General features: G+C 32.7%; 94 protein-coding genes and 10 pseudogenes (2 of these 104 cut by a window edge). 65 read left to right on the top strand and 39 right to left on the bottom strand.

The window, feature by feature from the left end:
* Positions 1-253 carry the 5' portion of an OmpA family protein gene (locus ACPWTF_RS20155; RefSeq protein ID WP_427872686.1) on the bottom strand. It extends 128 nt beyond the left edge of the window, so only the first 253 of its 381 coding nucleotides appear in the window; the start codon lies at positions 251-253; its stop codon lies off the left edge, out of view.
* A 16-nt stretch (positions 254-269) separates the two neighbouring features.
* Entirely contained in the window at positions 270-2057 is a 1788-nt protein-coding gene (locus tag ACPWTF_RS20150; protein WP_427872685.1) for a DUF5723 family protein, read from the bottom strand.
* A gap of 152 nt (positions 2058-2209) precedes the next feature.
* On the opposite strand from ACPWTF_RS20150, the gene ACPWTF_RS20145 reads away from it, so the two are divergent.
* The 11 genes from ACPWTF_RS20145 (at position 2210) to ACPWTF_RS20095 (ending at position 8823) form a co-directional block, all read left to right on the top strand.
* On the top strand, positions 2210-2701 hold the full coding sequence (locus ACPWTF_RS20145; protein ID WP_427872684.1) for a Dps family protein: 492 nt from the start codon (positions 2210-2212) through the stop codon (positions 2699-2701).
* Between the two features lie 92 nt (positions 2702-2793).
* Positions 2794-2979, top strand: a complete 186-nt coding sequence (locus ACPWTF_RS20140) for a CsbD family protein (RefSeq protein ID WP_095929846.1) — start codon at positions 2794-2796, stop codon at positions 2977-2979.
* Positions 2980-3138: 159 nt separating this feature from the next.
* On the top strand, positions 3139-3690 hold the full coding sequence (locus ACPWTF_RS20135) for a helix-turn-helix domain-containing protein (RefSeq protein ID WP_379798091.1): 552 nt from the start codon (positions 3139-3141) through the stop codon (positions 3688-3690).
* A 21-nt stretch (positions 3691-3711) separates the two neighbouring features.
* Entirely contained in the window at positions 3712-4161 is a 450-nt protein-coding gene (locus tag ACPWTF_RS20130; protein ID WP_095929844.1) for a response regulator, read from the top strand.
* A gap of 13 nt (positions 4162-4174) precedes the next feature.
* On the top strand, positions 4175-5962 hold the full coding sequence (locus tag ACPWTF_RS20125; protein ID WP_427872683.1) for a sensor histidine kinase: 1788 nt from the start codon (positions 4175-4177) through the stop codon (positions 5960-5962).
* Between the two features lie 248 nt (positions 5963-6210).
* Positions 6211-6777 carry a DUF4142 domain-containing protein gene (locus tag ACPWTF_RS20120; RefSeq protein ID WP_427872682.1) on the top strand — a complete coding sequence of 189 codons (567 nt, stop codon included), beginning with the start codon at positions 6211-6213 and terminating at the stop codon, positions 6775-6777.
* Positions 6778-6819: 42 nt separating this feature from the next.
* A complete protein-coding gene (locus ACPWTF_RS20115; RefSeq protein ID WP_427872681.1) occupies positions 6820-7467 on the top strand; it encodes a porin family protein in 648 nt (215 codons plus the stop codon).
* Between the two features lie 39 nt (positions 7468-7506).
* Positions 7507-7659, top strand: coding sequence for a lmo0937 family membrane protein (locus ACPWTF_RS20110; RefSeq protein ID WP_141248143.1), 153 nt, complete (start codon positions 7507-7509; stop codon positions 7657-7659).
* A 58-nt stretch (positions 7660-7717) separates the two neighbouring features.
* On the top strand, positions 7718-8002 hold the full coding sequence (locus tag ACPWTF_RS20105; protein WP_198856936.1) for a YtxH domain-containing protein: 285 nt from the start codon (positions 7718-7720) through the stop codon (positions 8000-8002).
* Positions 8003-8050: 48 nt separating this feature from the next.
* The gene (locus ACPWTF_RS20100) at positions 8051-8410 is read left to right on the top strand and encodes a hypothetical protein (RefSeq protein ID WP_354590435.1); all 360 of its coding nucleotides are present in this window, start codon (positions 8051-8053) and stop codon (positions 8408-8410) included.
* Positions 8411-8439: 29 nt separating this feature from the next.
* Entirely contained in the window at positions 8440-8823 is a 384-nt protein-coding gene (locus ACPWTF_RS20095) for a hypothetical protein (RefSeq protein WP_427872680.1), read from the top strand.
* A 386-nt stretch (positions 8824-9209) separates the two neighbouring features.
* Here ACPWTF_RS20095 and ACPWTF_RS20090 read toward each other — a convergent pair whose 3' ends face one another.
* A complete protein-coding gene (locus ACPWTF_RS20090; RefSeq protein WP_427872679.1) occupies positions 9210-10538 on the bottom strand; it encodes a DUF5723 family protein in 1329 nt (442 codons plus the stop codon).
* Between the two features lie 714 nt (positions 10539-11252).
* Positions 11253-12330, bottom strand: a pseudogene (prfA, locus tag ACPWTF_RS20085) (peptide chain release factor 1).
* 269 nt (positions 12331-12599) lie between these two features.
* Between prfA and ACPWTF_RS20080 the strand changes: the two are divergent.
* From ACPWTF_RS20080 to ACPWTF_RS20070, 3 genes are all read left to right on the top strand, one after another.
* Positions 12600-13376, top strand: a complete 777-nt coding sequence (locus ACPWTF_RS20080; RefSeq protein ID WP_427872678.1) for an FRG domain-containing protein — start codon at positions 12600-12602, stop codon at positions 13374-13376.
* A complete protein-coding gene (locus ACPWTF_RS20075; protein ID WP_427872677.1) occupies positions 13373-14428 on the top strand; it encodes a DUF262 domain-containing protein in 1056 nt (351 codons plus the stop codon). Before ACPWTF_RS20080 ends, ACPWTF_RS20075 begins: the two co-directional genes overlap by 4 nt.
* 110 nt (positions 14429-14538) lie before the next feature.
* Complete coding sequence (locus ACPWTF_RS20070) at positions 14539-15156, top strand: hypothetical protein (RefSeq protein WP_427872676.1); 618 nt, start codon at positions 14539-14541, stop codon at positions 15154-15156.
* A gap of 250 nt (positions 15157-15406) precedes the next feature.
* Here ACPWTF_RS20070 and ACPWTF_RS20065 read toward each other — a convergent pair whose 3' ends face one another.
* A complete protein-coding gene (locus ACPWTF_RS20065) occupies positions 15407-15742 on the bottom strand; it encodes a hypothetical protein (protein WP_427872675.1) in 336 nt (111 codons plus the stop codon).
* A gap of 105 nt (positions 15743-15847) precedes the next feature.
* Between ACPWTF_RS20065 and ACPWTF_RS20060 the strand changes: the two genes are divergently transcribed.
* From ACPWTF_RS20060 to ACPWTF_RS20030, 7 genes are all read left to right on the top strand, one after another.
* A complete protein-coding gene (locus ACPWTF_RS20060; RefSeq protein ID WP_379798114.1) occupies positions 15848-16084 on the top strand; it encodes a helix-turn-helix domain-containing protein in 237 nt (78 codons plus the stop codon).
* Between the two features lie 437 nt (positions 16085-16521).
* Positions 16522-17046 carry a hypothetical protein gene (locus ACPWTF_RS20055; protein WP_427872674.1) on the top strand — a complete coding sequence of 175 codons (525 nt, stop codon included), beginning with the start codon at positions 16522-16524 and terminating at the stop codon, positions 17044-17046.
* A gap of 326 nt (positions 17047-17372) precedes the next feature.
* The gene (locus tag ACPWTF_RS20050) at positions 17373-17816 is read left to right on the top strand and encodes a hypothetical protein (protein WP_427872673.1); all 444 of its coding nucleotides are present in this window, start codon (positions 17373-17375) and stop codon (positions 17814-17816) included.
* Positions 17817-17912: 96 nt separating this feature from the next.
* Positions 17913-18293 carry a hypothetical protein gene (locus tag ACPWTF_RS20045; protein ID WP_427872672.1) on the top strand — a complete coding sequence of 127 codons (381 nt, stop codon included), beginning with the start codon at positions 17913-17915 and terminating at the stop codon, positions 18291-18293.
* Positions 18294-18849: 556 nt separating this feature from the next.
* The gene (locus ACPWTF_RS20040; RefSeq protein ID WP_427872671.1) at positions 18850-19944 is read left to right on the top strand and encodes a serine hydrolase domain-containing protein; all 1095 of its coding nucleotides are present in this window, start codon (positions 18850-18852) and stop codon (positions 19942-19944) included.
* Positions 19945-19997: 53 nt separating this feature from the next.
* Entirely contained in the window at positions 19998-20237 is a 240-nt protein-coding gene (locus ACPWTF_RS20035) for a hypothetical protein (protein ID WP_427872670.1), read from the top strand.
* A 20-nt stretch (positions 20238-20257) separates the two neighbouring features.
* Positions 20258-20530, top strand: coding sequence for a hypothetical protein (locus tag ACPWTF_RS20030; protein ID WP_427872669.1), 273 nt, complete (start codon positions 20258-20260; stop codon positions 20528-20530).
* Positions 20531-20625: 95 nt separating this feature from the next.
* On the opposite strand, the gene ACPWTF_RS20025 is transcribed toward ACPWTF_RS20030, so the two are convergent.
* Entirely contained in the window at positions 20626-20997 is a 372-nt protein-coding gene (locus ACPWTF_RS20025; protein ID WP_427872668.1) for a GreA/GreB family elongation factor, read from the bottom strand.
* Between the two features lie 513 nt (positions 20998-21510).
* On the opposite strand from ACPWTF_RS20025, the gene ACPWTF_RS20020 reads away from it, so the two are divergent.
* From ACPWTF_RS20020 to ACPWTF_RS19985, 8 genes and pseudogenes are all read left to right on the top strand, one after another.
* Complete coding sequence (locus ACPWTF_RS20020; RefSeq protein WP_427872667.1) at positions 21511-23418, top strand: S9 family peptidase; 1908 nt, start codon at positions 21511-21513, stop codon at positions 23416-23418.
* Between the two features lie 152 nt (positions 23419-23570).
* On the top strand, positions 23571-24065 hold the full coding sequence (locus ACPWTF_RS20015; protein WP_427872666.1) for an SRPBCC family protein: 495 nt from the start codon (positions 23571-23573) through the stop codon (positions 24063-24065).
* A gap of 37 nt (positions 24066-24102) precedes the next feature.
* On the top strand, positions 24103-24531 hold the full coding sequence (locus tag ACPWTF_RS20010) for a copper resistance protein NlpE N-terminal domain-containing protein (protein ID WP_427872665.1): 429 nt from the start codon (positions 24103-24105) through the stop codon (positions 24529-24531).
* 748 nt (positions 24532-25279) lie between these two features.
* A pseudogene (locus ACPWTF_RS20005) lies at positions 25280-27590 on the top strand (DNA topoisomerase 3).
* A 417-nt stretch (positions 27591-28007) separates the two neighbouring features.
* A complete protein-coding gene (locus ACPWTF_RS20000) occupies positions 28008-28484 on the top strand; it encodes a DUF6265 family protein (RefSeq protein ID WP_427872664.1) in 477 nt (158 codons plus the stop codon).
* A gap of 49 nt (positions 28485-28533) precedes the next feature.
* Positions 28534-28962 carry a hypothetical protein gene (locus ACPWTF_RS19995; RefSeq protein ID WP_427872663.1) on the top strand — a complete coding sequence of 143 codons (429 nt, stop codon included), beginning with the start codon at positions 28534-28536 and terminating at the stop codon, positions 28960-28962.
* Between the two features lie 43 nt (positions 28963-29005).
* Positions 29006-29464: a hypothetical protein gene (locus ACPWTF_RS19990; protein WP_427872662.1), complete on the top strand. Its 459-nt coding sequence runs from the start codon at positions 29006-29008 to the stop codon at positions 29462-29464.
* A gap of 10 nt (positions 29465-29474) precedes the next feature.
* The gene (locus ACPWTF_RS19985) at positions 29475-30005 is read left to right on the top strand and encodes a hypothetical protein (protein ID WP_427872661.1); all 531 of its coding nucleotides are present in this window, start codon (positions 29475-29477) and stop codon (positions 30003-30005) included.
* Between the two features lie 104 nt (positions 30006-30109).
* Here ACPWTF_RS19985 and ACPWTF_RS19980 read toward each other — a convergent pair whose 3' ends face one another.
* The gene (locus ACPWTF_RS19980) at positions 30110-31270 is read right to left on the bottom strand and encodes an MFS transporter (RefSeq protein ID WP_095929814.1); all 1161 of its coding nucleotides are present in this window, start codon (positions 31268-31270) and stop codon (positions 30110-30112) included.
* Between the two features lie 217 nt (positions 31271-31487).
* Here ACPWTF_RS19980 and ACPWTF_RS19975 point away from each other — a divergent pair, with 217 nt between their 5' ends.
* The 4 genes and pseudogenes from ACPWTF_RS19975 (at position 31488) to ACPWTF_RS19960 (ending at position 38640) form a co-directional block, all read left to right on the top strand.
* Positions 31488-33806 (top strand): TonB-dependent siderophore receptor, encoded by a 2319-nt coding sequence (locus tag ACPWTF_RS19975; RefSeq protein ID WP_427872660.1) that lies wholly within the window; start codon positions 31488-31490, stop codon positions 33804-33806.
* A gap of 145 nt (positions 33807-33951) precedes the next feature.
* Positions 33952-34677, top strand: coding sequence for a hypothetical protein (locus ACPWTF_RS19970; RefSeq protein ID WP_427872659.1), 726 nt, complete (start codon positions 33952-33954; stop codon positions 34675-34677).
* A gap of 282 nt (positions 34678-34959) precedes the next feature.
* A pseudogene (locus ACPWTF_RS19965) lies at positions 34960-37189 on the top strand (TonB-dependent siderophore receptor).
* Positions 37190-37329: 140 nt separating this feature from the next.
* On the top strand, positions 37330-38640 hold the full coding sequence (locus ACPWTF_RS19960; RefSeq protein WP_427872658.1) for an APC family permease: 1311 nt from the start codon (positions 37330-37332) through the stop codon (positions 38638-38640).
* Positions 38641-38696: 56 nt separating this feature from the next.
* Here ACPWTF_RS19960 and ACPWTF_RS19955 read toward each other — a convergent pair whose 3' ends face one another.
* The 3 genes and pseudogenes from ACPWTF_RS19955 to ACPWTF_RS19945 form a co-directional block, all read right to left on the bottom strand.
* Positions 38697-41048 (bottom strand): hypothetical protein, encoded by a 2352-nt coding sequence (locus tag ACPWTF_RS19955; RefSeq protein ID WP_427872657.1) that lies wholly within the window; start codon positions 41046-41048, stop codon positions 38697-38699.
* A complete protein-coding gene (locus ACPWTF_RS19950; protein WP_427872656.1) occupies positions 41008-42033 on the bottom strand; it encodes a hypothetical protein in 1026 nt (341 codons plus the stop codon). The genes ACPWTF_RS19955 and ACPWTF_RS19950 overlap by 41 nt, the downstream gene beginning before the upstream one ends.
* Before the next feature lie 360 nt (positions 42034-42393).
* Positions 42394-45028, bottom strand: a pseudogene (locus ACPWTF_RS19945) (valine--tRNA ligase).
* Between the two features lie 289 nt (positions 45029-45317).
* Between ACPWTF_RS19945 and ACPWTF_RS19940 the strand changes: the two are divergent.
* Positions 45318-45697 (top strand): annotated as a pseudogene (locus ACPWTF_RS19940) (DUF1573 domain-containing protein).
* A 342-nt stretch (positions 45698-46039) separates the two neighbouring features.
* Here ACPWTF_RS19940 and ACPWTF_RS19935 read toward each other — a convergent pair.
* The 6 genes from ACPWTF_RS19935 to ACPWTF_RS19910 all read right to left on the bottom strand — a co-directional run bounded on the left by ACPWTF_RS19935 (position 46040) and on the right by ACPWTF_RS19910 (position 53875).
* A complete protein-coding gene (locus tag ACPWTF_RS19935; protein ID WP_427872655.1) occupies positions 46040-46525 on the bottom strand; it encodes a hypothetical protein in 486 nt (161 codons plus the stop codon).
* A gap of 137 nt (positions 46526-46662) precedes the next feature.
* Entirely contained in the window at positions 46663-48792 is a 2130-nt protein-coding gene (locus tag ACPWTF_RS19930; protein ID WP_427872654.1) for an OmpA family protein, read from the bottom strand.
* A 10-nt stretch (positions 48793-48802) separates the two neighbouring features.
* Positions 48803-49729, bottom strand: a complete 927-nt coding sequence (locus ACPWTF_RS19925) for a PorP/SprF family type IX secretion system membrane protein (RefSeq protein WP_427872653.1) — start codon at positions 49727-49729, stop codon at positions 48803-48805.
* Between the two features lie 30 nt (positions 49730-49759).
* Positions 49760-51613 carry a gliding motility-associated C-terminal domain-containing protein gene (locus ACPWTF_RS19920; protein WP_427872652.1) on the bottom strand — a complete coding sequence of 618 codons (1854 nt, stop codon included), beginning with the start codon at positions 51611-51613 and terminating at the stop codon, positions 49760-49762.
* The gene (locus tag ACPWTF_RS19915) at positions 51552-52397 is read right to left on the bottom strand and encodes a hypothetical protein (RefSeq protein WP_427872651.1); all 846 of its coding nucleotides are present in this window, start codon (positions 52395-52397) and stop codon (positions 51552-51554) included. Before ACPWTF_RS19915 ends, ACPWTF_RS19920 begins: the two co-directional genes overlap by 62 nt.
* 152 nt (positions 52398-52549) lie before the next feature.
* The gene (locus tag ACPWTF_RS19910) at positions 52550-53875 is read right to left on the bottom strand and encodes a PDZ domain-containing protein (protein WP_427872650.1); all 1326 of its coding nucleotides are present in this window, start codon (positions 53873-53875) and stop codon (positions 52550-52552) included.
* Between the two features lie 123 nt (positions 53876-53998).
* Here ACPWTF_RS19910 and ACPWTF_RS19905 point away from each other — a divergent pair, with 123 nt between their 5' ends.
* The 6 genes and pseudogenes from ACPWTF_RS19905 (at position 53999) to lgt (ending at position 59412) form a co-directional block, all read left to right on the top strand.
* Positions 53999-55195: a pyridoxal phosphate-dependent aminotransferase gene (locus tag ACPWTF_RS19905; protein WP_320493979.1), complete on the top strand. Its 1197-nt coding sequence runs from the start codon at positions 53999-54001 to the stop codon at positions 55193-55195.
* A gap of 201 nt (positions 55196-55396) precedes the next feature.
* Complete coding sequence (folE, locus tag ACPWTF_RS19900) at positions 55397-56068, top strand: GTP cyclohydrolase I FolE (RefSeq protein ID WP_095929803.1); 672 nt, start codon at positions 55397-55399, stop codon at positions 56066-56068.
* Positions 56069-56156: 88 nt separating this feature from the next.
* A complete protein-coding gene (locus ACPWTF_RS19895; RefSeq protein WP_320493978.1) occupies positions 56157-56522 on the top strand; it encodes a four helix bundle protein in 366 nt (121 codons plus the stop codon).
* A gap of 53 nt (positions 56523-56575) precedes the next feature.
* A pseudogene (gene cysS / locus ACPWTF_RS19890) lies at positions 56576-58058 on the top strand (cysteine--tRNA ligase).
* Positions 58059-58166: 108 nt separating this feature from the next.
* Positions 58167-58415, top strand: coding sequence for a membrane protein insertion efficiency factor YidD (yidD, locus tag ACPWTF_RS19885; RefSeq protein WP_095929800.1), 249 nt, complete (start codon positions 58167-58169; stop codon positions 58413-58415).
* 64 nt (positions 58416-58479) lie between these two features.
* Positions 58480-59412, top strand: coding sequence for a prolipoprotein diacylglyceryl transferase (lgt, locus tag ACPWTF_RS19880; RefSeq protein ID WP_427872649.1), 933 nt, complete (start codon positions 58480-58482; stop codon positions 59410-59412).
* Between the two features lie 56 nt (positions 59413-59468).
* Here the strand turns inward: lgt and ACPWTF_RS19875 are convergent, their stop codons facing one another.
* The 10 genes and pseudogenes from ACPWTF_RS19875 to ACPWTF_RS19830 form a co-directional block, all read right to left on the bottom strand.
* Positions 59469-60080, bottom strand: a complete 612-nt coding sequence (locus ACPWTF_RS19875) for an acyloxyacyl hydrolase (RefSeq protein ID WP_427872648.1) — start codon at positions 60078-60080, stop codon at positions 59469-59471.
* 86 nt (positions 60081-60166) lie between these two features.
* Positions 60167-63158: pseudogene (gene secDF, locus ACPWTF_RS19870) on the bottom strand (protein translocase subunit SecDF).
* A 222-nt stretch (positions 63159-63380) separates the two neighbouring features.
* Positions 63381-64316 (bottom strand): malate dehydrogenase, encoded by a 936-nt coding sequence (gene mdh, locus ACPWTF_RS19865; protein WP_250835262.1) that lies wholly within the window; start codon positions 64314-64316, stop codon positions 63381-63383.
* A 110-nt stretch (positions 64317-64426) separates the two neighbouring features.
* Positions 64427-66367, bottom strand: a complete 1941-nt coding sequence (gene gyrB, locus ACPWTF_RS19860) for a DNA topoisomerase (ATP-hydrolyzing) subunit B (protein WP_427872647.1) — start codon at positions 66365-66367, stop codon at positions 64427-64429.
* Between the two features lie 413 nt (positions 66368-66780).
* Complete coding sequence (gene asnB / locus ACPWTF_RS19855; protein WP_427872646.1) at positions 66781-68397, bottom strand: asparagine synthase B; 1617 nt, start codon at positions 68395-68397, stop codon at positions 66781-66783.
* A gap of 315 nt (positions 68398-68712) precedes the next feature.
* Positions 68713-70389, bottom strand: coding sequence for an asparagine synthase B (gene asnB, locus ACPWTF_RS19850; RefSeq protein ID WP_095931434.1), 1677 nt, complete (start codon positions 70387-70389; stop codon positions 68713-68715).
* 572 nt (positions 70390-70961) lie between these two features.
* The gene (locus tag ACPWTF_RS19845; protein ID WP_427872645.1) at positions 70962-71411 is read right to left on the bottom strand and encodes a hypothetical protein; all 450 of its coding nucleotides are present in this window, start codon (positions 71409-71411) and stop codon (positions 70962-70964) included.
* A 177-nt stretch (positions 71412-71588) separates the two neighbouring features.
* Entirely contained in the window at positions 71589-73340 is a 1752-nt protein-coding gene (locus tag ACPWTF_RS19840; RefSeq protein ID WP_427872644.1) for a TonB-dependent receptor, read from the bottom strand.
* 139 nt (positions 73341-73479) lie between these two features.
* Positions 73480-74343 (bottom strand): PhzF family phenazine biosynthesis protein, encoded by an 864-nt coding sequence (locus ACPWTF_RS19835; RefSeq protein ID WP_427872643.1) that lies wholly within the window; start codon positions 74341-74343, stop codon positions 73480-73482.
* A 104-nt stretch (positions 74344-74447) separates the two neighbouring features.
* Complete coding sequence (locus tag ACPWTF_RS19830; protein ID WP_427872642.1) at positions 74448-77462, bottom strand: tetratricopeptide repeat protein; 3015 nt, start codon at positions 77460-77462, stop codon at positions 74448-74450.
* 309 nt (positions 77463-77771) lie between these two features.
* On the opposite strand from ACPWTF_RS19830, the gene ACPWTF_RS19825 reads away from it, so the two are divergent.
* Genes ACPWTF_RS19825 through ACPWTF_RS19815 form a run of 3 tightly spaced genes read left to right on the top strand, consistent with a single transcriptional unit; the run spans position 77772 to position 80281 of the window.
* On the top strand, positions 77772-78455 hold the full coding sequence (locus ACPWTF_RS19825; protein WP_427872641.1) for a cell division ATP-binding protein FtsE: 684 nt from the start codon (positions 77772-77774) through the stop codon (positions 78453-78455).
* A complete protein-coding gene (locus ACPWTF_RS19820; RefSeq protein ID WP_427872640.1) occupies positions 78455-79339 on the top strand; it encodes a glycosyltransferase family 2 protein in 885 nt (294 codons plus the stop codon). The genes ACPWTF_RS19825 and ACPWTF_RS19820 overlap by 1 nt, the downstream gene beginning before the upstream one ends.
* Positions 79340-79345: 6 nt before the next feature.
* Positions 79346-80281: a glycosyltransferase family 2 protein gene (locus ACPWTF_RS19815; protein ID WP_427872639.1), complete on the top strand. Its 936-nt coding sequence runs from the start codon at positions 79346-79348 to the stop codon at positions 80279-80281.
* Here the strand turns inward: ACPWTF_RS19815 and ACPWTF_RS19810 are convergent.
* Positions 80268-80672, bottom strand: a complete 405-nt coding sequence (locus tag ACPWTF_RS19810; RefSeq protein WP_427872638.1) for a sugar 3,4-ketoisomerase — start codon at positions 80670-80672, stop codon at positions 80268-80270. The two genes, ACPWTF_RS19815 and ACPWTF_RS19810, sit on opposite strands and share 14 nt — an antisense overlap.
* Before the next feature lie 11 nt (positions 80673-80683).
* A complete protein-coding gene (locus ACPWTF_RS19805; RefSeq protein ID WP_427872637.1) occupies positions 80684-81502 on the bottom strand; it encodes a glycosyltransferase family 2 protein in 819 nt (272 codons plus the stop codon).
* A gap of 141 nt (positions 81503-81643) precedes the next feature.
* Between ACPWTF_RS19805 and ACPWTF_RS19800 the strand changes: the two genes are divergently transcribed.
* Positions 81644-82531, top strand: a complete 888-nt coding sequence (locus ACPWTF_RS19800) for a glycosyltransferase family A protein (RefSeq protein ID WP_427872636.1) — start codon at positions 81644-81646, stop codon at positions 82529-82531.
* Here ACPWTF_RS19800 and ACPWTF_RS19795 read toward each other — a convergent pair.
* The 8 genes and pseudogenes from ACPWTF_RS19795 to ACPWTF_RS19760 form a co-directional block, all read right to left on the bottom strand.
* Positions 82511-83449 carry a hypothetical protein gene (locus tag ACPWTF_RS19795; protein ID WP_427872635.1) on the bottom strand — a complete coding sequence of 313 codons (939 nt, stop codon included), beginning with the start codon at positions 83447-83449 and terminating at the stop codon, positions 82511-82513. The genes ACPWTF_RS19800 and ACPWTF_RS19795 overlap by 21 nt on opposite strands.
* Positions 83450-84890, bottom strand: a pseudogene (locus ACPWTF_RS19790) (MBOAT family O-acyltransferase).
* A gap of 520 nt (positions 84891-85410) precedes the next feature.
* Positions 85411-86175 carry an oligosaccharide flippase family protein gene (locus ACPWTF_RS19785; RefSeq protein WP_427872634.1) on the bottom strand — a complete coding sequence of 255 codons (765 nt, stop codon included), beginning with the start codon at positions 86173-86175 and terminating at the stop codon, positions 85411-85413.
* Between the two features lies 1 nt (position 86176).
* The gene (locus ACPWTF_RS19780) at positions 86177-87277 is read right to left on the bottom strand and encodes a DegT/DnrJ/EryC1/StrS family aminotransferase (protein ID WP_427872633.1); all 1101 of its coding nucleotides are present in this window, start codon (positions 87275-87277) and stop codon (positions 86177-86179) included.
* Between the two features lie 12 nt (positions 87278-87289).
* Positions 87290-88267, bottom strand: coding sequence for a GNAT family N-acetyltransferase (locus tag ACPWTF_RS19775; protein ID WP_427872632.1), 978 nt, complete (start codon positions 88265-88267; stop codon positions 87290-87292).
* A gap of 6 nt (positions 88268-88273) precedes the next feature.
* Positions 88274-88876, bottom strand: a complete 603-nt coding sequence (locus ACPWTF_RS19770; RefSeq protein WP_379797585.1) for a trimeric intracellular cation channel family protein — start codon at positions 88874-88876, stop codon at positions 88274-88276.
* A 176-nt stretch (positions 88877-89052) separates the two neighbouring features.
* Positions 89053-89910, bottom strand: coding sequence for a hypothetical protein (locus ACPWTF_RS19765; RefSeq protein WP_427872631.1), 858 nt, complete (start codon positions 89908-89910; stop codon positions 89053-89055).
* A 107-nt stretch (positions 89911-90017) separates the two neighbouring features.
* On the bottom strand, positions 90018-90761 hold the full coding sequence (locus ACPWTF_RS19760) for an RDD family protein (protein WP_427872630.1): 744 nt from the start codon (positions 90759-90761) through the stop codon (positions 90018-90020).
* A 20-nt stretch (positions 90762-90781) separates the two neighbouring features.
* On the opposite strand from ACPWTF_RS19760, the gene ACPWTF_RS19755 reads away from it, so the two are divergent.
* The 21 genes and pseudogenes from ACPWTF_RS19755 (at position 90782) to ACPWTF_RS19655 (ending at position 111946) form a co-directional block, all read left to right on the top strand.
* A complete protein-coding gene (locus tag ACPWTF_RS19755) occupies positions 90782-91762 on the top strand; it encodes a stage II sporulation protein M (protein ID WP_250835245.1) in 981 nt (326 codons plus the stop codon).
* A 9-nt stretch (positions 91763-91771) separates the two neighbouring features.
* A complete protein-coding gene (locus ACPWTF_RS19750; protein WP_427872629.1) occupies positions 91772-92548 on the top strand; it encodes a DUF4129 domain-containing protein in 777 nt (258 codons plus the stop codon).
* Positions 92541-93743: a DUF4350 domain-containing protein gene (locus ACPWTF_RS19745; RefSeq protein ID WP_427872628.1), complete on the top strand. Its 1203-nt coding sequence runs from the start codon at positions 92541-92543 to the stop codon at positions 93741-93743. The genes ACPWTF_RS19750 and ACPWTF_RS19745 overlap by 8 nt, the downstream gene beginning before the upstream one ends.
* A gap of 108 nt (positions 93744-93851) precedes the next feature.
* Positions 93852-94864 (top strand): annotated as a pseudogene (locus ACPWTF_RS19740) (AAA family ATPase).
* Positions 94865-94990: 126 nt separating this feature from the next.
* The gene (locus ACPWTF_RS19735; protein ID WP_427872627.1) at positions 94991-96322 is read left to right on the top strand and encodes a DUF58 domain-containing protein; all 1332 of its coding nucleotides are present in this window, start codon (positions 94991-94993) and stop codon (positions 96320-96322) included.
* Positions 96323-96438: 116 nt separating this feature from the next.
* On the top strand, positions 96439-97338 hold the full coding sequence (locus ACPWTF_RS19730) for a phosphoglyceromutase (protein WP_427872626.1): 900 nt from the start codon (positions 96439-96441) through the stop codon (positions 97336-97338).
* Positions 97339-97372: 34 nt separating this feature from the next.
* Positions 97373-97525 (top strand): hypothetical protein, encoded by a 153-nt coding sequence (locus ACPWTF_RS19725; RefSeq protein WP_427872625.1) that lies wholly within the window; start codon positions 97373-97375, stop codon positions 97523-97525.
* Positions 97526-97781: 256 nt separating this feature from the next.
* Positions 97782-98570, top strand: a complete 789-nt coding sequence (locus tag ACPWTF_RS19720; protein ID WP_427872624.1) for a TrmH family RNA methyltransferase — start codon at positions 97782-97784, stop codon at positions 98568-98570.
* 328 nt (positions 98571-98898) lie between these two features.
* The gene (locus ACPWTF_RS19715; RefSeq protein ID WP_248725963.1) at positions 98899-101118 is read left to right on the top strand and encodes a RelA/SpoT family protein; all 2220 of its coding nucleotides are present in this window, start codon (positions 98899-98901) and stop codon (positions 101116-101118) included.
* 21 nt (positions 101119-101139) lie between these two features.
* The gene (locus ACPWTF_RS19710; RefSeq protein WP_250835239.1) at positions 101140-101682 is read left to right on the top strand and encodes a hypothetical protein; all 543 of its coding nucleotides are present in this window, start codon (positions 101140-101142) and stop codon (positions 101680-101682) included.
* 183 nt (positions 101683-101865) lie between these two features.
* Complete coding sequence (locus tag ACPWTF_RS19705) at positions 101866-102330, top strand: Fur family transcriptional regulator (protein WP_008462215.1); 465 nt, start codon at positions 101866-101868, stop codon at positions 102328-102330.
* Between the two features lie 99 nt (positions 102331-102429).
* Positions 102430-103703: pseudogene (locus ACPWTF_RS19700) on the top strand (adenylosuccinate synthase).
* Positions 103704-103758: 55 nt separating this feature from the next.
* Complete coding sequence (locus tag ACPWTF_RS19695) at positions 103759-104343, top strand: NUDIX domain-containing protein (RefSeq protein WP_427872623.1); 585 nt, start codon at positions 103759-103761, stop codon at positions 104341-104343.
* 38 nt (positions 104344-104381) lie between these two features.
* Positions 104382-105875, top strand: a complete 1494-nt coding sequence (locus ACPWTF_RS19690; RefSeq protein WP_427872622.1) for a S41 family peptidase — start codon at positions 104382-104384, stop codon at positions 105873-105875.
* Positions 105876-105895: 20 nt separating this feature from the next.
* On the top strand, positions 105896-106702 hold the full coding sequence (locus tag ACPWTF_RS19685; RefSeq protein WP_427872621.1) for a DUF4261 domain-containing protein: 807 nt from the start codon (positions 105896-105898) through the stop codon (positions 106700-106702).
* Between the two features lie 123 nt (positions 106703-106825).
* On the top strand, positions 106826-107635 hold the full coding sequence (locus ACPWTF_RS19680; RefSeq protein ID WP_427872620.1) for a hypothetical protein: 810 nt from the start codon (positions 106826-106828) through the stop codon (positions 107633-107635).
* 80 nt (positions 107636-107715) lie between these two features.
* Positions 107716-108600 (top strand): L,D-transpeptidase, encoded by an 885-nt coding sequence (locus ACPWTF_RS19675; RefSeq protein WP_427872619.1) that lies wholly within the window; start codon positions 107716-107718, stop codon positions 108598-108600.
* A 306-nt stretch (positions 108601-108906) separates the two neighbouring features.
* Positions 108907-109497, top strand: a complete 591-nt coding sequence (locus ACPWTF_RS19670; RefSeq protein WP_427872618.1) for a TetR/AcrR family transcriptional regulator — start codon at positions 108907-108909, stop codon at positions 109495-109497.
* 86 nt (positions 109498-109583) lie between these two features.
* The gene (locus tag ACPWTF_RS19665) at positions 109584-110726 is read left to right on the top strand and encodes an FAD-dependent oxidoreductase (RefSeq protein WP_427872617.1); all 1143 of its coding nucleotides are present in this window, start codon (positions 109584-109586) and stop codon (positions 110724-110726) included.
* 22 nt (positions 110727-110748) lie between these two features.
* Positions 110749-111054, top strand: coding sequence for an RNA polymerase alpha subunit C-terminal domain-containing protein (locus tag ACPWTF_RS19660; RefSeq protein WP_427872616.1), 306 nt, complete (start codon positions 110749-110751; stop codon positions 111052-111054).
* Positions 111055-111112: 58 nt separating this feature from the next.
* The gene (locus tag ACPWTF_RS19655) at positions 111113-111946 is read left to right on the top strand and encodes a hypothetical protein (protein WP_427872615.1); all 834 of its coding nucleotides are present in this window, start codon (positions 111113-111115) and stop codon (positions 111944-111946) included.
* Between the two features lie 55 nt (positions 111947-112001).
* On the opposite strand, the gene guaB is transcribed toward ACPWTF_RS19655, so the two are convergent.
* The 3 genes from guaB to ACPWTF_RS19640 all read right to left on the bottom strand — a co-directional run.
* Entirely contained in the window at positions 112002-113474 is a 1473-nt protein-coding gene (gene guaB / locus ACPWTF_RS19650) for an IMP dehydrogenase (protein ID WP_427872614.1), read from the bottom strand.
* A gap of 198 nt (positions 113475-113672) precedes the next feature.
* A complete protein-coding gene (locus tag ACPWTF_RS19645) occupies positions 113673-115004 on the bottom strand; it encodes a DUF5723 family protein (protein WP_427872613.1) in 1332 nt (443 codons plus the stop codon).
* 202 nt (positions 115005-115206) lie between these two features.
* A protein-coding gene (locus ACPWTF_RS19640) for a hypothetical protein (RefSeq protein WP_427872612.1) crosses the window boundary here: on the bottom strand, positions 115207-115343 show its final stretch. The gene runs 199 nt beyond the window's last position; the window shows 137 of its 336 coding nt (coding positions 200-336); its start codon lies off the right edge, out of view; its stop codon occupies positions 115207-115209.

Genomic DNA, 115343 nt, shown 5'->3' with positions numbered 1-115343 from the left:
TTTCGATTAAAAGATCCATTACTACTTTTGCTCTAGCTTCAGATAATTTTTGATTTGCTTTTGCATTTCCAACATTATCTGTATGTCCGTTAATAGTAAATTTTGCATTTGGATAATTTCTTAAGATTTCTTTTATCGCATCTAATCTTCCAGAAGTTTCTCCTTTTTTAGCATCGTTTAAAGTTGCTTTTCCAGTTGTAAAGAAAATAGATCTTGCTTCTACTTTTAGCTGCGCTAAAGTTTCTTTAGTCACTTTTGGACAACCTTTATTATCTGCTGGAGCCTACAACTGTCGGACAAGCATCATCTTTATCCAAAACGCCATCCTTATCTGCGTCTAATTCTGGACAGCCTTTATTTTCTGCTGCACCTGCTTCGTTCGGGCAAGCATCATCTTTATCTAAAACACCATCTCCATCAGTATCTGGCCATGGACATCCTTTATTTTCTACAGGACCAGCAATTGTAGGACATGCATCTACATTGTCCAATAAAGTATCTCCGTCACTATCTTTCCAAGGACAACCTTTATTTTCTTTTGGTTCAGCCACATCAATACAAGCATCATCTTTATCAAAAACACCATCTTTATCTGTATCTGGCCACGGGCAACCACCATTTTCGGCTGGGCCAGCAACTTTTCTACAAGCATCTTCTTTATCAATTACACCGTCTCCGTCTGTATCTTTAAATTGTTTTTCGTAAACCGGAATCTTCATTCCTAAGTGAAAATCAGCTCCTTTAGAGTTGCTAGAAGCTAAATTACTCAAAATAGAACCAGAACCAATGAAGAATACTCCTGCACGCAAACCTGCTCCAGCCTGCATACCGCTATATTCCATATATGTCATTGGCAAATAAAAACTAAACCATCTGCTTTCGTAACGAGGCGTTAATGTAACTCGGTCAGCAATTCCGTAACCATTCAATTTACTGCCAGAAACCAGATTAATATCTCCGTTAAGATTCAAATAGAATTTATTGTACATATTCCAATCTGCATCTGCTCGAATAGCAGTTGGCAAATTTGTTTTTACTCCTTTTGAAGTTGAAGTTTTGGTATAATGTTCATTTAAAAAATCATACAAATCTTCTGCGTCATCAATCATTTGTTGCGTCACTACTCCGTTTACATTATAAGTGTCCACTTTTGAGTTTTTATAATTGATCGATCCGATATCTGTTACCGATAAACCGAAACGCAATTTATATTTATTTAAATCTCTAAAATTATTATCTGCTGGTTTTGCTTTTTTAATATCATATTGATCATAATCAGGTCTCCATTCGTAAACCAATCCAAAATCGAAACCAAATCCGCGTGATTTTGAATCAAATTCATAATCGTCATTTGCTTCCCAATCTTGACTTCCTCCAACCGTAACTTCACCATTTGAAATTAAAGAACCTTCTTTTGGATCTGCTGAGTTTTCAATATAAGCAACATTCACATTTTTTCCGTGAACATAAGCATTTACACCACCTTGAAGATATTTAGCCGTTAAACCTCCTTTTAAAAAGTGCTGGTCTTTTTGAAATAAAACTGCAGCATAAGAAATTCCAAGTTCGCCCCAAGAATGAGAGGCAGCATTTGGACTTCCTAAATTATAATTGAAGCTATCAGACTGATCTAATCCGTCTTTTACCTGATCGATAAGATAGCCGTTAATTTTTCTGATATTAGAAACAGATCTTGCTCTTGTAAAAACAGCCAAAGAATGTTTTGGCGCGATATTAAACATAAAAGAGGCGCCGATGATATCAAAATTTGCCAATCCGTTGTTGGCATTTTTTGCAGAAACTTTTGACTGGCTTTCAAAATCGTATCCGTCTTTGTAAACATCAAATAATTTAACGCCATATAAGTCATTTTCTACAGCGCCACTAATTGAAAACAAATTAATGTCTGTTTTAAAACGTGAATCTACAATAGAAGCTGGATTGAACAAAACACTTTGAACTCCCGCATAGTTGTCATGAAAATAGCCTAAATAGGATTGTGATTTTGCTGTAAAAGAAATAATTAAAAAAAATAAAATAGGTAAATGTTTTCTCATTAAATTTAGTTTTAGATGGGCGCAAAACTACAACAATTAAAGCCTATAAAGGTTAAAAAAACATTGAATTCATGTAATTTCTCTGATAAATTATATAAGAAAAAATGAGGTTGTAAAAGTATCTTTGAGAATAACCTAATATACAGATAATTATGAGCCCAAATATTGGAATTACACCCAAAAACTTAAAGAAGAGCGCTTCTATTTTAGCAACAATTTTATCAAATGAGATGACATTATATGTAAAAACCAGAAAATTTCATTGGAACATTTCAGGAAATAGCTTCATGGAACTGCATAAATTGTTTGAAGAACAATATAGAATTTTGGAAGCAAATATTGATGAAGTTGCAGAACGCATTAATCAGTTGGGCGAAAAAACAATCGGGACAATGAAAGAGTTTATCGACAATTCTACTCTAAAGGAATCTCCAAAAGAATATGCTTCTCAAAAAAATATGTTATCTGAACTTTTAGAAAACCACGAACAGCTGGTCACCGAATTTAGAGACTATATTCCGGTTTTTGAGAATGAAACTAATGATATAGGTTCTGCCGATTTTGTAACAGGATTGTTGCAAGCAACACGAAAAAATGGCGTGGATTCTGAGAAGATATCAGGAGTAAAAAAGAAAGAAAAATGAAAATTATGCAAAAGTCAGAAAAATAAATGTAACACAAAGCCGACTTGCAATTTGCAATTTTACAATACAATAAAAATTAAAAAATAGAAATTATGAATACTACTGAAATAAAAGGAAACTGGAATGAGCTGAAAGGTAAACTGAAACAAAAGTTTGCAACTCTAACAGATGATGATTTGATGTTCGCTGAAGGAAAAGAAGACGAAATGTACGGAAGACTTCAGCAAAAACTGGGAAAAACAAAAGAAGAATTTCATCAGATCCTGTCAGAATTGTAAATCCTTGCAACTCAATCAGGGAAATACCGTCTAGTAAGAAAATATTAGACGGTATTTTTTTGAAAAATTTATTTTAAAATCACATTTCCGTGTAATTCTATACCATTTAAAAGCAAAAACACCAAAAAAAATAAGTATCTTTAACCAAATTTCTATAAAATGAAACTATTTATAAAGTTCGACATCAATACTATTTGCTCTCTTTATTTAAAACAAAATCTGGAACAAAACAACATAAATTTTACAACTCTGGGTTTTGGTGAAATTGAGATTGAAGACAATCTTGATGCTGAAGCATTGGATAATTTAAAAACTAAATTGGCTCCGTGTGGTTTTGAAGTAGTTGAAAATCAAAAAAGTGTCTTAGTCCAAAAAATAAAAGATGCAATTATTGAACTTGTTTTTATGGATGACAGCAATAATTATAAAAGTTCTGTATTTTTGGCAGAAAAATTAAACCACAGTTACGGTTATTTATCTAATGTTTTCTCAGAAGTTACATATTCTTCTATTGAAAACTTTATTATTTTACAGAAAATTGAAAGAGCAAAACAGTTGATTATTATCAACGAAATGAGTTTGACCGAAATAGCTTTTTTACTAAATTATTCGAGTGTTGCACATTTGAGTACACAGTTTAAAAATACAACCGGAATTACTCCGTCTGCTTTTCAGAGAATTATTAAGAAACGAAGAGAAAATTTAAAATAAAAACCCAAATACCATATTAAAATGCAAAAAAACGCATTACACATTTTATTGGCCGATGATGATGAAGATGACCGTCTTTTCTTTAAAGATGCATTTGAAGAAATAAAGATACAAACGAATGTAAATTTTGTTCATGACGGGATGCAGCTTATGGATCATTTAATGAATAAAGACAATAAACTTCCTGATATTTTGTTTCTAGATTTAAACATGCCTAAGAAAACAGGTAAAGAATGTTTGATTGAAATCAAAAAAACGGACCATTTAAAAGATATAATCATTGCGATTTATTCTACTTCTTCATCTGAAGAAGATATTGAAGATACCTTTATTCAAGGCGCCAATATTTACATCAAAAAGCCAAGCGATTTCAATACGCTGAAAAAAATAATTAATGAAGTCGTGACCGTAAACTGGCATTATCATACTTCTGGTTTAAACCGTGATAATTTCTTGCTGCGACTAAAATAAAAGCATTCCAATAATGAAGTGGATACCAAATTTTAATTCTTCAAACTCTTTGAGAGTTATTTTTGTAATCGCAGTTTTCATTCTGTTATTTCTTTCTTCAATTGCTTACAAACATAATCAGGACTTGAATGAATCAAGCAAACTGGTTATGCATACTTACGAAATCAACATTCAGCTCGAACGATTAATGTCGGCTATAAAAGATGCAGAAACGGGCCAGCGAGGGTACATTATCACTCGCAATGCCCGTTTTCTGACTCCGTACATTTATTCCCGAGACAAGGTCAATACTTCTTTTATTACCTTAAAAAAACTCACTGCCGATAATCCGAGACAGCAGGAAAATCTTCAGAAACTTTTCAAACTCATTACCCAGCGTTTTGTTTCTTTTGAAAATTGTCTAAAATATAGCGATCCAAAAACATACGATAAGAGAAAGTTAGACAATCATATGTTTGGCGGCCGTATTTTAATGGAAAACATCCGCTTTAAAGTGGATGAAATGAACGACATCGAGAAGGATTTCTTAAAGAAAAGACTAAAGATTTACGATTCGGAAATTTCTTTAAGTCCGCTGTTTTCTATTTCCTTATTTCTAGTTGCTTTAAGTTTTATTTTACTGGCTTATCGTCAAATTAGCCGTGATTTTGAACGCTTGAAAGTATTCAATAAAAAGCTTCTTATTTCGACAGGTTTAATTTCTGAATCTGAAAATATTGGAAAATTCAGCACTTGGCAATGGGATCTGGATTCTGATAAAATAGATTTTTCAGACAACCAGTTCCGATTATTAGGCCTTGAGCCAAAATCTTTTGCTCCTAACAAAGCAACACTTTTAAAATATGTTCATCCAGATGATAAGGAAGCTGTAGCAAAAGCTATTGACGGAATTATAGAAAAGAAACATCTTCCGTTTGTATATTACAAAATTATACGTCCAGATTTTGAAGTGCGCTACTTTAAAACAACGGGTAAATTAGTAACCGATCAGCAAGGCAGTAAAATCTTGCTCGGAATTAACTTTGACATTACAGACGAGCATCTTCTTAATATCGAATTGCAGGAACGAAATAAAGAATTGGAAAAAAGCAATAAAGAACTGGCTTCTTTCAACCATGTTGCTAGTCACGATTTGCAAGAACCTCTTCGAAAAATACAAACCTTTATTTCTAGAGTTTCAAGTGCCGACAAAGAAGTTATGTCTGAAAGCGGTAAAAATTACATTACCAAAATAGAAAGTTCGGCAAAAAGAATGCGTGTATTAATAGACGACCTTCTTTTATTCTCCAGAACCAATACAACCAAAAAGGAATTCATTAAAATGAATCTGAATGAACTTCTGGACAATGCCGAATCGGAACTGGCTGAAACTATTGAAGAAAAGAAAGCCGTAATCCAGCGCATTGGTAAACTTCCGAAGCTTGCGGTAATTCCGTATCAGATCGAACAGCTGTTTATCAATCTAATTGGAAATTCATTAAAATACAGCCAGCCCGATGTTGAACCTGAAATATCTATTTCTAGCGAAAAAGTCAATTCTTGCGATTATCCAGAAATATTAGAACAGTCGGTAAAGAAATTTCATAAAATTACTTTTACAGACAACGGAATGGGATTTGACCCACAGTTTAAAGAAACCATTTTTATTCTTTTTCAGCGTCTTCATTCTAAAACAGATTATCCAGGAACCGGAATCGGATTAGCGATCTGCAAGAAGATTGTCGAGAATCATAAGGGTCACATTACAGCAGATAGCACTTTGGGCAAAGGCTCGATCTTTACGGTCTTTCTACCAGATTAAAATTTTATTTCTATTTGTAAGAAAAAAAATCTATCACATTATACCGAAAACAGAAAAAGAAATTATAGAAAAATCTATAATTTCTTTTTTTTTACACCAAAGTCAAACTTCACAAACCATTGATTTTAAAAGGATAAACCCTTAAAAAAAATCTGTTATGGGAATTATATAACGATTCATTTTTATGCTGTAAAGCAAAATCTTTCATTCGTTAGCATCTTTGTAATGTAATACTTTAAGAAGTAATAATGAAAGTAATTTCCCCCATGAAGGCGACATATTTTAAAGTCTTTTTCTTAATCTTATTGGTACTATGCATCACATCTTGCAGAAAAATTAATCCGATTGAAAATACTTTGAAGAATCAAGCTTTTGCAAAAAATGAAAGAGAAGAAACAGAAGTCTACTTTTTTATTTCTACGGCGAATATTAGCAAATCTATTATTTCAAAAAGTCAAATTGCACAACAAAAAAGTTCAGATGTTATTGTTCAGGAATTAAGTAAAAGAATTGAACTCCAAGAGAATCAATTGTTAGATCAAATATCCAAATTGGCCACATCAAAGCTCATTGTTATTACTGAAATAAACGCCACGCATAAACGAGACCTGTACAACCTCATAGACGCAAGCAATAATGATTTTAACAATATCTATTTAAACGCCATGACAGAAGCCATATGCGACCAGATTGAGTTATTTGAGACTATTTCTAGAGAAACAAATGATAAACAAATTTTGGAACTTGTTCTTAGATTTTTGCCCGAACAATATAAACTCTTACGAGAGACTGAAAGAATAAAAAAAACGAAATGAATAAACGCCTATTATCGATCTATTAACTAATTATTTTTTACTATGAAATTACAAGCCAATTTTTTATGCGCCTTAACACTTTTTTTATCAGCATCATTTGGAATGCTGCACGCTCAGGACACTAATGTAAATACCGAATTCGGTGTAAAAGGAGGATTCAACATGTCTAACTTATATGGCAGCGGAGACAATGTCGATGATAATAATATCTTATACGGATTTAATGCCGGGGTTTATGCTACACTTCCTATTTCAGATTTTGTAGCGATTCAGCCAGAGATTTTATTTACAACAAAAGGTTCAGAATTAGAATACAACAATGCTTTTGCATCTGGGAACACAAAATTTAGATTGAACTATATAGAAGTGCCACTTTTGGTTAGAGTAAATGTTACTAAAAATTTCAACATTCATGCCGGTGGTTACGCTTCTTATTTAGTAAGCTCTAAAGTAAGCGGAGACGGAAGTTTTGATTTTGACCAAGACATTGACACAGATGATCTAGCGAAATTTGATGCAGGTCTTTCTGCTGGTGTTGGAGTCGACTTTAACCCAATTAGCGTTGGATTACGTTACAATTACGGTTTAACCACTGTAGGTAAAGAAAGAACAGTTGCAGGAACTACATACACGTTTCCTGATGCGAAAAACAGCAACTTGACTTTATATCTTTCTTATAAGTTAAACTAAGCGAATAAAACTGATTATTAACCACTAAAATAAAAAACCATGTCAAACTTATTATATACACTGGCAGTGATTCTGGTAATACTTTGGGCTCTTGGGTTCTTTGTTTACAGTTTCGGAAGCATAATCCATATTCTGTTAGTAATTGCCATTATAGCAGTATTGCTTCGACTAATTAAAGGTCGAGAAATTTAAAAATCACAATTTATTAAATCAACAAATTATTAAATATTAATCCATTAAATTATTTATTATGAAAACTAGTAGCACAATTTTAGGAATTTTAGGAGCCGCAGCGGCGGGAGCATTCATAGGTGTTTTATTTGCACCAGACAAAGGATCAAACACAAGAAAAAAAATCAAAGATAAATCAAAAGATTACGGTGATAATCTAAAAACAAAATTTGATGGCATTGTAAACACGATTACTTCAAACGGTAAAGAAATTATCGAAGAAGGAAAATCTAAACTTAACCAAGTTAAAGAAGATTACAACACGCTAAAAGACGATGTTAAAACAGTAAAATCAAACTATTAATTAGTTAGAATTAATTAGTGAAATTTTCAAACCATAAAACCCTATATCATGGAACCAAATGCAACAACAAACGAGAATTTAAATCTTTATGAAAAAGCAGAAAACTATGCTAAAACAAGTTTAGAATTACTTAAACTAAAAACAGTATGTTCTGTGGCTGATGGTGCTTCATCATTGGCTTCAAAGATAGCGATTGGTATTGTTGTTGCATTTTTTACTTTGTTCCTAAATATCGGGATTAGTTTATGGATTGGTAAAGAACTTGGAGAGTATTACTATGGCTTTTTTATCATGGCATTATTTTATCTTATTTTGGTAATTGTGGTTGTAAAATCGCATCATAGACTGATAAAAACTCCTATTGGAAATACTATCATTTCAAGTATTCTAAAAGAAACAAAAAACTGATTTAATTAACCTAAAAAACCGAAAAAACTATGGAGGCTATTTACAATATTGATCAGTTAAATCAAAAAATTGAGGAACTAGAAATTCGCCAGGACACAGAATGGTGTGCTATAAAAGACGAGATTAATGAAATTAAAGACAATTTAAAGCCCATTAACCTCATTCGAAACACGGTGGAAGAAATCAACGAAACGGTTGGTTTTAAAAGCCACATCGCTCAATCTGCCATCAGTATCGGAATTGGTTATTTAGCCAAAAGATTTATTGTCGGTAAAGGAGACTCCATGTTTAAAGGTGTTTTAGGCTCGATTGTTCAGCTTATTGTAACCAATCTGGTTTCGAAACCTCATCATGATTCTTCTGAAGAAGAAGAAGAAGAAGAATCATCACAATACGAATCATCTAGAGAGTAATTTGTCTAACTTAATTTAAATTATTATGGAAAAGTTTAGCGAAATAATGATAAAAAATGGAGTATACGTTTACTCGAATCTATATAAATGTTTTGAATATACGAGAGTATTTTTAGGCGTCTAACTCCATCATACGTGTTTGGGGAAACGGTTGATGGAGTGAAGACCTTCTATATATTTTTTTTAAGATACTAAGTTGCTAAGATTCTAAGTTTTATATTTAGATTTTATAATCCTATCTTACTAATCTTAAATAAAAAAACAGCATCTACAAAGTAGATGCTGTTTTTTTTATGTCTTAAATTTCATAAACTAAGAAACTTAGCATCTCAGAATCTCAGAATCTTAGCATCTCAGAATCTTAGCAACTTAGTATCTTAGAACCTCTACCTATAATCCTGATAAATAGGCAATTTTAAACCAGCGTAAATATTACAGCCTTTTGAGTTGTTTGAAAACATATTGGAGAAAAGAGTTCCAGAACCAATAAATATTCGTGCTCTAAAACCCGCTCCTATTTGTGTTCCGCTGTATTGCATATAGGTCACCGGAACATAGAAACTAAACTGTCTGGTTTCATATCTCGGCGTAAAAGTAACCGAATTGGCAATTGCGGTTCCGTTTACTTTTTTGGCATCTACTAAATTGAAATCACCGCTTAAATTCAAATAAAATCTCTGGTCAATGTTCCAGTCCAAATTGGTGTGCAAAGCCGTTGGAAGATTTGCTTTTACCCCTCTTCTTGAAGATATTTTAGTATAGTTAGAATCAAAAAAATCAAAAATATCATCTGCATCTTCGATATCTTGTTGCGTTACCCTTCCTGTAATATTATAAGTATTCTCGACAATGTTATTATAATTTAGTTTTCCAATATCGGTTATAGAAGCCGCGGCTTTAAACTTATAACGATTTCCTGCGCAAGAATGGCAGTTTGTACGATATTCGTAGGTAAAACCCAAATCTACTCCTACTCCAGCCGAAGCGGCATCAAACTTAGGATCATTTCCATTAGCATAATCATAACTTGCAGCTGTTCTTATGGTTCCTGTCGAATAATATTCGCTTAACAAAGGATTGGCTTCGTTTTTATTAAAAGCCACACTTAAATCATTTCCGTTAATGTAGCCGTTCACTCCCGCCATTAAATACTTTAAAGTAATACCACCTTTTACAAAATGATCGTCACGATCCAACAGAACAATAGCATAGCTCGCTCCTATCTCAGCCCAAGAATTCGAAACAGCGTTGGGGTTTCCGCCCGTAATTAAAAAACTATTCGAAGCATCCACATCTTTGTTCACCTCATCAATAAGCTGTCCGTTTATGCCAACAAGGCTCGTCACACTTCGCACACGCGTAAAAAGCGCAACACTATGTACAGGCGTAATATTGAGCATTACAGAAGGCCCCATAATGTCTATATTGAAATTTCCTCTATTGTTCGATTTGAAATTTTTGCTTGCATCGGTTTCCAGATTGTAACCTCCGTCTAAGACATCCATTATATTAACTCCGTACAAATCATTTTGGCCAGTTCCGCTGCCAGATCCAAACGTAACGTCGGCTTTGTATTTTGAATCTACAATATTGGACGGATTAAACAATGCGGACTGAATTCCGGCATAATTATCATCCCTGAATCCAAAATACGATTGCGATCGCGCATAAAAAAAGCTCCCAAAGAAGCAAAATAAAAGTAAAGTTCTCTTCATAAATTAATGTTAGTTGGTTGGTTAATAGGGCAAATATGAGGCAAAAAAAAGTTATAAAAAAACAAGTTTTCGTTAAGGTTGTAAGACGCTAAAGTTCTAAGGGACTAAGCTTTACCAACTATATTATAAATCTTACTTCACAAAATTGCGCTATAGTATTTATCTTAATTTAGAACGCTTTTTTGGAAATTACAGGCCTTAATTATCCATATTAAATTATCATTAGAAATTAAGATGGGAAGTTGCTGAGATATTAAAATGCAAAGTTTTCATTCTCTCTTTAAGCTTTACGCATAAAAAAAAGCCGAACAAAGTTCGGCTTAAATATATTTTATGTTCAAAGAAAAAAAACTTAGAACCTTAGTACCTTAGAATCTTAGCAACTCAAAAAATATGTTTAAAAAGAAAAAAACTTAGAACCTTAGAATCTCAGTAACTTAGCAACTCAAAAAAATTATCTTCAAAAAGAAAAAACTTAGAACCTTAGAATCTCAGAATCTTAACAACTTTAACCAATTCTTTGCGTTCCAGCGGTTGAAACCGCTGGCTATATTCTTTTTAGGTGCTAAGATGTTAAGATTCTAAGGCCTTCCCAATCTTTGGTATTTTTTCCACAAAAAAAGCCGAACAAAGTTCGGCTTAAATTATTAAAAAGTCCTAAAAGAAAACTTAGAACCTTAGCAACTTAGTATCTTAGCATCTAAGAAGTTTACGTTAGTAAACTTCTGAAGCTTCCTTCAATTTCTCCATATTATTAACCAACTGAAGCTCAGAAACGATTTTATGAATATCACCATTCATGATGTTTCCTAAATCGTAAAGCGTTAAACCAATACGGTGATCGGTTACACGACCTTGCGCATAGTTATACGTACGGATTTTTGCCGAACGGTCTCCAGAACTTACCTGAGAACTACGTTTTTTAGCATCTTCTTCCTGCTTTTTAGCCAATTCCATTTCGTACAAACGAGAACGTAATACCATCAAAGCTTTATCTTTATTCTTGTGCTGCGATTTCTCATCCTGACATTGCGCCACCAATCCTGTAGGAATGTGCGTTAAACGTACAGCCGATTTCGTTGTATTTACCGATTGTCCTCCAGTGTCCAGAAGAACAGAAGAAATCGACACGAACATCGTTCATATCTACCTGAACATCAAACTCCTCAGCTTCTGGCAAAACCATAACCGTTGCAGCCGATGTATGCACACGTCCTTGAGTTTCTGTCTGCGGAACACGCTGTACACGATGAACACCCGCTTCAAACTTCAAAGTTCCGTATACATCCTCTCCAGTAACCTCAAAAATAACCTCTTTGAAACCTCCAGAAGTACCCTCGTTCATATCTACAACAGATGATCTCCATCCCATAGATTCACAATATTTCGTGTACATTCTAAACAAGTCACCAGCAAAAATACTCGCTTCGTCCCCACCCGTTCCGGCGCGGATCTCCACCATTACGTTTTTCGCATCTTCAGGATCTTTAGGAATAAGCATAAATTTGATTTCCTCCTCCAATTCTGGCAGACGTTCTTTTGCTTCATCCAATTGCATTTTGGCCATTTCCACCATTTCAGCATCACTTCCGTCAGCAATAATTTCGTTTGCTTCGTCAATATTTGCCAAAATTACAATGTACTCTTCTCTCTTTTCAACAAGCGCTTTAATCCCTTTATATTCTTGATTAAGCTGCTTATAACGTTTTTGATCAGAAATAACATCCGGCTGAATAATCAAATCCGAAATCTCATCGAAACGCTGCTTTACATATTGAAGTCTATCTAACATTTTCTAATTCCTTTTATTGGACGGCAAAATTACAAAATTTTTATCGAAAATTCTAGTGTTCCTTTTTTGGGGAATTTAAGGTGGATTTTGATGGGTTTTGATTTTGAAAAACAGGTGTTTTTACTTGGTGATGGGTTTGAATTTTGTACGATGTTTGTTTTTAATATTTTTTGTCTAATTTAAGATTTGCTTCCATTTAGAGACAGAAAAATCGTCTTATTTACACATTACGGTTTTCCGTAAAGAAAATAAGCTAATATAAAATAGATTTGAAAAAAAACAAAAGATATAAACAAAATCAAAAATTAATGATAAAAAAAATAAACTCGTTAAGTGAACTTATTTCAATTTTAAAAGATGATATAGGTGCATACAGTGAAGATGTGTGGTTTAGAGGCCAATCTTCTTTTGATTGGCAATTAATTCCTGGACTTTTTAGATATACAAGTGAAATTTCTGAAACTTCATTACTAACAAGATTTAAGCAGTCAGCATCATTATTAATTGACACATCTCCAAAAGATGATTTTGATTGGCTTTTTTTAATGCAACATTATGGAGTCCCAACGAGATTATTAGATTGGTCTGAAAGTCCTCTCACATCATTATATTTTGCAATTTCTGATGAAGAACATGACGATAAAGACAGTGCTTTGTGGGTGCTTAAACCAATTGAATTAAACAAATTGGCAAATATAAAAACTACTGAAAAAAATTACATTCCTTCTTTTGATGATGAGTATTTAGAAAATTATAACATTCAAAATGTAAACTCTAATAAAAAATTGGAAATGTCACCAGTTGCAACAATAGCCACAAGAAATAATTCAAGAATACAAGCTCAATTAGGTGTATTCACAATCCATCATTTAAATAAAAAACCTCTTGACGAATTTTGCTCAGAAAAAGAAATTGTTAAATATCTGATTCCAAAAGAATCCAAAGCTTTGTTAAGAAAAGAATTAGATTTGTTAAGTGTTAATAAATTTTCACTTTTTCCAGAATTATCTAGCATTGGTGAAATTCTTAAAAAGAAATTATCATGAGTTATATTGAAACTTTTCCGCTACAACATAGTACTATTTTACGAATTTATTCTGAAAGAGAAGAAATAGAGACATCTCCAGAATATCAAAGAAACGGAGGTGTTTGGACTCCAGAGAAAAAACAGCTTTTAATTGATTCTATTATAAACAATTATGATATTCCAAAAATTTATTTTCATCAATATTCAAGAGAAGATAGATCAAAAATTGGCAAATCATACTCCATAATAGATGGAAAGCAAAGGTTGGAAACAATTTGGTCATTTATAAACAATGAATTCAAAATATCAGAAGACTTTGACTATCAAGATGATGAATCAATAAAAATTGCAGGAATGAGCTATAATGATATTGCTCAAGAGTATCCTAAATTAAAAATAAAGTTTGATTCATTTGTATTACCTATCATATGTGTTATTACTAACGACTTTGATCTAATTGAAGACATGTTCTCTAGATTAAACGAAGCAGCTCCATTGAATTCTGCTGAAAAAAGAAATGCTTATGGAGGAGATATGGTAAAAGCCATAAGAGACATTTCTAGTTTAAAACTATTTACTCAAAAAGTAAAGTTTAAAAATAACAGGTATCAACATTATGAAATTGCGGCCAGATACCTGTTAGTTGAAACTTCTAATTATGAAAACTCGAAATTAATTGACACAAAAAAAGTATATCTTGATTCAATGGCTAAAAGATATAAAACTGGAAATACTAAGCTTGTCGAAAACTTTAAAAATAATGTAGAAAAAATTGTTGAATCAATGGCTATAACATTTATAAACCAAGACAATTTATTAAGAACCCAAGGTATAATGGTTGTTTATTATCTTTTATTTAAAAAGGCATTAGAAAAAAATATCACAATTAGCAGAATCGATTTACAAAATTTTGATGATTTAGTAAAAAATAATAGACTAAAAGCTGAAAAAAATTATGAAGATGCAGATTTTGAACTTTTAGAATTTGATAGATTGTCTCAATATGGAACAAATGATGTATCAACAATTAAAGAAAAATTGAGAATATTATCAGAATATTTAAATCTATAAAATTTTAATTATCCCCCCTTGCTTATGTGATCACTCCACTATTACTAACATTGGGATTTGTTAATTTTGACAGAATCTAAAACTTTATTAATTATTAAATTCTTATAAATATGAAATTGTTTGCAGAGAAAAAAATAGACCAACTATTTTCCGAAGTTGAAGAAAAAATAAATTCTTGCATATTTGCGAGAAAACAAGATGCTCTAAATAAAGAAATAAAGACTTTTGCTAAAGATATCTATGAACTTATTGCGATAAAAACAACACTGAGGTTAAAGAAAGAAGAAACTACTGTGAACACAAATTTGAAAAGTGTACCAACAAATAGATTATCATATGACGTTAGGATGTTTGCAAATAAAAATAGTTATGAATTAGCATGCGTTAATTATTTTATTCCGTTTCAAGGCAATAGTGAATTATTCAAATACCAACCCAGAAAACATTCAAATTTCACCTATGAAGGAAATTTTAGAGGTAATGTTTTACATTTCGAATTACAAACACAATATGCAAATGTTAATCTTGATAAAAAAACAGAAACAGAAGTTTCAAATACAATAACTGAAGTTGTTGAGAAAATAGAAGAAAATATCAGTCAAGTTCATGAAGAATGCAACAACTTTAATGATGGATTAGAAGAAAAAATAATCAAAGCTATTGAAGAATTTAGAAAAAATGATAATGAACGCAAAGAAAGAGAAAATAGATTAAACCCATTTAAATAACCCCGCTCCCCGAAGTGTTCAACTGAAAAGCTACGCAAATGTCTCAGACTTTGCGTTTTTTTTGTTTCTTATAAATCGTAAAGCCAATTAAAAGTCTCCCGACTTTTTACGAATAGTTCTAAAATGATTATTTTATAAGCACGAATGATGTAAAGTCAGAGACTTTGAGACGTTTCTGTTTTCAAAATTAACGATAGCAAAAATGGCGCAAAGTCAGAGACATTTGTGCAAGCACGAAAAAAAAATCAAATTAGTGTTCTAGGGAAACTTTACACAAATCATCCAGCAATTCCATTTCATCTTCTGGCAATAACTGCAAGGCAATTTCTAGCAAAGTCATTACATTGACATTATTGTCTTTTGTAAAACTCGACAAACTGTTTGCATCTGGATTAAGCAAAATAAGGCTTGCTTTTAGCAAATCTGAAACCATTAGATTTAATTCGTTATAAGAAGATACTTTTAGCGGTACTGTATACGAGTTGGTTTCTTTTGGCACTGGTTTTAGTTTGCTGAAGTAGCTTCCTTTATTTATTAATTCTAACAATTCTTCGGCTCTTTCTTTATTTTCTATTTCTATTTTCATATAAGATTTAATTTACAATTTAAACAAATATATAAAATATCAGTTGAAAACAATCGATTTTTAACAATCATATCAAAACAATCTATTACTTGTAATTTCATTTCTATGAAAAGAGAAAGAAAAAGCGAAATTCCAGAGGTGGTAAAAGAACTTGGAAATAAGATAAAAGATGTGATTAACAGCAATGATTTAAAACCAAGAGAAGTTGCTCATGATGCTGAAATGGATGTAGAAAATTTAAGAAAATATATTAAAGGCTCACAAGAAATGAAAGTAAGTACTTTGTTTAAAATTGCGCAAGCTTTAAAAATTCATCCAAGCGAATTAATTAAAGATTTGTAATCACGAAAAAATTAATGAATACATCTAAAACTATATTAGGAACCATTATTCCGATAGCAATTACTACACTAATCGTTATTGGGTGCCTTTTCATTAATCAAACTTTTTTTACCGAACCAAATATAGCATGCGAAACTTATCAGCTTAGTAATACAACTTATTTAACATACGCCTTAATACTAATCGCTTTTTCTAGTTTTTATCAGATTGTTGTTGGCAATTTTATTCTTAAGCAAGATAAAAATAGTTTCGTTCTAGCTTTATTAAATAGCCTTACTTATGCTCTATTTTTTATTGGAGTTTTAATCGTAATAAATTTATTCCAAAGAAAAATCGAATGGGATTTCTTTCTTATATTCTTTTTACTATTTTTTATTTTGGGTTTATTATTTACCACATCAATTAATTTGTGGCGAAAAATTATATCGTAAAAGGACATGAATATTAAGCTAAATTCTGATGAATATATCGATTTCTCGATAGAGAAAAATAAATACCTTCCTTTTAAAGTTGAAGATTTATTAAAATTAATAATTATCGTAATGTTTTCTTTTTTTGTTAGTCAAATCTTTTATGATATAAAAAGGTTTAATAAACAGTTCTCAATAATTGATTTAATTCCTTTAGTAATGATGTCGAGTGTTCTTATTATTTTAATAGTTAATTTTTACAAAAGGTTTTTAGTTGCTTATAAATGGGAATATATCGTTACAAATCAAAGATTAATTATTAAAAACCATAAAAATTTAATCGAACATTCTTTTTATTTTAATTGTTTTCCTACTTTAAATTTTGAAGAAAATGCATATGGAAATGGCTATTTAGTAATTGGAGAAAAAGAACCTGTATTTTTAGAATCATCACGTTTAAATCTTAGTGAAAATGACATTGTACTATATAACATCTTAAAAGTTAAAGAAGTATATTTTATTTTGAAATCAAAAATTACAAATACCCGATAACGCACATTTGCAATCCGTGCCCGCAACAGCAAGACACAATACGAATAATTTAAAAAAGTCAATCTTTGTGGGCACGGATTGCAAATCCGCGCTATCGGGTTTCGCTAACGCTCGGGTCTCCTTACGTCGAAATGACAATACTTTGTGGTTACAATGTGGAAAACCTTTGCGGAGCTTCTTGTGGAGATTTGCTTCGCCAGTTCGCTAACGCTCGGATCTCCTTGCGTCGAAATAAGTAACTTTTACAGAAATGACAAAATTATGAGAATAAGTAAAAAACCAGCTCATTCTAACAGAAGCAGTAAAATTCCAAATCTTGAATCCAAATGATTAAATCTAAACTCAAGTCATTAATAGCCATCTTAATAATTCTCTTTGTTGTCTATCATATTGTTTCTTTTTTCTCTACTTTTCACTTTTATGCAGCAGGAAAATATCCGTATGCCGAAACGTATTATTTAAAATATCCCGAAAAGAAAGTCATTGAAACACTTGAAAAATTACATCTTCAAAATCCTGATTTTAAGGATAGATATCCCGAAGACTATTGGCATGATATTTATTTTGATCTAAATGGTAAAAGAATAGAAGCTTGGACAAGACCTTCTGCTGATAACGGAACAGATCTAGCTTTCGTGTCTGTATATAGAAATAGAGAAAACGGATGGCAATTAGTTAATCAGGATTTAGGCTTATTTTGGAATATAATGCTAAAACGAGAATTCGAAAAGAAAATAGTCAAAAGACTTGAAGCTGAGTTAGAGAAATAAAAACTTAAAAAATGACATTATTTCCCCCGCTAGTGCCAGCGTCTCGTTCGTGCACGCAATCTTCACAAATTGAATACACTCATGAATAATGAACTAATGAAAATAGAAATTAACAAAAAGTATCAGTCAAGTTTAATCGCAGATACTGATCTTCATGCAGGTGGTTTGTTTTTTTGTATAATCTACCAAAATCAACTGGAGTTCTTTAAGAATGGTAAAGTTGAGCTAACAAAAAAGGTCGTTGATGCCTTTCGTCCTATGGATGAGCATGACATTAAACATTTACAAAATTATAAGATTGTTGGAGATTACTCATTTAATGATAGAGGATATTTGGTTTGTAAGTTTGAGGATTTGTTTTGGACATTTACCGGATTGTCTACCGAAAAAGATAGTTCAATTATTCCCTTTAACATTTATGATAGCCGCTCACTAAATAAATGGGGAGAAGTTTATAAACTTGAAGAAATTATTTAGTGACAACCCTGAGGTGGCGCGAGCGTCCCGCTCGTGAACACAATCTACGTAGGAAGTCTATTTTCTTATTCTGTTTCCTTCTAGTTTTGTCATTTCGACGTGAGGAGACTCGAGCGTTAGCGAACTGGCGAAGCAAATCACACTAGAAACTCCGGAAAGTATATTTGCCAATCTTTGTAGGTAAACGAGTGTGATTTGCTTCGCCAGTTCGCTAACGCTCGAGTCTCGTTCCTCGAAATGACAATACTTTGTGGTTACAATATGGAAACCCTTTGTAGAGTTACTTGCGAAGATTTGCTTCGCCTTTTCGCTATCGCTCGGGTCTCGTTCCTCGAAATAACAAACTTCAGGGATAAACTAACGAGAAGCAAACTATAAAAACCAACCCTCATTAAATCAGTATTTTATCAAGAAATTTATAAATTAGAAAATACCAAAAACAAATTTACTAACTCACAACACAATCATCTTATATTTCGAAAAATATAACTACTTTACAAGTTCAAAAATAACCTTTGTACAATCTTAAAAAATAAAACTAATCTCAAAAAAACTAATGAAAGTAACCACCAGTATTTTTACGCTATTACTTATTTCCCAAATTACTTTTGCACAAACAGCTGCAAAAAAAATTGATTCGATTTTTCGGTCGATTGCCACTTATAATCCAGAAATAGCGATGAGCGTAGGATTTGTAGAAAATGGTAATACTACTTTTTTCAACTACGGAAAAATCAGCAAAGAAAGCACACAGGCCGTAAACGAAAATACTATTTATGAGATTGGCTCGATTACCAAACTTCTTACAGGAAATTTAGTAGCGCAAGCCCACAACGAAGGCAAACTTAAAATTGATGATTTTATAGACGATTATCTGCCAAAAGAATATGTCTTATCAAACGAAATAAAAGGCAAGATCAAAATCTCAGATTTGGCTTCGCACCAATCTGGTCTGCCTAATTTTGATTTTAGAAAACTAATGGAAATAAATCCAAAACAGCCATTAGATATAACCAAAGAGAGTGTTCATGCTCTTATAAACGAAAATACAAAACTAATAGATTACGGAAGTTATCGTTATTCTAATATCAGTTATACCCTAATGGGAATGATATTAGAGAAAGTCTATTCAAAGAGTTTTGAAGAGGTATTGAAAGAAAAAATGCTTTTGCCTCTTAAAATGGAAAATACGCTGACTAGTAATTTTAATGTAAAAAATAAAGTTACGGGTTATGAATTTAATGGAATTCCGCAGGATTTTTTTAACTGGAATTATTTAATCGCTCCCGCAGGTCTTGTAAAATCGAACACTTCAGATTTGACAAAATTGCTAAAAACTATTTTGTCAAATAATGGTGAAATCTCAAAAGCAACAGCAATTGCCGAAACCACGTTTTTTAAAAATACAGAAAGAGAAATAGGTTTTGGGCAGCAGATGGAACGAGTTGCCGACGATGTTTATTTTTATAAAACAGGAAATACAATGGGATGTGCTACAATATTTGCCTACGATAAAAAATCAAACTGGGGAATGGTAATTTTACTCAACCACAACAGTCCTCAATTAATTGGAGAATTAATGGATGCCAATTACGAGCAGGTCTTTAAGAAAAAGATTGCTTCAAATAACACTAAAAAAATGCAACTTTAAGTGTTGGATTAATAAAAAACAAATCATGGAAAACTTCGACTGAAACGCTTAAAATGGATTTTGAACAAATAATAGTAGGACGAATTATTCTGGAGTTTTTAGGCGCTTCAGCGAGATTTCTTGGTTATAATTTATGGACTCTTTCCAACGACAATGATTTTAGAACATTTTCAAGTTTCTGGTCGCCAAGCGGAAGTAGCCAAAAAAAAGATGATAACAGTAATCGAAATCATATGATTGGGGTTCTTTTTTTAGGCGGTTTCATAATGCTGCTCATTATCTTTAATACGTAATAAGAAACCATTCAATTAAAATGGGATATCATTTTTATAATGCTGAAACAGAGATTTTATATCTTAATAATTCTAGCGAATACGATACTTTGTCGGTTTTTAAATTCTGCGCAAATAATCTTTACAGAATAAATGAAAGGATTAAAAAGGGAGAAACGATCAAAATCATTGAAAATATTGACAAAGAATACACTAAAACGTATGTAGTTCAAAATACCACAGATTTTAAAAAATGGGTCGAAAAAATATACAACGGAGGTTTTGAAGATTATCTCGAAACTGGAATGAAATAGATTATTCTAAAATAGTATCCACAAAAAAAAATCCCAAAAGAAAAACTCTTTTGGGATTTTACTAAACTTAAAACGAAAACGAAACGATAGTAAACCTACTCCTCTACTTTTAAAATCTCTAATTTGAGATTTCCTTTTTTAGCAGGCCATTCAACAATATCGCCTTCTTTGTAACCTACCATTGCAATTCCTTCGTCTGAAAGAACCGAAATTTTGTTTTTACTTGCTTTTGCTTTATCTGAACCAACTATGAGAATTGTTTTTTCTTCGTTATTGATATGATCTTTGTAAGTAACTTTTCGATCTATAGAAACTACATCTTCAGGCAGATTTTTTCGCAATACTTGCGTAGCATGTTTTAGCTGGCCTAATAAAAGTTCTTCTTCTTGTACCGTTACTTTTTTTCTTCTTACGTGATCTTTAATTAAATCGTATGTTCCTGTTGTTAAAATTATATTTTGCGACATGACTTTCTTGTTGGTTTCATTTTCTCTAAAATAGGACACAACTCTTCAGTGAATAGCACGCAACACGAACTACTCAGTGATATCCTATCCTGAATAAAAATGAGATTAAATAATAAAAATTAATAGTGAAAATATCCCCTGTCTAGAGTTGTGACAGGGCTAAAGAAATAAACTCTTTTGAGCTTTTTAAGAAAGTATCGTCATGCAAATACAATAACGTGCACATTAAGCACATTAAAGAACTGTTTATTAAATAAAAATTTGCAGTGACCATTATAATATCAAATTATCTCGGCAATATACGCCTTTTTTATCTTACAAAAAAATGAAGCGTCAAGAGAACTCGCTTTAATTTTCTAGTGTAATCCAAATAAAGCAGCAAAATAATTTAACTCCATTTATATTGCAAACTTTTTCCTATTTTTGATTTGATAAAAAACAGATTATCAATACAATTACAATATATTCCCAGAGTAGTTTTATAATTCATCAATCACCAAAAACAAACCAAACATGATTAAAAAATCCATTTTATCCATTTTAGTTCTTTTGGCAATCACTTTAAATTCCTGCAAACAGGAACCAAAAGAAACACCTGCTCCATTAATTGATGTAAAGACCTTCTTCAAGAATGGAGAAAAAAGCTCTTTCAAGATTTCGCCCGACGGAAACTACTTTAGCTATCGTGCCGATTATAAAGGAAAAACCAACGTTTTTGTTCAGAAAGTAAATGACACTAAAGCAGTTCGTGTAACCAACGACACTTTGCGAAGCATTTTCAATTATTTCTGGAAAGGTGACCGAATTATATACGCACAAGACGTAGGCGGAGACGAGAATTTCCAACTCTTTTCGGTAAAAACGGATGGAACCGATTTAAAAGCATTAACGCCTTTTCCGGGTGTTAGAAGTGACATTATAGACGCACTAATTGACGTTCCAGGCAAAGAGAAAGAACTAATTGTACAAATCAACAAAAGGGTAAAAGAGTATTTTGATCCTTATCTTTTAAATGTCGAAACTGGAACTTTGACACTGCTTTACAACAACAAAGAAAATTTTGACGGATGGGTTACAGATAATAATGGCGTAATTCGTCTTGCTTCAAAAACGGACGGTGTAAACATTACTTGGAATTATCGAAATTCTGACAAAGAATCTTTTACGCCTCTTATTACGACAACTTTCAAAGATTTCTTTTCTCCTGCTTCTTTTGACAAAGACAATAAAAACATTTATGCGCTGAGTAATATTGGCAAGGATAAAGTGGTTTTGGTTGAATACGACCCGATTGGCAAAAAAAATGTAAAAGAATTATTTGCCGATCCTAAATATGATTTAGATGCGGTTAATTACGATCGAAAAAAACAAGCCTTGACTTCTGTAACTTGGGAAGCCGAAAAACAAGAAGAACATTTTTTTGATAAAGAATGGGAGGCAATCAAAAACAATCTGAAAAAGCAGATTGAAGGTTACGAAACTGAAATTGTAAACTACGACGATGCCAGAACCAAAGCTATTGTTTGGGCTGGAAACGATAGAACTCCAGGAAAATACTATATATACGATTTCAAAACTACAAAAGTTAAAGAAGTTGCGAATCCGTTTCCTTGGATTGAAGAGAAACACATGAGCCATATTAAACCTATTACGTATAAATCGAGAGATGGTCTTGAAATTCACGGCTATTTAACGCTTCCGTTGGGAGTCGAGCCTAAAAATCTGCCTGTCATTATTAACCCTCATGGCGGTCCTTGGGCACGAGATGGCTGGTACTTTAACCCAGAAGTTCAGTTCTTGGCAAATCGCGGTTATGCTGTCTTACAGATGAACTATAGAGGAAGTACCGGTTATGGAAAGGAATTTTGGCAATCTAGTTTTAAACAATGGGGCAAAAAAATGCAAGACGACATTACCGATGGTGTGGAATGGCTAAAAAAAGAAGGCATTGCAGACCCAAATAGAATTGCTATTTACGGCGGTAGTTACGGTGGTTACGCAACACTTGCTGGAATCACTTTTACACCCGATTTGTATGCAGCGGCAGTAGATTATGTGGGCGTGAGCAATTTGTTTACTTTCATGAATACGATTCCTCCTTATTGGACACCTTATCTAGATCAGTTTCACGAAATGGTGGGCGATCCTAAAAAAGATAGTTTGTTACTTGCTTCTGCATCGCCTGCATTACATGCAGACAAAATAAAAACACCTTTGTTTATCGCACAAGGAGCAAACGATCCAAGAGTAAATAAAGCCGAAAGCGACCAAATGGTTGAAGCGCTGAAAAAACGTGGTGTCGTTGTAGAATACATGGTTAAAAATGACGAAGGACATGGTTTTAGAAATCAAGATAACCGTTTTGATTTTTATGGTGCCATGGAAAAATTCCTAGACAAACATTTGAAACAAAAGAAATAAACAATAGCAAACCTAAACTTAAAAGCTGCAGAGAAACATTTTCTGCAGCTTTTTTCTGAAATAAAAAGTAAGAAGAAATAGCTTACATTTGTTTTAATCAATGTTTTAATTTTAGATCTCTTTCCTCTAACCTCAAAATATTATAAACCATTATGGAAAACTTCGATTGGACTTCTTTTACCAAAAAAATAGCCGTTAAAGCTAAACTTTCAGACATTTACGATGCTTGGACAAAGGCGAATGAGTTAGAAAAATGGTTTCTCGAAAAAGTATCATTTTTTGGCGCTAATCAGGAATCTATGAGCAAAGACAAAAACGCAGAAAAAGATAATACGTACGAATGGCTTTGGTATTTGTATGATGATGCTATGTCAGGAAAAATCGTTTCTGCCAATGGAATAGATCAATTGCAATTTACTTTTGAAGGAAACTGTCTTGTAGATATAAATCTAAGCCAGAAAGACGATTATACGATTGTGGAACTTCGTCATTATAATATTCCAACAGATGATCATTCGAAACAATACATCAGATTAGGCTGTTCCAACGGTTGGCATTTTTATCTCACAAATCTAAAATCGGTTTACGAAGGTGGATTAGATTTGAGAAATAAGGATTGTGATTTGGACCCGATGATTAATAATTGAAAGAATGCATAACAACCAATAAAATAAAACCAAACCAATGAAACCACTAATCACCTCTTTTCTTTTAATTCTCACCTTAACTTTATCCGCACAATCCAATCAATTTGTTGGCGAATATTCTCGTTCACTTTCTGAAAAAGAAAAACACACAATCGAATATAAACTGACTTTAAACCCAGACGGAACTTTTCTGTTTCATTCGTATTCGAAAATCCAAGGCGGAAATTCAGCGGAAGACAATAAATACGGAAAAGGAAAATGGAGTGCAAAAGACAATCTGATTACTTTTTCAGCAAACAAAAAAGAAGATTTTGACTCAAAATATACTTTAGATTTCAATAATTCAACCGCTAGATTTATTACTAAAAATCCGAGAGATAAAAGCGATAAGGTTGTTAAGACCAAACTTCAATTTTTAGAATCGGAAATTTTCTGGATGAAGAGTATCGATGTTTTTAAAGTTTAGCCGATTTATGAAGACAGAATGGATTTTAGAAACATGTATGCAATTTTAAATCAAAATATTACAATCAGAAAAATTACAACTAAAATAAGTATTTCTCAAAATGACACTTGATCCGAAAAATCAAATTTCTTTGCCTTTTTTTATCCTTTTCGTTATTTGCATGTTTTTTAAACCTGTGCTTTGTTTTTTATTGCTTGGTATTGCATGCACCTATTATTCTATTCATACTCTTTTAGTTTAAAAAAAATTAAATAAAAATAAAATTGAGTGTTTTGGCAAAATTGTTTCTTACGAAAGCGATAGTGAAGGTTTTAAAACACCTATCATTGAATTTGAAACTTATGATGGAAAAACACTTAGAGGAAAACCTTTTATCCATTCGTCATCAGATTTAGATAAATTTAAAACATATAAAGAAAACATAAACAAGAATATTAAAATTCAATACAATTTTAAAGAACCCGAAAATTTTATAATAAAAGACCATTCTAATGGTTGTACAGTAATTTTAGTAACTGTTATTGGCTTGGTATTTCTTGCTATTTCAATAGGAAATCTTTTAGGCTATAATGATATTTTTTAGACCTCTCTCGATTGAATTAATTAGTATAAAATTATTAAAAAAGCAATAATCCAAAAGAAACCTATGCCTCTTTGCTCTTATGAAACTTTGATCCTTTCATTCTAATAATCTTTGCCCCTTTCCCATAAAATCCGTAGTTTCGCATGTCCAACTAGAAGAGAAAAAATGAAGGTCTGTATTGCTGAGAAACCAAGTGTAGCGCGTGAAATTGCATCTGTTTTGGGTGCCAATACCAAACACGATGGCTATTACGAAGGCAATGGTTATGCAGTAACCTACACTTTTGGACATTTATGCACCTTAAAAGAACCCAACGATTATAAACCGCATTGGAAAAGCTGGGATTTGAATAATCTCCCTATGCTTCCCGAAAAATTTGAAACCAAAGTGGTTCAGAATTCTGGAATCCAAAAGCAGTTTAAAATCATTAAAAGTCTTTTTGACAAAGCCGAAGTCGTTATAAACTGCGGGGATGCTGGACAAGAAGGAGAATTGATTCAGCGCTGGGTGATGAACGAAGCGCATTACAAAGGCGAAATTCAGCGATTATGGATTTCATCTCTTACCACAGAAGCTATTAAAGAAGGTTTTGAAAACTTAAAACCTTCTGCTAACTACGATAATTTATTCTATGCCGGATTTTCTAGAGCTATCGGCGATTGGCTTTTAGGAATGAATGCCACACGTTTGTACACTGTAAAACATGGCGGCTACAAACAAGTTTTGTCTATCGGACGCGTACAAACGCCAACATTGGCGATGGTTGTAGAGCGTTTTAGAGAAATCGAAAACTTTAAACCGCAGCCGTATTGGGAATTGCAGACTTTATACAGAGAAACGCTTTTTAGTTACGAAGAAGGTCGTTTTCTAAACCAAGAAGACGGACAAGTTATCGCGGCCAAAGTCAAAGAAAGTGATTTCGAAATCGTTTCTGTTGATAAAAAGAACGGAAATGAATATGCCCCAAAACTTTTCGACTTAACTGGTCTGCAAGTTTATTGCAATCAAAAATTTGGATTTTCTGCCGAAGAAACATTGAAGATTGCACAGACTTTGTACGAACAGAAAGTTATTACCTATCCCAGAGTTGACACAACTTTTTTACCAGGTGATATTTATCCGAAAGTGCCTGGAATTCTGCAGAAATTAACCAATTATGCCGAATTGACTCAGCCTCTTTTAGGAAAAAAAATCAAAAAATCACCAAAGGTTTTCAACGATAAAAAAGTAACCGATCACCACGCGATTATTCCAACGGGAGTTCAAAATAATCTACCTCATAATCAGCAGCAGGTTTATGATATTATTACCAGACGTTTTATTGCTGTTTTTTATGATGATTGTTTGGTGGCCAATACTACAGTTATTGGAAAAGCTGCCGATGTGACTTTTAAAGCGACCGGAAAAGAAATCTTGAAGAAAGGTTTCCGCGTTGTTTTTGAAGATCCGAATGCGAAGGAAAAAGAACCCGATTTACTGCCAAGTTTTGTTGTGGGCGAAAAAGCTGCCGCATGAACCTTCATTTCTTCAAAAAGAAACCAAACCGCCTAATCAGTTTACAGAGGCAACTTTACTGCGTGCTATGGAAACCGCAGGAAAACAGGTTGATGACGAAGATTTACGCGAATTAATGAAAGAAAACGGAATCGGTCGTCCGTCAACCCGTGCGAATATTATTGAAACGCTTTTCAAACGCCAATATATTGTTCGAAACAAAAAGCAAGTTTTACCCACTTTGACTGGAATTCAGTTGATTGATACGATTCAGAACGAATTGGTAAAATCGGCCGAACTTACAGGAACTTGGGAAAAACAATTGAAAGATATTGAAAAAGGAACTTTCACCGCAGCAGCCTTCATTAGAAACATGAAACGCATGGTTGAAGCTTTGGTTTATGAAGTTCGAAGCGAAACCAAGCACGCCAATATTTCGCATGCGGCAACGATTAAGAAACCAGTTGTAAAAGCGGAAAAAGAGAAAAAGAAAGCCTCTGGAATTTCAGCAGAAACTTGTCCGAAATGCCAAAAAGGAAAGATACTGAAAGGAAAATCGGCCTTTGGCTGCAGCGAGTACAAATCGGGTTGTGATTTTGTATTGCCTTTTGTTTTTCATGATAAAAAAATAACCGAAAGCCAGTATTTAAGATTGGTTCAAAAGGGTTCTACAGTAAACATAAAAGGCTTTAAAACCGATTCTGGAACTGTGGAAGGCTTAATTCGTTTTGAAGAAAATTACAAACTGAAATTAGAACCAAAGAAAACCGATAAAAAAGCCGAACCCAAAGAAAATTCAGATGCATTGGTTTGTCCGAAATGTAAAAAAGGAACAATTCTAAAAGGCAAAACGGCTTATGGTTGCGCAGAATATAAATCGGGCTGTGATTTTAAAGTGACTTTTGACGAAGTTCGCGAAAAACTAAAAGATCAAAAACCAACTAAGGAATTGGTTTATTCTATTTTATCAGAAAGTGTCTAAAAATTTTTCTGCCACGAATTCACGAATTTTCGCGAATTATTTTTTAAAAATTACTGTCTCTATATTATTTGCCACAGATTAAAATGATTAGTACAGATTATTTTTTTTGCCACGACTCGACCGAAGGGACTGACGTAGTAATTATGCAAATTTACACTAATTTATTTCACGCAGATTTTGCAGATTTGTGCAGATTAATTAGATTTTCATTTATCTAAATCTGCGTGAATCAGCTTAAATCTTTTTTAAATCTGCGTGAAATAAAAAAAGAGAGAACTTGTGCTAAACACACAGTAAAAAAAATCATTTTAATCCTTTTAATCTGTGGCAGATATAAAAAAAGAAATTCGCGAAAATTCGTGTTATTTGTGGCAAACATTTTTTTCATACATTAGTGCTATCAAAAACCTTATAAATATGTTTCAGAAAATTACTCTTTTAGCTCTTGTATTAGCCGCAGTTTCATGCCAGAAAAAAGAAACGGTAGAAAAAGATAAAATCAAAAAAGCCGACTGGTTAATCGGAAACTGGGAAAACAAAACTCCTGAAGGCATTTTATCTGAAAATTGGCAAAAACTAAACGACAGTACTTTCAGCGCTTCTTCTTATTTTATAAAAGGAAAAGACACTTTGCATTTTGAAACTATTGTTTTGGCACAGCTAGGCGAAACGCTTACTTACAAAGCAACAGTAAAAGGGCAAAACGATGACAAACCGGTCTTTTTCCCTTCTACTTCAGAAACAGAGCAACAATTGATTTTTGAAAATCCGAAACATGATTATCCTCAAAAAATTACTTATACAAAAGGAGCAAATAATACTTTAACCGCAGAAATTTCTGGGAATTTGAATGGAAAACCAAGTTCTGAGAAGTTTGTTATGACGAAAAAGTAGTTCAATGTTTTTTGTAAAAAATAAAATGACAAAAAGAAGAATTAGAATAATGATTAATATTATTTTAATTCTTCTTTTTGTGTCTTGTAACAATTATCAATTAAGCTATAAAAGTATTAAATCAGGTTTTTTGTATAACGATGGAATTTACACTATTCCTGGAAAGGATCGAAATATTTTGATCAAAGAACTAAAAGATGGATTGAAAATATTTGCCATAAGAAACAGTAAAAACAAAATACTGTTTCAACAAAACTTAGATGAAACTTTTAGCGCTTATCACTATTGGGTTTTATATGTGGATAAAAATGCTGATGTATGGTATTATAATTCAGATTACCTTTCGTCTCAGGCAGTAATTTTTAATAAAGAAACTCAGCAATATGAAATAAAAGATATCTGTAAATTTAAATTAGAATTACCTATCGAATTTAAAAAGGAAATAGAATCGAAAGGAGCTAAAATGTGTGATTTTTGATATAAAGTTTTGTCTTTTCAGAAAATAAATAACTATAACTTTAATGAAAAAGCTTTTCTTATTAATTCTGTTTTCAACTTTAATAATAAGCTGTAACGAAAAAACTCAAAATTATATTGATCCTATTTGGGATAATTTTTCATTTAATTCTACGGTATCAAACAGCAATCAAATCATCATAAAATCTTATGATTCAACAGTAACATATAAAACTGTAGAAGTAGAATTTTATCCCCCAACAACAGAATATAAAACTTCTACAAAACAAAAGGTAAAGAATTTTGAAGCCATTTTCGAAAACGCAGAAAAAACAGGTTATTGCTGTTGCCCAAAAAGCTCTTTTACTATTCATTTTCTAAATCAAAAAGAAGAGCTTGATTTCTTTTATGTAGATACCTTAGAGTTTAAAAACAAAATAAGAATTTGTGAAAAGAGTTACCAATATTCATACATCATTGATAAACAAAAATGGAAAGAATATCTTAAAGAAATATTCGATTAAAGTGTACAAATTGCCTAAAGTAAATCAATCAAGCCGAAAATTTATTTTTGGGAAATTAGAAGCGAGAAAATTTATAGTATCCGATTATTTATATTTAGCCGGATACATAATTGGAATAATGTTATATGTATTTGCGAGCAAATATCAACCAAGAAATATATTTGCAATCTCTTTTACTGTATCTATAATATGTGGTGGACAAACAATTTCGTCACCCTTTGGGCTGAGATTTAGAAACGTTTACTTTTCAATTCTCTGGTTAATACTTTCTCTCATTTTTTTAATTGCTAATTATTTTACAGCATTGATTCCTCTATTAACTTTTATTCTCTATCATATAATCAGAATGATATTTTGGAAGAAAAACAAAAGAGAATTTATTCCATATGAAACTGGAAAAGGGCAAATGTACCGATACAAAAGTTATTTTGAAGGCAGATATGGAGATCTGAAGGATAAAAGATATACTAAAATTCTTTTAGGAATCGGTATTTTAATAATTCTTCTTTGTTTTATCCAAACAATTGAATTAAAGGTTTAAAACGACAGTATGCCCAATTTAAAGTTATATGTAAATTAATTTATATAATAATCCTAAAAAACCTTAGAACCTCAGCATCTCAGAACCTTAGCATCTTAAAAAGACTACTCATTCTCCCCGATCTTATTCACCATAAAAATCATCAGGATTCCGAGAAGCGCCATAACAAGAAACGCCCATTTCATACTTAAATATTCAGAGATAAAACCAACCATTGGCGGAACCAATAAAAATCCGAGGTAACCAATTGTTGATATTGAAGTTAAGGCAGAACCACTGCTTAATTTTGAAGATCTTCCAGCAATACTAAATACTAACGGAACCACACAAGAAACCCCAAATCCGATTAAAACGTAACCGAAAATAGTTGGGTATGCATACGGTAAAATAAAACAAACACCGAAACCAGCTGTAATTAAGATTCCGCTATAAAGCAAGATTTTTTTAGTTCCAAATTTCATTACCCCATAATCTCCAAATATACGTCCTAACGTTACTGCCGAAGCAAAAAACACGAATGCCGCACTGGTTAATTTTGGAGAAGCTTTTAATATATTTTCGAAATAAATTCCGCTCCAGTCGTACATGGTATTTTCACAAGCCATAGAAACGAAACAAATTAGAGAGAATTTTACCAGATTTTTTTCTGGCATCGAAAAGAACTTCTTTTTAACTGGAACAGGTTCGTTGTGAATACTCATCGGATAAAAACAAGCCGTTAGCGCCAGCATAAAAATACTTACTCCCAATAAATGATGCGATGGTGCAATTTTCTGCGTTACCATTACATAACCTAATCCCGCACCCGAGAAAACGGCAATACTCCAAACGGCATGAAAACGCGTAATAATAGATTTCGGATATAGTTTCTGCACTTCCAGAGATTGTGCATTTATAGATAAATTGAAAATATTACGAGAAGCTCCAAAGAATAAAAGTATAATAACCAACTGCCAAACAAATGCCGCCAAACCAGGCAGAGACAACGCAATATTGAACATAACAGCGCCAAGAAGCATAATATAACGACTGCTGTATTTATTTAATAGTTTTCCTGTAAAAGGCATTGTTAACATTAAACCTATCGGAAAAGCAAATAAAACTGCACCAAATTCGGCTTCAGACAATTTTAATTGGGCTTGTATATGTGGAATTCTTGAAACCCACGAAGAGTATCCAAAGCCAGAAAGGAAGAAAAAAACAGTATTGGCAATACGATATCCTCTAGGCGTATTTTGAATCTTTTTAAAGAATGGTAAAATCATGAAGTCATTTTTCAGACTGCAAAATTAAGGCTTTAAAACTTTATCTCGCTAAAACATCAACTAAGAATTTCATTTAATTATCTCAATAATCAACATTTAACAATTTCAAAAATAAATGACAAAAAATAAAATTGTTAAAGTTACTTTAATTTTTACATTTGCATTGTTTTTATTTATTCTAAATAAATATCATTTATAAACCAATTAATAAATAGCAATGAATTACCTCAGTTTGAAAACTTCACGTTTTCTATTTTCTATCAGTTTTTTATTTTCGTTTTTATCTGCCTTTGCACAAAACCACGGAAAAATTAAAGGAACCATAACCACCTCAGATGGCGATGCTGCTGCAGGTGTAAATATTATTCTTAAAAACACAAAATACGGCACCGTTTCGAATGATGACGGTAGTTTTGATTTCAATAAAGTAAGAGCCAATTCTTATACACTTCAAGTATCTTTGGCAGGTTACCAAACCGCAGAAACTGAAGTTACAGTTACAGAAAATGAAACCTCAACAATTAATTTACAGCTTAAGGTTTCTAATAAAGAATTGAATGAAGTTATCGTAAATGGCAAGAAAAGCATTTTATCAAAAAAGACCGATTATGTAGCCAGAATGCCACTAAAGAACCTGGAAAATCCGCAGGTTTATAATGTTATTCACAAAGAACTATTGCAAGAGCAAATTGCGGTAGATATAAGAAGCGCGGTTCAAAATGCTACGGGCGCAATCTCAAAAATATATCCTTCTGGCGGACTTGAAATTAGTTTTAGAGGATTCAGCACGGGTGTAAATGCACGAAACGGCATGGAGACTCTTTCTGGGAGAAGCTCTATCTCAATTGATAATGCCGAACGAATTGAGGTGCTAAAAGGGCCTTCTGGAACTTTGTTTGGTTCTTCTGTTTCTTCATTTGGAGGAGTTGTAAACTTGGTTACCAAAAAGCCTTTTGAAACTAGCAAAACAGAGATATCTTATACAGGAGGAAGCTTTGGTTTACAGCGTGTCGCGGTAGATTTTAATATGCCTTTGACTCCAAACAAAAAAGTTTTGTTTAGAATGAACGCTTCGGCAAATACAGAAAACAGCTTCTTAGATTATGGCTTTAATAAAACAGTTTTATTTGCGCCGAGCATTATTTATAAAGCAACCGACAGATTAACGCTGAGTTTAGACACAGAAATTTTCAATACCAACAACACACGCCCTACTTACGGACGCTCGTATGCGGCAGGACTTACCAACCCAACAGACCTAAAAGTAGATTACAGAACGAGCTTATTTGCAGATGATCTTGACGCTAAAACAAGTTCTCCTAAAATATTTGCTCAGGCAGAATATAAACTTTCTGAAAATTGGAAATCTACAACATTATTCTCATTGGTAGACGAACGTGTCGATCATAGTTATCAGTACTACACTGCATGGAAATCGCCGACAGAAGTTCAAAGAATGGTATCCCGTTTTGGACCAATTCATAATAATTTTACCAATTTTCAGGAAAACATTAATGGTGAATTTTCAACAGGAAGCATCAAACATAAATTATTAACCGGTATCAATTACAGATTTACAAAAGGAACATTTAAATATGCTACCACACAAGTATTGGATTTAATTGATGTAACAACAGATTTTGAACCAATTCGAAAAAGCGATGTAGACCCAAAATTGAAAGAAATGCAATTTGGTGTTCCAAATGAGCAGACTTTCAGTGTTTATGCTTCAGATGTAGTTAGTTTTTCAGATCGCTTATCTGTAATGTTAAGTCTTCGTTTGGATAACTTTGTTCAGAAAAAAATCGAAGATACAGAGGGCTACAACCAAACTGCTTTGTCTCCAAAATTAGGTTTGGTTTATGAAGTAGTTAAAGATCAGGTTTCTTTATTTGGAAATTATATGAATGGTTTTCAAAATTCAGGTCCAGTAAATCAGCCAGATGGATCAATATTAATCTTAAAACCAGTTTATGCTAATCAATATGAAGGTGGTGTAAAAGTAGAAGCTTTCAATAAAAAACTAAGCACAACACTGAGCTATTATAACATTACAATTGATAATGCCACAAGAACAAAACCAGATGGATATAACATTCAGGATGGAAAACAAGTAAGTAAAGGAATTGATTTTGAATTTATTGCCAATCCAATAAACGGTTTAAATGTGACGGCTGGTTATGCTTATAATGACAATCGTATCGTTAAATCGTCTGACCCTTTAATTGAAGGCAACAAGGCTAGTGGCGCGCCAGAAAATGTGTTGAATTTTTGGGTTTCCTATAAACTTCAAAACACATTAAAAAATTTAGGCTTTGGTTTTGGAGGAAATTATGTAGACAAACAGTATAAATTTGAAGATGAAAGCTTTTATGCTCCTTCTTATTCTATTTATAGTGCAACAGTATTTTACGACAGACCCGTTTGGAGACTTGGAGTTAAATTCAACAACCTGACCAACACAAAATATTGGGATTCTTATGGAATGGCTCAAACTCCAGCAAACTTCTTAGTAAACCTGACTGTAAGACTTTAGTTTTCTTACTCAAATATTTCCCACAACCTCGAAATACGTTCCATATGAAATGAATTTCGAGGTTTTTTAGTGTTTTATTTTTAATTATTCTAAATAAGACTTATGTTTGTAAAAAATATCATTCTAATAATTTAAACTTGATCTTATGAAATCAAATACTTTAAAAACACTAAGCTTTTTATTTCTAATGCTTTTTGCTGCACCTCAGCTTTTTGCCCATGCTTTATGGATTGAAACCAAAGCAACAGGAACAAAAGGAAAAGCTCAGGAAATTTCTGTTTATTTTGGAGAATTCTCTGATAATGATATTACAAAAGCTGATAAATGGTTTTCTGATCTGAAAGATTTTTCTCTAGTTGTAATTTCTCCTTCAAAAAAAGAAACTAAACTAACTTCTAAAGCTCTAGATAATAAATACCAAGCTTTCTTTACACCAGACGAAGACGGAGTTTATACCATTGTAATGCATCATACCGTTGGAGATGTTTACGGAACAATGAAATTAGACTACAATTCTAGTGCAACCGTTGTTGTTGGAAACAAATCGGCTGGAAATGTAGCTGCGGCTAACAATAATAAGATTAGCGTTTTTTCTGAAAATGCCGATATCGCGAAAAAAAATACTGTAATTAATGTTTCTGCTTTATACGAAGGCGCTATTGCAAAATCTCAAAAAATTAAAGTAATTGCTCCAAACGGATGGGAAAAAGAATTATGGACAAATGATAAAGGAGAAATCTCTTTTACTCCTATCTGGTCTGGAAATTATATGGTTGAGTTTGCTTATACAGAGAAATCTGCAGGTGAACATAACGGAAAAAAATACGATGAAATCTGGAAAATGGCAACTTATCAAATTGCTGTAAAATAATTTCAGAAAATCTCATTCTTAGGTTTTAATTTCAATTGAAACAGGGCTGACTCAAAAATGAGCCAGCCCTGTTTTTTTGTAAAAATGCCTTCTAGAATATTCTATAAGGCATTTTAATTGGTTTTAAATACAAAATTAAAATAACATTAGAAAATCCTTAAGCAAATCTTAAGAAAAGACTAAGGAAGGTTTAAGTAAGAAATCCACTTCATAATTTCCTGTTAAAGAATATGTCTATTTATATTTGCACTCGATAATTTTTATTGAATCTAAATAAATACCATGAAATATAATTTACTATTTGTATTAGGATTATTGAGTTTTGCCTCTTATGCGCAAGATTATTCAAGCGCCGAATCTACTTCTTCAGTAAACGATACTGTTAAGAATAAAAAAGGGGAAATTTTAAATGAAGTAGTTGTTACTAAAACCAAAGAACCAAAACCCGTAACAGCAGTTCGCTCTGGATTAAAACCAATGGATAATCCACAAAGCATACAAGTTATTGGTTCTGAAATTATCGAACAGCAGCAAGCAATTAGATTAAGCGAAGTTCTTAAAAACGCTAACGGTGTTTACGTTGGTTCTGCACGTGGTGGTGCTCAAGAATCTTTCTTCTCTAGAGGTTATGACATGTCTGCAAACAATATGTTTAAAAACGGATTCCGTTACAATGCAGGATCAATTCCTGATGTTTCAGGTTTAGATAAAGTAGAATTCTTAAAAGGTGGTTCAGCGTTATTATTTGGAAACGTAGCGCCAGGAGGAATTCTTAATTTAGTTACCAAAACACCTCAATTTAAAAGCGGTGGAGAAGTTTCAATGCAAATTGGAAGCTACTCTTATTACAAGCCAGCATTTGATTTGTACGGAGGTCTTACTAAATCAATCGCATTTAGAATTAACGGTTCTTACGAGAACTCAGAAAGCTTTAGAGATGTTGTAAAAAACAAACGTGTATATGTAAATCCATCGTTGCTTTTTGTCATTAATCCTAAAACTCAAATTACATTACAAGGAGATTATTTAAGTGCAGATTGGACACCTGATTTTGGAACTGGAATTATTGGCACACAAATTCTTGATTTGCCTAGAAATACTTTTTACGGAGCACTTTGGTCTAATGGTAATACAAAATCTGCTAGTGCATCGGTATTATTAAATCATGATTTCAACAAAAACTGGAAATTAAACTTTAATTCTTCTTTCCAGAATTATGATAGAGCTTCAAAATCTACAGCACAATTATCGACTGTAAAAGACAATGGAGACTGGACAAGACCTTTGGTTCAAAACGACAACTCAGAACAAATTTTAGGAGATCAATTAAGTCTTCAAGGAAACTTTAATACAGGATCTGTAAAACATCAAATTTTTACAGGTGCAGACTGGGAAAACTCATTTGCAACAGCTTATACTTTTACATTTAATCCTGCAAATTATGATACCATCAATCTTTTCAACTTTGATCCGTCAACACAAAGAAATGATATTCCAGATGCTAGAGCAACTCAAATTGCAAAAACAGAAACCAACCGTTTTGGTGTTTATTTTCAAGATTTAATTTCGATTACAGAGAAGTTTAAAGTATTAGCAGGTGTACGTTGGTCTTGGCAAGAAGCCGAAGTTACAACTTACAAAGAAACTTTTGCTGGCGGAAAACAAACTGTTAAGCCTGAAAATGCAGTTCCTACAGTAGGCGCTAAAAAACTAGACAATGCATTTTCTCCAAAATTTGGATTAATTTATCAGCCTAGAAAAGAGGTTTCTATCTTTGGTAGCTACTCTACTTCGTTTACCCCAAACACAGGAACTACAGCAGATTTAAAACCAATTGAGCCTTCTATTATTGATCAATATGAAGCTGGTATTAAAACCGATTTCCTACAAGGATTATTAAGCACAAATGTTACGGTTTATCAAATCACAAACAGCAACTTGGCTCAAACTGCAGAATTTAAAGCTGATGGAAGTTTAAACACTGACACAAACGTAAAAGTTTTAAGCGGTGAAACTAAAAGTAAAGGTGTTGAAGTTGACGTTACTGCAAGACCAATTGACGGACTTAGCATTATTGCAGGTTACAGCTACAACGATATGCGTTATACTAAAACATCTGGTTTAAACGGAAGTTTTATCGAAGGCGATCGTCTTGTTAGAACTCCAGCAAATACAGCAAACTTAAGTTTCTTTTATACGGTACAAGAAGGTTTATTTAAAAATTTATCTGTTGGAGCTGTTGGAAACTACATCGGTGATCGTTTAGGAGGCTGGAATGACCAACACAGTACAGATCTAACTAAATATCCTGATGGAATCTACCATAGAGAAATTCCGTTAGAAGGTTATGCTACAATTGATGCATCTGTTGGATATACTTGGAGAAAATTCTCGAATCCTTTGTAAATTATCAAACATTACAAACGAATTAAATTATACCGTTCACGAAAATTATAGTGTGAACCCAATCGCGCCTCGTCAAGTTATGACAAGCTTGCGTTACAAGTTCTAAAATATTGAATTAGAGTTTTGATTTTATCCCAAGATTTTCAGTTTCACTCGAAAATCTTGGGATTTTTATTTTAAGCCCAAAACTAATTCAATTAACACTATTTTTGCTTGAAATTATAATCCTTAAAACCCAATTCAAGAATGTCGGATTCTACAAAAAACCAATTACAAAAAAGTTTAGGACTTAGTTTCAATATTGCCGTTTTAATTGGCGGAACAATTGGTGTTGGAATTTTAAGAACGCCAGGAACTATTGCAGAAATGCTGAATAATTACTGGATTATTCTTGCTTCTTGGCTCTTTGGAGGTTTGTATGTTTTATTAGGAGCAAATTCGTATTCAGAATTGGCTACAATGCTACCAAAAGCAGGTGGATCCTACAATTATATTAAAAGAGCTTTGGGCGAGTATGCCGGTTTTCTTTCTGGTTGGTACGATTATATTGTAAATGCTATTCCGCCCGCGTTTTATTGCATCGTAATTAGCGAATACACGATTATTTTATTTCCGCAATTAGCGCATTACTCGACAGTATTATCTATTTCTTTATTGGTTGCATTTGTTTTGCTGCACTTAAGCGGCGTAAAAAACGGAAGTGTAATTCAGCAGATTACCAGTTTACTAAAAGTCATTTGCTTTGTGGCTTTGGTTGTGGCTTGTTTTATGTATTCTGGAGTTGAAGTTCCAGCGATAAAAACGGATAGTTCTATTTTTCAAATCGGACTTATTTTTGGATTTTTTAAATCATTACAACTCATTATTGGAACTTATAATGGTTGGAATGCCGTTTGCTTTTTTGCAGAAGAAAATGATGATCCAAGTAAAAACATTCCGAAATCTTTGTATAGTGGTGTTTTGCTCGTTGTTGCAATCTACATTTTAGTGAATGCCGCTTTTTTTCATGTATTGCCAATCGAAACTTTAGCCAAATCTAATCTAGCTGCTGCCGATGTTGCTAAAATTCTTTTTGGAGAAAGTGGTGCCAAAATCGTAACGGTAATTTCTATTTTTTCATTAATTAGTATTTTGAATGCTTTTATGATGATTCCGCCAAGAATCCTTTACGGATTAAGCCGTGACGGTTTCTTTATCCAAAAAGGAACAACTGTAAACAAAGGCGGGACACCAATTGTTGCGCTATTGGTTTCCTCTCTTTTCAGTTTGTTTTTAATTTGCATTGGCTCTTTTGAAGTATTATTTTCTTTCGCTGCCTTTATCTCTATAATCGTTTGGGGATTGGCTTATTATTCGCTTTTAAAACTAAGAACTTCTGAACCCGATTTGCCAAGACCTTACCATTCTTTCTGGTATCCTTGGACCACTATAATAGCGATTATATTTTCTATTGCATTACTTGGAGGATTTATTTACAGTGACCCTAAAAGTTTTATTATTATTGTTGCGATTACGATCGTTTCTTATCCTTTGTTTTTGTTTTTGAAGAAGAAGTAAAATATTATAACAAAACAAAATCCCAATACTGAAATTCAATATTGGGATTTTGTTTTTTACCTTCTCGCCTTAAAATATTCTTCAAAAGAACTGCAGTCAGACATTAGATCAACATAATCATCTGCATATTTCGATTTTAAATCCTGATAGTATTTATTTTTACTTAAAAGAAAATCATCATAATTTTCAATTTGGCTATAGTAATCATCAGGGTATTGATATTGTAGTTTGTTTTTTTCGCACCTTCCTATCATTCTCAAGCATAAAGCTTTAAACTTATCTGTTTTAGCATGCTTTAACGCTAAAAGATAATATTGCTGTGCTAAATTACCTTGAAAATATTCTTTCTCATCTTCAAAAGGAGTATCATCAACATAATGATGCCAATTGTAACGGCGCATCATCCATGAATTTCCATTTTGCGTCATGTTATAATAAGCATTCGCTGTTAAAAAATAATAATAGTCCTTATTGACTTCTTTCGGATTAGAAGCCTTTTTAATATATAATATCAAATGTTCTGTAATGCTTCTTTTATTTAATCTAAAGGGCTTTTCTTGCTTAATAAACTCAGGAGTATACTTAAGGACAAAAAACGGATTTACATCAAACATATCTGATTCTTTGCAATTTGGTTTTTCCCAAAGACAATCTGCGTAACTGGCAATTTCGTCAATATCCAATTTTCCAAAATATTCAGAGGCTAGTTTGAGATTGTTTTGACGAATGTATTTTGTTCCAATCAAATCGTATAATCTTGGAATTTCTTTTTTAAGATAATTTTGTTTCCATTCTGAAAACGAATCTAGCTTCTCTCTTTTATTTTCAATCCTTTCTACTATTTCCCGCACTTGTTCTGGCGAATAAATCACATCAATGTATTCAAAGTAATTAGAATAAAAATCCCTGTATGAATTGCTTTTGTTTTTTAAAGTTTTCCAAACTGCTGTATTATTTTCAGAATAATCAGCAGGCTCTGTCACAACTTCATTAAGTTTTGAATATAAAAAAGCGGCATCCAATGTATTCTGTTTGTATTCTAATTCCCTTCCAATAGCAAATAAAAATTTTCTATTTTTTTCATTTTCAAGAAGAATTGGTTTTACTGCATCCAAAATAACAGCTTTTCCTTTTTCCTGATTAGCAGTTAAGGCTAATGCTTTTATAATTTTTATTTGATTATAAAGGGGCCCTGTTTTAGAAATTTTCTTTTCTATAGCAGCAATTTCATTCAAACAGCCCTGGTTGTCTTTAGTTACAAATGATAAATAAGACTTCCCTAACTTCCATAAAATTGGGTCATTAATTTTTTTAAGTTTTACGTTGCTTACAAATTGCAACACTTTGCCAGCGTAAATCCTATCATTTTCTACCCTATTTAAAACATCTTTTATCGAATTATTTGCATCGTCTGACCAATAGTCATATTTTGAAACCGCTGGATTAAATAAAGAATAATAAGGAGTAAAAACCCAATCCTCAATTTTATTAATTTCTCTAAGAAGCAAAAAAGAAAGGCCTTCAAATTTTGGATTGTACTGATAGACTTTTTCTAAACAAAACAAGGCTTGATTGCTCTTTTTTACACCTGCTAAAAAATAAACATTGGCTCTTTCTTCATCATTTTTAGCATACTTTAAAACATCTTCCAATGAAATTTTAGAGTTAAATACCTGAGAAATTATAAAGCGCTTATCTGGAGCTTTTACAAAAACTTGAGCAGCATAAAAATTCGCTAAGGCTTTATCGGTTTCGGCAAATGTCCTAAAATATAAACTCCAGTAATTAAGTATATCTTTCTTTTTTTGGTTTTTAAAAATAGTATCATACAATGATTTGATTTGTTCCAAATCATTATTATAATAGGCTAGTCTAATAGCCAAAAACGCATATCGTAATTTGATTTCATTATCTTTAACCTTATTAGAAATTTTTATGGCTTTATCTATAAGATTTTTTCTCTTTGGCATTGTAGCTCCTTCCTTTTTTTCCCATGAATCGCCATACATTCCGTTAAGAGGTTCGCAGGTTTTAGCAAATTTTAAATAATTTATGGCTTCTATATTTTTAGTTTTATAAAAATACAAAAGCATTTCATTCGAAGATTTTTCATTAATATCCTCTTCATTAAAATCATATAAAATGCTTCGTATAGCTTCGATAGAAACTTTACTTCGACAATATTTCATCCAAAGTTTTTCATTCTCATCGATTGAACCTTGCGGGTACACACCGTCTATATTTGGATAGAATGAATTATAAGAATAATTAAATTCTGAATAAGGATAGTAATTAAAATTCGAAGGGTTAAAAAATGAATATCGGATTTCTTCCCCAAACGGATAAAACCCGCAAGCAAAAATGCTATTACTTACTAAAATTGCTATAAAAACTAGAAAGTTCTTCATTGCTATAATTACTTAATTGTTCTTCGTCTAAATGAAATAATGTTACTGTTGTATTGGCGTCAAAGTCGACATTCTTTTTGATGACTTCAATTGCCTCATTAATTTTCTTTGAGGTTAAATTTTCGTATTTAATCTTGTCTCCAATTCTTAAATAAAAATTATCGACGACCGTATCTTTTGTCACCTCGTACCACAAAGGTTTAATTTCTTTCAAAGATTTTAAAACCTCTTTCTGTCCCTCATAAATCACTTTGTAGAAATGATCATTTTTATAGACCTGCATCCAAGAATAAGTGGGCAGCGCAATATCTAAGTGGAGTGGATATTTTCTTTTCTTATTGAGATAAAGTTTTAATTCTTCTATATCTAAAATGGAGTTTTTAGAATGATTCCCTAAAGGATTTATCAAATTATAACACATTAAAGTTGCTTTGTCTACAGGAGGAATACCCATTTTTTTAGGATATTTATAAGGATATAATCTCAATGTGCAGCTAATTTCTTTTTTTGAAACTGCCTTTAATTTCTTCAAAAAATAAAAATAATTATCCTTTGTTGTCAAAGTCCAATCACAATCCATTTGAAATTCTTTTGTCGCAATAGCACCTTCAAATCTTTCATTTGTATATTTATTAATCAAAAAAGCAACATTATTGGCAAGTGTATCTATCCTTTGTCTATTCGTGTTTTTAAAAACCTCGTTTTTAATATATACCGTTGGAACAATTAAAAAATCTTCCTTTTGATAAAAACGCAAAGAGGTTTTGGAAACAGGAAAATCTCCATAAGCTTCATTATGATCAATCTCAAAAAACTTAATATACAATTTCCTGACTTCTAAATCTTTTAAAACCTTACTTTCCTTTGAATTCAAACTCCAGTTGTTACTTTTCCAGTAATAAAAAGATTTCTCAACATTCTCAATTTTGTTGGAACAAGAGAAAAAAAGAGTCAAAATGGATACAAAAAATAATATTTTTTTCATTTGAAAAGGAAAATTTAGATAGTGAAAAATCGTATTAAATTTATATCATTTTAAAACACAAAATCATAAAAGTCCAATTTATTTTTTATAAAAAAAGTGACATGTAAAAACAATAAATCTGATTGATTTTAGAAAAGAAATACCATAATATTGTCATTCCGAGGAACGAGGAATCTCCGTAAGTGGCTCGACAAAGATTGGCGATTTTTATTGCGGAGCTTCTAGCGTGGTCTTCGACTTCGCTCAGACTGACAATGCGTATAGTTACAGGAATGACAAACTGTATGTATAAAACAACAAACCCGACAGATTTTTGAACCTGTCGGGTTTAATTATATAATTAAAACAGAGATTTGACTCTTACTTCAAACCAGCCAAACTCTGCTCTATTGTCGCAATTTTTGCGAGAGCATCAGCTTGTTTTTGTTTTTCTAAATTAAGGACTTTTTCTGGAGCTCCGTTTACGAATTTCTCGTTTGAAAGTTTTGCTTCAACAGATTTCAAGAATCCTTTTGTATAATTTAATTCTTCTGTCAGTTTTGCAATTTCAGCTTCAACGTCGATGTTTCCTGTAATCGGAATGAAATATTCATTTGATTTTACACGGAAAGACAATGCACCGTCTACTTTTTCTGAAACATATTCAAAAGCAGAAACGTTTCCTAATTTCGTTATGATCGAATCAAAGTAAGTAGAAACATTTTCGCTGTTGATTCCTTTTAATTCGATGGCATCTTTAAACGGAATATTTTTGTCTTTACGAATTGTTCTTATTCCAGAAATTACTTCAATTGAGTTTTCAAAATCAGCAATTAATTTTGCGTCAAACGGTTTTACTTCTGGCCAAGTCGAAACAATTAAAGCTTCTTCAGGCGTTCTATCAGCGATTAACTGCCAAATTTCCTCTGTTAAGAAAGGCATAAAAGGATGCAATAACTTCAAGTTGTTTTCTAACATTTCGATCGCTTTCGCGAAAGTTACGCTGTCAATTGGCTGTTGGTATGCCGGTTTGATCATTTCTAAGAACCAAGAACAGAAATCATCCCAAACCAATTTATAAATTGCCATAAGAGAATCTGAAATTCTGTATTTCTCAAAATTATCTTCAATATCAACTAAAGTTTGCTGCAATTTCGCTTCGTACCATTCAATAGCCACTTTTGACGATTCTGGCTGTGCGATAGTTTCTGAAACTTCCCAACCTTTAATCAATTTAAAAGCATTCCAAATCTTGTTTGAAAACGCTTTTCCTTGACTGCACAATTCCTCATCAAACATAATATCGTTTCCAGCAGAAGCACTTAAAAGCAATCCTACACGAACTCCGTCTGCACTAAATTTATCGATCAAATCTAAAGGATCAGGAGAATTCCCTAATGATTTAGACATTTTACGGCGTTGTTTATCACGAACTAAACCTGTTAAATATACGTTTGTAAATGGTTTTTCTCCAGCATATTCATAACCTGCAATAATCATTCTCGCAACCCAGAAAAATAAAATATCTGGACCTGTAACCAAGTCGTTTGTTGGATAATAGTATTTAAAATCTGGACTTTCTGGATCCATAATTCCGCCAAAAACTGACATTGGCCATAACCAAGATGAAAACCATGTATCTAAAGCGTCAACGTCTTGTTTTAAGTCAGATGTTGTAAGTGAGCTGTTAGATGTTTTTTCTTTTGCTAAAGCTAAAGCATCTTCGATATTTTCTGCAACTACAAAATCTTCTTTTCCGTCTCCGTAATAATAAGCAGGAATTTGTTGTCCCCACCATAATTGACGAGAAATGTTCCAGTCACGAATATTGTTTAACCAGTGCGCATATGTATTTTCGAAACGTTTTGGATGTAATTTAATTTCTCCTGTTTCTAAAACCGACTTAATTGCTGGTTTTACCAATTCTTCCATTTTCAAGAACCATTGGTCAGATAATCTTGGTTCGATTACTGCTTTTGTTCTTTCAGAAGTTCCCACTTTATTTAAGTGTATTTCTGTTTTTGCTAAAGCCCCAATTTCTTCCAGTTCTTTTGCAATTTCTGTACGAACTACAAAACGGTCTTTTCCTTGATAATGTAAACCGAAGCTGTTTAATGTTGCATCTTCATTAAAAATATCAACGATTTCTAGGTTATGTTTTTCACCAAGAGTTTTGTCGTTCATATCGTGTGCAGGCGTTACTTTCAAACATCCTGTTCCGAATTCAACATCAACATATTCGTCTTCAATAATCGGAATTACTCTTCCGCAGATTGGAACAATCGCTTTTTTACCTTTTAAATGTGTAAAACGCTCATCGTTTGGATTGATACAGATGGCAGTATCTCCAAAGATAGTCTCAGGACGTGTCGTTGCAATCGTCAAGAAATCTTCCGAACCTTCAATTTTATATTTTAAGAAAAATAATTTTCCTTGCTGTTCTTCATAAATTACTTCTTCGTCAGAAAGAGTCGTTTTTGCTTCTGGATCCCAGTTTACCATACGGTATCCTCTGTAAATCAAACCTTTGTTGTATAAATCTACAAACGATTTAATTACAGATGCAGACATATCTGGATCCATCGTAAATTTAGTGCGTTCCCAATCGCAAGAAGCTCCTAACTTCTTAAGTTGTTCTAATATTGTTCCACCATATTTATCGGTTCGATTCCCAAGCATGTTTTAGGAATTCTTCGCGAGTCAAATCGTTTTTATTGATTCCTTCTGCTTTTAATTTCGCTACCACTTTTGCTTCAGTTGCAATAGAGGCGTGATCTGTACCTGGAACCCAACAAGCGTTGAATCCTTTAAGACGTGCACGGCGAATTAAAACATCCTGAATCGTATTATTCAACATATGTCCCATGTGAAGGACTCCAGTGACGTTTGGCGGCGGAATTACAATGGTGTACGGTGTTCTATGATCTGGTTCTGAATGAAAATAATTGTTTTTCATCCAGTAATCATACCATTTACTCTCAATCGTCTTAGCGTCAAATTGTGCTGGAATTGTCATTTACTAGGGTTGTTTAATCGTTAATTTGTTTAACCGTTTAATCGGTTTTGATCATCGAATTTCAAATTGATTTGTTTTCTTATTTTCTGTTAAAAAAAGTCTTTTATAAATCAATCTCAACGATTAAACAAATAAACGACTAAACAGTCAAACAAAAAAATGGTTCAATTTTTGTATTTATAACTGACAGCAAAAGTAAATAATTAAGTAGACTATAAAAAGAGAAATAATAATTTGTGTGTTAATTAAAAGAATGTATATTTACTTACAATTAAAAAAAAGATTTCATATGAAAAATGCAGCCTCTTTTATTGCAGTCTTATTGTTTAGCGCAGTAAGTTATGCACAAAACGGCCCAAAATTGAATTTGCAGCCCCAGACAATACAATTGATTATGGAAAAATTTCTAAAGGAGACAATGGACTTCGTTCCTTTGAATTTACAAACACTGGTGATGCTCCTTTATTAATTACAGGCGCAGAATCTACGCTAAGTTCAATCGTTGTTACCAAACCTGCAGCAGCAATTATGCCGGGCAAAAAAGGGAAAATCGATGTAAAATATAACATGGTAGCAGGACCTATTCGTAAAACAATTACTGTTGAAACAAACGCAGTAAACTATCCTGACGGAAGAGTAGCTCTTAAAATTAAGGGTGAAGTTCAATAAGAATTTAAACTTCTAAAAATAACAAAAATAGCTGTCTCAAATGGACGGCTATTTTTTTTAAAAGCTTCAGAGAAGCAAAATATTTATAGAAAAAGAATAAATGATTACAACATAAAGCTCCAGAGGAGCGTCATATATTAAGTCTACAGAAAAAATATGTCGCTCCTCTGGAGCTTTATCCATTTTTGATATTACCACTTCTATAAATATTCCACCCCGCTGGGGTTTTTACAGATCAAAAAAATGTTATAAATATTTGTGTCCAATAAAAAAACTGTCCTTTTGAGACAGCTTCGTTTTATTTTTGAAGAGAAACATCTTGACTCTCAAATCTTTCTTCTTTTATTTCTTCTCAGCGCATTCAACAGAATCAAATTTATATTTTACGCTTTCAAAATCAATTGGCTTATCTTTTACCAAATAAGTAACACCCATTGTAGTTTGCATAACACCATTTCCTAAAATAAGCTGGTTGTTACGTTTTAAAAGTGCCATCGGGTTCTTGAATGTTTTATCTCCATTTACATTGTCTTTAAAAGTGTAGTCCACAAATAAAGTATCACCATGAAACTCACCTGCCACTTCTCCTGTTCTAACAGTTGAAGGCGCAACTCTCATAATCATATCTCCCGCTAATTTTCCGTTTTTTAAAGTATTCAATTTTAAATCTATTGTGTCCTTTTCATAAATCGCTTTATAGCATGCAGTGCTTACCACCGCTTCACCTTCTGCTTTTGCAGCTTCAGTAGCTTTTTGTTTTTCTTCATTTTTACAGCTTTGCAATCCAATAAAGGATAAAAGCAAACAAGACAAGGTTAGATTTCTCATATTTTTTTTTATTTCGTTGATATCACTATAAAATTAAAGAAAAAAGATTTCCGTAAAAAGGTTTCGGCAAAGTTTTTCTGTAAAAATGAAACCCGACAGGTTTTTAAAATCTGTCGGGTTTACTATGTTAAAAAAAATTACAAACTTTTGATTACAAATTCAGATCTTCTGTTCAATTCATGCTCTTCTTCTGAGCAAGATTCGTCTGTTTTACATTTAATAATGGGCACCGATTCTCCATACCCTTTTGCCATAACTCGTTTTGCATCAATACCAGACTGAATTATAAATTCTCTTGTCGAATTGGCTCTCTTTTGAGACAAATCTTCATTAAATTTTGCATTTCCTCTAGAATCGGTATGCGAACCAATTTCGATTTTCATATCTGGATATTTCTTCATCAGCTCTACTACCCTGCCCAAAACTACTTTTGATTCTTTTCGGATATACCACATATTGTAATCAAAGTAAATTGGATTTGTTTTTATGATTAAACGATCTTTATCTTTAACAACATCTTTTTCCTTTGCCAATATCTCTTTTACTTTTTCCTGCTTTTTAACTTCAGCTGCAACGATTGCCGCTTCTTTGGCTTTTTTCTCTTTTTCTTTCAATTCAATTGCCACCAAAGCTTCTTTTTTCTTGTTTTCTTCTTCAATAATAATTTCTTGCTTTCTCTTATTTTCAGCAATTAATTTTTCTTCCTGTTTAATAACTTCCAATGATTTTAAAGCTAAAGAACCGTCATTAACTTTATCTCTTGTTTTGTCTAATGTCAGTATTTTTGAAGCATTTGTATAGTTTTCTTTGGAAGCTGAAATTTTATACGAAGCCTCGCAAGGAACCGTAAAACTGAATTTTCCATCAGCAGAAGTTGTAATGGTATTTAAAGTTTTACTTTCAGAATCTTGTAATAATACCGTTGCATTTTCTAGAGCCAATTGCGTATCAATATCTGTAATTGTTCCCGCGATTAATTGCTTGCAATCTTCAACAATCAAATCTTTTATTTCTTTGAATTGATAAATATCATCGCTCCCTTTTCCTCCTTCTCTATTAGAAGCAAAAAATCCTTCTTTGGTATTAGAATCAATGTTAAAAGCGAAATCATCTAAATTAGAGTTTAACGGAAGTCCTACATTAATAGGTTTTGAATACTCATTTCCGTTAATATCAGAAACAAAAACGTCTAAAGATCCGTAGCCCAAATGTCCGTCAGACGAAAAATAAAGCTTATTATCTGCAGAGGCAAAAGGAAATTGCTCTCTTTTATCTGTATTAATTTCTGGACCCAAATTTTTCGGAGTATCAAATGCTCCTTTATTAATATTAACGGAATAAATATCGAAAGAACCTAGAGATCCTGGCATATCTGAAGCAAAATACAATACTTTTTCATCTGCACTCAAAGCAGGATGCTCCACAGAATAATTCGGACTATTGAATGGAAGCGAAGTAATTTTCGTCCATTTTCCTTCAACCCATTCTGCTTTAAAAATCTGAAGATTAGAGATTTTCTTATCGTCTTTTTTCTTCTTTCCGTTTTTAGAATTGTTTCGGGTAAAATACATCGTTTTGCCATCTTTTGTGAAAACAGCATTCGATTCATGCATTCCGGTTTTTAATTCTTTAGCAAAATAATGAACTATAGAATCTCTTGAATTAATATTCTTTAAAGGAATTGAAACCAAATTCAAATACGTTTCGTTATCCCATTTAAACTTTTTATCAAATAAACCAGGCTTCAATTTCACACCAGCAAAAACTAGGTCTTCTTTATATTTCACAGCTCCAAATTCAGAATTTGGTGTATTTATCGCAAGGTTTTTAATCTCAAAACGTTTACCAATTGCCGTAACATTTTCTAATGTTTTAAAGTCTTTTTCAAAATTGACAAGATCTTCTGCGTTGGCAGATTTAGCATAATATTCTTTTAAATTGGCGTTTGCATCATCATTACTATTTGTTGCTTTTAAAGTCTGCGCATATCTAAAATAATATTCTCGGTCTAAATTATTGCTGTAATTTGAAATCAAAAGACGGTAATAACGCTGTGCTTTTACTAAGTCGTTAGTATAGAAATAAGAATCGGCTAGATTTTTAATCACTTCTTGAGACGGTTTTTCGTCTGCCAATTTTTGGTATAAAATAATAGCTTCGCTGTAATACGTTTTGTCAAAAAAACGTTTTGCTCTAGCTAGTTCTAGATCTTGTGCATTTATAAACTGTATTGAAAATACGAATATAATAACGAGTAATTTTTTCATATTTTTCATTTTAGAAGAATCTTGGAGATTTATCAAATCCTTTTCCTAACAAGTCCAGATCGAACAACAGCATAATTTCATGTGTTCCAGAATTAAATTGTCCGAAGTTCGTAAGCGTATAATCGTAAGCATACCCCACTCTTAAGGTCGGTGTAACATTAATATTGAAAAGCGCACTTACAGAATCATCTATTCTATAAGAAGCTCCAAATTCGAACTTTTCGTTGTAAAGAACATTGGCTGAAACATCTAAAGTTATTGGCGCACCTTTTACAAATTTGGACATAAATGCGGGTTTCAATTTCAATGCGTTGTTGAGCTGAAAAACATAACCAGCAGTCAAAAAAGTATGAATCTCTTCGGAGCCAAAAGCATTCACTCCTGACTTTTCTTCAATGTATTTTGACTTCAATAAGTTTGGGGCAGACAATCCTACATATAGATTATCTCTAAAATAATACGCTCCAACTCCAATATTAGGTTTTGTTGCATTTATATTTTCCGAAAAAGCAATATCTGTTTGAGGGTCTGTAAAACGAAAACCATTAAAATTGCTTTGCATAGACGAAAATCCAGCTTTTAACCCCAGAGACAATTTATTTTTTCCGCCTAGTTTTAAAACATAAGCAAAATCAGCATAAACATTATTCTCTTTTTTAGCTCCATCTCCTATATCATCTGAAACGAATGAGATACCAGCTTCTATTTTATCATTAATAGCTGTGTGCCCAAAAAAGGTAAATGTTTTTGGAGCGCCATAAGCACCAACCCATTGCGTTCTGTACAATCCGCCAAAATTCATCATGGCAGGAACTCCAGTCGCATAAGCCGGATTGACTACACTCATATTATACATATAATGGGTGTATTCTGGATCTTGCTGAGCAGAAACGGATAAATAGAAAAGGAAATTTATAAGAAGTATTATTTTTTTCATTTGAAAATTATATTAAAATGTAAAAAGGATTTATCGATTTAAATAAAGACGACCTTGCTGTGGCGGTTTATTGTCTTTATTGAAATGCAACACATAAAAATAAACTCCGTTGGGTGCAATACCTCCAGCGATACCGCTTTTTTCGTAGTTTTTGCCATCCCAAGCAGGTTTATTATTATCTCCTTTATACATTCCGTTTCCGTATCTATTATAAATTTCAAGTGTATAATTTGGATATAAAAATTCAATATCTTTTATCACAAACGAATCGTTTACACCGTCTCCGTTTGGCGAAAATCCATCTGGAATAAAGAACTCGTACTGTGCGACCTCGCAGTCCTGCAGTGAGACTTTTACTTCTTTATAGCTTTCTGACAAACAGTGGGTTGTTTCATTTAAATCGTATCCATAATAAATTGCATTATGAACTAATAATGTGGTCGATGCCAGTAAATTTCCATCCACCGCATCATACCAAGCTACCGTTGCCGGAACATTTGTTTTATTAGAAAGATCACTTATTTTTGGATTGGCCAGTCCGCAAAAATCTGCCGTTTCATTCATTTCTGGTGCAGCTGTATCATTTATAATTACCGAAACTTTTGCTGGTTCTGAAACGCAGCCTGTAACAGCAGTTTCTCTAACGAAATAATCTTCTGTTTTTAAGACATAATCGACTGCAAGTGGCGTTGTTGCTGTTGCAGAATTGTACCATTTATATTGAGTTCCTTTTGGCTCTAGATTCGCTATTACAGCTTCATCCACTTTACAAAATTGCTGATCTAAAACAGCTGGTGCTGGAGGAATTGGATTTATTACGAAATCATCTGTAATGTTGATTAAACTTACCTCACAATTGGTAACTGTATTCGTTAGATTCAATAATGTAATTTTTGTCTCGCCTGAATTTAAAAGCAATTCGGCAGGAATAACAAAATCTAATTTACCATTTGTTACTGCTTTAGTAATCGTTTGTACCGCAGATATATTAGCTTCTGACAATGCATAAGAAATAATGACATTGGTTAAAGTTTCTAATCCTGAAACGGCAACGGTAACAGGCGCATTCAAACAATAATCTTTTACTGCTGCTTTTACTGTCAATGTATTTGGCAATGGATTTATATACAGATTTCCTGCAACATTTGCTGTATTGGTACACTGCGGCGAAGGATTCGTAATATTTGTTATGCTGTAAATCGTAATTACTGATAATCCGCTTCTTGTACTCAGGTTTCCCGGAATTGTAAATGATGCTTTTCCGCCAACAGACTGCATTTCTGCGGTTTCGCCCAGAGCTAAATTATCTCCATTAATATTATATGAAATACGGTAAAGTCCATCAAGCAATTGGGGTGCAGCAATTTCAATTGTGGCCATATCATTTTGACAAATTGGAAGCGCTGTTAATGTAGCATTGTTTAAACGTGGCAACGGATAAATCTTTAAAACAGTTGAAAACGGATTAAATATGTTTACACATGTACCTTTGCTTGTTGTAGACTTTATACTTGTAACAGTAATAGTATAATCCCCTACTTGTTTAAAATAAGACGATCGTATGGGGAAATTAAATTCGCCATTTACAAAATTTCCCCTTACGTTTTCAGATGATGACACTCCTGGCCCAACAACACTAAAGTTAACATCGTATGTTCCATTAGGGATATTATCTGGTCCTTGCATAATTTTTGCCGAGTAAGTGGCGGTCGAAATCTCAGATTCGCAAATATCTTTGCTAGCTTCTATTTTTGATCCTGTAAAATCAAGTCTTTTTTCGAGAGTTATATTTACTTTAACGTCTTTATTTTTACATATATTATTACCAGGAACTGCTAAAACAGTATAGGTATAAGAATATACGCCAGGTTCGATTCGCGTCAAACAATTCTTGAAGATTAATATTATGATCTGTGGCAGATGTTAAGCCTGTACCTGTCCAGTTACCTCCTCTATCTCCTCCAATTAGCTGATCAAATAAATCTAAATTGGTATAACCTGCCAAATCTGTAGTGCCGCATAACTCCAAATCTACTGGCCTTCCTATTTTTGGAGCTATATAAATAGTTACTTGTACATTGGTAGACTTTGAGTTAGGAGAACACGCAAGCACTGGGGGCACGGTATAAATGAAGTCAAGTGTAGTTTTGGTTGTATATTGCCCGATCTCTATTGTAGATTCTACAGGCTGACCTGTAGTAGTGGTAAATTTTCCGTTTACATGCGGCCCCATTACCTTACTATCAAAAGCCGTAAAAAGATTAAATAAGCCATTCTCGTTACAAACTGTTGCTTGAGATCCGACTCCAACGTATGCACCAATCGTAATTGTGACTACTGCTTTATTATCTGTACAACCCGAAGTGGCCGGAGCTGTGTAAGTATAATGATATTCTCCTCCACTAAGGATAAATTGAGCATTTAAAATACCCGTAGAAGGATTTAGCCCTTTTGAATTATTATCATCTGTCCATGTTCCGCCTGGAACTGGAGAACCGCCTAACAAAGAAAATAAATCTACGGATTGATATATTGGATTGGTGACATCGCAAATTAATTCATTTACATTATCATTACCAGCACATTGAGCACTTAGTTTTGAAGGAAGTACAGTAAAAAAAATAAAAAACAATACAAAATGTAGGTAGCTAATGTAGTTTTTTGCCATAGATTAATTTTTTGTTAAACATAAGAAAATATTTAACTAAAAAACTAATTTTTAACAAACTTATTTTCACAAAAAACATACATTCCTTCAATAAAGCAACATGAAACGCGGTTTAAAAAAATAATCAACCAATTAATATAATGCAAATCTTTTTACAGCTCATCTTCAAGTTTAAATCTAAATTTAAGCACCAAACTATTTCGTTCGACTTCAAGATTAATCCATACATCATCTTCTGATTTTAAAAGATTATTTATTTGCTGAAGAGTATACTTGTAGGGTTGCGCTTTATTAATACTGACAATAATATCTCCTTTAAGCAATCCGCATTTTTCAGCAGCAGAATTTTTGCGTACATTCACTATTTCATAAACAGGCTTAAGAGCAAATTTATATTTAAAATTATTGTCGTTTTTGTCCTTTTCCTGCAGTTCTCCCATTGAAGATGCAACTCGCACGGTTTCTAAATGCACTGTTTCCTGTACCCACTGAAGTCCGTTGTGCTGCACCGTGATTCCGCTCTTATTATAGGTAAAAGGCTCTCCAAATTTACTATTCCTTTTTAAGTACAGTTTTTTTCCTCCATAATCTAAAACCAAGGTAAATCGTTTCAAAACTTCGCCTCCAACAGACCCTATACGTCCTGGAACCATCTTAACGTTACGAATTGAAGCAGAATCTGGAAAAGAAACAATTGGTTTTTTAAAATCAAATTCGTCAATAGAAAATTTATCAATTTTAGCACGATGTCCTTCAATGTCTCCGCTAAATCCTTTTCCTAAAAAGTCCGGAAAATTTTTATTTGGGAGTTTTATTTTATCATTTTCAAAAATCCAGAAAGCATCACTATTTCCAATATCAATTAAAAGCTTTGCTGGAACTTGCTCATTATTAACTGTAGCGGTTGTCATGATATATGGTTTCGCTTTTTCTACAGTTATCGGAACCATTTTAAACTTTTTATCTAGTTTTTCTTGATACCTAGCAGTCTTTGCGTGAACTATTATTTTCTTTTTCTGATAATTAACTTCAACAAAATTATCTCTAAAGAATTTATGCCCGATAATTCCGTTTACAGGAATTCCGATATGAGAAGACAAATTAAAACTTTGATCTAGGATAATAAAAACCATATGATCGCTTGATTTTAGACCATGAGTTTCTAGAATATTTTTTGTCGATTTTAGGCCTTCTATTTCCTCTTCGCTTCCTAAACCACGAAGTTTAATTTTTACAACATTGTTAAAACTAACTTCTTGCTGTTCTTCCATACTAAAGAGAATTGTTTCTTCTACGCCAGAATCCAATAGAAAATTTAATTCTACTCCATTTACTTTTATAGGAATAAAAATAAGATTATTAATCAGTTTAAAAGGTATTGTAGCCTTAGTTGCATTGTTTTCCAATATGAAATCGCCTTGTCCAAAAAGCAAAAAAGGTAAGAATAACCCAAAAAACAATACTATATATTTTTTCATTGACAATATTTTATTATAAAATTAGTAAATATATTTATTATTGTTACATTTTTAGAAGTACCCTTATTATTTACGTTAAATACGAAAAAAATATGCAAATTTGCACTTCAATAATTTATACTCATGCCGACAATTTCACTCAAGGGAAGAAACATGCCCGAATCTCCGATACGCAAGCTGGCTCCTTTTGCTGATTTAGCAAAGAAAAAAGGACACAAGGTGTATCACTTAAACATTGGTCAACCGGATATCAAGACACCGGAAGTGGCCATCGAGGCGGTAAAAAATATTGATTTAACTCTTATAGAATACAGTCCGTCTGCCGGATATGAAAGCTATAGAAAAAAATTAGCAGAATTTTACCAGCGCCAAAATGTAAACGTTAACACAGAAGACATCATTGTAACTACTGGTGGTTCTGAAGCCTTACTTTTTGCACTGGCCACAATTACAGACCCTGGAGATGAAATTATTATTCCAGAACCATTTTATGCTAATTATCACGCTTTTGCATCTTCAACAAGTGCAACTGTAGTTCCTTTAGTTTCTACTATCGAAACTGCTTTTGCATTACCAAGCATTGAAGAAGTCGAAAAATTAATTACACCAAAAACAAAGGCCATTCTGATTTGCAACCCTGGAAATCCGACTGGATATTTATATTCTGAAACAGAAATCAAACAATTGGCTAGTTTAATTAAAAAACACGATTTATACTTAATCGCAGATGAAGTGTACCGTGAGTTTTTATATGATGGCGACGATGTGCACTTTTCTGTAATGAATTTAGAAGATGTACAGCAAAATGTAATCATGGTTGATTCTGTTTCTAAACGCTACAGTATGTGCGGAGCAAGAATTGGCTGTTTGGTTACTAAAAATAAAGACGTCTTGGCAACCGTAATGAAATTTGCTCAAGCACGTTTGAGTCCGCCAACAATTGAACAAATTGCCTGCGAAGCTGCCATTGACACACCTCAAAGTTATTTTGATGAAGTAATTGCAGAATATAAAGAACGCCGCAACACGCTGATTGCCGAATTAAACAAAATTGACGGTGTTATTGTAACAAAACCAAAAGGTGCTTTTTATTGCATTGCAGAACTTCCAATAAAAGATTCAGACGATTTTGCACAATGGTTGCTTGAAAGTTACAATTTAAATGGCGAAACGGTAATGATTGCTCCTGCCAAAGGCTTCTACTCGACACCTGGAATGGGACTAAATCAGGTTCGTATTGCTTATGTTCTAAACAAAAAAGATTTGATTACAGCCGTAAACATTCTAAAAGAAGCTTTATTGGTTTACAATAACAGATAATCAATTCATTATAATAGATTTAAAAAGACAATAACGTTTTTCGTTGTTGTCTTTTTTGTTTCTAATAACGGTATTTCTCTCCAAAATTTAAATTATATCCAAAAAGGAGTAATTAAATCCTAAAAACGATAGAAAAGGTTTCCTATTTATTAATTATCTTTACCGCCTTAAAAAGGAATACATATACTAATAGTAGTTTTAATGATAAACAACGAAGAATTTTTAGACGAAATAGGAGATAATCACTTTAGCAGTAATGCAAAAAATCCTCTAAGAGAAGATGCTTTTGATATAACTGACGAAGAAAAAATAGAAAAAATTAAAAAAGATGTTGAAAGCATTCTGCAAACTCTTGGAATGGATTTGACAGATGACAGCATCAAAGGAACTCCAAACCGAGTTGCAAAAATGTTTGTAAAGGAAATTTTTGGTGGTCTTAACCCAGCAAAACAGCCAAAAGCTTCTACTTTTGACAACAACTATAAATATGGCGAAATGCTTGTAGAAAAAAACATTACAGTTTATTCTACTTGCGAACACCATTTACTGCCAATTATTGGACGTGCTCACGTGGCTTATATCTCAAGCGGACGTGTGATTGGTTTATCAAAAATGAATCGTATCGTTGAGTATTATGCTAAAAGACCTCAAGTACAGGAGCGTCTTACAATGCAGATTGTTCAAGAATTACAAAAAGCTTTAGGAACAGAAGATGTTGCTTGCGTTATCGATGCAAAACACCTTTGTGTAAACTCTCGCGGTATTAAAGATATCGAAAGTAGCACTGTTACTTCTGAGTTCGGCGGAAAATTCAAAGATCCTCAAACGAAAAGAGAATTCTTAGACTATATTAAACTAGACACTCAGTTCTAAATATTTGGGTTAATCGTTTATTTGTTTAATCGTTAAACTTAATTTTCGGTTAAACAATTAAACAAACTAAACAATTAAACAAAAAAAAATGTACATTTTTTCTTTTGAGAAGCTTGAAGTGTGGCAAAATGCAAGAATGTTAATTTTGGATATTTATAAATTAACTAGTAAATTTCCGTCAAATGAATTATTCGGAATAACATCTCAAATAAAAAGAAGTGCATCTTCGATTGCAACAAATATTGCTGAAGGAACTTCAAGAAATACAAGCAAGGACAAAGCTCATTTTTTGACGATATCGTATTCATCTGCAATGGAAACTTTAAATCATTTAATTATCTCTAAAGATTTAAATTATGTTTCAGAGTTAGAATATACGACATCAAGGGAAAAAATTGAAAAAATTTGCAATCAAATAAATAATCTAAAAAAATATTATCTTTCACAAGACTAATCCGTTCAGTACGATTAAACAAATAAACGATTAAACGGTTAAACATAAATTTTATGCCATTATATACAACGCAACCGCTCAAAATATACAATTCGCTTTCTGGCGAAAAAGAAGATTTCAAACCCATCCATGATGGAAATGTTGGAATGTATGTTTGTGGACCATACCGTATATAGTAATGTCCATTTAGGAAACGTGAGAACTTTTATGTCTTTTGATGTAATTTTTAGATATTTTCTTCATTTGGATTATAAAGTTCGTTATGTTCGAAATATTACCGATGTTGGACATATCGTAGATGATGTGGATGAAGGTGAAGATAAAATTGCTAAAAAGGCACGTTTAGAGCAATTGGAACCAATGGAAGTTGTACAGCGCTATACTGTAGATTTTCATAACATTCTAAAAGCGTTCAACTTTTTACCGCCAAGCATTGAACCTACAGCGACAGGTCATATTATTGAGCAAATCGAAATTATTAAAAAAATCATAGATAAAGGCATTGGTTATGTTGCCAATGGATCTGTATATTTTGATGTTGTAAAATACAACGAAACCAATAATTACGGTATCTTAAGCGGTAGAAATATCGACGATATGTTGGCAAATACGCGTGATCTTGACGGACAATCTGACAAGAGAAACCCACAAGATTTTGCGTTGTGGAAAAAAGCTGAGCCAGAACATATCATGAGATGGCCTTCTCCTTGGAGCGATGGTTTCCCTGGATGGCATTTGGAATGTACTGCAATGAGCACCAAATATCTTGGCAATCATTTTGACATTCACGGAGGTGGAATGGATTTAAAATTCCCACACCACGAATGTGAAATCGCTCAAAACGAAGCTTGCACTGGTCAGGCTCCAGTAAATTATTGGATGCACGCCAACATGCTTACCTTAAACGGAAAGAAAATGGCAAAATCGACTGGAAACAATATTCTTCCAGGCGAAATTCTTAGCGGAGACAACAACATCTTAAGCAAGCCATTTTCTGCTTCAGTGACGCGTTTTTTCATGCTTCAAGCACACTATAGAAGTATTTTAGATTTTTCTGATGACGCAATTGTGGCTGCCGAAAAAGGATATAAAAGATTAATGGAAGCACTTGATGCTTTACCAAACATTACTGCAGGAAGTTCTAGTTCAATAGATTTCGGCGCATGGAAACAACTTTGCTACGATGCAATGAATGATGATTTCAATACGCCAATTTTAATTGCGCAATTATTTGAAGCTGTTCGTTATATCAATCTATTAAAAGATGGCAAAGAAACGATTTCTAGCGAAGATTTAATTGATTTCAAAACAGCGGTAAACGCTTTCGTATATGACGTTTTAGGACTTAACGATGACAAAGCGGCTGATGCTGATAGCGATAAATTGGAAGGTGTAGTAAATATGCTTATTGGCATGAGAAATCAAGCTAGAGCAGATAAAAACTTTGCACTTTCTGACCAGATTCGCGATCAATTAATTGCTTTAGGTATTCAGCTTAAAGACGGAAAAGAAGGAACTACTTTTAGTATACAATAAAAAAAGTGGTCAGTGTTCACTATTTTAGTGTTCAGATTCAAACTTTGAACTGACTGTACACTAAAAACTGAACACTGACCACTATAAACTAACTTATACAAAAAAAATATGTTTTCAAAAATTCTAATATATCCATTTGTATTGTTAGTCCGTTTTTATCAGACGGCCATTTCACCATTTACACCCGCATCCTGCAGATTTGAGCCAACTTGTTCGACTTATATGATTCAGGCACTACAAATTCACGGATTGTTTTATGGCGGATATTTAGGCATTAAACGTATCTTGAGTTGTCATCCTTGGGGAAGAACCGGTTACGATCCTGTACCAGAAAAGAAATGCAACCACAAACATTAACTTTTTAGAAAGCGGTACTTTACATTAAATATTTATTTTTACAGCTATATAAAAACATTTATACATGACACACGCCTTAAATTTAGTTTGGAATCCTTCTGAGGGAATCAACTTAGGATTTTTTATGATTCGCTATTACAGCTTAATGTTTGTAATTGCTTTTGGATTAGGATGGTTCTTAATGAAAAAGATTTTCGAAAGAGAAAATGAATCAATTGAAAAACTAGATTCTTTGTTTGTTTGGACAGTTCTAGCAACCTTGATTGGAGCACGTTTAGGTCATGTTTTCTTTTATGATTGGGAATATTTCAGAAATCATTTACTTGAAATTTTCCTCCCATTTAAATTCGAGCCTGAGTTTCAATTTACAGGCTTCCAAGGATTAGCTAGTCACGGAGCTGCAATTGCAATAATTATTGCAATGTACTATTACAGCAAAAAAATACTAAAACGCTCTTTATTATGGATATTAGACCGCGTAGTAATTCCTGTTGCAAGCGGAGCTATTTTTGTGCGTTTAGGAAATTTCTTTAACTCTGAAATTATTGGTCATGAAACTAATTCTGCATTCGGAATTCGATTTCTTCACGATACATTCAGTAAAGCCGAAGCAGTACAGAAAACGGGAATTGCAGACCCTAAAGACGCTTATACTGCAATTGCCACAAATCCAAAGTTTGCAACATTATTAGCAGAAGTCCCTTCAAGACACCCAACTCAATTATATGAAGCTTTCTGTTATGTATTTGTATTCGCTATTTTATTCTTTTTATACTGGAGAACAAATGCAAGACTTAAATCTGGTCTTTTATTCGGATTATTTTTAGTGTTATTATTTGCTGTTCGTTTCGTTGTAGAATTTGTAAAAGAAAGCCAAGGAGGTTTTGAAAGCGAATTAGGCTTATTTTCAACAGGTCAATGGCTAAGCATACCATTTATCATTATTGGACTTTTCTTTATCATAAGAGCTCAGAGAAATCCTTTAGCTGAAGCATAAAATCAATTACTCTTAAATAAAGAAGCCCAATATCTTACATATTGGGCTTTTTCTTTTTATAATTGATACGATATACCAAATTCAATATTCTTTGTATTATAGCCCGCATTACTGCTTCCTAATCCAGCATTAGAAACATGCCTTATACTTGGACGAACATCAAACTGAAATTTATTACAACTTGCAGTGAAACCGACCGCTAAAACATCGGCAAAAGCAAAACCTTTAGAAATTCGCTCTGTTTCTGTATCTGTAATCATAGGACCAATACTGCCTAAAACATAAAAAGAACAAACTTCACCTACAGGTTTACGAGTCAAAAAACCACAATTAACCACATATTCGCGAACATCTTTTAAACGCGTATATTCATCTCTTTTTTGCTGATAATTTGGTGTTTCAGGCTTTACAAAATAGAAATTCAATAATTGATGCTCAGCAAAATTAATCTCAGGCTGAACTAAAATCTGATACTGAAAATGCTTTGCTTCTTTTATCTTGTAATACAGCTGGACTTTATAAAAGTGATTTGTAAACGTGTAGTTTCTATTACTAAATTCACTTCCAAAACCATAATTAAAACCTAAAGAAAAATTTGAATCATCTTGCTGGGCAGTGCTTTTTACAGCCATAAGAAACAATAAAACTAAAAGTAATTTTCTTGTCATAAATCTTTTTAAAATTCCATTTAAATATAGCACAAAAAAAAGATCCAACTTTCGCTGGATCTTTTTTTATATAATTAAAACAGTAATTATGCTTTATTATGTTTGTCTTCGATTGTGTGTTTCTCATCACTAGAAATCGTATCAACCAATACAGGAGTAGCGATAAATAATGAAGAGTAAGTACCAACGATAATACCGATTAACATTGCGAAGATAAATCCTCTAATAGACTCTCCACCAAAGATAAACATCGTTAATAATACGATAATCATCATTAATGAAGTATTCAATGTTCTTGATAATGTAGTATTAATAGAAGCGTTTACGATATCTTCAAAACTTCCTTTACGGTTTCCGATGATAAACTCTCTCACCCTGTCAAATACAATTACCGTATCGTTCATAGAGTAACCAATTACAGTCAAGATCGCAGCGATAAAGTGCTGATCCATTTCCATGTGGAATGGCATGAATTTGTAGCATAAAGAGTAAATTCCTAATACAAAGATTACGTCGTGCGCAACAGCTGCAATTGCACCTAATGAATATTGCCATTTACGGAAAGATACCATTAAGTATAAGAAAATAACTGCCATTGCTCCAAGAACTGCCCAGTATGAGTTCGTTTTAATATCCTCAGAGATAGAAGCCCCAACTTTAGACGCTTGTAATACACCCACTTTTTTACCGTCGAAAGAGTTAATGAATTTCTCGTAAGAAGTATTCGGGAAATATTTCTGTAGAGAAGCATATAATTTTTGATTCACTTCTTCATCAATAGCCACACCATCTTCTTTAATTTTATATTTAGTAGTGATTTTCAATTGATCATCATCTCCTAAAATTTTAGCTTCAACTGGAGTACCGAAAGCAGCAGATAATTCATCTGAAACAGCAGTTGCATCAACTGGTTTTTCAAATTTAACTTGGAAAGTTCTACCTCCAACAAAATCAACACCTTCATCTAAACCATTAATAAAGAAAATAGAAGTTAAACTTACTACTGTTACAATAGAAGAGAAGATATAAGTGAATTTCTTAACTTTAATGAAATCAAAGTGGAAATTAGTAAACCAGTTTTTAGTAATATTTGTAGAGAAAGTTAAATCCCCTTTACCTGCAATGTTTCTATCAATAAAGATTCTAGCAATAAAGATTGATGTAAACAATGAAGTTACGATACCAATTAATAATGTTAACGCAAAACCTTTAATAGGGCCTGTTCCAAAAATAAACAAGATAGCTCCAGTTAAAACGTGAGTAACGTTAGCATCGATAATAGAACGCATTGCACCATGCCATCCGTAAGAAGCTGCAACTGCTTCAGAAAGCGATTTACCTTCACGCAATTCCTCTTTCGCTCTTTCGTAGATAATAATGTTCGCATCTACCGCTGTACCTAATGTAAGCACGATACCTGCAATACCTGGCAATGTTAATACAAAACCAAAACTTGCCATAATTCCGAATAAGAATAGTAAGTTCAATAATAAGGCAAGATTTGCATACCAACCTGCTTTACCATAATAGAATACCATCCAAACACAAACTAATAAGAAACCTAATACAGAAGAGATTGTACCTGCATCAATAGCTGCTTGTCCTAAAGATCGGACCAACAACAGTTGACTGGATAATATCTGCAGAAGCTGGTAATTTACCCGCATTTAATACGTTTGCTAAATCTTTAGTTTCAGCTACATCAAATGAACCTGTAATCTCAGATCTTCCTCCAGCAATAGGACCGCTTGTTACACCTGGAGCAGAATATACGATATCATCTAATACAATAGCAATGTAGCTTTTTTGAGCAAATGCTCTTCCTGTTAACTCTTCCCAAACTTTAGCACCTTGACTGTTCATCTGCATAGAAACTGCAGGTTTACCCATTTGGTCAAAAGTATCTTTTGCATCAGTTACAACACCACCACTCATAGCTGGGTTATTGTCTCTGTTTCCTTTTAAAGCATATAATTCAACAACTTCGATATCAGCTGCACTTTTTACATCTTTAGCTTTAGGATCTTTTATAGTTGTTGGCTTGCTCCATACAAATTTTGCATAGTGTTGGTCAGCACCCAATAAAACTCTAATTTCTGGTCTTTTAAAATATTCATTGATAGCAGCAGTATCTTTAGGAGCAAAATATCCTAAAACTGGTCCACCACCATTACCAATAATTTTATCAAATAAAGGATTGTTTCCTTTTTTAACGTCTGAAGAATCTTTAGCATCTGTTAATAATGCATTCAAAGAATCTTTAACAACTGTTTTAGTTTCAGTCTTTTTAACTTCAGTTTTCTTTAAAGCCTCGTTAGCAGAAACTAAGAAATTACCAATTTCTTCAATTTTATAAGTTTCCCAGAACTCTAATTGAGCTTTTCCACCTAATAATTTTTTAATTCTATCCACATCCTTAGCACCTGGAAGCTCTACTAAGATTCTTCCTGTTTCTCCTAATTTCTGGATGTTTGGCTGTGTAACACCAAATTTGTCGATACGCTCTCTTAATACTTTAAAAGCACTTTCTACAGACTCATCAACTTTTCTTTTGATAACTTTTTGAACTTGCGCATCAGACATTTGAAAGTCTACTCCACCTTCTCCTTGAAGACTTCTGTTAGCGAAAATATCTGGAGATGCCAATTTTACAGTTCCTTTTGAATTTGCTTCAAAAGCTTCAAAAAACTTATTTAAATACGTTTTGTTTCCTTCTAAATTTGCAGATGCATCAGCTAATGATTTATTAAAAACTGGATTTTTAGAATTATTAGCCAAACCTTTTAATACATCTTTAATAGAAATTTGAAGAATCACGTTGATTCCCCCTTCTAAGTCAAGACCTTTATTAAGCTGTTTGTTTTTCACTTCGTTGTAAGTGAAATCAGTAAAACCAAGGTTTAATACTTTTTCTTTACCAATAGAATCTAAATATTTCAGCTCTTTATCAGGATTATCTCCTGCAAAAGCTTTAGCTTCACTTTTGACACCATTTGCCACAAAAGTGAATGATAGTTGGTAAATACTTACCAATGCAAATAGAATTGCGAAAAATTTAATAAGTCCTTTATTCTGCATTATTACTAAAAATTAATTATGTTTTATTTTTGTTTTTGTTTTAAACTCCCATAAAATAAGCCCTGACATGATTTTTTAAAACAAAAAAACGAGATCACGAATTACCAATTTTTTTTTAAACCGAGCAAATATATAATTAACGAAAATATTAACCAATTTATTTATTAATTAATCTCAAAAAAAAAGCTGCAAAAGTGCAGCTTTTCTTTTTTGCCGTTTTTATTATACTAAAATCGTTTTTAGGGCATCATTCATACTACGAACTGCATCTGCACTTTTCGCAAATAAAGCCTTTTCTTGATCGTTTAAGTTTATATCTAGAATTTCTTCGACACCGTTTTTACCAATTATACACGGTACTCCTATGCATATATCATTTTGACCATATTCTCCTTCTACAAAAACAGAACATGCAATCATTTTTTTCTGATCATTTAAAATACTGTCTACTAAATAAGCTACAGAAGCTCCTGGTGCGTACCACGCAGACGTTCCTAAAAGACCTGTAAGCGTTGCTCCTCCAACCATAGTATCTGCAGCAACTTTTTGCAATACTTCTTCTGAAAGAAACTCCGATACCGGAATTCCGTTATAAGATGCTAAACGAGTCAACGGAATCATAGTTGTATCTCCATGACCTCCAATTACCATTGCCGAAATATCATTTGCTGGCTTATCTAGAGCCAAGGAAAGATATGTTCTAAAACGAGAACTATCTAAAGCACCTCCCATACCTATAATTCTATTTTTTGGAAGACCTGTAGCTTTTAAAGCCAAATACGTCATAGTGTCCATTGGGTTGGAAACTACAACAATTATAGTGTTTGGAGAATACTTGAGTACATTTTCGGCAACTGTTTTTACAATGCCTGCATTTATACCTATCAATTCTTCTCTTGTCATTCCTGGTTTTCTCGGAATTCCTGATGTAATTACTACTACATCGCTTCCTGCAGTTTTAGAATAATCGTTGGTAACGCCAGATACTTTAGTATTAAAACCAGTATTTGTCGCACATTGTGTAATATCCAATGCTTTACCTTCGGCAAAACCTTCTTTAATATCCAACAATACTACTTCGCTAGCAATTCCTCTATAAGAAATAACATCTGCACATGTAGCTCCAACATTTCCTGCTCCTACAATGGTAACTTTCATATTTTTTACTTTATCGGTTATTAATTTTGTCTATTCTTTAAAAAGACAATTCGTTTAATTGTCTAGTAAATTTAAACAATTAAACGAATTGGAATTATTAAATTTTCATTTTATGCATCAATATTTGCATAAACTGCATTTTTCTCGATAAATTCTCTACGAGGCGGTACTTCATCACCCATTAACATAGAGAAAACTTGATCAGCTTCGGCAAGACTATCAATGTTTACTTGACGTAAAGTTCTGAAATTCGGATCCATTGTAGTTTCCCATAATTGCTCCGCGTTCATCTCTCCAAGACCTTTATAACGCTGAATATTGGCACTTCCCCCCATTCTTTCGTTAGCCTGATCACGCTGAACATCATTCCATGCGTATTCTTTCTTATTTCCTTTCTTAACTAAATATAAAGGCGGTGCTGCAATGTAAACGTGACCTTCTTCAATAAGCTCTTTCATGAAACGGAAGAAGAATGTTAATATTAAGGTAGAAATGTGGCTACCATCGACATCGGCATCACACATGATTATTACCTTGTGATATCTAAGTTTTTCAAGATTTAATGCTTTACTATCTTCTGCAGTTCCTACTGTAACTCCTAATGCAGTAAAGATATTTCTAATCTCTTCGTTTTCGAATACTTTATGATGCATCGCTTTTTCAACGTTCAAGATTTTACCACGTAATGGCAGAATCGCTTGAAAGTTACGATCACGTCCTTGTTTTGCTGTTCCACCAGCCGAATCTCCCTCGACAAGGTAAACCTCACATCTTGCTGGATCTTGTTCCGAACAGTCAGATAATTTTCCTGGCAATCCGCCACCGCCCATAACGGTTTTACGCTGTACCATTTCACGCGCTTTTTTCGCTGCGTGACGTGCTTGAGCTGCTAAGATTACTTTTTGGATAATCAATTTTGCATCATTTGGATTTTCTTCCAAATAATTCTCCAACATTTCTCCAACCGCTTGAGAAACCGGAGAAACAACCTCTCTATTTCCAAGCTTAGTTTTCGTCTGTCCTTCAAACTGAGGCTCAGATACTTTTACCGAAATAATAGCCGTTAATCCTTCACGGAAGTCATCTCCAGCAATTTCGAATTTTAATTTATCTAATAAACCAGAAGCATCTGCATATTTTTTAAGCGTTCTAGTCAAACCACTTCTAAAACCTTGTAAATGCGTTCCTCCCTCGTGCGTATTGATATTATTTACATAAGAGAAAATATTCTCTGTATAACTTGTATTGTAAATTAAGGCAACCTCAACAGGAATTTCGCCTTTATCATTATCCATACTGATAACATGAGAAACAATTGGCTCACGGTTACCATCTAAATAACGAATATATTCTTTAAGCCCTTCATCAGAATGGAATACTTCACTTTTAAATTCGCCTTTTTCATCAACTTCTCTCTTGTCTGTAAAAGTAATTGTGATTCCTTTATTTAAGAAAGAAAGCTCACGCATACGAGCTGAAAGCGTATCGTATGAAAACTCGGTAGTTTGAGTAAAGATGGTATCATCTGGATAAAAAGTCTGGCGCGTACCTCTTTTATCTGTTTCTCCGATTTGTTTTACTGGATATAAAGATTTTCCTCTTTCGTATTCTTGCTCATAAATCTTACCTTCTCTAAATACAGTAGATTTCATGTGAACAGAAAGGGCATTTACAACCGAAACCCCAACCCCGTGTAAACCTCCAGAAACTTTATATGAATCTTTGTCGAATTTACCTCCGGCTCCAATTTTTGTCATTACAACCTCAAGAGCAGAAACTCCTTCTTTTTTATGCAAATCTACTGGAATACCACGTCCGTTATCTTCAACTGTAACAGAACCATCTTCGTTTATTGAGACACTAATAGTATCACAATGCCCTCCCATGGCCTCATCAATAGAGTTATCAACAACCTCATAAACTAAATGATGCAGTCCTCGAACTCCTACATCTCCAATATACATTGATGGACGCATTCTTACGTGCTCCATTCCTTCTAATGCCTGAATACTATCTGCTGAATAATTGTTCTTCTTGATTTCTTCGCTCATATAATTTATTCTAAAATGTATTTATTGTCTAACACGCAAATATATGAAATCGCAAGCTATATACCCATTAAAATACGAGTTAAAGCACTTAAGTTATTAACACAATTGTCTGAAAAACCAAAAAATAAACCCAAAAATGAGTTTAAATTCAAAATTTTTGAAAATCCTATAATTTTAAATATCAAATTCCAATTTTGAAAATCCAAATTCCAAATCTCGAACTCCAAATCTCAACCTGAAATACCGAATCAAATTTTGAAAACCTGCCTAATATATTAAATTTAAAAAACCGAAATGACATTAAAATGCATTTCGGTTTTCTTATATCAGTTCCAACTTGGAATTTATTTTTTTTTTGAATTCTCCCTCTTGGTTTTGGAATTTGGAATTTAAAAAAATTGAAATTTCACTTTTTAAGCAATAACACTCGTTTTCACTGGTTCAAAATTACCATTTAAATGGGCAGCATTTGCTCTTCCACTTGGATCAAGGTTTTCTTGCCATTTTGGAATCCATTTACGCACAGTTTGTGCCGCGCTGACCTGTGGATAGAATTTATGAAAAATTGATCTGTACAAGTACGCTTCTTTAGTCGTTGGCGAGTTATATGGAAATTCTGCACTTGCTCCAAATAATTGCTCATCTGTAACCTGCGACGCACAATACTCAATTAATTCATCAACCCAATTGTAGCCCACTCCGTCAGAAAACTGTTCTTTTTGTCTCCACAAAACTTCCGAAGGCAAATAAGGATCTTCTGGAGTATCAAACGCTTTTCTTAAAATATATTTTTCAACGCCATCATATGATTTAGGCTGTTTTTCTTCTGTTTTAATTCGAATAGCAACATCTAAAAATTCTGTATCCAAAAATGGAATTCGAACTTCTAAACCATTTGCCATTGTCGTTTTATCTGCGCGAAGTAAATCGGCTGTAAACAGCTTCTGAACTCTTTCTATTGTTTCATCTTGAAATTCTTCTTCTGAAGGCGCATTTCTAAAGTACAAATGTCCTCCAAAAACCTCATCTGCCCCTTCTCCTGATAAGATTACTTTTATGCCCTGATCAGCAATGGCTTTAGAAAGCAGATACATTGGAACACCCGAACGTACAGAAATAATATCATACGTTTCAATATGATAAATTACTTTTTCTAAAACTTTAACTCCTTCTTCTACAGAAAAATGTATTTCGTGATGTTCTGTCCCTAAAAATTCCGCAGCCTTTCTAGCCGAAATATTATCTGGCGCATCAGCATCTAACCCAATAGAAAACGAGTGCAATTTCTGTCCTTTTTCTTTTAATAATCTTGAAGTAATAGCCGAAATCAAAGAAGTATCCAAGCCTCCTGACAGCACAACTCCTAGAGGAACTTCTGCCAATAAGCGCTTGCGTGTTGCCTGAATAAGACTTTCACGAATCAACCCTAAATCTAATGCCTGATTTGCATTTTTATGATCTTCGTATTCTGGATGATAATATTTTACAAAACCTGTTTTTGCCGTGTAATAATGCCCTGGAGGAAAAGTAGAAAACGATTTGCACTGATCTGCAATAGCTTTCATTTCTGATGAAAAATAGATTCGTCCTCTTTCATCTAAACCATAATACAAAGGTTTTACCCCTATTGGATCACGACCTGCAATATATTTATCGCCGTCCACAACCACAAAAGCAAAATCTCCGTCTAGTTTATTACAGAAATCATATCCAAATTCCTCATAAAGATGTACAATCACTTCTGAATCTGATTCTGTTCTAAAAGTATGATGTTGCAAAACTGTATTTTTCAGTTCCTGATAATTATAAATTTCGCCATCATGTACCATCCAAGCTTTATCAGTTCCTTGAATTGGCTGCCTACCCGAATTAAGATCGATAATCGATAAACTCTCATGACAAAGTATACTGCCATTTTCCATAATGCGAACATCACTTTCATCAGGACCACGATGCAACATTCTTTCAGAAAGTTCTTTTACAAGTTTCGGGTCTTTTCCTTTACCAATTACGGCCAACAATCCAGACATAATATTCTATTTTTTTATTTTATTTTTCATTATTGCTCAGCCGTGAAGCGAACATTAAAAAATCATTAAAATTTTCGACTGAAAGCAAAACTAAATATTAATTTTCGCTTTCCATTATTAAATTCGTTAAAATATCAAGTGTTTAACAATAATACTGCAGACACCAAATATATCAAAAGAAAATCAATTAATAGCTTGCTTGTTTGCAGTCAATGAGAAATTTAAGACAGTAAATTACTTTAGACAAGAAAAACGCTCTCGACAGAGAACGTTTTTCCTAAAAAATATATACTAATTCTAAAAATTAAACTCGTATTATGCTTTAACGTAGGCATCATCGTGAACGCTTGAAACCGCTCTTCCAGATGGATCGTTCATGTTTTTGAAAGCTTCATCCCATTCCAAAGCAATTTTGGTACTACAAGCCACACTTGCTTCCTGAGGCACACATAATGCCGCAGCATCACTTGGGAAATGTTCTGTAAAAATAGAACGATAGTAATATTCTTCTTTTGAAGTTGGAGTTTGCAACGGAAATTTAAATCTAGCATTTGCTAATTGCTCATCCGAAACTTCTCTTGCCACTACTTCTTTCAAAGTATCAATCCAGCTGTATCCTACTCCATCAGAAAATTGCTCTTTTTGTCTCCAAGCCACACTTTCTGGAAGCATGTCTTCAAAAGCTTTACGAACAACCCATTTTTCCATCGGATGTTCTTTGTTGATCATTTTATCTTGTGGGTTGATGCGCATGGCAACATCCATAAATTCTTTATCTAAGAAAGGTACACGTCCTTCGATTCCCCAAGCCGCTAAACTTTTGTTGGCACGCAAACAATCGTACATATGAAGTTTTCCTAATTTACGAACGTTTTCTTCGTGAAATTCTCTAGCATTTGGTGCTTTGTGGAAATATAAATATCCTCCAAATAACTCATCTGCCCCTTCACCTGAAAGAACCATTTTGATTCCCATCGATTTGATCACTCTTGCCATTAACCACATTGGAGTTGAAGCTCTAACGGTAGTTACATCATATGTTTCTAAGTTGTAAATTACATCACGAACTGCATCTAAACCTTCTTGAATAGTGAATTTAATTTCGTGGTGAATAGTCCCAATATGATCTGCCACTTTTCTCGCTGCAGCTAAATCTGGCGAACCTTCTAAACCAACTGAGAAAGAGTGCAATTGTGGATACCAAGCATCTGTAGTATCATCTGACTCAATTCTTTTTTGAGCAAATTTCTTAGCTACAGCGGAAGTAATAGAAGAATCCAAACCTCCAGAAAGTAAAACTCCGTAAGGAACGTCACTCATTAATTGTCTGTGAACCGCAGCTTCCAATGCTTTTCTAATTTCTGGAATGCTAGTTTCGTTGTCTTTTACTGCATCATATTCTGTCCAGTCTCTTTTGTACCATTGTACAAATTCTCCGTCTTTACTTGATAAATAATGTCCTGGAGGGAATAATTCGATTTTTGTACAATATCCTTCAAGAGCTTTTAACTCAGAGGCAACATAAAAAGTTCCGTGTTGATCCCATCCAATATACAATGGAATAATTCCCATGTGGTCACGAGCTACAAAATACTCATCTTTATCAACATCATAAATTGCAAAACCAAAGATTCCGTTTAGTTCATCTACAAAGCTTACTCCTTTTTCTTTATATAAAGCTAAAATAACCTCACAGTCACTTTCTGTTTGAAAGTTATATTTTCCTTCAAATTGTTTACGCAAATCTCTGTGGTTGTAAATCTCACCATTTGCAGCTAAAACTAGTTTTTTGTCTTCTGTAAATAAAGGCTGTTTTCCTGAAGCTGGATCTACAATTGCCAAACGCTCGTGAGAAAGAATCGCCTTATCATTGCTGTAAATTCCGCTCCAATCTGGTCCGCGGTGACGAATGATTTTTGACATTTCTAATACTTGAGGTCTTAACGCTTCGGCTTTTTGTTTAAGATCAAAGGCACATACAATTCCACACATAATTTTATATTTTAATTCTTTAAATTTTAATTTGATAGGGCAAAGATGGAATATTAGTTACAATTGAAAAACACAAACATTGATTTCAATTACATTCTATAACCATAATTTCATTTTTACATATAAAATGTAAAATTTAAAAGTAAAAATAAGCTCAAAACTTGAAAATTTTAATTTTGACTAGAAAACCGTTTGAAAATTGAAAGTTTAAACCCGTTTTTTGAATTAATTTTTGAGTTATTCTACTACAGATGAAAGATTCGTAAAGAAGACAGTAAAAGTTGTTTTGGAATTATAATTTACACAATATAATTGTATCTCCCAAAAAATATTAGCGACAATTAAACGCACTGTTTGTCATTTCGAGGAACGAGACCCGAGCGATAGCGAATAGGCAAAGCAAATCTCCGCGAGAAGCTCTACAAAGATTGGCGATTTACGTTGCGGAGTTACTTGTGGAGATTTCTCGTTCCTCGAAATGACAAACTGTGTGGAGTTACTTTATATCTAATCTTTAGAGAACTTTGTCAAAGTTTGAAACTTTGACAAAGTTGCCCGTAGTCAACTTTAGATTACTCAACGCTTTGAATAGTATAATGCGTCTTATTTATTTCAAACTGAAATCCTACTTTATTTCCCATTAAATGATTTCCTAAAGGAGATTGCGGAGAAAGCGCAATCACATTAATTCCGTCAATTGTTATTTTAGGAAGCGCAACACTCACATACAAATAGATTCCGTTTGCTTTTACCAAACTTCCTAAAACTATATTTTCAGTAGTTTTAAACGGGTCTATTTTGTCTAAAATTGCTTTTTGTTCAATTGCTTCTTTTAGTTTAGTAGTCAATTTTTCCTGTTCGATATGCATCATTGATAAGGCCGTTTCGTGTTTGTCTCCGGCTGAACCTTTGGCATCGTTTTTTGAATCTTCTGTCAGATTTGAAATCATGTCTCTAAAAACATCAATTCGGTCCTGAACCATCTGAGTGTAATGGGAATATATTTTTTCTTTGAAAGTCATTTTTTTTGAGGTACTGAGGTTCTGAGCTGCAAAGATGCGAAGGTTTTTCCTTTATTAAAAAAAACAGCCACGAATTCACGAATCTACTCCAAAAAATTCATGAGTTCATGGCTGAAAAAAAAAGGCACATTCATGTAAAATGTTTTTGTGCCTAGGTATCTTTATGGCAAAGATCTCTTAAAAATCAAATTTATAATTTGCACCTCCTAAAATCTGGAATCCTTGTACAGGATAATTCAGCCATTTTTGGTACGCTTGATTTCCAATATTGTTCGCTTTTAAGAAAAACGTTAAACGCTCGCTGAATTTATATCCAACGTGAGCATTGGCATCAAAATAACTTTTTAAAGTAATTGGTGTAGTATCAATTCCTAAAGAAGTATTTGTCTGCATATCTTTTCTTTCACCCACGTAAAACACATTCAATCCTGCATACCACTGCTTAGTAATAGTAACGTCTAAAGTTGAACTTAATTTCATTGTTGGCAAATTCCATGCTTCAACAACATTATCAGTATTATAACTATTAAAAGTTCCGTTAATTCCGAAAGTTACATTTTGCGAGAAATCAGCTTTTAATTCTGCATAAAAACGTAACGTTCTAATGTCTTCATAAACCACTCCAAAAGAGTTTCCAAAAGCATAATCTTCATTCGTAATCACTTCTGTATAATCATTAGCTTTAAATAATGCTTTGTCTTTTTCATTTAAGTACGAACCTGTCAAATTATAGTTTACATTGTTTGCCAATTTCCCTTTTAGACCAGCAAAAACATTATATTGCGTACTTGACGGACGCATATTTAAGGTCGGTGATAGAAACGGATTTTCGGTTACAAAATCGGCGTAAGAATTCTGCTTTAAAGCTCCATCTACCCCTGTGTAAAAAATCATTAAATCTCCAACCAGTTTGTACGAGGCGTTTACCTTTGGATAGAAATAAAATTTATTACCACTATTTTCTGTATCTCCACTGTAGAAAACTCCTGCTCCTAATTCTAAAGTCCAATCGTTTTCATGAATCACAAAACTTGGCTCGATTCCTACATTCGTAAAACCATATTTTACATCTTCTGTATTGTTTTGCAAATAACTATTCTTAAAAGAACCGCTTACGTGATCTACAATTACATTGGTTTTAATTTCCTGATCCATTACATCAACTGTAAAAGTTGGCTTTACAAAAAATCTGTTTTCTGATGAAGAATAACTGTCTGAAAAGTGCGTGAATTTTGCAGCAAGATTACTAAAAATGCTTTCTGTAAATTCGGCATTTCCGCCCAACCAAATCGTATTATAAGAATGATCCGGATTGATGCTGTTTACTAAATCATAGCGCTGATCTGGAATTGTAGAACCAAAGTCAGCTGGAAGTCCGTACCAATTGTAAATCTGGTTTTGATATCCTAAATCTACATTCCAGTTGTTATCTCTATTATTCTGGCCATAACCTACATTAATTGCCGTATCGTAAAATTCATCATTCAATTCTACATCTTTGATGCCTCCTTGAGAAGAATGATGACGAAACATTCCTGCTACATAATCATTATTTCCTAAATCATGATTTACAAATAATTCTGCATTTAAAGTGCTGTAATTTCCAACACCCAAAGTTGCGTAGTTATTAAACAATCTTTCTTTTTTAGCTTTCTCAACCCCTTCTGCTTTTCCTTTTGAAGGAGTAAAAGTCGATGCTACAGGAACAGACAAAATACTGTATTTAATAACTTCTTTCGGCTGATTGCCGCTATCGTCAAGCGAAGGCGTTTCTTTTACTTTAAAAGCATCTGAAATAGTTGGCGAATACGGCTTTACAACGTTTACAGTTTCCGTTCCTATACTTTCATTTTTCTTCTGCGCAAACGAAAATTGACCTACAAACAATACGAGTAAAACGATAATTTTATACTGGCAATTTAATTTCATATTTCTTCTTTTTAAGAGTATAGAGAAAAGAGTATAGAAAGTAGACTGACGCCATTTCTTAATTCTTATGCTAAAAACTCTTTGTTCTCTTTCTATATTCTAAAATCTTTTTTCTTTGTTCTATTTTCTATATTCTCACTTAAGCTTCCCAATCACCTTTAGCCACAAACTGAGCTTTACCTCCTATTCTAATATCAAACAAATCTCCGCTTAGTTTTCCGTTAAAATAAATTTCAGATGGACGGCCTATGTAATCTCCCTGATGATTTGTCAATTCAAATTCAGGTTTATGATATTTTAGCAAAAAAGCTTGCAAACAAGTACTGGCACTTCCTGTCGCAGCATCTTCTACCAATTGATTATGCTCAACACACAACATTCGGCTAAACAGTTTTTCTCCTTCTAAATAATAAAAGTATAAACCTCTATGATCTGTTTTGCAGTGCTGTTTCATCCATTCATCAGCTTTATCTTTATCCAGAACCAAATTTTCAAGAGCTCTTTTACTGCTTAATCCAACCATAACAAAAGCGCTTCCGGTTGTAACTTCTTGAATTGGAAATTGATTTTCGAAATCACTCACTTGCAGATTACTGAAAAAGGTAAAATCTATTTTAGAAAAAGTATCCCAAAACTTTGGCTGCGCCGCTTTTAACCAGATCAAATCATCTGATTTAGAAATTGCAATTGGCCCAATCGGAACTTCCAGTTTAATTTCATTAGGCGAATTATCAAAAATCTTATTCATCAGAACCCAAGAGGTACCAATGATTGGATGTCCTGCAAACTGCATTTCATGAGCAGGAGTAAAAATTCTAATCTCTGCTTTATTATTTTCTCTATCTAGTTTGGTTACAAATGTGCTTTCCGCAAAATTAATCTCGCGAGCCATCTGCTGCATTTGTGCTGTACTTAAATTTTCTGCATCCATAAAAACCGCCAACTGATTTCCAGCATATTTTTTATCAGCAAAAACATCAACTATGTAAAAAGGTAAACTCATTGTTTTATTTTTTTAGAGAATAGAATAAAGAAAATAGAGAATAGATTTTCTTCTCTTTGCTTTAAATCTTTTTTCTATTTTCTTTATTCTATACTCTTGTATTCTTATTTATTAATCGACGAATTTGTTTTTGATTCTTCCGATTTAATTGCTGCTAATTCTTTTTTAGCTTCTTCAACAACATCTGGATAATCTGTAAAATTGTTGATTACATTATCTAAAATATATGTTGCTTGATAACTATCTTTTAATCCGTAGAAATTTTTCGCCATTAAAACCAAACCTTTTGCTCCGTAATATTTATAGGCAGAATAGCTTTTTGCTAATTTTTGAACAGCAACATTAGAAGCGTCATATTTTCCTTCTTTTGTTTTGAAATACGCATCATAATACAAAGCTTCTGCAGCCAATTCTCCTTTTGATGAAGCTGAAAGTTTAGCGTAAGCTGTTTTAGCTTTATCTTCATTTCCTGTCTGCATTGCTGCACGCGCTACAATAATCTGAGCATCTGCTTTTACGCCTGCGTCTGATTTCGGATTTTCTAATACTTTCTCAGCTGCAACTACAGAGTGGTCATAATCTTTTTTGTCGTAGTAACACTTCATCAAGTTCGCTTGAGCAAAAGTTTTATTCTGAGGATAATCCGCTTCGCTTTCTAATCTTGTTAGAACTGGAATCGCCTTATCGCAATCTTTTGCTTTCAAATAAATCTGAGCCAATCTGTTTAAAGCTTGTTCTGTAAACTCGTTTCTAGGCTGATCAATTACAAACTGATAATTTGCAATAGATTTTGTTTCAGAACCTTCTGCATAAGTAAGCTGTCCTAAATAGAAATTAGCTTCCAATGCATGCAATCCGTTTGGAAATTTAGAAACATAACCTGCAAAACCGGTAATAGCTTGCTTAGAATTGTTTTGACCGTATTGTTTAAAAGCCGCATCGTAAGTATCGTTATCCAATTCTGCATCTGTAACCGCTACGAAATCCAATGTACGAACCCAAGTCGCATATTCATCAACTTTTCCAGAATCTACATAAATTAATCTTGCTGTTGCAACCGCTTCTAAAGCTTCTGGCGTTTTTGGGAATTCTGCAGCTACTTTTTTAAATTTCGTCAAAGCCAATTGATCGCGATCTGAATTGTAATAAATCAAGCCTTGTTTTAAAATTGCTTTTGAAGTGAATGATCCATCTTTAAATTCAGAGATCAATTGATCATACGTTTTTATTGCCTGATCGTTTTTCTTTTCTGCAACATAGGTATTTCCTAACTCAAATAAAGCATCATCACGGTAAGATGACTTTTTGTACATCTGAAGGAAATTATTCAACTCCTCTATTTTCTTCGCATTATTTGACATAAATCCGTAAGAAAGCGCTTTTTGGAATTGAGCATAATCTGCGTCTACGCCTTTTGCTGCGATTGCTTTTGCATAAGCTTCATTTGCCGCGCTATATTTTGAAGTTACAAAACGACAATCTCCCAAACGCAAATAAGAATCGTTTAAACGAACTTTATCTGATGGAGAATTATCAATTTGAGCTTGAAAAGAATTTGCAGCCTGATCGTATTCTTTCAATTTAAAATACGTGTAACCAATATTATAATTGATATTTTTATATTCGTCTGTAGATTTTGCCGCAGCCATTCCTGCAAACTGTTTGTAAGTCAGAAGAGCATTTTGCATATCATCATTCAAATATTCTGTTTCTGCTTTCCAGAAAGTGGCACGTGCTGTAAATTCAGGTGTTTTTTGCTCGTTGATCGCGCTTTTGAACATTTTACCCGCTTCTTGATAATTAGATTCATTGTACAATTCTAGTCCGCGGTAAAAAAGCACTTTTTGGTAAGCCGCTTTGTTTTCTGCAGTTCTATTTTTTTCTAATAAAGCCAAAGCTTCTTTGTAGTTTTTAGAAGAAATATAAGAATCAACCAAAAGTTTTTCTACTTCTGCACGGCTTGAGTTATTTGGATATTTTTTAAGGAAATCCAACAAAATACCTGGAACAGCTTGATAAGCATTTCCAATATCATAACTCAATTTAGCGTAATTTAAAGCTGCGTCTTCTTGAATTTGAGCATTAAAATCCATTTCAGAAGCATTCTTAAAAGCGTTTAAAGCTTCTTGCTTTTTGCCTGTATTTAAATAGCTTAAACCTAAATGATAATAGGCATTCTGAGCCACAAAGTCTTTTCCTTCAATAATTTTGTTGAACTGAGAAATCGCTTTTTCATACTCTTTCTGTTCATAATACGCATAACCTAATTGGTAGAAATCGGTATTGTTCCATTTTCCTTTTTTACCTGCATATTGCTCTAAGTACGGAATTGCTTTTCCGTATTGCTTCAAGTTGAAATAACTTTCTCCAATAATTTTATTCAGTTCTGATTTTTCAATGTCGTTCGATTTGTTCATGGCTACCAATCCTAAATCAATCGCTTTTTGGAAATTTCCTAACTTGAAATTCATATCCGCTTGATAATACGAAAGCTTTTCTTTGTACTTTTCTTCACCCGAAACCTCATCAAAATACTTCGTTGCTTCTTTGTAATCGTCACCCTCATAAGCCATAAATCCTAAATAATATTTGGCTTGAGAACCATATTCTTTAGAATTTACCACTTTATTAAAATAGTTAGTTGCTTCTTTTTTCTTTTTAGCATTAAAATAGCTGTAACCTTTCATGAAGTTAAACTTATCCGATTCTGTTTTACTCATGTAGCTTTCGTCTACTTTATCAAACCATTGCAAAGCTTTTGGATAATTTCCTTGTTCGAAGAAAAATTGCGCGGCATCGATATAAGCCTGATTTTGTTTGGTGCTTGTTGGATAATCATTCACAAATTGTTCTACTAGAGCATCGGCATTTGCTTTATTGGTTCTTATGGCAGAATTTGCAATATAGTAAGCACAGTCAGACTGCACTTCTTCATTAGTAGTATTATTTTTTACTTTTTCAAAAATCAATTGTGCCGAGGCATATTGTTTGTCGTTATATAAAGCCAGTGCTTTGTCAAAATCCTTTAACTCATACGTATAAATCGCCGATTTTTGTGCCGAAGCCATAGTCGAAGCAAGGAAAATTTGGAATAAAAAGAACCTGGAAAGTTTACGCATTTTAATAATATTTAGTATTCAAATGTATCATTTTATAAGGGTTATAACGAAACGTTTTGAGGTTTTATTATGAACAAATTATGAAACTGTTACTATTTTACGCTCTGTAAAACTTCAAATTATTGGTTCTCAAACTTTCTTAAACAAATAATTTTAAACCATATAAGCTCTCTTAAGTTATTATAAGCAGGAACCATTATAGAGATGCTGTTAAAATGCACTTCTATAGCAATTTTATTCAGAATTCAGCGAAATTTATTTTGAATACAACCGTTATCTTATTACTTTTACCATTCAAACCAATTTATTATGTCACAAACCGTACTATCTCTTAAAGAAGTCACTATATATCAAGAAGGAAGAAAAATTATATCTCATATTAACCTAGACGTTAATCATGGTGAGTTCATTTACATTATCGGAAAAACTGGTTCCGGAAAAAGTAGTTTTCTAAAAACTTTATATGCTGATTTACCGTTAATTGAAGGGGTAGGACATATTGTTGAATTTGATTTGGCAACATTAAAAGAAAACGACATTCCGTATTTAAGACGTAAAATTGGAATTGTATTTCAAGACTTTAAACTACTTCCAGACCGTTCCATAAAAGACAATATGCTTTTTGTTTTAAGAGCTACAGGATGGGTAGAAAAAGAAGCCATGCAACACAAAATTGATGAAGTTTTGGATAAAGTAGGCATGAAAGATTTTGTAAACAAAATGCCTCATCAGCTTTCTGGAGGAGAACAGCAGCGTGTTGCGATTGCAAGAGCGCTTTTAAACGATCCAGAATTTATCTTGGCCGACGAACCAACAGGAAACCTTGACCCTCAGACTAGTTCTGAAGTTTTAGAAGTTTTAAAAGCAATTAATGCGGCAGGCAAAACCATCATTATGGCCACTCATGATTATGCTTTATTGATGAAATTCCCATCTAAAACCCTAAAATGCGAAGATGAAAGAATCTTCGAAGTGGTACAAAGAAGCGTATAATGCTTTCCATTTTAATTCCGGTTTATAATTACAATGTTTTACCGCTTGCTAGCGAACTCGTAAAGCAGTGCAATTCTTGTGGAATTACTTTTGAGATTATTTTTTTAGATGATGCTTCTCAAAAGTTTGTAATTGAAAATAAAAGAATTAATCTATTTGAAAACGCCTCTTATTCTATTTTAGAAAAAAATATCGGACGAAGCGCTATTAGGAATTTATTGGCTGAAAAAGCAGTTTACGAAAATTTACTTTTCCTAGATGCAGATACTTTTCCTGCCAATGCAGATTTTCTCTCTGCTTATATTTCTCAGATCAGCAATACTGAAAAAATAGTTTATGGAGGAATTTTGTATGAAATTTCTAAACCTGCAAAAAAGGAACTTTTAAGATGGATTTATGGAAAGGAAAGAGAAGCTTTATCAGTTTCCGAACGCATCAAAAATCCGCATCTTTCTTTTCTGACTTTAAACTTTCTCATAAAGAAAAACATTTTTTCTAAAGTCAGATTTAATGAATATATTCCAAATCTAAGACATGAAGACACCTTGTTTTCATTTGAGTTAAAACAAAATCAAATTGAGGTTCTTCATATTGACAATCCTGTTTTTCATCTTGGTTTAGAAGACAGCAAAACATTTTTGCAAAAATCTGAAGAAGCTGTTTTAGGTTTGAAAAATTTAATCGATTCGAATTTAATTTCTCCGGATTACGTTAAACTGGCACATTATTTTCAACTCCTTAAAAAATATCATCTTGTCTCTTTAACCGCTTTTGGTTTTAAGATTTTTAAACCTTTATTTAAAAAACAGTTATTAAGCGCAAAACCTTCGCTTTTTCTTTTTGATATTTATAGATTGGGTTATTATTGCATTATAAAAAAATAATCAATTATGGTCTTTTTTTCGGTTGTTATTCCGTTATACAATAAAGCTGAATATATTGAAAATACTATAAATAGTATTCTCGATCAGACTTTTGCGGATTATGAAATCATTGTAGTGAATGATGGATCTACTGATAAAAGTGAAGCTATTATACGCAGATTTAATGATCAAAAAATTCAAATCTTTAATCAAAAAAATCAAGGAGTTTCTGCTGCCCGAAATTTTGGAATAGAAAAATCGAAAGGAAAACTCATTGCGTTTATGGATGCAGATGATTTTTGGCTCCCAAATCATCTACAAGAGTTATCAGATTTGTATCATGATTATCCAAATTGCGGCCTATATTGCTCACGCCATAAAATAAGAATTTCTAAAAACCGCTTTCAAATTCCTTATTATGATGCAATAGATAGTTCTTTTAGAGGAATTGTAAAAGATTATTTTCTTTCAAACAAACCTTTTAGAATTACTTGGACTTCTTCTTTAGCTATTCCACGAGAAATATTAGAAAACATTGGAGGATTTACGCCAGAAGTTACAAATGGTCAAGATTTAGAATTATGGACTAAAATAGGAATAAAATATCCTGTTGCCTTAACAAACAAGACAACAGCTGTCTATAATTTTAATATTGAAAATAGTTTAGCTAAAAACAAAATAAACTCAAAGGTTTTGATGAATTTTGAACAATTCAAAATCTTCGAAAAAGACGATCCATCTCTTAAAAAGTTTCTGGATCTGTATCGAATTGAATACGGATTACACTATTATATTTCAGGAAATAAAGCCAAAAAAAACTTTTATTTTCAAGATGTTGGCCAAGAAAATATCCCGCTAAATGTGAGGATTTTATTAAAAGTTCCTCCTTTCATTTTACGATCTCTTTTAAAATTAAAAAGAAAACTAAAACAAAGCGGAATTGACTTTTCTATTTACGATTAGAATAGGCAATAAATTCATCAAATTCTCTGATGTAATCCTCTTCTATATAAACTTCTGAAGCAATTACAAGACAAACCGAACCAGAAGAGAAATTCTGCAATTCTCTCCAAATTCCTGGATTAATTAATAATCCTTCATAAGGTTTGTTTAAGGTAATAATCTGTTCCTTTTTTCCATCTTTCAAAACCACATCAAAACTACCGCTTAAAGCCACAAGAAACTGTCGTAGATTTTTATGAGCATGTCCTCCTCGTTCGGCTCCGGCTGGCACATCATACAGATAATAAACTCTTTTAATATCGAACGGAACAGTAGTATTCTCAATTACAGAAAGATTACCTCTTCTCTCTTCTATTTTAGGAATAGCTATTATTTGTATTTTATCATTCATTAGTACAATAATTATATTTTCTGAAACGTTTTGTGTCCTTTTATAGCACTACTAAAAATTGCTTTCAGATTATTCATTTTTATTTTCTTCTGCTTTAAATCAAAAAAGATCTTTATAAGAATCCAGAAGATATATTTTTTTCTAAAAATTCTAGTAAACAATGCTCCGCTAATAAAGTATTTCTCTAAAACATCTATTTTGTCTGATGAAGTTGATGTATAATGTTCAACAATTATTTGAGGCTCAAAAACAAGCTGCTTACGGTCTTTTTTTAAATCGGATAAAAAAATAGCTTCTTCTCCCATTTCGAACATTCCGCCTAATCCAAAATTTTCATCAAATTTATGTTTTCCAAAATCAACATGAAATTTATTTAATGTTATTTCGATAGAACTTGTATTCAAAATATCAAAAATGCTTAAACTGCTTTTAGAATGGGCTACATGTTTATTTAAAGGCTTGCTATTCTTTTTTAAAGCGCTAAACTTTATAACCGCAGCATTCGGATATTTATGATAAGCATCGATTATTTTGGCGATAAATCCTTGCTGAAATATCACATCATCATCTGAAATTAAAAGAATTTTTCCTGTCGCATTCTCCAACGCTAGGTTTCGGCTTTTAGAAAGTCCTTTTTCAAATGAATTTATAACTTTTATATTGGGATTAGTTGAGCTAAGTTTTGTTTCTTTTTGAACTTGATTGATTATTAAGATCGAAATTTTCGAATAATCAAAAGATGGAAACATAGGAACTAAAAAGTCCAATGAATCTCTATTCATTGTTGAAATTAGTATTTCCACATCTTTTTCTTCAAACAAAATATTCATTTTCAATTTTATTAAACCATCATAAAAGGCTAAAATCTGATTTTAAGATCAGTTCCTTTTTTAAATACAATTTACAATCTTAAGCATTATAATATTCTTATTTTTGAATTTTATAAATTCATTTTAAAATCTTTAATTTTCATGCACAACCTGCCTTTAGTAACTGTTATTTGTTTGTGCTATAACCACGAAAAATTCGTAATAGAGGCTTTGACTTCTATTACAAATCAAACTTACAAAAATATTGAAATTATAGTGGCAGATGATGGCAGTAATGATTCGTCTGTACAGAAAATTAAAGAATGGCATAAGAATTATCATCACACTACACTTATAATTAACGAAACCAATTTAGGCAATACCAAAACCTTTAACAAGGCATTAAAATTATCAAATGGTGATTTTATTATTGATCTATCTGCAGATGATGTATTATTGCCAAATTGTGTCGAAAAACAAATAAGCACTTTCTTAAACTCTAAAATGGAACGTTTGGCAATAGTTTATGGAAATGCTGAAATTATCTCTGAAGACACCACGCATTTAGATTATTATTACAAAGTTGATACTGATAAAAAAGCAATTATAAAACCCGCTTCAGGAGACATTTATAAAGCAATTTTAAGTCAAAGCAGTATGATTTGCTCTATTAGTTCAATGATTAAAAAAGAAGTCTTAATAGAGTTAAATGGGTACGATGAAAATTTGTCCTATGAAGATTTAGACATTTGGATTAGAACTTCAAGGAAATACAGTTTTGAATTTATTGATTCTGTGTTGATTCAAAAGAGAGAACTTGCCAACTCTTTGGGCAATATGTTTTACAAAAAGCTTAATTCGAGAACAAAAAAAATAAATCGATCCACTTATTTAGTTATTAGAAAAGCAATTGCCTTAAACCAAACAAAAGAAGAAAATAAAGCGCTTTTAAAAAGACTGCATTTTGAAATGGAGAAAGCATATAGAACTTTAGATCTTTTGCTTTTTATAAAATACATTCCTTTAGAATTAAAACTGCGTTTTAGCTGATTTCTGATTTATAAAATCGTTTACCATCTTAGAACATTTCTTGGCTCCTAAATTATGCAAATGATCTGCATCGTAAAAATCATCATTAGAAAAACGAGAATCACTGAATAGATTAAGATAAAAAACATTCGAATTTGTTTTTTGCAATAGCAAAGCACTTTCAAAAATCTTATTCAATTTCTCTTTATTTACTTTTTCTGCATAATTTTTTGTGACAGGCATTGTCACTATAATCACTTGGATTCCTTTGTTTTTACATTTTTCAATAATAGACTCTATGGCTGTAATATTTTCTGTAAAATCAGTTAAATTATCTTCGTGTCTTTTGATTGTAATTGCCGCACTTTTTTCCATATCTGCAGCTCTTTTGTGTTGTGTATAATTTGTACCAAACCCGTATTTATTGCAATCAACAATGGTTTTCTCAGAAAAATAGCGCGATATTAATTTAAGATTTGAACTAAAACTCTTTGTTCCAGAGACGAACCAATTATTAAGATCGAAACTTTGTATGATAGGAACTTCTAAATCCATGTAATGTTTATAATAATATTTTCGCCATCTATCTTCGTCGGTATTTTTGAGCTGACTTAAACTGGTATATTCTATGTTTAAAACTAGAAATTTGACCTTCTTAAAATTATCAATATGTTTATCAAATAAAAGTTTATCGAAATACATGGATTGGCTAATGTTGGACAAATTAAATGTTTGCTTATCGAAACAAACTGGATTTAATCCATAAAAAGAATGAGAATTTCCTAAGATTAAAACCTCTGCATTTTGATAGTTTGCTGCACAATTTTCATTTTTTACAGTGTAATTATTGGGTGCTATTTGGTAAAAAATTTCAATAGCCAAAAGCACCAATACTATTGGAAATAGAAAGAGGAAAGTATATCGAATAAATTTTCTCATTTAAAATTGAAAATAAATAAATTGCAATTCTTTACCCGAAAAAAGCAGAATCAATAATAACAAAGTATAATAAAAAGCAATTCTAAATGGTTTTGCCCATTGAAAACCTAATTTTTCAATAGCAAAAAGATTTTTTCTTCCAATCCATTCTATCCACATAAATACAGCCAAAATTAAAATTATCATTTTGGGAAATATTTCGGGAAATTCAAATAAGCTTAGTGAGAACATTTTAGAGATGTACGTGAATGCGCTTTCAACATTTTCTGATCTAAAAAAAATGCGGGCAAATGAAACCAATCCAAAAGTAAAAATCATGCTTGAAAAAATCTTTAAGCCAGATTTAAAACCAGTGACCGATATAACATCGATATTTCTTCGATTTTTATTAAACAAAACTAAAGGAAGGATGTATAGAAAATTTATAAATCCGTAAATGATAAAAGTCCAATTAGCGCCATGCCAAAATCCTATTAGCATAAAAACTATAAAAACATTGCGAACTTGTATCCATTTCGAGCTTTTTGAACCGCCCAGTGGAATGTAAACATAATCTCTAAACCAGCTCGATAAAGAAATATGCCATTTTCTCCAAAATTCTGCAATATCGCGTGCAAAATACGGATAGGAAAAATTCTGTAATAATTCTATTCCTAAGAGTCTAGAAACTCCTAAAGCAATATCTGTATATCCTGAAAAATCTCCATAAATTTGAAATGAAAACAATATTGTCCCCATAACTAGTGTACTTCCCGAATAATGAGATGGATTGTCAAAAATTAAATCAACATACTCTGCACAACTATCTGCAATTACAACTTTCTTAAATAATCCCCACAAAATTTGTCTTAATCCGCAAATAGCTGTTTCATAATTAAAAGTTCTCTTTTTTTGAATCTGGGGCAAAAGATGTGTCGCTCGCTCTATTGCGAACCAGCAACCAACAAAGGAAAAAAGCTCACAAATAATGCATATTCAATTATGCTGTCAACTGGTTTTATTTTTTCTTTATAAACATCAATTACATATGAAAGTCCGTGAAAAGTATAGAAAGAAATTCCTATTGGTAAAATTAAATTTAAAGTCCAAAGATGCGCTTTAAACCCTAATGCCGTAATTATTTCTATGAAATTATCAATAAAGAAATTATAGTATTTAAAGGCTCCTAAAACGCTTAAATTAATAATTATACTTAGCCAAAGCCATCTCTTTTTGCCGCAATATTTTTTGTATTGATGTAAATTTTCTTTCCAACATAAAAATCTAAACCGATAGAAAAAAGTAAAAGAAAAGTGAATTTAAAATTCCAACAGCTATAAAAAAACAAACTTGCCAGTAATAAAAAAAGATTCTGTTTTTTTAGATCTCTATCGAATACAAACCAGTAAAGTATAAAAACTATTAAAAAGAAAACCGCAAAACTTAGTGTATTGAAAAGCATAACTGGTTAATTAAACAAAGTCTTCTTAAAATAAACACATAACACGAACAAATAAATAAAATTATCCAACGCGTATCCAATTACAACTCCCTCAATTCCATAAATTTTAATAAAATACAAACAGAAAAAGTACAGAACTGTGAGTGAAAACAACTCACTTACAATAAATGCTGAAGTGTTCTTTTTTGCAAAAAACTGATACCCTAAAATAAGGGCGCAAACTTTAAAAAAATCTCCTAAAAGCTGCCAGAAAAACAAATCGGTTACGGGTAAAAAATCTTTTGTAAAAAGCAATCGGACAATAAAGAATCTCATAAAATAAATGAGAGTAATGGCTAAAATAAAGATCGGTAGAATGAATTTATAATACCGCAAAAAGATATTTTTTGTTTCCAAATCATTTTCTGCTTTAGACAATTTTGGCAGAAAATAAACACTTAAAATAGTACTTACAAACATCAAACAATAGGACGAAATTCTGGTCATTGATTCCCAATATCCTGCTTGTTCGATTCCTAAATTATGAATAATATGATTTCGAATTGAAAGCAATACAAAAGCTGCCAAAAACAGATGAAACCACCATCATTAACGTATAAGAAGAGAGATTTTTTAGAACTTGAAAATCAAATAAATGAAATCTAATCATTTGAAAAAACTGAATTTCTTTCTGAATCATATAAAAGGTAACCAAAAACAATAACGCTGGTGCAATTACAATCGACATTAGAGCTCCAATGGTTTTAAACTGCATAATTAGAAAAACCGAAGTCAGCAAACCAATAATGTTTCCTATGATATTAATCCAAATTACTTTTTTAAATTTGCCCAAACCATTGATTACAGCAATAAAAAAAATAGAAAATCCGTAGGTTGGCAAAACAAACGCTAAGACTTTAAAAACAGTTAAATATTCTGTATTATTTCCAAAGATATTCTGATTCCAATAAGAAGCTGTGAAAAATAAAATTCCGCTTAACAGAAGCGCAATAAACAATAAACTGATAAAAACCGTAGAAACTATTTTTTGAAGTTCGCTTTTAGATTTCTCATTTTCAGACGCATATTTTACGATTCCGTTTTGAAATCCTAAAGTGGAAATATTTTCTAATGAAGTTAAAAAATTACGAAGATTTCCAACCAATGCCATTCCGCTTGGCCATACAAAAATGGCTAATACTTTTGATGTAATAAATCCGATTCCAATTTTTAAAGCAACGCTCAAGCTGTTTAAAGACGTAATCTTAAACAAATTGGTTTTAATTATTTTTCTATAGAAATTCAAATTAATATTGATTTAGAATTTCTATAATAAAATCAAGCTCAACTTCGGTTAAAACTGGACTCATTGGCAAACTCAGAACTTCATTATGGATTTTCTCTGTAATTGGAAATGACAGATTATTCCATTGTGGAAAAGCTTTTTGCTGATGTGGCGGAATTGGATAATGAATAACCGTTTGAATATTATTTTGAGTTAAATATTCTTGTAAGTCGTTTCTATTTTCTGTTCGAATAACAAACAAATGAAATACATGGTTGTTTGAAAAATCCCAAAATGGCAACGTTATTTTTTTGTTTTTAATTCCAGTTAAATATCGTTTTGCAACTGTTCTTCTTTTATCATTATCTGAATCCAAATGGGGCAATTTTAGATTTAAGAACCCCGCCTGTAATTCATCTAATCGCGAATTCAAACCAATGTATTCGTTATAATATTTTTTCTCTGAACCATAATTTCGAAGCGAAAAAAGCACTTTTGCCAAATCCGAATCATTTGTAGTAATCGCTCCGCCATCGCCCAAACATCCTAAATTTTTTCCTGGATAAAAACTATAGGCGATTGCTGATTTTAGGTTGTAAATTTTAGATTTTAGATTTTTTTCTACGCCGTGAGATTGTGCTGCATCTTCAACGACAATTAAGTTGTGTTTTTTTGCAATTTCATTTATTCTCTCCATTTCGGCTATTTGTCCATATAAATGAACAGCTAAAATAGCTTTGGTTTTTGGAGTTATTTTCTCCTGAATTAAATCTGGATTTATATTGTATGTTTCTAATCTTGGCTCAACCAAAACAGGAACTAAATCGGCTTGTAGAATGGCCAAAATACTGGCAATGTAAGTATTTGCAGGAACTATAACCTCATCTCCTTTTTTAAGTTTTCCGAGTTCGATATACCCCTTAAAAACAAGAACTAAAGCGTCAAAACCATTTCCTACTCCGATACAATATTTTGACTGGCAATATTCGGCAAAAGCTTTTTCAAATGTCTCCACTTCTTTCCCTAAAATATACCAGCCTCTTTCTAAAACCAATTTCAATTTTTGCTGAAAAGCGGTTTCATACGGTTCGTTTATTTTTTTAAGGTCAAGAAAAGATATCATCTCTGTTTTGTTTTAAATAAGAATGCCTTCTAATTTAGTATAATTGGCAATATCAACTTCATAGAAATCGTGTACTATTGTACTGGATCCAAAGCTTTCTTTCCAATAGGTTAATCCTTCGTTTAGATTTTTTCCTTGATTTTCATTTGAAATTCCAAAATCAAAAAAACGTTTTTTAGCAAAACGTTCATTAATGAGGTAATGAAAAAGATAATCTAAACTTCCTAAATCTTCTTTGTCTGGATTTTTTGAAATATACTGGCAATGTGCCACATTTTTTGTTTCAAAAATCGTCGTTCCGCCTACAATTTCGTCATTTTTATAAATATTGAACTGATGAATATTTTCAGAAAAAAGCGATTTTAATCTGTTTATTTCATCAATCGAATGAACTGGCGCTGCGTGGTGTGTTTTTTCTAAATTCGGAATAAGAATTTTGCTCCAAAACAATTCAAACTGATTCTCTTCTTTAATAATCAATTCGTTGGAAATTGCTTTTTTTAATCCTCTTTTTCTAATTTTAGAAATTGTTTTTTCTTGCTGTAAATCAATTACAGAAAGAGAATCTCTTCTCACAAGCTTTGCTTCTGCCAGAAATAAACTGTACAAAATTTCTTCTGCAGGTTTCAAATGATAAATGGAAGGAAGAGTTTTAAAGTATAATTTATCCAAATTATTTTTGTTCAGAAAAAACAACACCTCTCTAAAAATGTCGATAACCACTTTTTGTTTGATTTGTTCTTTATAAACCAGTCCTCCATAAGTTAAACCTTGATGAGAATGTAATGCATTTCCTTTTTTATTGGCAGGAAGAATAGCAAGCAGTTTTTTATCTTCAAAAACCAAAAGCGAAAAATCATCAAAGCGATCTTTGTGGTATTCCATAAAATCGCGATGAAACAAAAAAGTTGCATTTTTAGCCTGAGCAACAAAATCGTTCCAAACCGAATAATCTTTCTGATTGTATTTTTTAATGATAAATTTCGCCATACTCAATTACATGTGATCAAATGCTTTTAAATGCCATTTGTATTTAACTGCCATTAATCGAACCACAATAATCACCAGAGAAGTAACTAAATATAAGATATCGTCATTTAAATTTAATTTTCGCAATCCAAAAAAAACAATTCCACCCAAAATACAGATGGTTGCATATATTTCTTCTCGAAAAACGTTTGGAATTTCATTACATAAAATATCACGAATTACACCGCCAAAACAAGCAGTCATTGTTCCTAATGCAATACAAATTGCTGGATGAAGTCCGGTTATAAGTCCTCTTTCGAGACCTATTAAAGTAAAAACCCCAAGCCCAATGGTATCAAATAGAAACAATGAGGTTCGAAGTTTATCAAATCTTTTTCTAAAAATAATGGCTAGAAAAAATCCTAAAATAATCACATACACATATTGCATGTCACGCATCCAGCCAACAGGAGTTCTGCCAATTAAGACATCGCGAAGCGTTCCGCCACCAACTGCAGTAACAAATGCAATGATAAAAACACCAAACGGATCTAGTTTTTTGTGCATTGCTGTTAAAGCGCCAGACATAGCAAACGCCATTGTCCCAATAATATCAAGTAAGTGAAACATTTTTTCTGAGTTACAAAGATGCAAAGCGTCAAAGTTACAAAGTTGTAAGGAATAATCTTAGTAAATCTGACTCAGAAAAATAACTGTCCTTTTTTCTAAGCTACAAAAAAGCAAAGTATCAAAGCTACAAAGTTGTAAAGAACGGTCTTAGCCAATCCAACGCATAGAAATACTTATTATTTTTTTACATAAATCGGACTTCTTTTTAATAAATACGAAATAGAATCCATCCATCCGTCTTTTAATGCTAGCAAGGGTTTACGGGTTTGAGAATAGATTTTATCTGTGTTTCTGTACATATCAAAATAAACCGTATAATAGTAATAGGTTTGGTTGTTTGCTGTTGTAGTCGAAATATCGCTGGTAGTTACTTTTTTATTGTTGTTGCTCACTTTAGCATTTCCACTATCATAAGTCGTAGCTGTAGTGCCCGTGCCTATTGTGTATGAAACTTTTGCAGCAACAATATTATCTACTCCTAATATTTTTTCCAGATCTTCTATTGGCGTTTCGTCAATGTTATTATGATCAATTCCAGCCTTGTGCAATAAACTGTTTGTTGTTCTTAAATCCTGAACCGTCAACGGAAAAATATTAGCTGATTTATCCAATAACTTGTTGTACAAATCGTTTTGAGCAAATTTTGCCATATCCTCAGAACCTTGCTGATTATCTGCATTTACATAAGGAACTGGCAATACAGCAATTGTATTGTGCTGTTTATCCGCACTTATTATGGGTTGTGATGATGATGTGCTTTGAGCACTGTTTGTTGCGTTTGGAGAAATATCAAAGGTTTGAGATCTTCCGCTTGCAAAATCGATCTTCGCAATTTGAGAAATGTCTAGCGAAATCTGAACCGTCTCACCTGGAAGTGAATATTCTACTGTTTTATCAGACATTTTTAAAACCGTACATTCAATAATCTGATAATCTCTTTTTATAATTTTATCTAATTTTTTTCCGCTTTGAGCAAAACTTACGCAAGCAGATAACAGTATTAGTAATACGAGAAAAGGCTTTGTAATTTTCATTTGTTTGGAAATTTATGAATTAATTATCTATATATAAATTTACGAAGAAAAAATAAAAAATTATCAGTAAAAATTAGAAAAATCAAATAATTCTTCAAAGAAAAAAATTACATGTTTTGGGTATAAAAATTATAATCTTTTAAAATTATTCGAATAAAATCGCTGTTGTTTCCAGATTGATTTTTAATACCTGTTACACTTTCAATTTTTGCCACTAATTTGTAAATAATCTCGTGATCATTTTTAGCTACTGCTTTTTGATACGTTTCTTTAATAATTCGCATATCATTGTCTGAAAGCTTGATAACCAAAGGATAAGTTGGCACATAGGCTTCACCGATTTCTTCTAAAATAGTATGGCTGATATTAATTTTATTCTTTAAAGTAATTACTGCTGTTCCTGCTGCCATGTCTCCCAATCGTTGCGATTTCTGACTCGTAATAACCGTAATAAGTCCTGGAAGTCCGAAAAAAGTAAAAAAGTCAATTACCCTAAAAAACCATCGAATTAAATAATCTCCAAAACCCGCTTGATAACCGTCAATTTTAACGACTTTAATCTTCAATAATTTTTTACCCAATGACTGTCCTTCAAAAACACTTTCTAAAACCAGCGAGTACACTATAACCGGCGAATAGAGCAGTAAAAAAATCGCGCCTCGCGACCAACCATCCAAATTAACCATCAATCTATCTAGTTGTAACCAATCAAAAAGTATTATCGAAAGCGCTGTTATATAACAGATTATAATGAACAAATCAATAAAAAAAGCTCCTAGTCTTTCACCAACAGAAGCGGCAATAAAATTTATTTTGACATTTTGTGTCGTATTAATAGATAATTCTGACATATTTCATATTTTAGCCTACAATGAGAGAAATCGCCTTTATAAAACAAAACAGAGAAAAATGGCTCGAGTTTGAGCTGGCAATTTTTGGTAAAGCTAAAAAAAATCCTGATGAATTAGCTAATTTGTACATTCAAATGATGAATGATTTATCGTATGCGCAAACGTATTATCCTAAAAGTAAAACGGTTGTATATCTAAATCATCTTGCTTCTCAGATTTATCAAAAGATTTATAAAACCAAACGCACAGACCAGAATCGTGTTATAGATTTCTTTAAAATCGAAGTTCCTTTATTGGTCTACGAATACAGAAGATATTTGGTATATGCTTTTGTTTTGTTTTTTGTTACCGTTTCAATCGGAGTTCTTTCGGCTCGCTACGATCGTGATTTTGTACGTCTGATATTAGGTGACGAATATGTCAATATGACTTTAGAAAATATTAAAAAGGGCAATCCGATGGCCGTATATGGTTCGGGCAGTAATTGGGGAAGTTTTATTGGCATTACTGTAAACAACCTATTTGTTGGCGCCAAATGTTATTTCTACGGTATTTTTGCAGGAATCGGAACTTTTAATGTTTTTCTTCAAAACTGTATCATGCTGGGTTCTTTTCAATATTTTTTCTACGAACAGGGCGTTTTCTGGAAAAGTGTTCGAGGAATTTGGATTCATGGTTCTATGGAAATTTTCGCGATTGTAATCGAAACAACCGCTGGATTTATTTTAGGGGCTTCTATCCTATTTCCTAAAACTTTTTCGAGAATGAATTCTTTTAAAATTGGTTTCAAAAATAGCTTCAAAATATTCTTAAGTACTTTTCCTTTTACGATAAGCGCAGGATTTTTAGAAGGTTTTATTACCAGATATTCTATCGATATGCCCAATTGGCTAAGCAGTTTTATTATCTTGTTTACGCTTGCAATAATTTCATTTTATTACTTGATATACCCTTTCATTGTACACAAAAAAATTCATTCTTTAACCGCCGAAAAACTTTAAGACTAAGTAATGACAAGATTATTCTTTATTTTATCTTTTCTTTTGTGCTGTGGTATTTCTCAGGCTCAGGATTCTATTCCTGTTACTGAAGATCCTCCAAAAATTACTGCAATTAAATATACCGAAAAGGACATTCAAGTAGATTCTGGCACTGTAGAAGCCAAACATTTTGAAAAGAATTTCAAGAAAAAATATACCGATAAAGAGTTTATTTACGAATACAAAGCTCCCGAAAAAAGCTGGTGGGATCACTTTAAGCATTGGCTGGCAAGACAAATTTTTAATTTGTTTAATTTCAGCAGCGTAAAAACATCACTAAATTTTGTTGTTATTTTATTCAGAATAATTGCTGTTTTGGTCGTAATTGTTTTGATTTATTTTATTGCAAAAGCCTTAACCAAACAAGAAGGAAGATGGATTTTTGGAAAAAATGCCAATAAAAAAACATTATTTTATTCTGATGCCGAGAAAAACATTCATCTTTTAGATTTCGAAAAACTTATTAAAGAAAGTATTGAGGCGGGCGAAAGAAGAATTGCAATTCGATATTATTATTTATGGCTTTTAAAGGTAATGGCGCAGAATAATTACATTGAATGGGATATCGAAAAAACCAATTCTGATTATTTGTACGAACTATACAACCCTGCGCATAAAGAAGAGTTCACCTATCTTTCTTATTTGTACAATTATATTTGGTACGGCGAATTTGAAATTGACGACGTAACATTTAGAAAGACTGAAAACAGATTTAAAAAAGCATTAAAAACCTTTGGTAATGGATAATAAAGTTAAAATATACATTGCTATTCTGGTTTTAATTTTCGGAATAACATTATTAGTAGATAAAGGACAGCCAAAACCTATTGACTGGACGCCTACGTACTCTGTTGATGATAAAATTCCGTTTGGTTTATACATTTTTGATCATGAAGCAGACGTCCTTTTTAAACAGAAAGTAGAAAGAATTTCGACACAAACTCCATACGAGTACCTAGATTCTCAATATGATGCAAGAGAGAATGTAGAAACGTATAAAATAAAAGGAACGTTTGTTAACATTTCTGAAGTTAATAATATTGACGAGCAGTCAATGAAAGAAATTTTATATTTTGTTTCTCACGGAAATAATGCTTTTCTAAGCATGAAAGTATTTCCGAAAGTATTGCTGGATTCTTTAAAAATCGAATTAAAAACCGATTTTATGCCCGTTGACAGCGTTTCGGTTTGGATGGCAAATAAAAAAGTAAACTCTAAAAAATATACTCTTAATACAGGATTAAGCGATTACTTTTCAAAAATAGACACTTTAAACACTAAAGTTTTAGGCTACCAAAACAGTACTAAAAACAAAAGACAAATCAATTTTATTGAAGTGCCTTATAAAAATGGTTATCTCTATCTGCACACGCAGCCAGTAGCTTTTACCAATTATAATCTGCTGAAAAAAAATTATTATCAGTACACCGAAAATCTGGTGTCCTATATTCCGAAAGGAAATATTTTTTGGTACAATAAAAGCTTTAACGACCAACGAATTTCAAGTTCTCCGTTGCGATATATATGGAGTCAGCCCGCTTTAAAATCGGCTTGGTATTTAGGTTTAATCGGAATTCTTATTTTTATGATTTTCAATGCAAAACGAAAACAGCGCATTGTTCCAATTATAAAACCGTTACAGAATTTAACCGTTGACTTTACCAAAACAGTTGGAAATTTATATTATCAGGAAGGTGATCACACGAATATCATTGATAAAAAGATTATTTACTTTTTAGAAAAAATTAGAACCGATTATTTGCTTGATACGACCAAACTCGATGACGATTTTATAACCAAATTGCATTATAAAACAGGAAAAGACGAAAAAGATATTCGAGACTTGGTGCAATTAATTAATGATCACCGAAATAGTTATCACGGAAGTCTGGAAGAAGACCTCCTTAGACTAAACAAAGCAATAGAAAAGATTTTACATTAACTAAAATAGTTTGCCACCGATTAAAAGGATTAAAATAATTTTATAAAAATAATCTGCGCTAATCATTTTAATCTGTGGCAAAAAAAACATAAAATAACAGACCAAATTATGGACGACATCAATACAACATCAAACGAAATCACAAACGAAAATGTGAATTTTGAAACGAGAATTAACTTAACGCCTCTTTTAGAACACGTAAACACGATTAAGAAAGAAATAGAAACAGTAATTGTGGGTCAGCACAAAATGGTTGATCAGCTTTTGGTGGCTATTTTATCAAACGGTCACGTTCTTTTAGAAGGTGTTCCTGGAGTTGCCAAAACAATTACTGCTAAATTATTGGCTAAAACTTTAAATATTGATTTTAGCAGAATCCAGTTTACTCCCGATTTAATGCCTTCTGATATTTTAGGGACATCAATTTTCAATCTGAAAAACTCAGAATTTGAATTCAAAAAAGGCCAATTTTTTCTAATTTGATTTTAATTGACGAGATCAATCGTGCTCCTGCCAAAACACAGGCTGCACTTTTTGAAGTTATGGAAGAACGCCAAATTACAATTGACGGTTCTGCTTATCAATTAGAAGCTCCTTTTTTGGTAATTGCGACTCAGAATCCTGTAGAGCAAGAAGGAACGTATCGTTTGCCTGAAGCGCAATTGGACCGTTTTCTTTTTAAAATTACGATTGACTATCCAAAATTGAATGAGGAGATTTTAATTATCCAAAGAGAACATTCTTTACAAGATCACGGAAAACTAGATGCCATCAAGACGATTCTTTCTGGAGAGGAAATCAAAGGATATCAAGCATTGGTAAAACAAATTAGAGTAGAACAAAATTTACTGGAATACATTGCCCGAATTGTAGTAAATACGCGCGAAAATGCCTTTTTATATTTAGGAGCGTCGCCTCGTGCTTCGATCGCTATTTTGAATGCCTCAAAAGGTTTCGCAGCCATCCGCGGACGCGATTTTGTTACGCCTGAGGATATTAAAGAAGCGGCTATTCCAGTTTTACAACATCGTGTGATCGTAGCGCCAGAACGTGAAATGGAAGGAATTACAAGCTCTGAAATCATTAAACAGATTATTGAAACAGTAGAAATTCCAAGATAATTATCAATTGTTAATTGTTAATTATTAATTATTCGTCTCCCTGAGCAAAGTCAAAGGGCGCATAAGGCTTCGACTTCGCTCAGCCTGACAAAGCGAAACTTGAAACCTGAAACTTGAAACAAAAAAATGAAATTCATAAAAAGTCTATATCTAAATAATTTCTTTTTCTATGTGCTAATAGGCATTATAGGATTGTTTATCTGTGCCTTTATTTTTCCAAATATGTATAATGCAGTTTGGTTGTTGGTTTTAGGTTTGGTTACTTTTTTAGGACTTGACATTTTACTTTTATATTTATCCCGAACAGGACTTGAAGCAGAAAGAATTACGCCCGAAAAATTATCAAACGGAGATTTAAATTCCATTACAATCAATCTTAAAAATCATTATACTTTTCCTATTACGGTGAAGATTATTGATGAAATTCCGTTTCAATTTCAGATTCGCGACTTCAAAATAAAAAAAACAGTAAAAGCTGCCACGCAAAAAGAAATTGGTTACGATCTTCGTCCAACAGAACGCGGAGAATACCATTTCGGTTCTTTAAACATTTACGTTTCTTCGCCTTTAAGACTTATTTCTAGAAGATTTTCTTTTGATAACAATCAAATGGTTCCGACCTATCCTTCTTATATTCAATTAAGAAAATATGATTTGATTGCTTTTTCAAACAATTTATTTCAATACGGAATCAAAAAAATACGCCGAATTGGCCACACAATGGAGTTTGAGCAGATTAAAGAATATGTTCAAGGCGACGATTTAAGAACCCTGAACTGGAAAGCTACAGCCAAAAGAAATTCGCTGATGGTCAATCAGTTTCAAGATGAAAAATCGCAATCGGTTTATATGGCAATCGATAAAGGCCGCGTCATGCAAATGCCTTTTGACGGATTAAGTTTATTGGATTATGCTATTAATTCGGCTTTGGTTTTGTCTAATGTCATTCTGAAAAAACAAGACAAAGCAGGTCTTTTTTCTTTTTCTAAAAAAGTAGAAAATCGAGTTTTTGCCGAAAGAAGAGGCTCACAAATGCAGAAAATTCTTGAAACTTTATACAATGTAAAAACCGATTTCTTTGAAAGTGATTACAGCCGATTGTATGTTGACATTAAAAAAAACATCAATCAAAGAAGTTTGATCATTCTATATACCAATTTTGAAACAATGGATGGTCTAAATCGTCAATTGCCTTATTTAAAAGGAATTGCAAAAAGCCATTTATTGGTTGTGGTTTTCTTTCAAAATACAGAATTGAATTCCATCATCAATAAAAAAACAGTAACCATTCAGGAAGTCTACGACAAAGTTATCGCTGAGAAATTCATGTTCGAAAAACGACTGATCGTAAATGAATTGAAGAAATACGGAATACATTCTGTTTTAACACAACCAGAAAATCTTACGCTTGACGCGATCAATAAATATTTGGAGATTAAGTCGAGAGGGATTTTGTAGCCATGTTTATCTGTTAACTTATGGTTATTTTAAAGATTGAATTTACTATTATCTCTTTTATTAAATTAGTTTTGAAAGAAAATAATCTGAATATAACAACATAAAACAGATAAAAAATGAAAAAAGCAATCCTAGTTCTATTCGTTTTATTAAGCATTCAATCTCAAGCCCAAAAAACAGAAAACATCATTATTATCACTACAGATGGTTTTAGGTGGCAGGAAGTTTTTAAAGGCATTGATCCTGCAATTGCCAACGATAAAAAATTCAATCAAGGAGACAGCGCTTACATTTATAAAAAATATAGTGATGCTGATGTCAAAGAAGCTCGTAAAAAGCTAATGCCTTTTTTCTGGTCTGAAATTGCTTCGAAAGGTCAGATTTATGGAAATAGAGATTTAGGAAATAAAGTTGATGTAGCCAATCCTTACTGGTTTAGTTATCCTGGTTATAGCGAAATTATGACTGGAAATGTAGATTTAAAAGTCAATTCAAACAGCTATAAAGCCAATCCGAATGTGAATGTTTTGGAATTTTTAAATCAGCAGTCTAAATTGAAAGGAAAAGTTGCCGCTTTTGGTGCATGGGATGCTTTTGACCGAATTTTAAATGAAGAAAGAAGCGGATTTCCTGTAATTTCAGCCTTTGACAAAGTGGGCGGAAACAAACCAACAGCAGCTCAGCATTTGTTAAATGAAATGCGTGACAATTCATATAAACCATTTCACATGGATGAATGCCTAGATGTCTTTACGCATTATCAAGCTTTAGATGAATTGAAAACTAAAAAACCAAAAGTACTTTACATTGCGTATGGAGAAACCGATGAATGGGCACATCATGCACAATATCGTTCGTATTTGGATGCCGCCAATCAAGTCGATAAATGGATTCAGGAAATCTGGAATTTTGTGCAAAATGATCCGCAATACAAAAACAAAACAACTCTTTTCATAACAGTCGATCACGGACGCGGTGACAAAGTAAAAGCACAATCGAGCCGATCACGGTTCTGACATTCCAGGTGCCTCAGAAATTTGGTTTGCCGCAATGGGACCAGAAATTGCTCCAAAAGGCGAAATCAAAACAAACTCGCAATTATATCAAAAACAGTTTGCTCAAACTTTGGCAAAAATTATGGGATATAATTTCAAAACGGATCATCCTGTAGAAACTGAGATTAAAGAAGTTTTCGATAAATAATTTTTCCAGCAACGACCCGAGCGATAGTGAATAGGCAAAGTAATTGCATTAATTTTTACGAATTTCTATTTTGTTTTGCCACAGATTAAGGGATTAAAAATGATTTAATCTGTGAGAATCTCTTTAATCTGTGGCGAAAAATTATTGCAATTCGTGGCAAAAGAAACTTTATTGCTATACCTACAAGGTTTTAAAAACCTTGCAGGAAGAAAAAACTCTGTACCTTTGCCCCTCTGCAACTTTGAGCCTTAAAAAAATGAAACAAATCACTTCAATTCAAAATCCGTTTATCAAATCTTTGGTTTTACTTCAAGAAAAATCCAAAGCCAGAAAACAAACCGGAACATTTTTGATTGAAGGGCAACGCGAAATTTCTTTAGCCATAAAAGGCGGTTACGAAATCGAAACGGTTTTGTTTTTACCCGAATTAGTTTCTGAATCAGAAATCAACAAACTAATTCAAAATACTTTTCAAATTATAGAAATCAATAAAGAGGTTTATCAAAAATTGGCCTATCGTGATACAACGGAAGGAATTTTAGCGATAGCGAAAACCAAATCATTAAAATTATCAGATTTGAAGTTATCAGATAATCCATTGATTTTGGTGGTAGAATCTTTAGAAAAACCAGGAAATATTGGTGCCGTTTTACGAACTGCAGATGCAGCCAATTTAGACGCTGTTTTAATCGCCAATCCGAAAAGTGATTTGTACAATCCGAATATTGTACGTTCGAGTGTTGGATGTCTTTTTACCAACCAAATCGCAACAGGAACTTCAGAAGAAATTATTGCTTTTTTGAAAGAAAATAAAATCAATTTCTACAGCGCAACTTTACAAAATTCGACTTCATATCATACTCAAAATTTTACTACTCCAACCGCTTTAGTCGTTGGTACAGAAGCAATAGGTTTAACTCAGCAATGGCGTGACGAAGCAACTCAAAACATTATTATCCCAATGCAAGGAGAAATCGACAGCATGAATGTTTCTGTCGCAGCTGCAATTTTAATTTTCGAAGCTAAAAGACAAAGAGGGTTTTGATTTTAGATTTTAGATTTTAGATTTTAGATTTTAGATTTTAGATTTTAGATTTTAGATTTTAGATTTTAGATTTTAGATTTTAGATTTTAGATTTTAGATTTTAGATTTTAGATTTTAGATTTTAGATTTTAGATTTTAGATTTTAGATTTTAGATTTTAGATTTTAGATTTTAGATTTTAGATTTTCTAAAAGTCGCTTTGCTCCTTTTTGGAATTTGGGATTTAAAAATTGGAATTTTACCTAAAATCTTCACTCTAAAATCTACAATTATATGGCCTTGCGTATGTTCAAACTAATTCTTATTTTTAGTACTTGAACTATGCCGTTATGACAGAAATAGATATTGAAAAAGAAAACAAAGCTATTGCGCAGGAATACAAAGAATTACTCCGAATAAGTTACCAAACTTTAAGCCCAACAGACAAAAAATTAATTCGAAAAGCTTTTGATGTTGCCGTTGATGCCCACAAAGAACAGAGACGTAAATCGGGCGAAGCGTATATCTTTCATCCTATTGCAGTTGCAAAAATTGTTGCCTCAGAAATTGGTCTGGGAGCGACCTCTATCGCCGCGGCTTTATTACACGATGTTGTTGAAGACACTCCTGTAACTGTTGATGAAATAGAACGCCTATTTAATCCGAAAGTAGCACAGCTAGTTGAAGGTTTAACAAAGATTTCATTAGTCCAAAAAGATTTGAATGCTTCCATGCAGGCTGAGAATTTCAGAAAAATGATTCTGACCTTAAACGATGATGTTCGTGTAATTTTGATCAAATTGGCCGATCGTTTGCATAATATGCAAACCATGGATTCGATGGCGGAATACAAACAAACCAAAATTGCTTCTGAAACTCTATATATTTATGCTCCTCTAGCCCACCGTTTGGGGCTTTACAACATTAAAACCAAACTCGAAGATTTAGGATTAAAATACACAGAACCGGCAGTTTACAATGACATTGTAAGCAAAATTCGTGAAACAAAAGAAGAACAAGATGCTTATATCAAAGATATTTCAGATGTTTTAAAGAAATCTTTAGATAGCGAAGGTGTAGACTATATCATCAAAGGAAGACCAAAATCTATTTATTCTATTCGTCGAAAAATGCGTGCGCAAAACGTAACTTTTGACGAAGTTTATGATAAGTTCGCTCTTAGAATTGTATACAAAGCAGATCCGCATGAAGAGAAATTCATTGCCTGGAAAATATATTCTATCGTAACAGATCATTATCGCCCAAGCCCTAGCCGTTTACGCGACTGGATTTCATCACCAAAATCAACTGGCTATGAAGCGCTTCACATTACTGTAATGGGACCAAAAGGGCGTTGGGTCGAAGTTCAGGTTCGAAGCGAACGTATGGACGAAATCGCTGAAAAAGGTTACGCAGCACATTACAAATACAAAAACGGCGCAACAGAAGAAAGCGGTCTGGATACTTGGCTGAATCTTCTTCGCGAAGCGTTGGAAAATCCAGAAACCAATGCGGTTGATTTTGTGGAAGATTTTAAAATGAATCTGTATTCTAAAGAAATCTTCGTCTTTACTCCAAAAGGAGAAATCAAATCGTTGCCAAAAGGCGCGACTTCTCTTGATTTTGCTTTCAGCATTCACTCTGAAATTGGAATTAAAACTCGTGGAACCCGCGTAAATGGGCGATTAGTTCCGCTAAACTACGAATTAAAAAGCGGTGACCAAGTTGAAGTGATTACTTCGCCAAACCAAAAACCAACGGTAAACTGGCTAGAATATGTAACAACTTCTAGAGCCAAAAATAAAATTAAAAACGTTCTTAACGAAAACACTAAAAAGATTGCAGAAGAAGGAAAAGAATTACTTGTTAGAAAATTAAAACACCTAAAAGTTACATTCAACGAACAGGTAACAAACGAGTTAGTTAACTTCTTTAAACTAAAAACAAGTTTAGATTTATTTTATAGAGTTGGAATTGGTGCAATCGAAAATCAGCAGTTAAAAGATTATGCGGCGCAGAAAAGCAATTCGTTTATCAATTTCTTTAAAAATAAAATTAAACGAACGAAAGATACCGCAGATGAAGATATTCACAAACCAGTCATTAGCAGTAACTATGACATGCTGGTTTTTGGAACCGAACATGATAAATTAGACTATAAACTTTCGCAATGCTGTAATCCAATTCCTGGTGATGATGTTTTTGGTTTTGTTACGATTAACGAGGGAATAAAAGTGCATAAAAAAGACTGTCCGAACGCGATTGGAATGCAGTCGAATTACGCTTACAGAATTATGAGTGCCAAATGGATTGATTCTTCGCAAGAGGAATTCAAAGCCATTATCAATATTACAGGAATGGATGTTTTAGGACTTACCAACCAATTGACAAAAGTAATTTCAAACAATATGAGCGTAAATATTCAAAGTATTTCGCTTAGTACCGATGCTGGAATTTTCCACGGACAAGTTGCCGTAATTGTTAAAAACAATACTATTTTGAAAAAAATGATTAGCGCCATCAAGAAAATTGACGGAGTTGATAAGGTTACTAGAGAGTATAGAACTTAAACTAATTCATAAACATTAATCATGGAAAATAAATCCTTAGAAATTCCTAAAATAGAATTTGATGAAAATGGAGAGCTTTTAATTACGGCATCTGAATCTTCATCAAAAGACGATTTTGATTTTTTTCAAGGAAAATCTGTTATTCGCAACAGAAAATTAAAATCCAGATTGACGAATTGCGATGAGTGGATTGAATTTCCTTCAACACAGGAAATGTACAAGATTTTAAATGGAATTGGAAACATTGATAATTTTCTAGCCACTTTTGATGGAGAGCCTTTTGAAGGCATGACAGTAAGATTATTTAATCCGATAACAAAATTGTGGAGCATATACTGGTCAGATTCTACTACGGGAACATTAGACAAACCTGTAGTTGGTTCTTTTGAAAATAAAGTTGGGCATTTTTTTTCTAAAGATGTTTTTGATGAAAAACCAGTGATTCAAGTATTCCGATGGGATGCTCGAGACGAAAAGAATCCTGTCTGGAGCCAAGCAATGTCTGATGATAAAGGAAAAACTTGGGAATGGAATTGGTATATGTATATGTCGAAATCAAGTTAACCATTGTTAGTTTTTTCATAAATTAAAAAAATTATGTTAATTAAGCTAAATTAACCTTTGAAAATATTTTTAACGTAAAAGCCTGTATTTAGTGCATTATAACTAATCAAAAACATGTTTAAACGTTAAACTTTAAACCCGAAACTTTTATTCATTAAAAATAAAAAATTATCTTTGCCGGATATGACACTTATTTCAACTGACAACACTAAGAATCAAGAAATTGTAAAAAATGTTTTTACACTATATCTTGAACAAAAAGGGCATCGCAAAACTCCTGAGCGTTATGCTATACTTCAGGAAATTTACGATAGCGAGGAGCATTTTGATATAGAGAACCTTTATATTAAAATGAAAAACAAAAACTATCGTGTAAGTAGAGCTACTTTATACAACACGATCGAGTTATTGTTGGACTGCGCTTTGGTTAGAAAACATCAATTTGGACAAAATCAGGCTTACTACGAAAAATCATATTTTGATAAACAGCATGATCATATCATTATGACAGATTCTGGTGAGGTAATAGAATTTTGTGATCCAAGAATTCAAACCATCAAAAAGACTATCGAAGAAATTTTTGATATTGAAATTACAAATCACTCGCTTTATTTCTACGGAAACAAAAAGCAAAACTCAAACTCATAGTCTTTTCAAATTAGACTTTTCGAAAAAAAATAAAAAAAAGAAAATTAACTACATAATCAGTAGGGCAACTTAGATTGTCTCAACGCAAATTAAAACAGAATGACCGTAGATTTATTACTAGGATTACAATGGGGAGATGAAGGTAAAGGAAAAATTGTTGACGTACTTACCTCAAATTACGATATTATTGCACGTTTCCAAGGACTAACCAAATGCAGGACATACTCTAGAATTTGACGGAATTAAACACGTACTAAGAACAATTCCTTCTGGAATTTTTCATAAAAACTCGGTAAATATCATCGGAAATGGTGTTGTAATTGATCCAGTAGTTTTTCAAAAAGAAATTGAAGGTTTAGAAAAATTCAACCTTGACATCAAGAAGAAATTAATCATTTCTAGAAAAGCACACTTAATATTACCAACTCACCGTTTGCTTGACGCTGCTTCTGAAGCTTCTAAAGGAAAAGCAAAAATTGGTTCTACTCTTAAAGGAATTGGACCAACTTACATGGACAAGACTGGTAGAAATGGTTTACGTGTTGGAGATATCGAACTAGAAGATTTCAAAGAGCGTTACAGAGCTTTAGCTGACAAACATGAAGCAATGATTGCTTTTTATGATGTTGCTATTCAATATAATTTAGCTGAATTAGAAAAAGAATTCTTTGAAGCTATTGAAGAATTAAAAAAATTAGATTTCATTGATAGTGAAGAATACATGCACCAAGCTCAAAAAGCTGGAAAATCTATTCTTTGCGAAGGTGCTCAAGGATTTTTATTAGATGTTGATTTCGGAACTTATCCTTTCGTAACTTCATCAAACACTACTGCTGCTGGAGCTTGTACTGGTTTAGGAATTGCTCCTAACAAAATCAAAGAAGTATACGGAATTTTCAAAGCTTATGTTACACGTGTAGGTAGCGAACCTTTCCCAACTGAACTTTTTGACGAAGTTGGTGCTACAATGGCAAAAGTGGGTAATGAATTTGGTTCTGTAACAGGAAGACAAAGACGTTGCGGATGGTTAGATCTTGTTGCTTTAAAATATGCCGTTCAAGTTAACGGAGTTACTCAGTTAATGATGATGAAAGGTGATGTACTTTCTGGTTTCGAAACTTTAAAAGTTTGTACAGAATACAACTACAAAGGACAAAACATTTCTCACTTTCCTTACAACATTGAACCAGAAAACGTTACTCCGATTTACAAAGAGTTTAAAGGATGGAAACAAGATTTAACTGGATTGACAACTTACGATCAATTACCTATTGAGCTAAAAGAATATATTGAGTTTATTGAAAAAGAAATCGAAGTGCCAATCAAAATTGTATCGGTTCGGTCCAGACAGAAAGCAAACAATAACAAAATAATACATTTAAACGCTCTGATAATCAGGGCGTTTTTTTTTATGAAATAATTTTCCAAATGAGAAAGAATCCAGAAATCGAAATAACAGATACCAAATTACTTTCAGATAATTGGTACATATTAAACAAAGTTACTTTTAACTACAAAAAGGAAAACGAAAAAACAGAATCACATATTCGTGAAGTTTATGATCGCGGAAATGGTGCTGGGATATTATTATACAATACTGCCAAGAAAACAGTTGTACTAACGAGACAATTTCGTTTACCAACTTACCTTAACGGAAATAAAACGGGAATGATGATTGAGGTTTGCGCAGGACTTTTAGACAAAGACAATGCCGAACAAGCTATTATTCGCGAAACGGAAGAAGAAACAGGATATCGTTTAATAAAAGTTCAAAAAGTAATCGAAACCTATATGTCTCCAGGATCTGTAACAGAGATTTTATATTTGTTTGTGGGAGAATATGACGAAAATATGAAGGTAAGTTCTGGTGGCGGATTGGATGCTGAACAGGAAAACATAGAAGTTTTAGAATTTACTTTTGATGAAGCTTATGCCATGATCGAATCTGGGGAAATTTCAGATGCTAAAACGATTATGCTATTGCAACACGCTAAAATAAAAGGATTAATTTAATTTTTTTTGAGTATTTTAGATCAATCAAACCATCTAAAATGCCCAAACTTAGAATAGTATTTATTTTCCTTTTGCCATTATTTGTTCTCTCGCAAAACAAAAAATGGCCAGCTGAAAAACTCAAACAAGATTTAACCTTGTTTAAGGAAATAAGAGAAAAAGCTAATTCAGGACTTTATAAATACAGAACAAAACAGCAGATTGACAGTATTTATTCTTGGGCTTTTTCGAAGATCAAAGAGCCAAAAGAACTTATCGAATTCTACAAAATACTTTTGCAGATTACCGATTTTGAAGGAAGTCTGCACAATGACACAACACTTCCTGATGATTTTGAGAAAAAATATTCATCAGGAAATGTTTTCTTTCCCTATCCCGTAAAATTAATCCAAAATCAGTTACTTCTTAATTTTGAAAATGCTGAAATTCCGCTAGGCTCTCAAATTTACAGCATTAATGGCATTGAGACCAAAAAACTACTTACCTCTCTCTTTAAGTATTACACAACAGACGGTTACAACATTACAGGAAAATCAATCGGAATTGGAAGTTCTTTCGCTAAATATTTCCAAATGGAATATGGTGCTCAAAAAAGCTTTTTAGTTGAATATTCACTTCCAAATCATACGCAAAAACTGACCAAAACCATTTATCCTGTTTCGAATGAAATTCGAAAAGAAAACTTCAAAAACCGATTTTCTTTACCAATTGATAGTCTTCAATATAACCGGGCAAAAGACAAATATTCATTTAAAATAATTTCAAGAAAAACAGCCTTACTTTCTGTTCATACTTTTGTAATTGGTCGAAATGCAAAAGACAAACAGCATATAGCCTATAAAAAATATTTGGACAGCTGTTTTCAATATCTTTCTACACATTCTGAAATTCAGAACTTAATTGTCGATGTTAGAAACAATGGCGGCGGCACCGATCCAAATGATATTGTGACTTTTTCTTATTTGGCACAAAAGGCTTATCGCGAAAATGCTTCAGCTTATGTAAATTTTCAAAAAATACCTTTCCCAAATTATTTTGTTTACGAAGAAACAAATGCTAAAAAACAGCAAGAAGAACGCAAGGATTTTGAAGAGGAATTAAAAGAAGAATTTCCGAAACTCGAAAACGGAAAATATTTTCAAGACGAAAAATTCAATCCATTATTGCAGCCTGATCAAAACAGTTTTAAAGGGCAAATTTATATGCTAATTAGTTCGAGAATCGCTTCTGCCGGATCGCTATTTGCTTCGCTTGTTGCAGGTAACACAAATGCCATAACAATTGGCGAAGAAACCATGGGCGGTTATTACGGACATAATGGCCACACTCCTATCGAATACGAATTACCGAATACAAAAATCAAAACGCAGTTTTCTATTGTAAATCTAGAACAAGATGTTCCTAAAAAAGCAAATCAAATTTTTGGAAGAGGAATAATTCCGGATCATGAAATTTTACAGACTTTTGATGATTTTATGAAAAATAGAGATACTCAATTGGAATATACTTTGAAACAAATCGAACAAAAATAACTTAACCTAAAACCTAAATCATGGGATTATTTGACCTATTCAAGAAAAAAGAAACTCCGCAGAAAGACGAAACTCCTCAAAAAGACGAAAAAGGGGTATTACTTGCAATGCCTTTGTTTAATAACAACGAAAGTTACAGTATAGACCGCGTAATTGATAACCTGAAAAATTTCTGGGGATTATCTATTGTCAATTTTTCAGGAAATGATACTTCGGCTGTTTTTAAATTGGATAATGAATTAGTAGCTATAGCTTACGTGCCGGCACAAATTCCTGGCGAAGAACTTTCCACAACCATTCAATATGCATACAATTGGCATACTGCAGGAGAAGATTTAAAAAACTACACGGGACATGCAATCGTTTCTGTTATGTCTTCTCAGGGAAGTCAAGTAGAACGATATACCCTTTTAAGCAAATTATTATGCTCTATTCTTGCTACTTCAAATTCAATAGGCGTTTATCAAGGAAAACAAACCCTTTTGATACCAAGAGATCAATATTTAGAAAACATTCCTGATTTACAGCAAGGAAAATCTCCTGTTCAAGTATGGATTTATATTGGCATCAAAACCTCTGAGCAAGGAAACTACATGTATACTTATGGATTACCTGAATTTGGAAAACAAGAAATGGAAATCTTACAATCTCCTTTGGATCTGCCAGAACTCTTTAATTTCTTTACCAGCATTATTTCATACGTTATTAATAGCGATGTTACATTACGAAACGGAGAAACTTTAGGATATACGGAAGACCAGAAAATAAAAATTACAGCTTCGAAAGGATTTTTTGTGGAAGGGCAAACTTTAAGATTAGAGATATAGTTTCTTAATAATACAAAAAAAATCCAAAAACAAAAATTGGATGGAAGAAAAATCTTTAATAGCTTAAAAAATGAAAGAAAAAACTTAAAAATAACATATATTTGTCTTTTTAAGTAATGAAATATGACACATCAACAAATTCTTGACAAACTTGCTGCCAAATATTTAGTAAAATCCTTAGATGAAGATTTAGCAAGACTAACTTTCGGAGCAATGTGTTATGACAATAACAAAGACAACCAACTTTTATACGTTTTACCAAAACTTTTAAATCGTTGGAATTGTATTTTAAATGCTGAAAATAGCATTTCAGATAATTATAAGCAAACAACAGTTCTTGCATTAGCAATACTATTACATAAATATGGCTTTACCGATATTGACATTACTAATAAGGCAATAAAAGCTATTGATAAACTTAATAAAAGTGCAGCATTGAGTGATGATTTTTTAAAAAAATCAGAAGAGATTAAGCAATTTATTTTATCACCGCCAATCCCTTTAAAACGAAAGCCAACGGTTTCTGAAAGTATTACTTTTTATAGAGCAAAAGACATTATATCTATACAGTTTGAAAATCGTTTTTATGTCGCATATATTCATGAAATTTCGGGAGTTAACGAAAGCCCTATAGTTGAATTCTATGACCGTATTTTTGACCAGATTCCGAAATTAAATGAAATCATCAATTTACCCGCCAAAGGAAGACTATCTACTGGAAACATAGAAAGGATCGCCTATTTTTCAATTTCAGGAATGAAATACCTCCCTGATCTTGCTAACCAAATTCAACTAGTAGGCTCTTCTATTGAAAAACTTCCAATTAGCGATCATCTAGAAAAACAAATAGGACTCAGAACTATTAGCAATATATTCGATATTCAAACTATAATAAAACAACTCTTTAGGCTGAATCAAAATAATAAAATGTAAATCCCGAAACCTATTCCAAAAATTATGTAACCCTTTTCAGCTATCATAATCATAACTTTATATTCATAAAAATACGACCTATGAAAAAGTTATATTACACAGCAAACGCCCTACTTTTATTAATGTTAGTCTTATTAGGTTCTTGCAAAAAAACCGATACGATAACATTGACTGAAAACAAAAAAGAGAAAAAGAAAGTAATTGAATATAAAAAACCAGAAACCGTTTCTTACCAAGTTGAAAAAACAAAAGAATGGTTGAAGCTCAATGAAGCTGATAGTTCAAAAATGGATATTGTTTATGCTTTAAACCGAACTGATAAAGCTAATTTCAAAAAACTGGATTCTGTTGTTATTCCAGCCGATTTTAGCGGGGATTTGGTTTATTATCTTCCGTTCCCAATTCATGTTTCGGCTTTAGAGGAGGTATCAAAAATTATTCTTTTTTCTTATCCAACCCAAACTTTTGCGGCTTATGAAAATGGTGAATTAGTTAGAACAGGGCCAACAAATATGGGAAGAAAAAAAGATCCTACTCCAACAGGATTATTTTTCACGAATTGGAAAGCAGAAAAAACAACCAGTACTTTTAATGACGAATGGGATTTAAAATGGAATTTTAATATCGAAAACAAATTAGGAGTTGGCTTTCACGAATATGATTTGCCTGGTTATCCTGCTTCTCATTCTTGTTTGAGATTATTAGAGAAAGATGCTAAATACCTTTACAAATTTGCTGACGAATGGATTCTGAAAGACAAAGAAAATGTAAAAGTAAAAGGTACGCCTGTAATCGTTTTTGGAAGTTATGATTTTGATGGACCAAAACCGTGGCTTCAATTGGCTTCAGATCCAGAAGTTTTAAATATCTCTCAAGGCGATATTGAAAATACTGTAAAACCCTATTTAAAAGAAATCTTAGAAAATCAAAACCTAAGAGAAGCCGATCCCTCAAAAACTTTATAAAATATAAAATATACTATAAATAAAAGAATCAGCTGAAATGATATACTATCATTTCAGCTTTTTTTGTTTGCTTTTAAACCTAAAATTTGGCTAAAGATCTTCTCTTTGTCCTTTCTTAAACCTCCAACTTTAGCTGGAGGCAATTCACACTTTCAAGTCTTTAGTCTCTGCCTCTTTGCACCTTTGAACCTAAATAAAAAAACTCAGAACCTCAGCACCTTAGAACCTTAGCATCTCAAAAAATAATCATAAATAAGCGATCGTTCATTTATTATTTATATCTTTGCATTATAATTAGTTAGAATTATGAGAACTAGAGATACAAATAAAGAAGAAATTGTAAAGCAAAAAGCAATAGAAATGATCGTTGCACAAGGTGTAGAAGGTTTTGGAATGAATCGTCTGGCTAAAGAATGCGGTGTGTCTGTAGCAACACTTTACATCTATTATTCGGATAAAGAAGATCTGATTCGCAAAATTGGAATTGAAATCGGTCAAAATTTCTTTGAAAAGATGTTTGATGGTTTCGCTACAAATATGTCTTTTAGAGAAGGATTACGAAATCAATGGGAAAATCGTATTTACTTCAATCTCAATTTTCCACTACAAACTACCTGTTTTGAACTTTTAAGACATTCTACTCACGGCGATGCAATCCTACAAGAAGTAACAGGAAAGTACAAGCAAATGATGACTGAATTTATGGTTTTGGCAATTGAGCGAAAAGAGCTCATTTCTGTTCCTTATGAAGTATTTTGGAGTATTGCTTACGGTTCACTTTATTCTCTTTTAGAATTTCATAGAGATGGAAAATCAATGTCTGGAAAATCTTTCGTTCTTAATGACAAGATTAAAAATGAAGCTTTTAACCTTGTTCTAAAAGCATTAACTCTCTGATTAAAATTCAACAGCAATAGCAATTTCAATAACAATAGCAATTTCAATATCAATAACAGATTTAAATACAATATAATTTCAATAAAATGGAAACTTCAATTATAGAAAATAAAAAAATTGCCATTATTGGTGGTGGGCCTGTTGGACTAACCACTGCAAGAATTTTACAAATTAATGGTGCAGATGTTACGGTTTATGAAAGAGACCTTAATGCACTAGCGCGAACATCTGGAGGAACTTTGGACATTCATTCTGATTCTGGTCAATTTGCGATTCAGAAAGCGGGTTTAATGGAGGAATTTAAAAAATACGCACGACCAACTGGAGAGAAAATGGCTGATATGAACGGAAATATTACTTCTGACGAAATGCCTGATGAAACTAATGCTTTTTCACGCCCAGAAATTGATCGAAACGATCTTCGAAAAATTATGCTGGAGAATCTAACCGAAAATACAGTAGTTTGGGATAGCCAACTAATTAATATTGAAAAACTTGAAGACCAATATGTTTTAGAATTCAAAAATGGCACAACAGCAACTGCCGATTTTGTAATCGTTGCAAATGGCGGAAGATCGAATGCTAGAAAATTTGTGAGCGATCAAGAACCTCAGCTTTCTGGAACTTATATTATTCAAGGAGAAATTGTGAATCCTGATCAAGATTATCCCGAATTTAAACCAAAATACGGAAACGGAAATGTGATGGCAATGGGAGAACACAAAATGTTTTACACCCATACCATGCGCGACGGTTCTGTTCATTTTGGAGTTTCTTTTAAAGCCGATGAAGATTGGGTTTCGAACCACGGGATTAATTTTGAAGATGATCAATCTGTGATTTCTTTTTTGAATGAAACTTTTGAAAATTGGGGAGATGATTACAAAAAATTCTTTGCCGCTTCTACAGAGTTTTCTGGTTTGCCTTTAAGATTGTTTTCTTTAGAAGAATCTTGGAAAGAACATTCAAACCTTACACTTGTTGGCGACGCAGCACATTTGATGCCTCCATTTGCAGGCGAAGGTGTAAATATGGGCTTGTTTGATGCTTTCCATTTAACCCAAAATTTAACCAACGGAAAATTTAAAACAATTGATGAAGCAATCGCTGATTATGAGAAAAAAATGTTCGGTTATGCATTAGAAGCACAACGCATGACAAAGAAAATGGAAGATTTACTGCATTCAGATATTGTGGCTGAAGATATTCTAAACAGCCGTTACGAATAAATTTCATAGCTTTATAGTTATAATGAACCTTTCAAAAAATAATAGAACTTGCAAAAAAGGGCATCACTATTTTAAAACTAGTGACTGCCCTACTTGTCCTATTTGCGAAGCTGAAAAAAAGCCCAAATCTGGGATTTTATCTATTTTATCTGCACCTGCAAGAAGAGCTTTAGAAAGTAAAAGCATTAAAACTGTAGAAGATTTATCACAATATACTCAAGCAGAAATTATGTCTTTGCACGGAATTGGTCCAAGCAGTTTACCAAAACTTTTGGAAGAGTTAAGAAAGAATGGTCTTGCTTTTAAAGAAAAGAATTCTAACCTATAAAGTAGTTTTTATTTCTTACTTTCGTTTTCTAAGCGAAAAAAAGTGCTTTGAACTACTTATGAAAAGACTATTTTTATTTCTTCTTTCTTTTGTTACATTTTTAAACCATGCCCAATCTAACCAAATTTTAGATTTTAAAGCTGGGTATGCTCCAGAAACCAATTATCTTCAAACCACGATTAATTCATCCGATTATGAAGTTTTGTATTCTGGCAGCGAAACGTTCTTAGAAACCTTAAAGAATAATAAAGTACAAAACCCTTCTAAAATAAAGACTGTCTTTAATTTAGAAACGGTTTCTAAAACTGGTAAAAGTGATAAAAGCGGCAATTTCCCAATAACAATCGAGTACCTGAAATCGGTAGATTTAGATGGAAAAACTATAATTCCAAACGGTACCCTCATTTATGGAAAAGCTTCATTGTCTACCATGCCAGAAATAGATTCTATTGTTTCAAAAGACATGGAAGAGGATTTTAAAAATACTGTTTTTCAAATGGTTAAAAATACTTTTTCACAATTGGCTCTTCCGCATAAAAAACTAAAAATAGGCGAATCTTTTACTCAAGAAAGCCCATTAATACTGCCTATCGCAGGGATAAATATTGAAATGCAAATTACTACGGTGTACAATTTAAAAAGCATAAATTCTAAAAATGCTTTCTTTGATATTACGCAGACTTACACAATGAAAATGTCTGACAACAGATTTGAAACCAACGGATCTGGAATTGGAAAAGGTAATTTGATTTATGATATACCCAATCATTTTATAAGTGAGAACAATTTGGAAATGGATTTTACTCTCGGCTTAAAACACACTGATTTTGCCTTAGATTTAAAATCTAAAAGTGATTTCAAACAAACATCAACCATATCAAAAGGCAAATAAAAAAAGGCGTAAGAAAAAAATCTTACGCCTTTTGTTTTATATGAAACCTCAGAAATTATCTAGAATAATTTGGAGCTTCTTTTGTAATAGTTACGTTATGTGGATGGCTTTCAGTGATTCCGCTAGAAGTGATCCTAACAAAACGTCCAGATTCTTGTAAAGTTGGAATATCTTTAGAACCACAGTATCCCATACCTGCACGAAGACCTCCAATAAACTGAAGCATGCTTTCGTTTAATTCTCCTTTGTAAGGAACACGTCCTACGATTCCTTCTGGAACTAATTTTTTAACGTCGTCTTCAACATCTTGGAAATAACGATCTTTAGATCCTGTTTGCATTGCTTCAACAGAACCCATTCCGCGGTAAGATTTGAATTTTCTTCCTTCAAAAATGATAGTTTCTCCTGGAGATTCTTTTGTACCAGCTAATAATGAACCCAGCATTACACAGTCAGCACCCGCAGCGATTGCTTTAGGAATATCTCCTGTATAACGAATTCCACCATCAGCAATAACTGGAACTCCAGTTCCTTTAATTGCTGCAGCAACTTCTAAAACTGCCGAGAATTGAGGAAAACCAACACCTGCAACGATACGAGTTGTACAGATAGAACCAGTTCCGATTCCAACTTTTACTCCATCAGCACCATTTTCTACTAAATATTTAGCAGCTTCTGGCGTTGCAATGTTTCCAACAATTACATCTATTTGAGGGAATTTTGATTTTACTTCTTTCAGTACATTCACCACACCTTCTGTATGTCCGTGAGCTGTATCGATAATAATTGCATCTACACCAGCAGCAACCAAAGCTTCTGCTCTTAAAACAGCATCTCCAGTAACTCCAATTGCAGCAGCAACTCTTAAACGACCAAAGCTGTCTTTATTAGCAATTGGTTTTTGAGTCAATTTTGTAATATCTCTAAAAGTAATTAAACCAACTAATTCATTTTGAGCATTTACAACTGGTAATTTTTCGATTTTATGGCCTTGTAAAACTACTTCTGCTTGCTCAAGTGAAGTTCCTTCCGCTACAGTTACTAAGTTTTGGCTTGTCATAACCTCAGCAATTGGTCTCGCACCGTTTTTCTCAAAACGTAAATCACGGTTTGTAACAATCCCTTTTAAGATTCTGTTTTCGTCAACGATTGGTATACCACCGATTCCGAATTCTTTCATGGCATTTTTTGCATCAGCAATTGTAGAGTTGGTTGGTAATGTTACCGGATCGATAATCATACCTGCTTCTGCACGTTTTACTTTTCGAACTTTTCCTGCTTGTTGTTCGATAGTCATATTTTTATGTAAAACACCTATTCCGCCTTCTTGTGCCATAGCAATTGCCATTGCGCTTTCAGTTACTGTATCCATAGCAGCAGATACAATTGGAACGTTTAATGTAATGTTTCTTGAAAATTTTGATTTAATGCTCACTTCGCGAGGAAGCACATTCGAGTAGTTAGGTACTAATAATACATCGTCGTAAGTTAAACCTTCGCCGATAATCTTGGAGTTGTGTGCTATCATGGTGCAATTTCTAGTTGAATTGCGTGCAAATATAGTGAATAAATTGGAAACTTGAATACTAACTTATTCATAAAATTGACTTTACACGAAAAACCTTACGGTTTTAAAACTTCAATAATTAAATTCCAAATTCCAAAACTTAACCTAAATTCTAATACTCCATAGTTTGTATGTTGGAATTTAAAAAATTGAAAATTTCTATTCTTTGTCTTGAAAAACAAAATTGATTCCGAGTTGAAAGGCGGCACTGCTGGCTTTAGAAATATCTTTATATTCTAAAACATTATTGACCAGAGCATAAATATTTACCGGACCAATTGTTCCAGCAAGTCCTAATCCGACATTTTTATTTGAAAAAGTATCTAAAGTGTACGTTGCTTTAAAATCTAATTTTTTAAAAATATTTCTTCTATAAAAAGCGGTTATCGCAAACAAAGGTGTTCGAGGGGCAGACATTGCAAAAACTTGTATTCCTGTCGCATTTTTATAATATTTATTGACTTTTCCATGACAATTGCATTCGTCATCTGGACGCGCTTCTCCAAATGAATATTCTATAGAAGAATAAAGTTTTGTAGGGCGCCAAGTGGTATACTTATTATAAAGTGTATCTCTTGGTATTGCTTTGTCAAATTCGTCAAAAACATTTTCAGGATCATCTGTCCCCATAAAATCCGGATTTGCACCATTGTAACGGTAAATTCCTTTATAGGCAAGTGTTTCGATATCTTTGGTCTGTCTCACAAAACCCAAATCTATAACACTTGCGGTAAATTGTAAATTGTCTTTTATATAATAGGTAATTCCGGCATCTATTCCAAAACCTAGACTTCCATTAAAAAAGGTATTATTGGCAATATCACGAACTACATTTCCCTCGTATTCATCTTTTGTAAAACGGGCAAGACCTGATGTTCTCAATTCTAAATTGGAAGAAATAACCTGACTGTATAAATTTGGTGTTCCTGGCTCCTCGCCTGTATAAATGTAACCTGAGTTTTTTGTAGAAGTTGCATTTGCACCGCTAGAATAGATTTTAGCGCGACCTCCGTAAACAAATTTGTCATTGAGTTTTTTATGAAAACCAACATGAAAAACAGAAAGCACTTCGGCTTTCATGCTTAAATCGCCTAGATTAAATGATTTTCCGATATAATCTCGATTTCCGTTTAAAGCTAGTAAAGCAAGATCTTTGGGAACAAACATAAAGAAGTCGAATTCTTGATACAATCCAAAGGAAATATAAGAACGGCTTTCTCTGCCTCCAATTCTAAATCCGCCAGAAAATATTTCCAATTGCTGATTGGTTACTACTTTATCTCTGCTAGAAGATTTATTTACAACATCTCTAACCTTTTGATTAAAATCGACTCCATCGTCTGAAAACAGATCATAGGCTGAGAAACTGCTAGATCCGACATTAGCTGAAATTCCAGACAAAACGGGAAATCCAAAATAGTATTTATACGAGACATCAGCTCCTGGATTTACAAGCGAAGACTGCGGAATTGAAGTAAAGTTATACAGCAATTCTCTGTTTTGGGCAAAACAGAAAAGATGAAAAAACAAGCAAAATATTAGCGCCTTTCTCATTCGATTACTAAATAAGCCGTTGCACTTGATCTTAATTTTAAGCTTCCTTCACTCTGGCCATTTAAAGGAGTGTCCCGAGGCAATTACTACCACAAAACCAATTTTTTGAGTTTGTTTTAAAAGATCCAATCGAGCATTTTCAAAAACTTCTGTAGGATATTTTTATAACATTTGGTGTTCCTTTATAAGATGGAACGGTAAAAGATATAGTTTGCAAAACCTCATTTTGATCATTCAGCAAAAGCATATTTAGAACGAAAGCACGATTGATGTTAT

This window comes from Flavobacterium sp. MMS24-S5 (assembly GCF_050320125.1).
Lineage (GTDB): Bacteria > Bacteroidota > Bacteroidia > Flavobacteriales > Flavobacteriaceae > Flavobacterium > Flavobacterium tyrosinilyticum.
Note: the sequence above shows the minus strand (reverse complement) of the source record. Positions and strands in the feature narration are given on the sequence as shown.

Coding starts and splice junctions, on each gene's coding strand:
- ACPWTF_RS20050 (WP_427872673.1), top strand. CDS start 17,373: ATGATTAAATCTAAACTCAAGTCATTAATAGCCATCTTAATAATTCTC.
- ACPWTF_RS19665 (WP_427872617.1), top strand. CDS start 109,584: ATGGAAACTTCAATTATAGAAAATAAAAAAATTGCCATTATTGGTGGT.
- ACPWTF_RS19990 (WP_427872662.1), top strand. CDS start 29,006: ATGAAAAAGCTTTTCTTATTAATTCTGTTTTCAACTTTAATAATAAGC.
- ACPWTF_RS20010 (WP_427872665.1), top strand. CDS start 24,103: ATGAAACCACTAATCACCTCTTTTCTTTTAATTCTCACCTTAACTTTA.
- ACPWTF_RS19950 (WP_427872656.1), bottom strand. CDS start 42,033: ATGAAAAAAATATTATTTTTTGTATCCATTTTGACTCTTTTTTTCTCT.
- ACPWTF_RS19775 (WP_427872632.1), bottom strand. CDS start 88,267: ATGGCGAAATTTATCATTAAAAAATACAATCAGAAAGATTATTCGGTT.
- ACPWTF_RS20065 (WP_427872675.1), bottom strand. CDS start 15,742: ATGAAAATAGAAATAGAAAATAAAGAAAGAGCCGAAGAATTGTTAGAA.
- ACPWTF_RS20070 (WP_427872676.1), top strand. CDS start 14,539: ATGAAATTGTTTGCAGAGAAAAAAATAGACCAACTATTTTCCGAAGTT.
- ACPWTF_RS19840 (WP_427872644.1), bottom strand. CDS start 73,340: ATGAAATTAAATTGCCAGTATAAAATTATCGTTTTACTCGTATTGTTT.
- ACPWTF_RS19795 (WP_427872635.1), bottom strand. CDS start 83,449: ATGAGAAAATTTATTCGATATACTTTCCTCTTTCTATTTCCAATAGTA.
- ACPWTF_RS19915 (WP_427872651.1), bottom strand. CDS start 52,397: ATGGCAAAAAACTACATTAGCTACCTACATTTTGTATTGTTTTTTATT.
- ACPWTF_RS19750 (WP_427872629.1), top strand. CDS start 91,772: ATGACAAGATTATTCTTTATTTTATCTTTTCTTTTGTGCTGTGGTATT.
- ACPWTF_RS20105 (WP_198856936.1), top strand. CDS start 7,718: ATGAAAACTAGTAGCACAATTTTAGGAATTTTAGGAGCCGCAGCGGCG.
- ACPWTF_RS19975 (WP_427872660.1), top strand. CDS start 31,488: ATGAATTACCTCAGTTTGAAAACTTCACGTTTTCTATTTTCTATCAGT.
- ACPWTF_RS20130 (WP_095929844.1), top strand. CDS start 3,712: ATGCAAAAAAACGCATTACACATTTTATTGGCCGATGATGATGAAGAT.
- ACPWTF_RS20095 (WP_427872680.1), top strand. CDS start 8,440: ATGGAGGCTATTTACAATATTGATCAGTTAAATCAAAAAATTGAGGAA.
- yidD (WP_095929800.1), top strand. CDS start 58,167: ATGTTTTCAAAAATTCTAATATATCCATTTGTATTGTTAGTCCGTTTT.
- ACPWTF_RS19800 (WP_427872636.1), top strand. CDS start 81,644: ATGCACAACCTGCCTTTAGTAACTGTTATTTGTTTGTGCTATAACCAC.
- mdh (WP_250835262.1), bottom strand. CDS start 64,316: ATGAAAGTTACCATTGTAGGAGCAGGAAATGTTGGAGCTACATGTGCA.
- ACPWTF_RS20150 (WP_427872685.1), bottom strand. CDS start 2,057: ATGAGAAAACATTTACCTATTTTATTTTTTTTAATTATTTCTTTTACA.
- ACPWTF_RS19830 (WP_427872642.1), bottom strand. CDS start 77,462: ATGCGTAAACTTTCCAGGTTCTTTTTATTCCAAATTTTCCTTGCTTCG.
- ACPWTF_RS19805 (WP_427872637.1), bottom strand. CDS start 81,502: ATGAATATTTTGTTTGAAGAAAAAGATGTGGAAATACTAATTTCAACA.
- ACPWTF_RS19735 (WP_427872627.1), top strand. CDS start 94,991: ATGAAATTCATAAAAAGTCTATATCTAAATAATTTCTTTTTCTATGTG.
- ACPWTF_RS20040 (WP_427872671.1), top strand. CDS start 18,850: ATGAAAGTAACCACCAGTATTTTTACGCTATTACTTATTTCCCAAATT.
- ACPWTF_RS19935 (WP_427872655.1), bottom strand. CDS start 46,525: ATGAGAAATCTAACCTTGTCTTGTTTGCTTTTATCCTTTATTGGATTG.
- gyrB (WP_427872647.1), bottom strand. CDS start 66,367: ATGAGCGAAGAAATCAAGAAGAACAATTATTCAGCAGATAGTATTCAG.
- ACPWTF_RS20025 (WP_427872668.1), bottom strand. CDS start 20,997: ATGTCGCAAAATATAATTTTAACAACAGGAACATACGATTTAATTAAA.
- ACPWTF_RS19960 (WP_427872658.1), top strand. CDS start 37,330: ATGTCGGATTCTACAAAAAACCAATTACAAAAAAGTTTAGGACTTAGT.
- ACPWTF_RS20120 (WP_427872682.1), top strand. CDS start 6,211: ATGAAAGTAATTTCCCCCATGAAGGCGACATATTTTAAAGTCTTTTTC.
- ACPWTF_RS19815 (WP_427872639.1), top strand. CDS start 79,346: ATGGTCTTTTTTTCGGTTGTTATTCCGTTATACAATAAAGCTGAATAT.
- asnB (WP_427872646.1), bottom strand. CDS start 68,397: ATGTCTGGATTGTTGGCCGTAATTGGTAAAGGAAAAGACCCGAAACTT.
- ACPWTF_RS19980 (WP_095929814.1), bottom strand. CDS start 31,270: ATGATTTTACCATTCTTTAAAAAGATTCAAAATACGCCTAGAGGATAT.
- ACPWTF_RS20125 (WP_427872683.1), top strand. CDS start 4,175: ATGAAGTGGATACCAAATTTTAATTCTTCAAACTCTTTGAGAGTTATT.
- ACPWTF_RS20020 (WP_427872667.1), top strand. CDS start 21,511: ATGATTAAAAAATCCATTTTATCCATTTTAGTTCTTTTGGCAATCACT.
- lgt (WP_427872649.1), top strand. CDS start 58,480: ATGACACACGCCTTAAATTTAGTTTGGAATCCTTCTGAGGGAATCAAC.
- ACPWTF_RS19825 (WP_427872641.1), top strand. CDS start 77,772: ATGTCACAAACCGTACTATCTCTTAAAGAAGTCACTATATATCAAGAA.
- ACPWTF_RS19660 (WP_427872616.1), top strand. CDS start 110,749: ATGAACCTTTCAAAAAATAATAGAACTTGCAAAAAAGGGCATCACTAT.
- ACPWTF_RS19745 (WP_427872628.1), top strand. CDS start 92,541: ATGGATAATAAAGTTAAAATATACATTGCTATTCTGGTTTTAATTTTC.
- ACPWTF_RS20045 (WP_427872672.1), top strand. CDS start 17,913: ATGAAAATAGAAATTAACAAAAAGTATCAGTCAAGTTTAATCGCAGAT.
- ACPWTF_RS19925 (WP_427872653.1), bottom strand. CDS start 49,729: ATGAAAAAAATAATACTTCTTATAAATTTCCTTTTCTATTTATCCGTT.
- ACPWTF_RS20110 (WP_141248143.1), top strand. CDS start 7,507: ATGTCAAACTTATTATATACACTGGCAGTGATTCTGGTAATACTTTGG.
- ACPWTF_RS19770 (WP_379797585.1), bottom strand. CDS start 88,876: ATGTTTCACTTACTTGATATTATTGGGACAATGGCGTTTGCTATGTCT.
- ACPWTF_RS19655 (WP_427872615.1), top strand. CDS start 111,113: ATGAAAAGACTATTTTTATTTCTTCTTTCTTTTGTTACATTTTTAAAC.
- ACPWTF_RS19845 (WP_427872645.1), bottom strand. CDS start 71,411: ATGACTTTCAAAGAAAAAATATATTCCCATTACACTCAGATGGTTCAG.
- ACPWTF_RS19995 (WP_427872663.1), top strand. CDS start 28,534: ATGATTAATATTATTTTAATTCTTCTTTTTGTGTCTTGTAACAATTAT.
- ACPWTF_RS19690 (WP_427872622.1), top strand. CDS start 104,382: ATGCCCAAACTTAGAATAGTATTTATTTTCCTTTTGCCATTATTTGTT.
- ACPWTF_RS19760 (WP_427872630.1), bottom strand. CDS start 90,761: ATGTCAGAATTATCTATTAATACGACACAAAATGTCAAAATAAATTTT.
- ACPWTF_RS19875 (WP_427872648.1), bottom strand. CDS start 60,080: ATGACAAGAAAATTACTTTTAGTTTTATTGTTTCTTATGGCTGTAAAA.
- ACPWTF_RS20090 (WP_427872679.1), bottom strand. CDS start 10,538: ATGAAGAGAACTTTACTTTTATTTTGCTTCTTTGGGAGCTTTTTTTAT.
- ACPWTF_RS19955 (WP_427872657.1), bottom strand. CDS start 41,048: ATGAAGAACTTTCTAGTTTTTATAGCAATTTTAGTAAGTAATAGCATT.
- ACPWTF_RS19725 (WP_427872625.1), top strand. CDS start 97,373: ATGGGACCAGAAATTGCTCCAAAAGGCGAAATCAAAACAAACTCGCAA.
- ACPWTF_RS20035 (WP_427872670.1), top strand. CDS start 19,998: ATGGATTTTGAACAAATAATAGTAGGACGAATTATTCTGGAGTTTTTA.
- ACPWTF_RS20140 (WP_095929846.1), top strand. CDS start 2,794: ATGAATACTACTGAAATAAAAGGAAACTGGAATGAGCTGAAAGGTAAA.
- ACPWTF_RS19695 (WP_427872623.1), top strand. CDS start 103,759: ATGAGAAAGAATCCAGAAATCGAAATAACAGATACCAAATTACTTTCA.
- ACPWTF_RS19820 (WP_427872640.1), top strand. CDS start 78,455: ATGCTTTCCATTTTAATTCCGGTTTATAATTACAATGTTTTACCGCTT.
- ACPWTF_RS20100 (WP_354590435.1), top strand. CDS start 8,051: ATGGAACCAAATGCAACAACAAACGAGAATTTAAATCTTTATGAAAAA.
- ACPWTF_RS19970 (WP_427872659.1), top strand. CDS start 33,952: ATGAAATCAAATACTTTAAAAACACTAAGCTTTTTATTTCTAATGCTT.
- ACPWTF_RS19680 (WP_427872620.1), top strand. CDS start 106,826: ATGACACATCAACAAATTCTTGACAAACTTGCTGCCAAATATTTAGTA.
- ACPWTF_RS20075 (WP_427872677.1), top strand. CDS start 13,373: ATGAGTTATATTGAAACTTTTCCGCTACAACATAGTACTATTTTACGA.
- ACPWTF_RS19810 (WP_427872638.1), bottom strand. CDS start 80,672: ATGAATGATAAAATACAAATAATAGCTATTCCTAAAATAGAAGAGAGA.
- ACPWTF_RS20000 (WP_427872664.1), top strand. CDS start 28,008: ATGTTTCAGAAAATTACTCTTTTAGCTCTTGTATTAGCCGCAGTTTCA.
- ACPWTF_RS19780 (WP_427872633.1), bottom strand. CDS start 87,277: ATGATATCTTTTCTTGACCTTAAAAAAATAAACGAACCGTATGAAACC.
- ACPWTF_RS19715 (WP_248725963.1), top strand. CDS start 98,899: ATGACAGAAATAGATATTGAAAAAGAAAACAAAGCTATTGCGCAGGAA.
- ACPWTF_RS19685 (WP_427872621.1), top strand. CDS start 105,896: ATGGGATTATTTGACCTATTCAAGAAAAAAGAAACTCCGCAGAAAGAC.
- ACPWTF_RS19710 (WP_250835239.1), top strand. CDS start 101,140: ATGGAAAATAAATCCTTAGAAATTCCTAAAATAGAATTTGATGAAAAT.
- folE (WP_095929803.1), top strand. CDS start 55,397: ATGATAAACAACGAAGAATTTTTAGACGAAATAGGAGATAATCACTTT.
- guaB (WP_427872614.1), bottom strand. CDS start 113,474: ATGATAGCACACAACTCCAAGATTATCGGCGAAGGTTTAACTTACGAC.
- ACPWTF_RS19730 (WP_427872626.1), top strand. CDS start 96,439: ATGAAAAAAGCAATCCTAGTTCTATTCGTTTTATTAAGCATTCAATCT.
- ACPWTF_RS19705 (WP_008462215.1), top strand. CDS start 101,866: ATGACACTTATTTCAACTGACAACACTAAGAATCAAGAAATTGTAAAA.
- ACPWTF_RS19720 (WP_427872624.1), top strand. CDS start 97,782: ATGAAACAAATCACTTCAATTCAAAATCCGTTTATCAAATCTTTGGTT.
- ACPWTF_RS19905 (WP_320493979.1), top strand. CDS start 53,999: ATGCCGACAATTTCACTCAAGGGAAGAAACATGCCCGAATCTCCGATA.
- ACPWTF_RS20015 (WP_427872666.1), top strand. CDS start 23,571: ATGGAAAACTTCGATTGGACTTCTTTTACCAAAAAAATAGCCGTTAAA.
- ACPWTF_RS19930 (WP_427872654.1), bottom strand. CDS start 48,792: ATGAAAAAATTACTCGTTATTATATTCGTATTTTCAATACAGTTTATA.
- ACPWTF_RS20055 (WP_427872674.1), top strand. CDS start 16,522: ATGAATATTAAGCTAAATTCTGATGAATATATCGATTTCTCGATAGAG.
- ACPWTF_RS20145 (WP_427872684.1), top strand. CDS start 2,210: ATGAGCCCAAATATTGGAATTACACCCAAAAACTTAAAGAAGAGCGCT.
- ACPWTF_RS19835 (WP_427872643.1), bottom strand. CDS start 74,343: ATGAGTTTACCTTTTTACATAGTTGATGTTTTTGCTGATAAAAAATAT.
- ACPWTF_RS19675 (WP_427872619.1), top strand. CDS start 107,716: ATGAAAAAGTTATATTACACAGCAAACGCCCTACTTTTATTAATGTTA.
- ACPWTF_RS19765 (WP_427872631.1), bottom strand. CDS start 89,910: ATGAAAATTACAAAGCCTTTTCTCGTATTACTAATACTGTTATCTGCT.
- ACPWTF_RS20060 (WP_379798114.1), top strand. CDS start 15,848: ATGAAAAGAGAAAGAAAAAGCGAAATTCCAGAGGTGGTAAAAGAACTT.
- ACPWTF_RS20030 (WP_427872669.1), top strand. CDS start 20,258: ATGGGATATCATTTTTATAATGCTGAAACAGAGATTTTATATCTTAAT.
- ACPWTF_RS19670 (WP_427872618.1), top strand. CDS start 108,907: ATGAGAACTAGAGATACAAATAAAGAAGAAATTGTAAAGCAAAAAGCA.
- ACPWTF_RS19895 (WP_320493978.1), top strand. CDS start 56,157: ATGTACATTTTTTCTTTTGAGAAGCTTGAAGTGTGGCAAAATGCAAGA.
- asnB (WP_095931434.1), bottom strand. CDS start 70,389: ATGTGTGGAATTGTATGTGCCTTTGATCTTAAACAAAAAGCCGAAGCG.
- ACPWTF_RS20135 (WP_379798091.1), top strand. CDS start 3,139: ATGAAACTATTTATAAAGTTCGACATCAATACTATTTGCTCTCTTTAT.
- ACPWTF_RS20115 (WP_427872681.1), top strand. CDS start 6,820: ATGAAATTACAAGCCAATTTTTTATGCGCCTTAACACTTTTTTTATCA.
- ACPWTF_RS19910 (WP_427872650.1), bottom strand. CDS start 53,875: ATGAAAAAATATATAGTATTGTTTTTTGGGTTATTCTTACCTTTTTTG.
- ACPWTF_RS19755 (WP_250835245.1), top strand. CDS start 90,782: ATGAGAGAAATCGCCTTTATAAAACAAAACAGAGAAAAATGGCTCGAG.